General features: G+C 72.2%; 96 protein-coding genes and 2 pseudogenes (2 of these 98 cut by a window edge). 61 read left to right on the forward strand and 37 right to left on the reverse strand.

The window, feature by feature from the left end:
- From ACWDGI_RS24720 to ACWDGI_RS24785, 14 genes are all read left to right on the forward strand, one after another.
- On the forward strand, nucleotides 1-390 hold the 3' end of the coding sequence (locus tag ACWDGI_RS24720; protein ID WP_450762374.1) for a metallophosphoesterase family protein. 399 nt of this gene lie to the left of the window's left edge; 390 of the gene's 789 nt are visible here — the last part of the coding sequence; its start codon lies beyond the left edge, outside the window; the stop codon is at nucleotides 388-390.
- Nucleotides 391-740: 350 nt separating this feature from the next.
- A complete protein-coding gene (locus ACWDGI_RS24725; RefSeq protein WP_450762376.1) occupies nucleotides 741-1880 on the forward strand; it encodes a lipid II:glycine glycyltransferase FemX in 1140 nt (379 codons plus the stop codon).
- 285 nt (nucleotides 1881-2165) lie between these two features.
- Nucleotides 2166-2294, forward strand: coding sequence for a hypothetical protein (locus tag ACWDGI_RS24730; RefSeq protein WP_352223465.1), 129 nt, complete (start codon nucleotides 2166-2168; stop codon nucleotides 2292-2294).
- Between the two features lie 288 nt (nucleotides 2295-2582).
- Nucleotides 2583-4712 carry an ABC transporter ATP-binding protein gene (locus ACWDGI_RS24735; RefSeq protein WP_450762378.1) on the forward strand — a complete coding sequence of 710 codons (2130 nt, stop codon included), beginning with the start codon at nucleotides 2583-2585 and terminating at the stop codon, nucleotides 4710-4712.
- Between the two features lie 175 nt (nucleotides 4713-4887).
- Nucleotides 4888-5784, forward strand: coding sequence for a hypothetical protein (locus ACWDGI_RS24740; RefSeq protein ID WP_450762380.1), 897 nt, complete (start codon nucleotides 4888-4890; stop codon nucleotides 5782-5784).
- 174 nt (nucleotides 5785-5958) lie between these two features.
- Nucleotides 5959-6972, forward strand: a complete 1014-nt coding sequence (locus tag ACWDGI_RS24745) for an EamA family transporter (RefSeq protein ID WP_450762381.1) — start codon at nucleotides 5959-5961, stop codon at nucleotides 6970-6972.
- A 203-nt stretch (nucleotides 6973-7175) separates the two neighbouring features.
- The gene (locus ACWDGI_RS24750; protein ID WP_450762383.1) at nucleotides 7176-7970 is read left to right on the forward strand and encodes a TIGR03084 family metal-binding protein; all 795 of its coding nucleotides are present in this window, start codon (nucleotides 7176-7178) and stop codon (nucleotides 7968-7970) included.
- Complete coding sequence (locus ACWDGI_RS24755) at nucleotides 7967-9670, forward strand: acyclic terpene utilization AtuA family protein (protein WP_450762385.1); 1704 nt, start codon at nucleotides 7967-7969, stop codon at nucleotides 9668-9670. The genes ACWDGI_RS24750 and ACWDGI_RS24755 overlap by 4 nt, the downstream gene beginning before the upstream one ends.
- Nucleotides 9667-11265: an acyl-CoA carboxylase subunit beta gene (locus ACWDGI_RS24760; RefSeq protein ID WP_450762387.1), complete on the forward strand. Its 1599-nt coding sequence runs from the start codon at nucleotides 9667-9669 to the stop codon at nucleotides 11263-11265. Before ACWDGI_RS24755 ends, ACWDGI_RS24760 begins: the two co-directional genes overlap by 4 nt.
- 8 nt (nucleotides 11266-11273) lie before the next feature.
- Nucleotides 11274-13118: an ATP-binding protein gene (locus ACWDGI_RS24765; RefSeq protein ID WP_450762389.1), complete on the forward strand. Its 1845-nt coding sequence runs from the start codon at nucleotides 11274-11276 to the stop codon at nucleotides 13116-13118.
- A gap of 54 nt (nucleotides 13119-13172) precedes the next feature.
- Nucleotides 13173-14339 (forward strand): acyl-CoA dehydrogenase family protein, encoded by a 1167-nt coding sequence (locus tag ACWDGI_RS24770; RefSeq protein ID WP_450762391.1) that lies wholly within the window; start codon nucleotides 13173-13175, stop codon nucleotides 14337-14339.
- 17 nt (nucleotides 14340-14356) lie between these two features.
- Complete coding sequence (locus ACWDGI_RS24775) at nucleotides 14357-15961, forward strand: 4-coumarate--CoA ligase family protein (protein ID WP_450762393.1); 1605 nt, start codon at nucleotides 14357-14359, stop codon at nucleotides 15959-15961.
- Nucleotides 15958-16692 (forward strand): enoyl-CoA hydratase family protein, encoded by a 735-nt coding sequence (locus ACWDGI_RS24780; protein WP_450762395.1) that lies wholly within the window; start codon nucleotides 15958-15960, stop codon nucleotides 16690-16692. The genes ACWDGI_RS24775 and ACWDGI_RS24780 overlap by 4 nt, the downstream gene beginning before the upstream one ends.
- The gene (locus ACWDGI_RS24785) at nucleotides 16680-17321 is read left to right on the forward strand and encodes a TetR/AcrR family transcriptional regulator (protein ID WP_450762396.1); all 642 of its coding nucleotides are present in this window, start codon (nucleotides 16680-16682) and stop codon (nucleotides 17319-17321) included. The genes ACWDGI_RS24780 and ACWDGI_RS24785 overlap by 13 nt, the downstream gene beginning before the upstream one ends.
- 40 nt (nucleotides 17322-17361) lie before the next feature.
- Here the strand turns inward: ACWDGI_RS24785 and ACWDGI_RS24790 are convergent, their stop codons facing one another.
- On the reverse strand, nucleotides 17362-18000 hold the full coding sequence (locus ACWDGI_RS24790; RefSeq protein ID WP_450762398.1) for a TetR/AcrR family transcriptional regulator: 639 nt from the start codon (nucleotides 17998-18000) through the stop codon (nucleotides 17362-17364).
- Between the two features lie 229 nt (nucleotides 18001-18229).
- Between ACWDGI_RS24790 and ACWDGI_RS24795 the strand changes: the two genes are divergently transcribed.
- Nucleotides 18230-18883, forward strand: a complete 654-nt coding sequence (locus tag ACWDGI_RS24795) for a nuclear transport factor 2 family protein (protein WP_450762400.1) — start codon at nucleotides 18230-18232, stop codon at nucleotides 18881-18883.
- Between the two features lie 167 nt (nucleotides 18884-19050).
- Here the strand turns inward: ACWDGI_RS24795 and ACWDGI_RS24800 are convergent, their stop codons facing one another.
- Nucleotides 19051-20151, reverse strand: coding sequence for a citrate synthase 2 (locus ACWDGI_RS24800; RefSeq protein ID WP_450762401.1), 1101 nt, complete (start codon nucleotides 20149-20151; stop codon nucleotides 19051-19053).
- Nucleotides 20152-20275: 124 nt separating this feature from the next.
- Here ACWDGI_RS24800 and pdxH point away from each other — a divergent pair, with 124 nt between their 5' ends.
- From pdxH to ACWDGI_RS24820, 4 genes and pseudogenes are all read left to right on the forward strand, one after another.
- On the forward strand, nucleotides 20276-20989 hold the full coding sequence (pdxH, locus tag ACWDGI_RS24805) for a pyridoxamine 5'-phosphate oxidase (RefSeq protein ID WP_450762403.1): 714 nt from the start codon (nucleotides 20276-20278) through the stop codon (nucleotides 20987-20989).
- Between the two features lie 338 nt (nucleotides 20990-21327).
- Nucleotides 21328-21732 carry a RidA family protein gene (locus ACWDGI_RS24810; RefSeq protein ID WP_450762405.1) on the forward strand — a complete coding sequence of 135 codons (405 nt, stop codon included), beginning with the start codon at nucleotides 21328-21330 and terminating at the stop codon, nucleotides 21730-21732.
- The gene (locus ACWDGI_RS24815; protein ID WP_450762407.1) at nucleotides 21729-22172 is read left to right on the forward strand and encodes an N-acetyltransferase family protein; all 444 of its coding nucleotides are present in this window, start codon (nucleotides 21729-21731) and stop codon (nucleotides 22170-22172) included. The genes ACWDGI_RS24810 and ACWDGI_RS24815 overlap by 4 nt, the downstream gene beginning before the upstream one ends.
- Before the next feature lie 128 nt (nucleotides 22173-22300).
- Nucleotides 22301-23471 (forward strand): annotated as a pseudogene (locus ACWDGI_RS24820) (PAS domain S-box protein).
- Nucleotides 23472-23491: 20 nt separating this feature from the next.
- Here ACWDGI_RS24820 and ACWDGI_RS24825 read toward each other — a convergent pair.
- Entirely contained in the window at nucleotides 23492-24247 is a 756-nt protein-coding gene (locus ACWDGI_RS24825; protein ID WP_450762409.1) for an SIS domain-containing protein, read from the reverse strand.
- A gap of 255 nt (nucleotides 24248-24502) precedes the next feature.
- Between ACWDGI_RS24825 and ACWDGI_RS24830 the strand changes: the two genes are divergently transcribed.
- Both ACWDGI_RS24830 and ACWDGI_RS24835 read left to right on the forward strand, forming a co-directional pair.
- Nucleotides 24503-25195 (forward strand): metal-dependent transcriptional regulator, encoded by a 693-nt coding sequence (locus tag ACWDGI_RS24830; protein ID WP_351321325.1) that lies wholly within the window; start codon nucleotides 24503-24505, stop codon nucleotides 25193-25195.
- Between the two features lie 505 nt (nucleotides 25196-25700).
- Complete coding sequence (locus tag ACWDGI_RS24835) at nucleotides 25701-26591, forward strand: alpha/beta fold hydrolase (protein ID WP_450762411.1); 891 nt, start codon at nucleotides 25701-25703, stop codon at nucleotides 26589-26591.
- Nucleotides 26592-26714: 123 nt separating this feature from the next.
- On the opposite strand, the gene ACWDGI_RS24840 is transcribed toward ACWDGI_RS24835, so the two are convergent.
- The 3 genes from ACWDGI_RS24840 to ACWDGI_RS24850 all read right to left on the reverse strand — a co-directional run bounded on the left by ACWDGI_RS24840 (nucleotide 26715) and on the right by ACWDGI_RS24850 (nucleotide 29957).
- Nucleotides 26715-28307 (reverse strand): transporter, encoded by a 1593-nt coding sequence (locus ACWDGI_RS24840; protein ID WP_450762413.1) that lies wholly within the window; start codon nucleotides 28305-28307, stop codon nucleotides 26715-26717.
- On the reverse strand, nucleotides 28304-29077 hold the full coding sequence (locus ACWDGI_RS24845; protein ID WP_450762415.1) for an ABC transporter ATP-binding protein: 774 nt from the start codon (nucleotides 29075-29077) through the stop codon (nucleotides 28304-28306). Before ACWDGI_RS24845 ends, ACWDGI_RS24840 begins: the two co-directional genes overlap by 4 nt.
- Before the next feature lie 217 nt (nucleotides 29078-29294).
- A complete protein-coding gene (locus ACWDGI_RS24850) occupies nucleotides 29295-29957 on the reverse strand; it encodes a bifunctional DNA primase/polymerase (RefSeq protein WP_450762417.1) in 663 nt (220 codons plus the stop codon).
- 274 nt (nucleotides 29958-30231) lie between these two features.
- Here ACWDGI_RS24850 and ACWDGI_RS24855 point away from each other — a divergent pair, with 274 nt between their 5' ends.
- Both ACWDGI_RS24855 and ACWDGI_RS24860 read left to right on the forward strand, forming a co-directional pair.
- Nucleotides 30232-31617, forward strand: a complete 1386-nt coding sequence (locus ACWDGI_RS24855) for a transcriptional regulator (RefSeq protein WP_450762419.1) — start codon at nucleotides 30232-30234, stop codon at nucleotides 31615-31617.
- Nucleotides 31618-31818: 201 nt separating this feature from the next.
- Nucleotides 31819-33480, forward strand: a complete 1662-nt coding sequence (locus tag ACWDGI_RS24860) for a hypothetical protein (protein WP_450762421.1) — start codon at nucleotides 31819-31821, stop codon at nucleotides 33478-33480.
- A gap of 61 nt (nucleotides 33481-33541) precedes the next feature.
- Here ACWDGI_RS24860 and ACWDGI_RS24865 read toward each other — a convergent pair whose 3' ends face one another.
- Nucleotides 33542-34846 carry an ABC transporter substrate-binding protein gene (locus tag ACWDGI_RS24865; protein WP_450762422.1) on the reverse strand — a complete coding sequence of 435 codons (1305 nt, stop codon included), beginning with the start codon at nucleotides 34844-34846 and terminating at the stop codon, nucleotides 33542-33544.
- 117 nt (nucleotides 34847-34963) lie between these two features.
- Between ACWDGI_RS24865 and ACWDGI_RS24870 the strand changes: the two genes are divergently transcribed.
- Together ACWDGI_RS24870 and purU are read left to right on the forward strand one after the other, a co-directional pair.
- Entirely contained in the window at nucleotides 34964-35464 is a 501-nt protein-coding gene (locus tag ACWDGI_RS24870) for an SCO4402 family protein (RefSeq protein ID WP_450762424.1), read from the forward strand.
- A 56-nt stretch (nucleotides 35465-35520) separates the two neighbouring features.
- Entirely contained in the window at nucleotides 35521-36405 is an 885-nt protein-coding gene (gene purU, locus ACWDGI_RS24875; RefSeq protein ID WP_450762426.1) for a formyltetrahydrofolate deformylase, read from the forward strand.
- A gap of 189 nt (nucleotides 36406-36594) precedes the next feature.
- On the opposite strand, the gene ACWDGI_RS24880 is transcribed toward purU, so the two are convergent.
- On the reverse strand, nucleotides 36595-37881 hold the full coding sequence (locus ACWDGI_RS24880; RefSeq protein ID WP_450762428.1) for a maleylpyruvate isomerase N-terminal domain-containing protein: 1287 nt from the start codon (nucleotides 37879-37881) through the stop codon (nucleotides 36595-36597).
- Nucleotides 37878-38456: a sigma-70 family RNA polymerase sigma factor gene (locus tag ACWDGI_RS24885; RefSeq protein WP_450762430.1), complete on the reverse strand. Its 579-nt coding sequence runs from the start codon at nucleotides 38454-38456 to the stop codon at nucleotides 37878-37880. The genes ACWDGI_RS24880 and ACWDGI_RS24885 overlap by 4 nt, the downstream gene beginning before the upstream one ends.
- A 393-nt stretch (nucleotides 38457-38849) precedes the next feature.
- On the opposite strand from ACWDGI_RS24885, the gene ACWDGI_RS24890 reads away from it, so the two are divergent.
- On the forward strand, nucleotides 38850-39224 hold the full coding sequence (locus ACWDGI_RS24890; protein ID WP_450762432.1) for an STAS domain-containing protein: 375 nt from the start codon (nucleotides 38850-38852) through the stop codon (nucleotides 39222-39224).
- Between the two features lie 210 nt (nucleotides 39225-39434).
- Nucleotides 39435-39947, forward strand: a complete 513-nt coding sequence (locus ACWDGI_RS24895) for an EF-hand domain-containing protein (RefSeq protein WP_450762434.1) — start codon at nucleotides 39435-39437, stop codon at nucleotides 39945-39947.
- Here ACWDGI_RS24895 and ACWDGI_RS24900 read toward each other — a convergent pair.
- Complete coding sequence (locus tag ACWDGI_RS24900; protein ID WP_450762436.1) at nucleotides 39931-41640, reverse strand: class I adenylate-forming enzyme family protein; 1710 nt, start codon at nucleotides 41638-41640, stop codon at nucleotides 39931-39933. The genes ACWDGI_RS24895 and ACWDGI_RS24900 overlap by 17 nt on opposite strands.
- 128 nt (nucleotides 41641-41768) lie before the next feature.
- Between ACWDGI_RS24900 and ACWDGI_RS24905 the strand changes: the two genes are divergently transcribed.
- The 3 genes from ACWDGI_RS24905 to ACWDGI_RS24915 all read left to right on the forward strand — a co-directional run bounded on the left by ACWDGI_RS24905 (nucleotide 41769) and on the right by ACWDGI_RS24915 (nucleotide 44804).
- Entirely contained in the window at nucleotides 41769-42899 is a 1131-nt protein-coding gene (locus ACWDGI_RS24905; protein WP_450762438.1) for an acyl-CoA dehydrogenase family protein, read from the forward strand.
- Between the two features lie 6 nt (nucleotides 42900-42905).
- Nucleotides 42906-43775, forward strand: coding sequence for an acyl-CoA dehydrogenase family protein (locus tag ACWDGI_RS24910; protein WP_450762440.1), 870 nt, complete (start codon nucleotides 42906-42908; stop codon nucleotides 43773-43775).
- Nucleotides 43776-44327: 552 nt separating this feature from the next.
- Complete coding sequence (locus ACWDGI_RS24915) at nucleotides 44328-44804, forward strand: ATP-binding protein (RefSeq protein WP_450762619.1); 477 nt, start codon at nucleotides 44328-44330, stop codon at nucleotides 44802-44804.
- A gap of 326 nt (nucleotides 44805-45130) precedes the next feature.
- Here ACWDGI_RS24915 and ACWDGI_RS24920 read toward each other — a convergent pair whose 3' ends face one another.
- Nucleotides 45131-46066, reverse strand: coding sequence for a cyclase family protein (locus ACWDGI_RS24920; protein ID WP_450762442.1), 936 nt, complete (start codon nucleotides 46064-46066; stop codon nucleotides 45131-45133).
- Nucleotides 46067-46152: 86 nt separating this feature from the next.
- On the opposite strand from ACWDGI_RS24920, the gene ACWDGI_RS24925 reads away from it, so the two are divergent.
- The 3 genes from ACWDGI_RS24925 to ACWDGI_RS24935 all read left to right on the forward strand — a co-directional run bounded on the left by ACWDGI_RS24925 (nucleotide 46153) and on the right by ACWDGI_RS24935 (nucleotide 49549).
- The gene (locus ACWDGI_RS24925; protein ID WP_450762444.1) at nucleotides 46153-47067 is read left to right on the forward strand and encodes an SDR family NAD(P)-dependent oxidoreductase; all 915 of its coding nucleotides are present in this window, start codon (nucleotides 46153-46155) and stop codon (nucleotides 47065-47067) included.
- 278 nt (nucleotides 47068-47345) lie between these two features.
- On the forward strand, nucleotides 47346-48500 hold the full coding sequence (locus ACWDGI_RS24930; protein WP_450762446.1) for an acyl-CoA dehydrogenase family protein: 1155 nt from the start codon (nucleotides 47346-47348) through the stop codon (nucleotides 48498-48500).
- Complete coding sequence (locus ACWDGI_RS24935) at nucleotides 48500-49549, forward strand: Zn-dependent alcohol dehydrogenase (RefSeq protein WP_450762447.1); 1050 nt, start codon at nucleotides 48500-48502, stop codon at nucleotides 49547-49549. The genes ACWDGI_RS24930 and ACWDGI_RS24935 overlap by 1 nt, the downstream gene beginning before the upstream one ends.
- 22 nt (nucleotides 49550-49571) lie before the next feature.
- Here the strand turns inward: ACWDGI_RS24935 and ACWDGI_RS24940 are convergent, their stop codons facing one another.
- Nucleotides 49572-50606, reverse strand: a complete 1035-nt coding sequence (locus ACWDGI_RS24940) for a GlxA family transcriptional regulator (RefSeq protein WP_450762449.1) — start codon at nucleotides 50604-50606, stop codon at nucleotides 49572-49574.
- Between the two features lie 71 nt (nucleotides 50607-50677).
- On the opposite strand from ACWDGI_RS24940, the gene ACWDGI_RS24945 reads away from it, so the two are divergent.
- A complete protein-coding gene (locus ACWDGI_RS24945; protein ID WP_450762451.1) occupies nucleotides 50678-51991 on the forward strand; it encodes an MFS transporter in 1314 nt (437 codons plus the stop codon).
- 91 nt (nucleotides 51992-52082) lie between these two features.
- Here ACWDGI_RS24945 and ACWDGI_RS24950 read toward each other — a convergent pair whose 3' ends face one another.
- The 5 genes from ACWDGI_RS24950 to ACWDGI_RS24970 all read right to left on the reverse strand — a co-directional run bounded on the left by ACWDGI_RS24950 (nucleotide 52083) and on the right by ACWDGI_RS24970 (nucleotide 59328).
- Nucleotides 52083-52730 (reverse strand): flavin reductase family protein, encoded by a 648-nt coding sequence (locus tag ACWDGI_RS24950; RefSeq protein ID WP_450762452.1) that lies wholly within the window; start codon nucleotides 52728-52730, stop codon nucleotides 52083-52085.
- Between the two features lie 123 nt (nucleotides 52731-52853).
- Nucleotides 52854-53690, reverse strand: coding sequence for an enoyl-CoA hydratase/isomerase family protein (locus ACWDGI_RS24955; RefSeq protein WP_450762454.1), 837 nt, complete (start codon nucleotides 53688-53690; stop codon nucleotides 52854-52856).
- 7 nt (nucleotides 53691-53697) lie between these two features.
- Complete coding sequence (locus tag ACWDGI_RS24960; protein ID WP_450762456.1) at nucleotides 53698-55926, reverse strand: acetate--CoA ligase family protein; 2229 nt, start codon at nucleotides 55924-55926, stop codon at nucleotides 53698-53700.
- Nucleotides 55927-56221: 295 nt separating this feature from the next.
- Nucleotides 56222-57379, reverse strand: a complete 1158-nt coding sequence (locus ACWDGI_RS24965; protein WP_450762458.1) for a flavin-containing monooxygenase — start codon at nucleotides 57377-57379, stop codon at nucleotides 56222-56224.
- Nucleotides 57380-57702: 323 nt separating this feature from the next.
- Nucleotides 57703-59328, reverse strand: coding sequence for a subtype B tannase (locus ACWDGI_RS24970; RefSeq protein ID WP_450762621.1), 1626 nt, complete (start codon nucleotides 59326-59328; stop codon nucleotides 57703-57705).
- A gap of 213 nt (nucleotides 59329-59541) precedes the next feature.
- On the opposite strand from ACWDGI_RS24970, the gene ACWDGI_RS24975 reads away from it, so the two are divergent.
- From ACWDGI_RS24975 to ACWDGI_RS24985, 3 genes are all read left to right on the forward strand, one after another.
- Nucleotides 59542-60003, forward strand: coding sequence for a Zn-ribbon domain-containing OB-fold protein (locus ACWDGI_RS24975; protein ID WP_450762460.1), 462 nt, complete (start codon nucleotides 59542-59544; stop codon nucleotides 60001-60003).
- Between the two features lie 135 nt (nucleotides 60004-60138).
- Nucleotides 60139-60744 carry a GNAT family N-acetyltransferase gene (locus ACWDGI_RS24980; RefSeq protein WP_450762462.1) on the forward strand — a complete coding sequence of 202 codons (606 nt, stop codon included), beginning with the start codon at nucleotides 60139-60141 and terminating at the stop codon, nucleotides 60742-60744.
- Nucleotides 60745-60784: 40 nt separating this feature from the next.
- Nucleotides 60785-61792 (forward strand): GNAT family N-acetyltransferase, encoded by a 1008-nt coding sequence (locus ACWDGI_RS24985; RefSeq protein WP_450762464.1) that lies wholly within the window; start codon nucleotides 60785-60787, stop codon nucleotides 61790-61792.
- 39 nt (nucleotides 61793-61831) lie between these two features.
- Here ACWDGI_RS24985 and ACWDGI_RS24990 read toward each other — a convergent pair whose 3' ends face one another.
- On the reverse strand, nucleotides 61832-62503 hold the full coding sequence (locus ACWDGI_RS24990) for a pyridoxine/pyridoxamine 5'-phosphate oxidase (RefSeq protein ID WP_450762466.1): 672 nt from the start codon (nucleotides 62501-62503) through the stop codon (nucleotides 61832-61834).
- Nucleotides 62504-62655: 152 nt separating this feature from the next.
- Here ACWDGI_RS24990 and ACWDGI_RS24995 point away from each other — a divergent pair, with 152 nt between their 5' ends.
- Nucleotides 62656-63123, forward strand: coding sequence for a hypothetical protein (locus tag ACWDGI_RS24995; protein WP_450762468.1), 468 nt, complete (start codon nucleotides 62656-62658; stop codon nucleotides 63121-63123).
- A 332-nt stretch (nucleotides 63124-63455) separates the two neighbouring features.
- Here ACWDGI_RS24995 and ACWDGI_RS25000 read toward each other — a convergent pair whose 3' ends face one another.
- Nucleotides 63456-64625 (reverse strand): thiolase C-terminal domain-containing protein, encoded by a 1170-nt coding sequence (locus tag ACWDGI_RS25000; RefSeq protein ID WP_450762469.1) that lies wholly within the window; start codon nucleotides 64623-64625, stop codon nucleotides 63456-63458.
- Nucleotides 64626-64724: 99 nt separating this feature from the next.
- Between ACWDGI_RS25000 and ACWDGI_RS25005 the strand changes: the two genes are divergently transcribed.
- Together ACWDGI_RS25005 and ACWDGI_RS25010 are read left to right on the forward strand one after the other, a co-directional pair.
- Nucleotides 64725-65909, forward strand: coding sequence for an acyl-CoA dehydrogenase family protein (locus ACWDGI_RS25005; RefSeq protein WP_450762471.1), 1185 nt, complete (start codon nucleotides 64725-64727; stop codon nucleotides 65907-65909).
- Complete coding sequence (locus ACWDGI_RS25010) at nucleotides 65906-66382, forward strand: nitroreductase family deazaflavin-dependent oxidoreductase (protein ID WP_450762473.1); 477 nt, start codon at nucleotides 65906-65908, stop codon at nucleotides 66380-66382. Before ACWDGI_RS25005 ends, ACWDGI_RS25010 begins: the two co-directional genes overlap by 4 nt.
- A 180-nt stretch (nucleotides 66383-66562) precedes the next feature.
- Here the strand turns inward: ACWDGI_RS25010 and ACWDGI_RS25015 are convergent, their stop codons facing one another.
- Complete coding sequence (locus tag ACWDGI_RS25015; RefSeq protein ID WP_450762475.1) at nucleotides 66563-67171, reverse strand: LysE family translocator; 609 nt, start codon at nucleotides 67169-67171, stop codon at nucleotides 66563-66565.
- Nucleotides 67172-67253: 82 nt separating this feature from the next.
- Here ACWDGI_RS25015 and ACWDGI_RS25020 point away from each other — a divergent pair, with 82 nt between their 5' ends.
- Complete coding sequence (locus ACWDGI_RS25020) at nucleotides 67254-67706, forward strand: Lrp/AsnC family transcriptional regulator (protein ID WP_351957098.1); 453 nt, start codon at nucleotides 67254-67256, stop codon at nucleotides 67704-67706.
- A gap of 63 nt (nucleotides 67707-67769) precedes the next feature.
- Here the strand turns inward: ACWDGI_RS25020 and ACWDGI_RS25025 are convergent, their stop codons facing one another.
- Nucleotides 67770-68417, reverse strand: a complete 648-nt coding sequence (locus tag ACWDGI_RS25025; RefSeq protein ID WP_360485429.1) for a TetR family transcriptional regulator — start codon at nucleotides 68415-68417, stop codon at nucleotides 67770-67772.
- Nucleotides 68418-68562: 145 nt separating this feature from the next.
- Between ACWDGI_RS25025 and ACWDGI_RS25030 the strand changes: the two genes are divergently transcribed.
- Together ACWDGI_RS25030 and ACWDGI_RS25035 are read left to right on the forward strand one after the other, a co-directional pair.
- A complete protein-coding gene (locus ACWDGI_RS25030) occupies nucleotides 68563-69285 on the forward strand; it encodes a VOC family protein (protein ID WP_450762477.1) in 723 nt (240 codons plus the stop codon).
- A gap of 209 nt (nucleotides 69286-69494) precedes the next feature.
- Nucleotides 69495-71837, forward strand: coding sequence for an outer membrane protein assembly factor BamB family protein (locus ACWDGI_RS25035; RefSeq protein WP_450762479.1), 2343 nt, complete (start codon nucleotides 69495-69497; stop codon nucleotides 71835-71837).
- A gap of 235 nt (nucleotides 71838-72072) precedes the next feature.
- On the opposite strand, the gene ACWDGI_RS25040 is transcribed toward ACWDGI_RS25035, so the two are convergent.
- The 3 genes from ACWDGI_RS25040 to ACWDGI_RS25050 are packed head-to-tail and all read right to left on the reverse strand — an operon-like array spanning nucleotide 72073 to nucleotide 74412.
- The gene (locus ACWDGI_RS25040) at nucleotides 72073-72846 is read right to left on the reverse strand and encodes an enoyl-CoA hydratase/isomerase family protein (protein WP_450762481.1); all 774 of its coding nucleotides are present in this window, start codon (nucleotides 72844-72846) and stop codon (nucleotides 72073-72075) included.
- Nucleotides 72843-73256 (reverse strand): Zn-ribbon domain-containing OB-fold protein, encoded by a 414-nt coding sequence (locus ACWDGI_RS25045; RefSeq protein ID WP_450762483.1) that lies wholly within the window; start codon nucleotides 73254-73256, stop codon nucleotides 72843-72845. Before ACWDGI_RS25045 ends, ACWDGI_RS25040 begins: the two co-directional genes overlap by 4 nt.
- A gap of 1 nt (nucleotide 73257) precedes the next feature.
- A complete protein-coding gene (locus tag ACWDGI_RS25050) occupies nucleotides 73258-74412 on the reverse strand; it encodes a lipid-transfer protein (protein WP_450762485.1) in 1155 nt (384 codons plus the stop codon).
- 120 nt (nucleotides 74413-74532) lie between these two features.
- On the opposite strand from ACWDGI_RS25050, the gene ACWDGI_RS25055 reads away from it, so the two are divergent.
- Nucleotides 74533-76110, forward strand: a complete 1578-nt coding sequence (locus tag ACWDGI_RS25055) for a FadD3 family acyl-CoA ligase (RefSeq protein ID WP_450762623.1) — start codon at nucleotides 74533-74535, stop codon at nucleotides 76108-76110.
- A 222-nt stretch (nucleotides 76111-76332) separates the two neighbouring features.
- Here ACWDGI_RS25055 and ACWDGI_RS25060 read toward each other — a convergent pair whose 3' ends face one another.
- Both ACWDGI_RS25060 and ACWDGI_RS25065 read right to left on the reverse strand, forming a co-directional pair.
- The gene (locus ACWDGI_RS25060) at nucleotides 76333-76593 is read right to left on the reverse strand and encodes a hypothetical protein (protein WP_450762486.1); all 261 of its coding nucleotides are present in this window, start codon (nucleotides 76591-76593) and stop codon (nucleotides 76333-76335) included.
- A 222-nt stretch (nucleotides 76594-76815) separates the two neighbouring features.
- Nucleotides 76816-79770 (reverse strand): BTAD domain-containing putative transcriptional regulator, encoded by a 2955-nt coding sequence (locus ACWDGI_RS25065; protein WP_450762488.1) that lies wholly within the window; start codon nucleotides 79768-79770, stop codon nucleotides 76816-76818.
- A gap of 299 nt (nucleotides 79771-80069) precedes the next feature.
- Here ACWDGI_RS25065 and ACWDGI_RS25070 point away from each other — a divergent pair, with 299 nt between their 5' ends.
- From ACWDGI_RS25070 to ACWDGI_RS25100, 7 genes are all read left to right on the forward strand, one after another.
- Nucleotides 80070-81305: an amidohydrolase family protein gene (locus ACWDGI_RS25070; RefSeq protein ID WP_450762490.1), complete on the forward strand. Its 1236-nt coding sequence runs from the start codon at nucleotides 80070-80072 to the stop codon at nucleotides 81303-81305.
- The gene (locus tag ACWDGI_RS25075) at nucleotides 81287-82222 is read left to right on the forward strand and encodes an LLM class F420-dependent oxidoreductase (protein WP_450762492.1); all 936 of its coding nucleotides are present in this window, start codon (nucleotides 81287-81289) and stop codon (nucleotides 82220-82222) included. Before ACWDGI_RS25070 ends, ACWDGI_RS25075 begins: the two co-directional genes overlap by 19 nt.
- Nucleotides 82223-82235: 13 nt before the next feature.
- Complete coding sequence (locus tag ACWDGI_RS25080; RefSeq protein ID WP_450762494.1) at nucleotides 82236-83006, forward strand: SDR family NAD(P)-dependent oxidoreductase; 771 nt, start codon at nucleotides 82236-82238, stop codon at nucleotides 83004-83006.
- Between the two features lie 97 nt (nucleotides 83007-83103).
- Nucleotides 83104-84222: an LLM class flavin-dependent oxidoreductase gene (locus tag ACWDGI_RS25085; protein ID WP_450762496.1), complete on the forward strand. Its 1119-nt coding sequence runs from the start codon at nucleotides 83104-83106 to the stop codon at nucleotides 84220-84222.
- Between the two features lie 120 nt (nucleotides 84223-84342).
- Nucleotides 84343-86064 (forward strand): N-acyl-D-amino-acid deacylase family protein, encoded by a 1722-nt coding sequence (locus ACWDGI_RS25090; RefSeq protein WP_450762498.1) that lies wholly within the window; start codon nucleotides 84343-84345, stop codon nucleotides 86062-86064.
- Complete coding sequence (locus tag ACWDGI_RS25095) at nucleotides 86061-87521, forward strand: aldehyde dehydrogenase family protein (RefSeq protein ID WP_450762500.1); 1461 nt, start codon at nucleotides 86061-86063, stop codon at nucleotides 87519-87521. The genes ACWDGI_RS25090 and ACWDGI_RS25095 overlap by 4 nt, the downstream gene beginning before the upstream one ends.
- 118 nt (nucleotides 87522-87639) lie before the next feature.
- Nucleotides 87640-88566, forward strand: a complete 927-nt coding sequence (locus tag ACWDGI_RS25100) for an NmrA family NAD(P)-binding protein (RefSeq protein WP_450762502.1) — start codon at nucleotides 87640-87642, stop codon at nucleotides 88564-88566.
- A gap of 48 nt (nucleotides 88567-88614) precedes the next feature.
- Here the strand turns inward: ACWDGI_RS25100 and ACWDGI_RS25105 are convergent, their stop codons facing one another.
- On the reverse strand, nucleotides 88615-89010 hold the full coding sequence (locus tag ACWDGI_RS25105) for a nitroreductase family deazaflavin-dependent oxidoreductase (RefSeq protein WP_450762504.1): 396 nt from the start codon (nucleotides 89008-89010) through the stop codon (nucleotides 88615-88617).
- 93 nt (nucleotides 89011-89103) lie between these two features.
- Nucleotides 89104-90618, reverse strand: coding sequence for a CehA/McbA family metallohydrolase (locus ACWDGI_RS25110; protein ID WP_450762506.1), 1515 nt, complete (start codon nucleotides 90616-90618; stop codon nucleotides 89104-89106).
- A gap of 154 nt (nucleotides 90619-90772) precedes the next feature.
- Between ACWDGI_RS25110 and ACWDGI_RS25115 the strand changes: the two genes are divergently transcribed.
- The 3 genes from ACWDGI_RS25115 (at nucleotide 90773) to ACWDGI_RS25125 (ending at nucleotide 95163) form a co-directional block, all read left to right on the forward strand.
- On the forward strand, nucleotides 90773-91618 hold the full coding sequence (locus ACWDGI_RS25115) for an LLM class F420-dependent oxidoreductase (RefSeq protein WP_450762508.1): 846 nt from the start codon (nucleotides 90773-90775) through the stop codon (nucleotides 91616-91618).
- A 276-nt stretch (nucleotides 91619-91894) separates the two neighbouring features.
- The gene (locus ACWDGI_RS25120; RefSeq protein ID WP_450762510.1) at nucleotides 91895-94483 is read left to right on the forward strand and encodes a bifunctional FO biosynthesis protein CofGH; all 2589 of its coding nucleotides are present in this window, start codon (nucleotides 91895-91897) and stop codon (nucleotides 94481-94483) included.
- Between the two features lie 110 nt (nucleotides 94484-94593).
- Nucleotides 94594-95163, forward strand: coding sequence for a hypothetical protein (locus ACWDGI_RS25125; protein ID WP_450762512.1), 570 nt, complete (start codon nucleotides 94594-94596; stop codon nucleotides 95161-95163).
- A 50-nt stretch (nucleotides 95164-95213) separates the two neighbouring features.
- Here ACWDGI_RS25125 and ACWDGI_RS25130 read toward each other — a convergent pair whose 3' ends face one another.
- The gene (locus ACWDGI_RS25130; RefSeq protein WP_450762514.1) at nucleotides 95214-95714 is read right to left on the reverse strand and encodes a DUF2165 domain-containing protein; all 501 of its coding nucleotides are present in this window, start codon (nucleotides 95712-95714) and stop codon (nucleotides 95214-95216) included.
- A gap of 86 nt (nucleotides 95715-95800) precedes the next feature.
- Between ACWDGI_RS25130 and ACWDGI_RS25135 the strand changes: the two genes are divergently transcribed.
- The 3 genes from ACWDGI_RS25135 to ACWDGI_RS25145 all read left to right on the forward strand — a co-directional run bounded on the left by ACWDGI_RS25135 (nucleotide 95801) and on the right by ACWDGI_RS25145 (nucleotide 99939).
- Nucleotides 95801-98203 carry a tetratricopeptide repeat protein gene (locus ACWDGI_RS25135; RefSeq protein WP_450762516.1) on the forward strand — a complete coding sequence of 801 codons (2403 nt, stop codon included), beginning with the start codon at nucleotides 95801-95803 and terminating at the stop codon, nucleotides 98201-98203.
- Nucleotides 98204-98260: 57 nt separating this feature from the next.
- Nucleotides 98261-98515, forward strand: coding sequence for a hypothetical protein (locus tag ACWDGI_RS25140; protein WP_450762518.1), 255 nt, complete (start codon nucleotides 98261-98263; stop codon nucleotides 98513-98515).
- A 305-nt stretch (nucleotides 98516-98820) separates the two neighbouring features.
- Nucleotides 98821-99939, forward strand: a complete 1119-nt coding sequence (locus tag ACWDGI_RS25145) for an ADP-ribosylglycohydrolase family protein (protein WP_450762520.1) — start codon at nucleotides 98821-98823, stop codon at nucleotides 99937-99939.
- 121 nt (nucleotides 99940-100060) lie between these two features.
- On the opposite strand, the gene ACWDGI_RS25150 is transcribed toward ACWDGI_RS25145, so the two are convergent.
- Together ACWDGI_RS25150 and ACWDGI_RS25155 are read right to left on the reverse strand one after the other, a co-directional pair.
- A complete protein-coding gene (locus tag ACWDGI_RS25150) occupies nucleotides 100061-101635 on the reverse strand; it encodes a sodium:solute symporter family protein (protein WP_450762522.1) in 1575 nt (524 codons plus the stop codon).
- A gap of 228 nt (nucleotides 101636-101863) precedes the next feature.
- The gene (locus ACWDGI_RS25155; protein ID WP_450762524.1) at nucleotides 101864-102652 is read right to left on the reverse strand and encodes an SDR family oxidoreductase; all 789 of its coding nucleotides are present in this window, start codon (nucleotides 102650-102652) and stop codon (nucleotides 101864-101866) included.
- Nucleotides 102653-102732: 80 nt separating this feature from the next.
- Here ACWDGI_RS25155 and ACWDGI_RS25160 point away from each other — a divergent pair, with 80 nt between their 5' ends.
- Nucleotides 102733-103575 (forward strand): hypothetical protein, encoded by an 843-nt coding sequence (locus ACWDGI_RS25160; protein ID WP_450762526.1) that lies wholly within the window; start codon nucleotides 102733-102735, stop codon nucleotides 103573-103575.
- 5 nt (nucleotides 103576-103580) lie between these two features.
- Here the strand turns inward: ACWDGI_RS25160 and ACWDGI_RS25165 are convergent, their stop codons facing one another.
- Nucleotides 103581-105446, reverse strand: a complete 1866-nt coding sequence (locus tag ACWDGI_RS25165; RefSeq protein WP_450762528.1) for an MFS transporter — start codon at nucleotides 105444-105446, stop codon at nucleotides 103581-103583.
- 197 nt (nucleotides 105447-105643) lie between these two features.
- Nucleotides 105644-108751: a serine hydrolase gene (locus tag ACWDGI_RS25170; RefSeq protein ID WP_450762530.1), complete on the reverse strand. Its 3108-nt coding sequence runs from the start codon at nucleotides 108749-108751 to the stop codon at nucleotides 105644-105646.
- Nucleotides 108752-108928: 177 nt separating this feature from the next.
- Here ACWDGI_RS25170 and ACWDGI_RS25175 point away from each other — a divergent pair, with 177 nt between their 5' ends.
- From ACWDGI_RS25175 to ACWDGI_RS25185, 3 genes are all read left to right on the forward strand, one after another.
- Nucleotides 108929-109696, forward strand: a complete 768-nt coding sequence (locus ACWDGI_RS25175) for a GOLPH3/VPS74 family protein (RefSeq protein ID WP_450762532.1) — start codon at nucleotides 108929-108931, stop codon at nucleotides 109694-109696.
- A gap of 375 nt (nucleotides 109697-110071) precedes the next feature.
- Nucleotides 110072-110929 carry a helix-turn-helix domain-containing protein gene (locus tag ACWDGI_RS25180; RefSeq protein WP_351711674.1) on the forward strand — a complete coding sequence of 286 codons (858 nt, stop codon included), beginning with the start codon at nucleotides 110072-110074 and terminating at the stop codon, nucleotides 110927-110929.
- 257 nt (nucleotides 110930-111186) lie between these two features.
- Nucleotides 111187-111378: a DUF397 domain-containing protein gene (locus ACWDGI_RS25185; protein WP_351737387.1), complete on the forward strand. Its 192-nt coding sequence runs from the start codon at nucleotides 111187-111189 to the stop codon at nucleotides 111376-111378.
- A 226-nt stretch (nucleotides 111379-111604) separates the two neighbouring features.
- On the opposite strand, the gene ACWDGI_RS25190 is transcribed toward ACWDGI_RS25185, so the two are convergent.
- The 4 genes and pseudogenes from ACWDGI_RS25190 to ACWDGI_RS25205 form a co-directional block, all read right to left on the reverse strand.
- Nucleotides 111605-112576, reverse strand: coding sequence for a MerR family transcriptional regulator (locus ACWDGI_RS25190; RefSeq protein WP_450762534.1), 972 nt, complete (start codon nucleotides 112574-112576; stop codon nucleotides 111605-111607).
- A gap of 188 nt (nucleotides 112577-112764) precedes the next feature.
- Nucleotides 112765-113271, reverse strand: coding sequence for a glutathione peroxidase (locus ACWDGI_RS25195; protein ID WP_450762536.1), 507 nt, complete (start codon nucleotides 113269-113271; stop codon nucleotides 112765-112767).
- Nucleotides 113272-113289: 18 nt separating this feature from the next.
- Nucleotides 113290-113555: pseudogene (locus ACWDGI_RS25200) on the reverse strand (hypothetical protein); the annotation flags it as partial.
- A 49-nt stretch (nucleotides 113556-113604) separates the two neighbouring features.
- Nucleotides 113605-113748, reverse strand: partial view of a slipin family protein gene (locus ACWDGI_RS25205; protein ID WP_450762625.1) — the 3' end only. 792 nt of this gene lie beyond the right edge of the window; 144 of the gene's 936 nt are visible here — the last part of the coding sequence; the start codon falls outside the window, past its right edge; the stop codon is at nucleotides 113605-113607.

Consider the following 113748-nt stretch of genomic DNA (forward strand, 5'->3'; position numbering starts at 1 on the left):
GAGATCGTCCTGGTCGACTCCTCGGCGGCCCGCTGGGCGGAGGTGTTCGCCGGCATCGACCCCGCTGTCGGAACGGTCGTCTGCGGCCACACCCACATGCCGTACACCCGCCTCGCGAACGGCCGCCTGGTCGTCAACCCCGGCAGCGTGGGCATGCCCTACGGCCGGCCGGGCGCCCACTGGTGCCTGCTGGGCCCCGGCGCCGACCTGCGGGTGACGTCGTACGACATCCCGGCGGCGGTGGCCCGGCTCCGCGCCGAGTGCGCGTACCCCGAGATCGCGGAGTGGGCGGACTGCTACCTCAACTCCCGGGTGAGCGACACGGAGGCGCTGGCGGCGTTCGGGCCGGGCGACGGGAGGGCGGATGATCGGCGGACTGCCACTCGATGACGAACGCGACGCCCCGCTGCGGGCGCGCCGCGAGTCCCGACACGCCCTCACCGACCTGTGCGGAAACGATTCCGACCGGATTCGCGTCTGTTCTGCTTGATGTCGTCGCCGTCAGTTCCGTTTGTTTGCGGTCCCCTGTCACCTGTCCCGTCCCCCTGTCACCTGTCCTGTCACCTGTCACCTGTCACCTGTCACCTGTCACCTGTCACCTGTCACCTGTCACCTGTCACCTGTCCCGGTCCTTGTCGCCGGTACCCCGTCCGTACCCCCGCACCCCCTGCTGTGGCCGGTGAGCGTCGGCGCCGGTTCGATGCCCGTCTGTCCAGGAAGAATCCGAGGAGCCTTCGCCCATGACGTCAGCCTCCGCAGTCCTCCGTCTCCAGCCCGTCTCCCGTGCCGAACACCTCGCCTTCGTCGACTCCCGTAGCCCCTCCCCGAGCCATATGCAGGTGCCGTCCTGGGGAGACGTGAAGCCGGACTGGCAGGCGGAGAGCCTGGGCTGGTTCGACGGGGAGGGGCGGATGGTCGGGGCCGGGCTGGTGCTGCTGCGGGCGGTGCCCAAGGTGAAGCGGTATCTCGCCTATCTGCCGGAGGGGCCGGTCATCGACTGGCACGACCCGGCGCTGGAGCGCTGGCTCGATCCGCTGCTGGCGTACCTGAAGGGGCGCGGGGCGTTCGCGGTGAAGATGGGGCCGCCCGTCGTCGTACGACGGTGGAGCGCGGAGGCGGTGAAGGAGGCGATCGCCGATCCCGCCGCCCGGCGGCTGCGGGACGCCGAGGCGACCTCGGAGGAACCCCGTGCCCTCGAACTCGGCGAACGGCTGCGCCGGATGGGATGGCGGCGGACGGAGGCCGGCGGCGAGGACGGGTTCGCGGCCGGCCAGCCCCGGTACGTGTTCCAGGTTCCGTTCGCCGGGCGGTCGTTGGACGACATCCAGCGCGGGCTCAACCAGCAGTGGCGGCGCAACGTGAAGAAGGCCGAGAAGGCCGGGGTCAAGGTCGTCCGGGGCGGCTACGAGGACCTGCCCGCCTTCTACACGCTGTACGCCGAGACCGCCGAGCGCGACCGCTTCATCCCGCGCCCCCTCCCCTACTTCCAGCGCATGTGGACCGCGCTCACCACCGAACACCCCGACCGTATGCGCCTCTACCTCGCCCACCACGAGGGCGAGGTCCTCGCCGCCGCGACCATGCTCACCGTCGGCGGGCACGTCTGGTACTCCTACGGCGCCTCCACCAGCCGCAGGCGCGAGGTCCAGCCGAACAACGCCGTCCAGTGGCGGATGATGTGCGACGCCCACGAACTCGGCGCCGCCGTATACGACTTCCGGGGCATCACCGACACCCTGGAGGACTCCAACCACCTGCTGGGCCTGCTCCGGTTCAAGGTCGGCGCCGGCGGGGAGGCCGTCGAGTACCTGGGGGAGTGGGACTTCCCGCTCAACAAGCTGCTCCACAAGGCGTTCGACGTGTACATGGCCCGCCGCTGACGCCTCCTCCGGGTACGGCCCGGCCGGTTTCATAAGCCGGCTCTCAGGTTCATAAGACAACTCTCAGGTTCGGGGTCGTTATACAGCTGTTACTCAGGTATTCACAGCACCTGTTTGCCGTTCGCAAGCCGACTTTGCTGTTCCTTGAGATCTGAGCCGTGTAAGTTCATCGGTGTCGGGCGGCGGGGATTGCCGAGGATGACGATCCGAAATCCCCGTACGTTGCCCAAGAGAATTCTCGCGCCATCCTGCACCACTTGCACTTCGAACTCTCAAGGAGTCGGAATGAGCCTCAAGAAGCTCGCCCCGCTGCCCCCCAAGCCCAAGAAGCAGCTGCCCCCGCCGCCCCCGCCGAAGCCGAAGAAGAAGGCCCACAAGCCGCTTCCGAAGCCGATCCCCGGCCAGGACGGCTGAGTCTGCTGTAAAGAGGACCGACGGTTCGCCGTCGGTCCTTTTTCGCTCCTGAATTCCCGGAATTCCAGCGTCGGAGAGCGGAGGAAGTGAGAAATGCGCGCAAGGGAGAGTGAAGGCACGGAATACGAGTACGGAGTCGACGCGTCGTCGAAATACGGCAGCGCGGACGGGTATGGCGCAGGCGAGTACGACCGGGGCGGGTACGGCGCAGACGGGTACGATCGAGGGGGGTATGGCGCAGGCGAGTACGACCGAGGCGGGTATGGCGCAGGCGAGTACGTAGAAGGCGTGGACGACGGGGACGACGGGGACGACGGGGACGACGGGGACGACGAGTACACGCCCGCCATCCCGGCCCGCGCCGCCTTCCGCCGCTTCTGGCCGCTGACCCGGGGTCTGCGCGGCTGGCTGGCGATCGTCTGGGTGTGCACGGTGATCGCCGCGTTCGCCGAGACCGAGGCCATCCTGCTCTTCAGCGACCTCACCGACCACGCCCTGCAGAAGGGCTCGCTCAGCGCCTTCTGGAGCCCGGCCGGACAGTGGCTGGGCATCGCGATCGTCGGCGCGATCGTCGCGTACGCGGGCAACTCCCTCGCCGCCTGGGTCACCGAACGCTTCGTCATGCGGCTGCGCGAGCACGTCTTCGACCACGTCCAGCAGCTGCCCCCGCACTTCTTCCAGCGCCACCGCCAGGGCGACCTGCTCTCCCGCCTGACCAGCGACGTCGAGGCCATCGAGACCATGGTGGTGTCCGGGCTGGTCGGCGCCGCGTCGGCCCTGTTCAGCGCCCTGTTCTACGCGGCCGCCGCGTTCTGGCTGCGCTGGGACCTGGCCGCCGCCACCTTCGTCCTCGCCCCGCTGTTCTGGCTGGCCGCGCGCCGCTTCTCCGGCTCCATCAAGGACGTCTCCAGGGAGGGCCGGGTCGCCGACGGCGCGATCACCTCCGTGGTCGAGGAGTCCCTCGGCAACATCGTGCTGACCCAGGCGTACGACCGCCGTGACGCCGAGCGCCGCCGCCTGAACGAGGAGGCGAGCGCCTGGTTCCGCGCCTCCGTCCGCTCCACCCGCCTCAACGAGGCCTACGAGCAGCTCGTCCAGGTCATCGAGACGGTCTGCGTCCTCGCGGTGATCGGCATCGGCGCCTGGGAGATCTCCACCGGCCGGATGACCCTCGGCCAGCTCCTCGCCTTCTCCGCCTTCCTCGGCTACCTCTACCCGCCCGTGCGCGGCCTCGCCCAGCTCGGCCTCACCGTCACCGCCGCCACGGCCGGCGCGGAACGGCTGATCGAGATCCTCGACGTGCGGCCGTCGGTCACCGACCCCCGCCGAGGCACCGGCACCGACATCGGGCGCCCCGACGGCACCGTCGAGCTCCGCGACGTCGGCTTCCGCTATCCCGGCGCCGACAGGACCGCCCTGGAGGGCCTCTCCTTCACCGTCAGCCCCGGCGAACTCGTGATCATCACCGGGCCCAGCGGCGCCGGCAAGTCCACCGTCTCCAAGATGCTGCTCCGCTTCTACGACCCCGACAGCGGCGAGATCCTCCTCGACGGCGTCCCGATCCGCGACTTCCCCCTCGCCAGACTGCGCGAGTACATCACCCTGCTCCCGCAGGAGACCCTCGTGCTGCACGACACCGTCCGCGCCAACATCGCCTGCGGCCGCCCCGGTGCCAGCGAGCAGGCCATCGAGGAGGCCGCCAGGGCCGCCGACGCCCACGACTTCATCGTCCGGCTCCCCGACGGCTACGACACCAGGGTCGACCCCAACTCGGCCCGGCTCTCCGGCGGTCAGCTCCAGCGCCTGGCCATCGCCCGCGCGATCCTGCGCGACGCTCCCGTCCTCGTCCTCGACGAGCCGACCACCGGCCTGGACGCGATGGCCGCGCGCCGCGTCGTCAAGCCGCTGCGGCGCCTGATGACCGGCCGTACGACCATCATGATCACCCACGACCTGAACCTCGCCCCCGACGCCGACCGCATCCTCGTCGTCGACCGCGGCCGCATCGTCGAGACCGGCCGCCACGACGAACTCCTCACCCGCGGCGGCGCCTACTCCCGGCTGCACCGCTCCCAGAACAACGCGGTGATGGACACCGGCGAACTGCGGCTCCCGCTCTTCACCGACCAGGGCGCACCGGTGGCCGAGCCGATGCCCGTGCCCCAGGCCTCCTACGCCGGGGCGCAGGTCGGCGGGTACGGCTACCAGCAGCAGTACGGGAACACGTACGACTACAACCACGACCACGACGTGTACGCGGCCGGGGAACTATGGCCCCAGCCCATGTACGAGTCCCATACGGAGGCTGCACACATGGAGGCCGCCCATATGGACGTCGGCTACGGGGCGGATGTGCCCACCACACTCCCGGACGGCCGCCCCCTGTTCCGTGACGAGGAGCCCTGGCCCGGCATCTGAGCCGCCCATGCCGGACGGGCCGCAACTCTGGTGAGTGCCCGTCACATCAGCCTTGTTACACACCTATTGCACAAGGGATCTTCAAGAATTCTCCACTCTGTCCGTAGGCTGCGTACGCCAATGGGCTCGGCCGGGGGCGACCCGCCGGGCCCCTCGCGATCCCAGGGGGATTCACATGCGTATACGCGTCGCGGCCACCGTTCTGTCCGGTGCGGTCGCACTGTCCGCGCTCGCTGTCCCGGTGGCCGCCCAGGCGGCGTCGAGTCCGAGCGCGAAGGCGCAGCTCAGCTCCTTCTTCGCGAACTCCGCGCCCGCCGCGCGCACCGCGCACGCCACGAACTCCGCGCAGACCGTCCGGCCGAAGGACGGAATCGGGAGCATCTCCTTCTCGAAGGGTGTCGTCAACGGCGGCAAGGACATCGTTCTCGGCACCACCACCCAGAAGTCCGTCACCGTCACCTACACCGCCACCAGTTCGAGCGGTGTCGCGCTCACGGAGGCCTTCCTCTGGCAGGGCACCGACCCCTCCAGCGTGGACACCATCTCCGGCGCCCTGGGCACCGACGACGACCCCGTCTGCACCGAGTCGACCACCCAGACCGGCGTCTACAGCTGCAAGGCCGTCTTCAACATCCACACGGCCACCGACATGAAGCACAACGGCGTCGCCGGCACCTGGAAGCTCGCCCTCGGCGGCTACGACCTCTCCGCGAACGCCAGCTTCGACGACAACGTCACCACCGGCAAGATCAAGAAGGCCTCCAAGCTGACCGTCAACGCCACGCCGGAGCCGGTGAAGAAGGGCAAGACCGTCACCGTCACCGGCAAGCTGACGCGCGCCAACTGGGACAACGGCACCTACGGCGGCTACGCGGGCCAGAAGGTGGTGCTGCAGTTCCGCAAGAAGACCAGCAGCACCTACACCAACGTGAAGGGCGTCACCGCCGGCACCGGCGGCGCGCTCAAGACCACGACCAAGGCCACGGTCGACGGGTACTACCGCTTCTCCTTCGCGACCAACGCCACCACCGGTGCCTCGACGGCGGCCGGCGACTACGTCGACGTGAAGTAGCCCCGGGCGGCCTCCGGGGCCCGGCGGGCAAGGGGCCGGGCGGTCCGTCGCCGGGCCTCGGGGGCCGTGACCTGCGGCGAGGCGGGGGTGTGGGCGGTCGGTGGTCAGGACAGTTCCATAAGGGCTTCACGCGCCTGTTCAAGTCCATTACCCTGGACTGAGCAGTGCACCGCAATGAACAACGAGCTCCCTGGACCGCCCGTGACCACCCCCAGCACCTCACAGCCGACGCCCACGTCCACGCCCACGTCCACGCCTGCCGCCGTGTCCGAGCCCGCCGCCGCAGGCGCCACGCACCGGTTCGGCTCGCTCGGCCCCGTCGGCCTGGTGCTGGCCGGCGGGATCTCCGTGCAGTTCGGCGGCGCCCTCGCGGTCACCCTGATGCCCAGGGCCGGTGCGCTCGGTGTGGTGACGCTGCGGCTCCTTGCCGCCGCCATCGTCCTGCTCGTGGTCTGCCGGCCCAGGCTGCGCGGCCACTCCCGCACCGACTGGGGCACGGTGATCGTCTTCGGCATCGCCATGGGTGCGATGAACGGCCTCTTCTACGAGGCCGTCGACCGCATCCCCCTGGGTCCCGCCGTCACCCTCGAAGTGCTGGGCCCGCTGGCCCTGTCGGTGCTGGCCTCCCGACGTGCCGTCAACGCGGTGTGGGCCGGACTCGCCCTGGCCGGTGTCTTCCTCCTCGGCGGCGGAGGCTTCGGCGATCTCGACCCCACAGGTATCGCCTTCGCCCTGGGGGCCGGCGCCATGTGGGCCGCCTACATAGTCTTCAGCGCCCGTACCGGCCGCCGTTTCCCGCAGGCGGACGGCCTCGCCCTGGCCATGGCGGTCGCGGCGCTGCTCTTCCTGCCGCTGGGCATCGCCGAGGCCGGCAGCAGACTCCTCGACCCGACCACCGTCGCCCTCGGCTCGTCGGTCGCGGTGCTCTCCTCCGTCCTGCCCTACACCCTCGAACTGCTCGCCCTGCGCCGGCTTCCCGCGCACACCTTCGCCGTCCTCATGAGCCTGGAACCGGCCATCGCCGCCACCGCCGGCTTCCTCATCCTCGACCAGGCGCTGACCGCCACCCAGGCGGCCGCCATCGCCCTCGTCATCGCCGCCAGCATCGGCGCGGTCCGCACCCAGGTGGGACGCGGCCGGCGACCGGTGGGCGGCGCTCGGCCGGAGGGCAGCGGCAGCGCGCCCTGACAGCCGTCGGACGGCCGCCGGATCCTCCTCACTGTCTGGGCGTCCATTCGCGACCGGCGCGGACTTCGTGCCCGGCCTTCCTCCGGGACGCCGGTTGATGCCGGTTCACGACGGCCGAACCCAGGTGTTGGCCGGCGGGACTCCGCCGCCAATTCATGCAAGCGTGCTTGATTGTTTCTCGGGTCGCTGCCATGCTCCTCCCCATGTCCGAGCCGACGCCCGTCATCGACGACCTGCGTGAGGAGAGCACGGAACTCGACCGGCTGGTAGCCGGGTTGGGAACCGAGCGGTGGACTCTCGCCACCCCCGCGCCCCGCTGGACCATCGCCCACCAGATCGCGCACCTGTACTGGACCGACCGCGCGGCGCTGCTCGCCGTGACGGACGAGGACGGTTTCCGCGCGGAGGCCGAGAAGGCGCTCGGCGCACCCGACACCTTCGTCGACGAGGGTGCCGAGGACGGCGCCCGACTCCCGCCCGCCGAACTGCTGTCCCGCTGGCGCGAGAGCCGGACCGCGCTGGACCGGGCCCTGCGGGAGGCCGCACCCGGCACCCGCTTCCCCTGGTTCGGTCCGCCCATGTCCGCCGCCTCCATGGCCACCGGCCGACTCATGGAGACCTGGGCCCACGGCCAGGACATCGCCGACGCCCTGGGTGTGGTCCGCACCCCCACCGCCCGGCTCGCACATGTGGTCCGGATCGGGGTACGGGCAAGGAACTTCGCGCACCTGGTACAGGGCCTCACCCCGCCCGCCGAGGAGTTCCGGGTGGAGATCACCGGCCCGGACGGCGAGCTGTGGGCCTACGGCCCCGAGGACGCCCCGCAGCGCGTCACCGGCCCCGCACTCGACTTCTGCCTCCTGGTCACCCAGCGCGCCCACCGGACCGACCTCGCCGTGACCGCCGTCGGCGCCGACGCCGACCGCTGGCTCGACATCGCCCAGGCCTTCGCGGGCCCGCCCGGCACCGGCCGCACCCCGAAGGGCGGCACCGAGTGACCCTGCGCATAGGCAACGCCTCCGGCTTCTACGGCGACCGCTTCGACGCCCTGCGCGAGATGCTCGCCGGCGGCGAGCTCGACGTCCTCACCGGCGACTACCTCGCCGAGCTGACCATGCTCATCCTGGGCCGCGACCGGCTGAAGGACCCCGGCGCCGGGTACGCCCGCACCTTCCTCCGCCAGCTGGAGGACTGTCTGGGCCTCGCCCACGAACGCGGCGTACGGATCGTCACCAACGCCGGCGGCCTCAACCCGGCCGGGCTCGCCGACGCGGTACGAAAGTTGGCGGACCGTCTCGGCATCCCCGTGCGTGTCGCACATGTGGAGGGCGACGACCTGACCGCCGCCCACCCCGGCAGCCTCGCCGCCCACGCCTACCTCGGCGGCTTCGGGATCACCGAGTGCCTGCGGGCCGGCGCCGACATCGTGGTCACCGGCCGGGTCACCGACGCCGCCCTCGTCACCGGACCCGCCGCCGCCCACTTCGGCTGGGGGCCGGGGGAGTACGACCGGCTCGCGGGCGCCGTCGTCGCCGGACACGTCCTGGAGTGCGGAACCCAGGCCACCGGCGGCAACTACGCCTTCTTCGCCGAAGCCGGAGCCGAAGCCGAAGCGGGGGCCGGCCGGGACCTGCGGCGGCCCGGCTTCCCGCTCGCCGAACTCCACGAGGACGGCGGCTGCGTCATCACCAAGCACCCCGGCACCGGCGGCTTCGTCGACGTCGGCACGGTGACCGCCCAGCTCCTGTACGAGACCGGCGGCGCCCGGTACGCGGGCCCCGACGTCACCGCCCGCCTCGACACCGTACGGCTGAGCCAGGACGGCCCGGACCGGGTACGGATCGAGGGCGTCCGGGGCGAGGCACCGCCCCCGACCCTCAAGGTCGGCCGCAACCGGCTGGGCGGCTTCCGCAACGAGGTCGTCTTCGTCCTCACCGGCCTCGACATCGAGGCCAAGGCGGCTCTGGTACGGGCGCAGATGGCCGACGCCCTCGCCAAGTCGCCGCCGCAGGAGGTGCGGTGGGAGCTGGTGCGCACCGACCGGGCCGACGCGGACACCGAGGAGACGGCCAGCGCGCTGCTGCGGCTCGTCGTGCGGGACCGGGACCAGGACGCCGTCGGGCGGGCGCTGAGCGGAGCCGCCGTGGAACTGGCCCTCGCCAGCTACCCCGGCTTCCATGTGCTCGCGCCACCCGGGAAGGGCGCGCCCTACGGGGTCTTCGAGGATGTGTACGTCCCCCAGGGCGAGGTGCCCCATATGGCCGTCCTCCACGACGGGCGACGGATCCCTGTGCCGCCGGCCCAGGACATCCTCGTACTGCAGGATGCGCCCGAACCGCCGCTGCCCGAACCGCTTCCGGCCGGACCCACCCGGCGGGCGCCCCTCGGGCTGGTGGCCGGGGCCCGCAGTGGTGACAAGGGCGGGAACGCCAACGTCGGCGTCTGGGCGCGCTCGGACGAGGCCTGGCGCTGGCTCGCGCACACCCTGACCGTCGACGCCTTCCGGCACCTCGTGCCCGAGAGCGGCGAGCTGACCGTGACCCGGCACCTCCTGCCCAACCTCCGCGCCGTCAACTTCACCGTCGAAGGCATCCTCGGCCGGGGTGTGGCCGCCCAACACCGTTTCGACCCCCAGGCCAAGGCCCTCGGCGAATGGCTTCGCTCCCGCCACCTGGACATCCCGGAGGCCCTGCTGTGACGGTCATCGAGACCACACTCGACACCCGCGACCCCGACTACCGGGCGAACCGCGACACCATGCTCGCCAAGCTCACCGACCTGGAGGCCGAGCACGCCAAGGCCCTCGCGGGCGGCGGCGAGAAGTACATCGCGCGGCACCGGGGGCGCGGCAAACTCCTCGCCCGCGAGCGCATCGAACTGCTCCTGGACCCCGACACCCCCTTCCTGGAGCTGTCGCCGCTGGCCGCCTGGGGCAGCGACTACGCCGTCGGCGCCTCGCTCGTCACCGGGATCGGCGTCGTCGAAGGCGTGGAGTGCCTGATCACCGCCAACGACCCGACCGTGCGCGGCGGCGCCAGCAACCCGTGGTCGCTGAAGAAGGCCCTGCGCGCCAACGACATCGCCCTCGCCAACCGGCTGCCCTGCATCAGCCTGGTCGAGTCGGGAGGTGCCGATCTGCCGTCCCAGAAGGAGATCTTCATCCCCGGAGGCGCCATCTTCCGGGACCTCACCCGGCTCTCGGCCGCCGGCATCCCCACCGTCGCCGTCGTCTTCGGCAACTCCACCGCCGGCGGCGCCTACATCCCCGGCATGTCCGACCACGTGATCATGGTCAAGGAGCGCGCGAAGGTCTTCCTCGGCGGACCGCCGCTCGTGAAGATGGCCACCGGCGAGGAGAGCGACGACGAGTCGCTGGGCGGCGCGGAGATGCACGCGCGCGTGTCGGGTCTCGCCGACTACTTCGCCGTCGACGAACCGGACGCGCTGCGGCAGGCACGCCGCGTGGTCGCCCGCCTCAACCACCGCAAGGCGCACCCGGATCCGGGCCCGGCGGAGCCCCCCAAGTACTCCGCCGACGAACTCCTCGGCATCGTCCCCGGCGACCTCAAGATCCCCTTCGACCCGCGCGAGGTGATCGCCCGGCTCGTCGACGCCTCCGACTTCGACGAGTTCAAGCCGCTGTACGGCACCAGTCTCACGACGGGCTGGGCCACCCTGCACGGCTATCCCGTGGGGGTGCTGGCGAACGCCCAGGGCGTCCTGTTCTCCGCGGAGTCGCAGAAGGCCGCCCAGTTCATCCAGCTTGCCAACCAGCGCGACATCCCGCTCCTGTTCCTGCACAACACCACCGGCTACATGGTCGGCAAGGAGTACGAGCAGGGCGGGATCATCAAGCACGGCGCGATGATGATCAACGCGGTCAGCAACAGCCGCGTCCCGCACCTCTCCGTCCTCATGGGCGCCTCCTACGGCGCCGGCCACTACGGCATGTGCGGGCGCGCCTACGACCCCCGGTTCCTGTTCGCCTGGCCCAGCGCCAAGTCGGCCGTCATGGGCCCGCAGCAGCTCGCCGGCGTGCTCTCGATCGTCGCCCGCCAGTCGGCCGCCGCGAAGGGGCAGCCGTACGACGAGGACGGCGACGCGGCCCTGCGCGCCATGGTCGAGCAGCAGATCGAGTCCGAGTCGCTGCCCATGTTCCTGTCCGGTCGGCTGTACGACGACGGCGTCATCGACCCGCGTGACACCCGCACCGTCCTCGGCCTGTGCCTGTCCGCCATCCACACCGCCCCCTACGAGGGCGCGCGGGGCGGCTTCGGCGTCTTCCGGATGTGAGGGATCACATGATTTCGACCCTGCTGGTCGCCAACCGCGGCGAGATCGCCTGCCGGATCTTCCGCACCTGCGCCGAACTCGGCGTCAAGACCGTCGCCGTGCACTCGGACGCCGACGAGAACGCGCTCCACGCGCGCGTGGCCGACGCCGCGGTACGGCTGCCGGGCGCCACGCCCGCGGACACCTACCTGCGCGGCGACCTGGTGGTGAAGGCCGCCGTGAGCACCGGCGCGGACGCCGTGCACCCCGGGTACGGCTTCCTCTCCGAGAACGCCGACTTCGCCCGCGCCGTCCTCGACGCCGGCCTGGTCTGGATCGGGCCGCCCCCCGAGGCGATCGAGGCGATGGCGTCCAAGACGCGCGCCAAGGAGCTGATGGGGATCGCGCCGCTCGGCGAGGTCACCGAGTCCGACCTGCCGGTGCTGGTGAAGGCGGCCGCGGGCGGCGGGGGGCGCGGGATGCGCATCGTGCGCCGCCTCGAGGAGCTGAGCGCCGCGCTGGAGGGCGCACGCGCCGAGGCCGCGAGCGCCTTCGGTGACGGCGAGGTCTTCGTCGAGCCCTACCTCGAACGCGGCCGCCACGTGGAGGTGCAGATCCTCGCCGACGCGCACGGCACGGTGTGGCCGCTGGGCACCCGCGACTGCTCACTCCAGCGCAGACACCAGAAGGTGATCGAGGAGGCGCCGGCGCCCGGGCTTCCCGAAGGGCTCACGAAGGAGCTGTACGCGCTGGCCGTGCGCGCCGCGCGCGCCGTCTCCTACGTCGGCGCGGGCACCGTCGAGTTTCTCGTCGCCGACGGCAAGGCCCACTTCCTGGAGATGAACACCCGCCTCCAGGTGGAACACCCCGTCACCGAGGCCGTCTTCGGCCTCGACCTGGTCGCCGAACAGATCCGCGTCGCCGAGGGCCACGCCCTCCCGCTCGAAGCCCCACAGGCGCACGGCCACGCGATCGAGGCCCGCCTCTACGCCGAGGACCCCGCCCGTGACTGGGCCCCGCAGACCGGCACCCTGCACCGCCTCGCCGTCCCCGGCAGTGTCCGTCTGGACACCGGCTACACCGACGGCGACGAGATCGGCGTGCACTACGACGCGATGCTCGCCAAAGTGGTCGCGCACGCCCCCACGCGCGCGGAAGCGCTGCGCAAGCTGGCGCACGCGCTCGACAGCACCACCCTGCACGGCCCCACCACCAACCGCGACCTCCTCGTCCGCTCCCTGCGCCACGAGGAGTTCACCGCGGCCCGCATGGACACCGGCTTCTACGACCGCCACCTCACCACCCTCACGGCGCCCGCCGCCGACCCGCACGCCCCCCTCGCGGCCGCCCTGGCCGACGCCCACGGCCGCTCCCGCTTCGGCGGCTGGCGCAACGTCTCCTCCCAGCCGCAGACCAAGCGCTACCTGATGGCGGGCGAGGAGCACGAGGTCCACTACCGGCACACGCGCGAGGGCCTCACGGCGGACGGCGTACGGGTGGTGCACGCCGGCGCGGACCTGGTCGTACTCGACATCGACGGCGTACGCCGACGGTTCGAGGTGTCGACGTACGGCGACCAGGTCCACGTCAACAACATCGCCCTCACCGCCCTCCCCCGCTTCCCCGACCCGAAAGCCCAACTGGCACCCGGTTCGCTCCTGGCACCGATGCCGGGCACGGTCGTACGGATCGCGGAGGGGCTGGCAGAGGGAGCCCCGGTGGAGTCCGGGCAGCCACTGATGTGGCTCGAAGCCATGAAGATGCAGCACCAGATCACCGCCCCGGTGACGGGAACGCTGAGCGAACTGCGGGTGGTGGTCGGCCAACAGGTCGAGCCCGGTTCGCTGCTGGCGGTGGTGCAAGCGCCCCTCTAGGGGCGCGGGGAACTGCGCGAGAAACCACGACGATCCCGCACTCGAAGGAGCACCGTGCCCCCCCAGATCGAATCCGACGAGCACAAGGCACTCCGCGAAGCGGTGGCCACCCTCGGCAAGAAGTACGGCCGCGCCTACATCACCCGCACCATCGCGGAGGGCCGCCCGCCCACCGAACTCTGGCAGGAGGCAGGAAAGCTCGGCTACCTCGGCGTCAACCTCCCGGAGGAACACGGCGGCGGAGGCGGCGGCATCACCGACCTCTCCATCGTGCTCGAAGAACTCGGCGCCGCGGGCTCCCCGCTCCTCATGCTGGTGGTCTCCCCCGCGATCTGCGGCACGGTGATCGCCCGCTTCGGAACCGAGGCCCAGAAGACCCGATGGCTCCCCGCGATAGCGGACGGTTCCCGCCTGATGGCCTTCGGCATCACCGAACCCGACGCCGGCTCCAACTCCCACCGCATCACCACCACCGCCCGCCGCGACCCCGACACCGGCGACTGGCTGCTCACCGGCCGCAAGGTCTTCATCTCCGGCGTCGACATGGCCGACGCCGTCCTGATCGTCGGCCGCACCGAGGACGCCCGCACCGGCCGCCTCAAGCCCTGCCTGTTCATCGTCCCGACCGACGCCGAGGGCTTCCACAAGCACCCCATCGACATGGAACTCAACGCCGCCGAGAAACAGTTCGAGCTGGTCCTCGACGACGTACGGCTGCCCGCCGACGCACTCGTCGGCGACGAGGACGCGGGCCTCCTGCAACTCTTCGCCGGACTCAACCCCGAGCGGATCATGACGGCCGCCTTCGCGATCGGCATGGGGCGCTACGCACTGTCCAAGGCGATCGAGTACGCGCGCGAGCGCACCGTCTGGAAAACCCCCATCGGCGCCCACCAGGCCATCGCACACCCCCTCGCCCAGGCGCACATCGACCTCGAACTCGCCCGCCTGATGATGCAGAAGGCCGCACACCTCTACGACGCCGGGGATGACATCGGCGCAGGTGAGGCGGCCAACATGGCCAAGTACGCGGCGGGCGAGGCGTGCGTGCGCGCCGTCGACCAGGCCGTGCACACCCTCGGCGGCAACGGGCTCACCCGGGAATTCGGGCTCGCTTCGTTGATAACAGCGGCGCGCGTGGCTCGTATTGCTCCGGTGAGCAGGGAGATGATTCTCAACTACGTCTCCCACCAGACCCTGGGCCTGCCCAAGTCGTACTAGGCCGCCTTGGAGGAACCGTGTTCCGCAGCGAGTACGCAGACGTCCCGCCCGTAGAACTCCCCATCCACGAGGCGGTGCTGGGCCGGGCCGCCGCGTTCGGTGACACGCCCGCCCTGATCGACGGCACCGACGGCACCACCCTCACCTACGAACAACTGGACCGGTTCCACCGCAGGATCGCCGCCGCACTCGCCGACGCCGGTGTCCGCAAAGGCGATGTACTCGCCCTGCACAGCCCGAACACGGTCGCCTTCCCGACGGCGTTCTACGCGGCCACGCGCGCGGGTGCCTCCGTCACCACCGTGCACCCCCTCGCGACGCCCGAGGAGTTCGCCAAACAGCTCAAGGACTCCGCGGCCCGCTGGATCGTCACCGTCTCACCGCTGCTGGAGGCCGCCCGCCGGGCCGCCGAACTGGCCGGCGGCGTAGCGGAGATATTCGTCTGCGACAGCGCGCCCGGGCACCGCTCACTGATCGACATGCTGGCCGGCGACGCCCCCGAACCACAGGTCGACATCGACCCCGCCGACGACGTCGCCGCACTGCCGTACTCCTCCGGCACCACGGGCATCCCCAAGGGCGTGATGCTCACCCACCGGCAGATCGCCACCAACCTCGCCCAACTGGAACCCGCCGTCCCCACCGGCCCCGGCGACCGCATCCTGGCCGTACTGCCCCTCTTCCACATCTACGGCCTCACCGCGCTCATGAACGCGCCCCTGCGGATGGGCGCCACCGTCGTCGTACTGCCCCGCTTCGACCTGGAGACCTTCCTCGCGGCCATCCAGAACCACCGCATCACCGGCCTGTACGTCGCCCCGCCGATCGTCCTCGCCCTCGCCAAGCACCCGCTGGTCGAGCAGTACGACCTGTCCTCCCTGAAGTACGTCATGAGCGCCGCCGCACCCCTGGACGCCCGCCTCGCCGCCGCCTGCTCCGAGCGCCTCGGCCTGCCGCCCGTCGCACAGGCCTACGGCATGACGGAACTCTCGCCCGGCACCCACGTCGTCCCGCTCGACGCCATGCACCACGCGCCGCCCGGCACCGTCGGCAAACTCATCGCCGGCACCGAGATGCGGATCGTCTCCCTCGACGACCCGCACAAGGACCTCGGCACCGACGAACCCGGCGAGATCCTCATCCGCGGCCCGCAGGTCATGAAGGGCTACCTCGGCCGGCCCGACGCCACCGCCGCGATGATCGACCCCGACGGCTGGCTGCACACCGGGGACGTCGGGCACGCCGACGCCGACGGCTGGCTGTTCGTCGTCGACCGGGTCAAGGAACTCATCAAGTACAAGGGCTTCCAGGTGGCACCCGCCGAACTGGAGGCACTCCTGCTCACCCACCCCGGCATCGCCGACGCCGCCGTCGTCGGCGCCTACAACGAGGACGGCAACGAGATCCCGCACGCCTTCGTCGTCCGCCAGCCCACCGCCGCCCACCTCACCGAGAACGAGACCATGCTCTACGTCGCCGAACGCGTCGCACCCTACAAACGCGTCCGCAAGGTCACCTTCATCGCCGGCGTGCCCCGCGCGGCCTCCGGGAAAATACTCCGCCGCGAACTGCGCGCACTCGGGCGGACCGCAGCACACGGGGAACCGGGGGAGCGGCCATGACGTTGATCGGACAGACACGCGCGCGTGCCGTCGCCACCCTCAGCCTCGACTCCGCCCCCACCCGCAACGCCCTGTCCGCCGCCTTCGTCGCCGAACTCGCCGAGGCCCTCACCGACTGCGCCAAGGACCCCGACATCCGCGCGGTCGTCCTCACCCACACCGGTACGACCTTCTGCGCCGGCGCCGACCTGCGCGACCCGCCCCACCCCGACGCCCTCGTCGGCCTCCTGCGCCAGATCGTCGAACTGCCCAAACCCGTCGTAGCCCGTATCACCGGCCACGTCCGCGCCGGCGGCCTCGGCCTCCTCGCCGCCTGCGACATCGCCGCCGCCTCCACGGAAGCCACCTTCGCCTTCACCGAGGTACGCATCGGCGTCGCCCCCGCCGTCATCTCCCTGACCCTGCTCCCGCGCACCGACCCCCGCGCCCTGGCCCGCTACTACCTCACCGGCGAACGCTTCGACGCCCCCGAAGCCGTGCGTCTCGGCCTCCTCACCACCACCGCCGACGACGTCGACACCGCCCTCGAACCCGTCCTCGACGGCCTCCGCCGCTCCGCCCCCCAGGCCCTGACCGAGACGAAACAGCTGCTCACAGCTAGGGTGCTGGAGACATTCGACCGAGACGCGGCCGACCTGACCGCGCTCTCGGCCCGGCTGTTCTCCTCCGACCAGGCCCGCGAGGGGATGACGGCCTTCCTCGAACGACGGGATGCGGCGTGGGTGGTGTGAGTACGGCCGGCGTGAAAACGGCGGAACACGCGCGCGGACCTCAACAGGACCGCGCCCCCAAACAGGACCGCAGCCGGGCCACCAGGCAACGGCTCCTGGAAGCCGCCGTGGCCTGCCTCGCCGAACACGGCTGGGCGGGCTCCACGGTCGCCGTCGTCGCCGAACGCGCCGGCGTCTCCCGGGGCGCCGCCCAGCACCACTTCCCCACCCGCGAGGACCTCTTCACCGCCGCCGTCGAATACGTCGCCGAAGAACGCTCCACCGCCCTGCGCGACCTGTTCCCGCAGGGCACGGCCGACGACCGCCGGGCCGTGGTCCGCGCCCTCGTCGACCTCTACACCGGCCCCCTCTTCCGCGCCGCCCTCCACCTCTGGGTCGCCGCGTCCAACGAGGACCAGCTCCGCCGCCGCGTCACCGAACTCGAAGCCCGCGTGGGCCGCGAGACCCACCGCATCGCCGTGGACCTCCTGTCCGCCGACGAATCCCGCCCCGGCACCCGGGAAACCGTCCAGGGCCTCCTCGACATGGCGAGGGGCCTCGGCCTGGCCAACCTCCTGACGGACGACGCGGCGAGGAGGGAGCGGGTGGTGGCGCAATGGGCGGCACTGCTGGACGAGACGCTGGGCTGAGTACCCCTCCGGGCGGCGGCTCCACCGGCCCGCGGACCGGTCAGCTGCCGACGGCGACGTCCCCGCGGAACGCCCCGGCCACCACGGGGACCAGCCGCCGTTCGATCTGCTCGGCGGACATGGCGGCCAGCTCGGTGCCGATGGGTGCCAGCGCGAGCCAGTTCAGCAGGCCGGCCGCGCAGCGCGTGCGGAAGACCAGTTCCTGCTCGTCCACTCCGTGAAGGTTCGGTGCCAGCACCCGGACGGCCCCCCGGCGGCTCCGGTCGAACTTGCCGTTCAGCCGCTCCCACCCCTGGGGCGGATCGATGCCGACCCGCGCCACGGTCCGCATCACGGCCAGGTCCTGTCCGCCGGCCGCCAGTGCCCGCACCATCGGCCGGGCGAACGCCGTCGCCACCTCGTGGAGCGTCGCAGCGGGGGCGAGGGAATCCAGTTCCAGGATCTTCTCGTCCAGATACCGTTCCAGCGCGTGTTCTATCGCGGAGTCGCACAGCGCCTTCAGTGACCCGTAGTGGTAACTCACCGCGGCGACGTTGGCTCCGGCGCGCTCGGTGATCTCGCGGAGGGTCACGCCCTCCTGGCCTCGCTGCGAGAGCAACTCCAGGGCGGCCGTCTGCAGGCCGTCCCGGGTGCGCTGCCCGGCCTCCCGGCGCAGGTCCGTCTTCTCCACCCGTGTCATGCAATGTACTCAATCATATGTTTGAGTACATCGTCAACAGCCGTGCCATGGAGCGGGGTTGAACGCCGATCGCGTCTCCTGTGGCTGCCCGGCCAGGGAATTCAAACAATGGCTTGACAGTCCCGTGTCGACGTTCATAAGGTCAAGCGAGCGTTTGAATTACTAAGGACGCGAGAGAGACCGCTGCGACGGATCTCGAATCCCGCGTACTCATCTGGAGGAACACGACATGAAGCTGCTCAGCCGGAAGTCGATCACCGCCGCGACCGCGGTAGCCGTCCTCGGTGGTCTTTCCATCGCCGCCGTGCCGTCACAGGCGGCGAGCCCCGCCCCCCACCGGGCAGCGGTCCACGGCAGCGCGGCCGCCCCGACCCTGACCGCGCGCCAGCTGGCCAGGCTGCCGCTCACCGACCGGCACCTGACCAAGCACGAGAAGGCCAACCTCGCGGTCGTCCTGCGCGACTACTACGTGGCGGAAGGCAGCCACATCGACGTCCCGACGTTCGTCAACAGCTTCACCAAGGACGGCGTCTTCAACGACATGGTCGCCGGTCAGGCCTATCAGGGGAAGGCGCTCGGCAACGTCCTGCCCTACATGAAGGGCCTCTTCTCCAACGTTCACCGCGACCTCAGGCGCATCACCGTGAACGGCGACGTGATCAGCATCGAGCTGTCGATCCAGGGCACGTTCGACGGGCAGCTCCAGGCGCCGACCGGCGGCGTCGTCAAGGGGAACGGCCACAAGGTCGACGCGCCGACCGCCGACTTCTGGTACCTGAAGAACGGCAAGGTCAAGATGTTCAACTGCTTCGTCGGGTACTCGAAGATGTACCACGACATGGGCGTGGACTTCGACTGGGCCTCGGCCGTCAACAAGCACTGACCGCTCACCTGGCGGGTGATGCCCGGCGCCACCGGCCGCGCGTCACCCGCCGAGCTCGACCGCGGGCCGCCGGCCGTCGGGCCGCCGGCCCGAACCGGGCGATCCGGTGCCTGGTCCAGGGACCGAGGCCAACGCCCCGGTCCAAGGCCCCAGACCAACGCCCCGGACTAGTGGGCGATATCCCCGTACCCCTCGATGTCCTGAGGCCTCCGGACCCCCGGCCCCACATACTCCGCCGACGGCCGCACCAACCGCCCCGTCCGCTTCTGCTCGAGAATGTGGGCCGACCACCCAGCGGTGCGCGCACACGTGAACATCGACGTGAACATGTGCGCCGGCACCTCCGCGAAGTCCAGCATGATCGCCGCCCAGAACTCCACATTGGTGGCGAGCACACGATCCGGCCGACGGTTGTGGAGCTCCTCCAGCGCCGCCTTCTCCAACGCCTCCGCGATCTCGAACCGCGGCGCCCCCAGCTCCCGCGCCGTCCGCCGCAGCACCCGCGCCCGCGGATCCTCCGCCCGGTACACCCGGTGCCCGAACCCCATCAGCCGCTCACCCCGGTCCAGCGCGCCCTTGACGTATGCCTCGGCGTCCCCGGTCCGCTCGATCTCCTCGATCATCCCCAGCACCCGGGACGGCGCACCCCCGTGCAACGGCCCCGACATCGCGCCCACCGCACCCGACAGCGCGGCGGCGACGTCCGCACCCGTGGACGCGATGACCCGCGCGGTGAAGGTCGACGCGTTCATCCCGTGCTCGGCGGCCGACGTCCAGTACGCGTCCACGGCCGCCACATGCTTGGGATCCGGCTCCCCACGCCACCGGATCATGAACCGCTCCACGACCGAGTTCGCCTTGTCGATCTCCCGCTGCGGCACCATCGCCAGCCCCTGCCCGCGCGCGGACTGGGCGACGTACGACAGCGCCATGACCGCGGCCCGCGCCAGGTCGTCCCGGGCCTGCTCCGCGTCGATGTCGAGCAGCGGCTTGAGGCCCCACACCGGGGCGAGCATGGCGAGCGCGGACTGGACGTCCACCCGGATGTCACCCGAATGGACCGGGATCGGGAACGGCTCGGCGGCCGGCAGACCGGGATTGAAGGCACCGTCGACCAGCAGCCCCCAGACGTTCCCGAACGAGACGTGCCCGACCAGATCCTCGATGTCGACGCCCCGGTACCGCAGGGCGCCCCCCTCCTTGTCCGGTTCGGCGATCTCGGTCTCGAACGCGACGACTCCTTCGAGCCCAGGTACGAAGTCGGACATGGGGCGGCTCCTCAATGAGGTGTACGGCGGAGGCATCTGCACCATAACCCCGAGTGCCAGCATTGGGGAGCCCAGCGGCACTCAGTGCCATGTTGGCTCTGCGCCACATGTGGCCCCCACCCGTATGCGCATACGGCAGGATGACCGCGTGACCGACCCCGACGCCGCCGCCGCCGACCCCATCCTCAACCCCGCGCTGATGCGCAAGCACTACCAGGCCGAGGGCCTCGACGAGAGCGACCTCGCCGCGCACCCCATGGACCAGTTCACCCGCTGGTTCGAACAAGCCGTGCGGGCGGCCGCCGACGGCATGATCTACGAACCCAACGCGATGATCGTCTCCACCGCCGACGCCGAGGGCCACCCCAGCTCACGCACGGTCCTGATGAAGCAGTACGACAACCAGGGCTTCGTCTTCTACACCAACTACGACTCCCGCAAGGCCCAGGACCTCGCCGCGAACCCCCACATCTCGCTGCTCTTCCCCTGGCACGCGATCGCCCGTCAGATCATCGTCACCGGCACCGCCCGCCGCACCGGCCGCGACGAGACCGCCGCCTACTTCCGGACCCGCCCGCACGGCTCCCAGCTCGGCGCCTGGGCCAGCGCCCAGTCCTCGGTCGTCCGCTCCCGCACCGAACTCGATGCCGCCTACGCCGACCTGAGCGCCCGCTACCCCGAGGGCGAACAGGTCCCGGTCCCCCCGCACTGGGGCGGCTTCCGCATCGAACCCCGCACCGTCGAGTTCTGGCAGGGCCGCCACAACCGCCTCCACGACCGCCTCCGCTACGGCACCGCCCCCGACGGCACCTGGCACGTGGAGCGCCTCAGCCCCTGAGTCCGGCCCCCTGAAACGCAGACGACCCGCGAACTCGAGGTCCCTCCGTCTGACGACGGAGAAGCCGGCCGGACGTACCGGCGAGTTCGCGGGTCGGGTGACTGCCTGGGATTGGGCCGGCTGCACGCGTCTGTCACGTGCTGGTCCGGCACCGCACTCGGTGTGGTGACGGGCCGCTAGCCCGCAGCCACCTCACGCGTCCGGTTCTCATACATCTGCCGAACCACCTCCCTTCTCGTGTACCCCACACATTAGGAAGCCGCAGGGGCCGGTTCAACTGATTTTTTCGGGATGTCTGCGGCCGCGGCTTCCAGGGGCGGTCGTCTAGCGTTTCGTACATGACAAAGCGGCAGGTGATTCTCGACGGGTCCGTGTTCGAGGAGCAGATCGGGTATGCGCGGGCCGTGGTGGACGGGGACTGGGTGCATGTGTCCGGGACCACGGGGTTCGACTACGCGGAGATGACCATCTCCGAGGACGTGGTGGAGCAGGCCGAGCAGTGTCTGCGGAACATCGGGGCGGCGCTGGCCGAGGCCCGCTGCGGGTTCAAGGATGTGGTGCGGGTGCGCTACCTGCTGCCCGTGCGGGAGGACTTCGAGCCGTGCTGGCCGGCGTTGCGGCGGGTGTTCGGGGACGTGCGGCCGGCCGCGACGATGATGGTGTGCGGGCTGGCGGATCCGCGGATGAAGATCGAGATCGAGGTGTACGCCCGGCGGGCGGGAGGAGAGGCGGGGGACGCGTGAGTGGTGTGCTGAGGGTCGTCGGCGTGGGTGGGGACGAAGCGCTGGAGGAGTGGCGGTACGTGCACAACGTCGTCGTACCGCCGGCCGCGATGTCGGCTGCCGAGGCGCGGGAGCGGCTGGCACGGGGATACCGGCTGGAGAACGCGTACCTCGGGGACGTTCTCGTGGGGTGTTCGACCGTGCGGCCCGCGGTCGACGGCGCGGTGACCGTGATCGCGCGGGTGCTGCCGGGGTTTCGGCGGCGGGGGTTCGGCAAGGCGTTGTACGAGCGTGGGCTCGCGCACGCGCGCGTGCAGGGTGCACAGGCCGTCGAGACGTGTGTGCTGGCGGTCAACCAGGACGGGCTGCGGTTCGCCGGACGGTGCGGGTTCGTCGAGGTGGAGCGGTATGTGCTCGACGGAGGGGACGATGAGTGGGTGGATCTTCGGCTCGGGTTGTGAGCGTCGGCTTGCAACGATTCCTTCAATCTTGTGGGAACACGGTGTGGGCTGCGTCACGTTCGAGTTGAATGAAGGGCAGCGAGGAACCGGCGCGCCGTGCGTGCGGACGCAGCCTGATGGGGGTCCAGGTGAGTGCTTCCCGGCGTAGTGGGACCACCGACGAGCTGGGGCCCGACGAGCCCGAGCCGGAACCGGAGCGGGACGGTCCGGAGGACTCGGGCGGGTCCGATCTGCTCGCCGCGCTCCTCGACGGCATGGACGCGGCCCTGTGCGCGTTCGACGCGGACGGCTTCGTCACGCACTGGAACCGTGAGGCCGAGCGGATCCTGGGGTGGTCGGCGGCCGAGGCGGTGGGCCGGCACGGGTTCGCCGGGTGGGCGGTGCGTCAGGCGGACGCCGACGAGGTCGAGGGGCGGCTGCTGTCGGCCATGCACGCCCCGGGACGCGCTCGGGACGGGGCGCACGTCGGCGCTGGGGCGCCCGCTCGGGGAGCTGCTGGCGCAGGGCGTGGAGGATCTGGAGGGCGCGCTCACGCATGTGCTGGCCGAGGGCGCGCCGCCCGCGCCGGCCGAGATGTGGGTGAGCGTGCGGACGGCGGAGGGCGAGGAGCGGCGCTGCTGGCGGTCCGGGTTCGTACGGCTGGCGTCGCCGCTCGCGGAGGAGCCGGTGCCGCTCGGGGTCGGCTGGCTGTTCCAGGACGTCACGGAGGCCAAGCAGGCCGAGCAGGAGGCGGCCGTGCTGCGCTTCCGGGCCAACCAGCTGCATCGTGCGGGCCGTGCGGCCTCCGAGTGCGAGGACCCGGTGGAGGCGGCCACCGTCCATCTGGACTTCGCGCTGGCGGGGTTCGCCGATCACGCGGTGGTCGACCGGGTGGTGGGCGGTGCCCGGGCGGACGGGGACGTGGGCCCGGTACGGCTGGTGCGGATCGCGGCCACGCCGTCCGGGTCGCCGGGGCCGAGCCTGCTGACGGGCGCGGCGGGGCTGCCGGTGCGCTACGAGGAGGGGCATCCGGCGCTGCAGTGCGTGGCGCGCGCCGGGAGCGTGCGGGCGGACGCCGGGAGTGTGCCGGCGGATCGTGCGCGGGCGTGGGCGCTGGAGCGGCAGTGGCCGGGGGACGCGGTGCACGCGTTGTGCGCGGTGCTGCGCAGCCGGGGACGGACGCTGGGCGTGCTGACGTTCCTGCGCGGGTCGGGGCGCAGCCGCTTCGAGCGGGTGGACGCGACGTACGCGGAGGACGTGGCGGTGCGGATCGCCACGGCGCTGGATCTGGCCCAGCTGGCGAAGGAACGGCAGCAGTAGCGGCAGCTCGGCGCCGGGCCTCAGTGCTGGTAGAAGATCCGGTCGCCGTACTCCTCGAAGACGCGGGCGTTCCATTCGTGGCCGCCGTCGACGTTGCCGGAGCGCAGCAACGGGGGCTCGATGCCGCGGGCGGCGAGCGTGGCCGCGGTGGTGGCCAGGACCGCCTGGAGCAGGGCGCTGGTGACGACCGTGGAGGCGGGGGCGAAGGGGGCCGGGATGGTGTCGAGGGTGAGTTCGGCGTCGCCGATGGCGATCTTCGAGTCGAGTACGACGTCGCAGTGGTCCTTGAGGAACGTGCCGGAGGAGTGCCGGGAGGCGGTCTCGGCGGCGTAGGCCACGGAGGTCACGCCGATGACCTTGGCGCCGCGGGTGCGGGCGGTGACGGCCATCTCGACGGGCAGGGCGTTGCGGCCGGACAGGGAGATGATCACGAGGGTGTCGCCGGCGCGCAGGGGCGAGGTGTCCAGGACGGCGGTGGCGAGTCCGTCGACGCGTTCCAGGCGGGAGCCGAGGGTCGCGGGCATCACGTCGACGCCGACGAGGCCGGGGGCGGCCAGGAGGTTCATGAGGGCGAGGCCGCCCGCACGGTAGACGACGTCCTGGGCGGCGAGGGACGAGTGCCCGGCGCCGAAGGCGAACAGCCGGCCGCCGGCGGCGACGGTGTCGGCGAGGAGGGTGCCGGCGGCGGTGATGGCCTCGGCCTCCTCGTCGCGGACGCGTTGCAGGAGTCCGATCGCGGCGTCGAAGAACAGGTCGGCGGGTGTGCCGTCGCTCATGCGGTGCCCCTTTGCGCGGTCGACGCCGTGGTCCGTGGCGCGGAGGTCCGTGGCACGGAAGTCTGTGTCGCGGATCACCCTCCGGTCTGGACCATCTCGGTGTCAATACGGCCGGGGGCGGCAGCGGCGGGCCCGGGATGCCCGGTCCCTGTTTTCCCCGCGTCCCCCGCTTGTCAGTGGGATCCGGCAGAATTGGTGACAGGGCCAGCGCACGCACGCGGCCGGGCTTCCGGCAGAGGTAATCGAGGGGCACGTATGTCCGGACTGATCGACACCACGGAGATGTATCTCCGCACCATCCTCGAGCTTGAAGAGGAAGGCGTGGTCCCCATGCGCGCCCGCATCGCGGAGCGGCTCGACCAGAGCGGGCCGACGGTGAGCCAGACGGTGGCGCGGATGGAGCGGGACGGCCTGGTGTCCGTCGCCAGCGACCGCCATCTGGAGCTGACCGACGAGGGCCGCCGGCTGGCGACCCGCGTGATGCGCAAGCACCGGCTCGCCGAGTGCCTGCTGGTCGACGTGATCGGCCTGGAGTGGGAGCAGGTGCACGCCGAGGCGTGTCGCTGGGAGCACGTGATGAGCGAGGCGGTGGAGCGGCGGGTGCTGGAGCTGCTGCGCCACCCGACCGAGTCGCCGTACGGCAACCCGATCCCGGGCCTGGAGGAGCTGGGCGAGAAGGACGGCGCGGACCCGTTCCTCGACGAGGGCATGGTCTCGCTGGCCGACCTGGATCCGGGTGCGGACGGCAAGACCGTGGTCGTACGCCGGATCGGTGAGCCCATCCAGACCGACGCGCAGCTGATGTACACGCTGCGGCGGGCGGGTGTGCAGCCCGGTTCGGTGGTGAGCGTGACGGAGGCGGCCGGCGGGGTGCTGGTGGGCAGCGGCGGGGAGGCGGCCGAGCTGGAGGCGGACGTCGCCTCCCATGTGTTCGTCGCCAAGCGCTGAGTACCGGCGAACCGGAGCCTCTCTCAACTTCCGCTGCTCGTAGGTGAGTTGACGCCCCCTCTCGGCTTCTCCGCGGGATCTGTCGAACGCGTCGAATCCAAGATTCAGTGCTCCGAATCGCAGCGCTCGAACGATTCGCGTGCGAGGCTGTCGCGAGAGGCATATGACCTGAGGGGGCGGGGAGGATGTGCCGAAGGCGTGGAAACGGACCTGGGGTTGGCCCCGGCACCCTTCGGTGCCGGGGCCTGTCCTCCCCAGTGCTGACCCGGAGCCCCGAGCTCTCAGGGTCATCCCCTCGGACCGTCTTCCCCGAGCGGTCCGCCCCCCGCAGAAGAAATCCCCCTGGTGGCGCCGATCATGCCTGGGGAGGGGTCACTCGAACGAGGGGTGTTGTCCGCAGCGACCCGATTTTCGAATAGATATTCGATAGTCTGCAGCGGTACCGAGCATCACGAAGCGATACGAGGCGACACTAGGCACGCGGAGCTAGGGGGGTGCCAGGCGCATGGCACGACGCATCGACGTGACAGGAGCCGGCGGCGTGCACCTCGCCGCCTGGGAGTTCGCGGACCCGCCCAAGGCGGAGGATCCGGCGCGGCCGCACGGTGACCGTCCCGACCCGGACCGTTCGTTCCCCGGCGTGCTGTTACTGCACGGCCTGATGGGCCGCGCCTCGCACTGGGCCTCCACCGCCCGCTGGCTCTCCGGCCGCCACCGCGCCGTCGCCCTCGACCAGCGCGGCCACGGCCAGAGCGAGAAGCCCCCGCAGGCCGCGTACACGCGTGAGGCGTACGTCGAGGACGCCGCGGCCGCCATCGAGCAGCTGGACCTCGGCCCGGCGGTGCTCATCGGCCACGCGATGGGCGCGCTGACCGCCTGGCAGCTCGCCGCGAAGCGCCCCGAACTGGTCCGGGGCCTGATCATCTGCGACATGCGGGCCTCCGCGCTCGGCGCGGCCTCGCAGCGCGAGTGGGCCGACTGGTTCAAGTCCTGGCCCGTCCCCTTCGCCACGCTCGCCGACGTACGCAAGTGGTTCGGCGAGGACGATCCCTGGGTGGAGCGGCCGAACCCGGCGCGCGGGGAGTTCTACGCCGAGGTGATGCACGAGGGCGCCGACGGGTGGCGGCCCGTCTTCGACCCCGACCAGATGCTGAAGTCCCGGGAGACCTGGGTGTACGACGCGCACTGGGAGGAACTGGCCCAGGTGCCGTGTCCCGCGCTGGTGGTGCGCGGGGTGGACGGGGAGCTGGGGCGGGCGGAGGCGCAGGAGATGGTGCGGGTCCTTGCCAAGGGGGAGTACGCCGAGGTGGCCGAGGCGGGGCATCTGCTGCCGTATGACCGGCCGGAGGCCTGGCGGGCGGCTGTGGAGCCGTTTCTCGATCGGGTGGGGGAGTAGGAGCGCCTGTGGGGGAGGGGGTGCGCGGGCTCGGCGGGTGCGGGTCGTGGGTGGTTGCTCGCGCCCACGCGGCGGAGCCGCAAATTCAACACGGCCCCGCGCCCCTGTGGGGGCGTGCTGCAGTTACCCCTTGCTGACAGCTGCGAGGATCTCCGGCAGGCTCGCCGCCGTGCGCGGTGCCGCCAGGCGCAGGCCCGCCCAGGTGATCGCCGCCCCGTAGGCCGCGCCCACCGGCAGCAGCACCCAGGTCCACTCCCCGCCCCCCGCGCTCACGTTCAGCGCGATCGTCAGGGCGATGACGGGGGCGCACAGGAGGGCCGCCGAGACCATGCCGCCGAAGATCGCGATCCAGGCCAGGCCGGCCTGGCCGGCGGCGACGTTCTTGTGGCCCTCCTGGGGGATGGAGTACGGGAAGCGGGCCGAGGTCCAGGCGCCGGTCGCCAGCATCGCGCCGAGCAGGGCGAAGGACAGGCCGAGCACCTCGGGCAGCCGGGGCCAGTCGCCCAGCATGGCCGTGGTCAGGACGGTCACCAGCGCCGCGTACGGCAGGGTGATCACCAGCAGGGCCAGCGCACGCCCGCGCACTTCGACATAGGCGTCCCGCGGGGATGAGATGGTCATCGCGACCATCCAGAAGGCGGAGGTGTCCTGCCCGAACTGGTTGTACATCTGGATGCCGAGCATCCCGGCGGCGAAGCACGCGAAGTAGACCGAGCCGGTGCCCTGGAGGGCGTTGAAGACGGGCACGATCAGGCCGATGGCCAGCGAGGTCACCCAGGCGGCCTTGGTCTTGGGGTCGCGCCAGACGTAGCGCAGGCTGCGCGCCATGACCGTTCCGGTACGGCCGGCGGGGAGCAGGTGTCCCAGGCCCGCGCCGTCGGAGGAACGGCTCCGGACGGCCGGGTCGGGCGCCTGGAGCGTCGAGCCGTCCGGGGCGGTCATCAGCCGGGTCAGCGTCCGCGCCCAGGCGCCGACGAGCAACGCCAGGGCGGCCACGGACAGGCCCAGTTGTGCGGCGGCCGTGCCGTACGCACCGTCGCTCGCCGAGTGCACCGCGCCGATCGCCGAGGCCGGCGGCAGCCAGCGCACCACGTCGGCCACCGGCGCGAGCTCCCCGAGCCCGGCCGAACCCAGGCTCCGGGCACCGAAGTTGACCAGCTGCGCCCCGATCGCGATGACCAGGCCGCTCAGTACGGCCAGGTCACGGCCCTTGCGGCTGCTGAGCAGCCGTACGTTCGCGGCGGCCACGGCCCGTGCGAGGGCCACGCAGACCAGCAGTGCGAGGGCCACGGCGACGACCGCGACGCCGTACCCGGCCGCCCCGTGCGCCACGGATACCGCGCAGCCCACCAGCAGCATGAGCGAGAACAGCGGGCCGATGCCGACCAGGGAGGCGGCCAGCAGGGCCCGTACCAGCGGCCTGGGCCGCAGCGGGAGCATCACCAGGCGGGTCGGGTCCAGGGTCTCGTCGCCGCTCGGGAAGAACAGCGGCATCACCGCCCATCCGAGCGCCAGCACCGCGGTCCCCGGCACGGCCACGGCATCCGCGTGCGCATGGCCGCGCAGCAGGATCAGGCCCAGCAGCTGCACCGCCCCGAACAGCAGCGCGAGCACGGCCGACACGACGAACGCGGCCCGGCGGCCACCGGACTGCCGCAGTCCGTTGCGCAACAGCGACAGCTTCAGCCGTACGACGGTGGTGGTCACGTCCGTCATCGGGCCGCCCCGCCGCCCAGCCAGTCCAGGTCCGACGCGGCGTCCCGCCCGCTCGCCCCGACCAGTTCCAGGAAGGCGGCCTGGAGGGTGCCGTGCGCCCCGCGCACGTCCGCCAGGGTGCCCGTCGCACGGATCCGCCCGGCCGCCATCACCGCCACCCAGTCGCACAGCGACTCGACGAGTTCCATGACGTGGGAGGAGAAGACGACGGTCGCGCCGGAGGCCGTGTAACGCTCCAGTACGCCCCGGATGGTCTGCGCGGACACCGGGTCGACGCCCTCGAACGGCTCGTCCAGGAAGAGGACTTCGGGGTTGTGGAGGAGAGCCGCCGCGAGCCCGATCTTCTTGCGCATGCCGGTCGAGTAGTCGACGACGAGCTTGTGCTGGGAACCGGCGAGATCGAGCACGTCCAGGAGCTGGGTGGCCCGCTTGTCGACCTCGGCGCCGGGCAGTCCGCGCAGCCGGCCGCTGTAGCCGAGCAGTTCGCGTCCGGAGAGCCGCTCGAAGAGCCGCAGCCCTTCGGGCAGCACGCCGATCCGGGCCTTCACCGCCACCGGGTCCTGCCACACGTCGTGCCCGACCACCTCGACACTTCCCTGGTCCGGTCGGAGCAGCCCGGTCACCATGGAGAGGGTGGTGGTCTTCCCGGCCCCGTTCGGCCCGACCAGCCCGACGAACTTACCGGCGGGCAGCGACAGATCGATCCCGCCGACGGCCACCTGCTGCCCAAACCGCTTCCAGAGCCCACGAACACGAACGGCATCGGTCATGCCAGAACCCTACGGTGGAGTCGGGTCTACGAGGGTGGGGGCGGGGGTTTCGCTCACCGGCGCTTGCAGGGTGCCGCTGCGCCCACCCGTGCCGCCCTGCGGCACGATCGCCCGCAGCTGGGCGGCCGGCCCCGTCAGGGGCGCGGGAAACTGCGCGACCGGCCACATCGCGCCCGCAGTCGCCACGACCACGGCACCCGGCAGCCCAGCAGGCGCGCTACCGGTCCCGCCCGCACGCATAGGCCAGAGCCGAGATCAACTCCTCCGCGTCCGGCAGCCACCGGTTCGCCGGCGTCGGCCGGCAGGCCCACTGCACCGCACCCCGGGAGCCCAGCCGCGTCGGCGGCGCCGGCACGTACGCGCCCTCACCCAGCGCCGTGAGGTCCAGCGACGCCGGCGCCCAGCCCAGCTTCCGTACCAGCTCCGGCACCTTCACCGCCCCGCCCGGCAGCACGAAGAACTGCATCCGGCGGTCGGGCGTGAGCGTCACGGGACCGAGCGTCAGCTCCATCCGCTCCATCCGCGCCAGCGCCAGGAACCCGGCCGTCTCCGGGACGGACAACGCGTCGAAGGTCCGTCCCGTCGGCAGCAGGATCGAGGCCGTCGGCTGTTTCTGCCACATCCGGCGCGCCACCGTCGCACTACCGGTCGCCTGCGACGCCCAGTCCGGGCGCGCCGCGTGTGCGCCGGGCGCCGCGCACGCGACCTCCCCGCAGGAACAGCACTGCACCCCCTCGACCGCTTCCAGCCAGGTGCCGGGGAAGACGTCCCAGTGGCGCTCCTCGGCGTAGCGTACGGCGGTCTCCAGCAGCGATTCCCCGCGCTGCTTCGGAATCTGAGCGGCTTCGGTGCCGACGATCGTCTCTTCCACGTTCATCACAACTCCCGCACCCACCTGGAGTTACGGGCGTAGCGCGCGCGGGGGAGGAGCATCTTTTCCGCAATTGGGGCGCATGGATGCACGTGTGGGGGCGCGCAGGAGGAACCGGGGCGTGAGCGGGTAGTCCCCTGTGGGGGGTTGGCGGCGGTCCTACCCGCAATTCCGCTGCTTTTACCCGGCAATCCTCGCATGTCCCGCATTTTCGGTATGTCCGCTGGGCAGTGATCGTCAAGGCCGGATCTTTTCCCTACAGGGAGTTCGCAGGGGGTACGCCATGGCCGCAAGGCCGCTTGTCGCGCGGCAGCCGAACGAACGGTTGCAGGCGCTCATCCAGGAGGCGGGGTGCTCGAACGCCGGGCTCGCCCGCCGGGTCAACATGTGCGGCGCGGAGCACGGTCTCGACCTCCGGTACGACAAGACGTCCGTGGCCCGCTGGCTGCGCGGACAGCAGCCGCGGGGCCGCGCGCCCGCGATCATCGCCGAGGCGCTGGGGCGCAAGCTGGGCCGTACGGTCACGATCGACGAGATCGGCATGGCCAACGGCAAGAACCTCGCGTCGGGCGTCGGCCTCCAGTTCTCGCCGACGGTCCTGGGGGCCATCGAGCAGGTCTGCGAGCTGTGGCGCAGTGACGTGGGCCGCCGGGACTTCCTCTCCGGTTCCTCGGTCGCCGCGTCCGCGCTGGTCGAGCCCAGCCGGGACTGGCTGATCTCGGCGCCGGACGCACAGGTGGCGCGGCAGGCCGGCCCGCGGGTCGGGCCGTCGGACGTCGCGGCCGTGAAGGCCATGACACAGGCGCTCACCGACCTGGACCACCAGTACGGCAGCGGGCATGTGCGCCCGGTCGTCGTGCACTACCTCAACAGCGTGGTCTCCGGACTGCTCGCCGGGTCCTACCGGGAGTCCGTGGGGCGGGAGTTGTTCGCGGCCGTCGCCCGGCTCACCGAGCTCGCCGGCTACATGGCCGTCGACACCGGGCAACCCGGACTCGCCCAGCGGTACTACATCCAGTCGCTGCGCCTGGCGCAGGCCGCCGGTGACCGCGGGTACGGCGGCTATGTGCTCGCCGCCTCCATGAGCCACCTCGCGGCGCAGCTCGGGAACCCGCGGGAGATCGCCCAGTTGGCGCGGGCGGCGCAGGAGGGGGCGCGCGGGCGCGTGACTCCGCGCGCGGAGGCCATGTTCTACGCGGCCGAGGCCCGTGGGCACGCGCTGCTGGGCGACGCGCGGTCGGCCCAGCTGGCGTCCGGGCGCGCGGTGTCGGCGATGGAGGCCGCCGATCCGTCCTCCGGGGACGACCCGGCGTGGATCGCCCACTTCGACGAGGCCTATCTCGCCGACGAGTTGGCGCACTGCCACCGTGACCTGGGCCAGGCCGAGGCGGCCGCGAGGAGCGCGGAGCAGTCGCTGGCCGGGCACCCGCCGACGCGGGCGCGGCGCCGCGCGATCGGCTATGTGCTCCTCGCCACGGCGCAGGTGCAGCAGCGCGAGATCGAGCAGGCCTGTGCCACCGGGCTGAAGGCGGTGGAACTGCTCGAGACGGTCCGCTCCAACCGGGGCGCCGAGTACCTGGAGGACTTCCAGCAGCGCCTGGAGCCGTTCCGGGACGAACCGGTCGTCAGGGAGTTCGGCGCCCGGCTGGATCTACAGGCGGCCGCATGAATTCATGCCCCGCGGATGCGTGAACGTGTGGGAAACCACACCTTGCCGAGCGAGAGGCGGCATATACAGCGCACCGCGGGGCGGTTTTGTTACTGCTGCCACAGGGAAGAAGATCGCGCCCTTGGCTGCGTGGCACCTTGCTGAGGGGACCCGGTAGCGTGAGCCGACGATTCACAAGGTCCCCCATTAGTAGGAGTCCCGGTGACGCAGAGTGGACAGGGCGAGCCCGCGCGCGAAGGCATCGTGCTGCCCTCCGACGGTGGCGAGCCGCTGCTGCCGGGCATGACGGGCGTTCCCGCCCCCCTGTCACAGCCGCCCGCCCCCGCCCCGGCGCCGACCACCGCGCCCTCCGAGGGCCAGGCCTGGGGGCAGCCGTGGGGGCCCGGTCACCAGCAGGGCGCGCCGCAGCCCGAGCAGGGCTGGCCGCAGGCGGCCGGCCAGGAGTGGAACACCCAGGAGCCGGCGCCCGAGCTGCCGCCCGCGTGGAACGCCCAGTCGCACGCCGCCCAGTCCCAGGCCGCGCAGTCCCAGGCCGCCCAGTCCCACGCCGACCAGTACCGGTCCCCCGGCTCCGGCGCCGGCCCGCTCCCGCCGGAGGGGGCGCCCGCCCCGTCGTACGGCGGCGGCTACGAGCAGTCGTACGGCTACGGCGCACAGCCCCAGCAGTCGTACGGCGCCCCGGGGACCGGCGGCCAGGACCCCTACGGCGCCCCGGGTGCCGCGCTGCCGCCCGCCGTCCCGCACGGAGGCCACGGCGGATACCCCGGTGCCCTGCCGTCCGCCGACGAGGGCGCGACCCAGTTCATCCCGCCGGTGCCCGCCGCGCCGGTGGACGGGGGGGCCACGCAGTACATACCGCCGGTGGCGGCGGCCCCCGAGGGGGCCACCCAGCTGATACCGCCGATCGGCCCGGGTGCGCTGCCGCCGGAGATGTCCCACGAGCAGACCACCTTCCTGGGCCGGCAGTCCGCGCCCGCCGCGCACTCCGACGCCGACGCCACGCAGTTCATCCCGCCGTACCAGGCCGGTGCCGAGCAGGGCGGCGACCGGCAGCCGCCCGCCGAGTTCGACAACCTCTTCCGCAGCGGTCCGGGTGGCGAGCCCCCGGCCGCGTCCACGGCCCAGCTGCCGCGCTTCCAGCAGCCGCCGCCGAGCTTCCAGCAGCAGCCGGCGTACACCCCGCCCCCGTCGTCGTACGACCACGATCATGACGGTGACGGTGGTGGCCGGGGCGGTCGTGGCCGGTCGAAGGTGCCGGTGATCGCGGCCGTCGGGATCGGGATCGCCGTCCTCGGGATCGGAGCCGGTGCCCTGTTCAGCGGGGGTGGCGGGGGCTCGGGCGACGACAGCAAGACGGTCGCCGCGTCCGCGCCCGCCGGCGACGCCTCCTCGTCGGCCGGGGCCGACGAGGGGAAGGCGCAGGCCGCCGCCCTGGACAAGCTGCTCGCCGACAGCGGCAGCAGCCGGGCCACGGTGATCGGTGCCGTGGCCAATGTGAAGCAGTGCAAGAACCTGGACGGCTCCGCCTCCGACCTGCGCAATGCCGCCACGCAGCGGGCCGCGCTGGTCACCCGGCTGTCGAAGCTGTCCGTCGACAAGCTGCCGGCCAACGCCGAGCTGACCAACGCCCTCACCAAGGCCTGGCAGGCCTCCGCGAACGCCGACAACCACTACGCGGCCTGGGCCGACCAGACCAAGGGCAAACACGGCTGCCACAAGGGCCAGGCCCGCGCCACCGGCCAGACCGCGGCGGGCAACCAGGAGAGCGGCACCGCCAGCTCCCAGAAGGTGAAGGCGGCCGCGCTGTGGAACACGATCGCGAGCAAGTACGGGCTGACCCAGCGGCAGCCGACCCAGCTGTGAGAGCGGGCCGGCGGTAGGAGCCGGTCAGCGGGTCGGCCGGGCAGCCGGCCGACCCGGCAGGTCAGGTGAGGTTCGCGTTCTCCAGGATCTTGGTCATGTCCAGCGCGTTCTTGTTCGCCGACTGGAGCAGGCCGCCCTTGACCGTCTGGACGTTCACGTCGGTGTTGACCAGCCGGGAGAAGCCGGCCGCGGACAGCTTGCCCTGGTAGGGCCAGGACAGCGCCGGGGTGAGGCCGCCGGTGGAGACCTTCAGGCCGTCGTTGAGGGTGCGGCGCACACTGTCGGCGCTGACGTCGCCGGTGCCGATCTTCTTCAGGGCGGCGATCAGGACCTGGTAGGCGATCCAGGTCGTCTGCACCCCGGCGTCGGCCGGGTCGATCCGGTTGTCGCCGAAGGCCTCCTTGCTGATGACCTTCTTCATCTGGTTCCAGCGCGCGTCCGAGGCCACCGGGTACCAGCCGGTGATGTACGACCCCTCGTACGGGCCGGACGCACCGCCGGTGGAGTTGATCACCGTCTGGTCGACGCTGCCGACCTCGGCGGCCGTCTTCACCTTCGGGTAGTCCTGGCGGGCCCGCTGGAAGTTGTCCATGAAGGTGGCCGTGCGGTCACCGAGCTCGGGCACCACACAGCCCGTCTTCAGCGAGTCCGAGCTGGCGCTCTCCAGCGCCTTCTGCGACTGCTTGTCGTACTCGGTGAGGTCCTCGGCCGCCAGCTGGTCGTTCGACTTGGCGTGGCCGCCGGCCTGCAGTCCCGAGTCGAGCAGCTGGGGCAGCTGGTCGCCGGCGATGGTGTCCGGGCGGACCAGGGTGACCGGGCCGCAGGTGTCGGCCAGCGCCTCCCCGAGCCCGGACAGCAGGGTGAGCTGGCCGCCGTTGACCGGGTAGGAGACGGGGCTGGTGAACTCCTCGTTCGACGCCCCGTAGCCGCCTATGTAGGGGATGGCGGCGCCTTCCAGCGCGGCGAAGTAGGAGTCGCCGAACTGGCTGTAGGAGCCGACGACGGCGACGACGTTCTCGTCGGCCGCCTTCTGGGCGCAGTTCGCGGCGCCCACGCTGGAGTTGTGGTCGTTGCAGGTGACCAGCTTGAGCTTGTGGCCGTCGACGCCGCCCTGGGAGTTGACCCAGCGGACGATGGCCGACGCCATGGCGGGCATGCCGGGCTTGTTGGTGGCGCCGGTCTTCTGCGGCGCCCAGGTCATCACCTTGATCTCGTCGCCCCCCGAGCCCGACAGTCCCGGGACGGCCCCGCAGCCGGCGGCGAGTGACGCACAGGCGGTCATGGCGACCGCGGACAGCACGGTGGCTCTGACGCGCCGGTGGGTCGTGGGGAGGAGGGTGCTGAGGGTGAGGCGCCTGCCGGTCATGGACACGCACGATTCCGTCACATCACTAACCTCCGAGTGACCCATGGTCAATGAGAGGTGACGCGCAGGTGAATTACGGGGGCCGGTGACGGGCGTGTGACGAGGAACGTACGATCGATGACCGTGCAAGGTTCGGAGAACTCTTCCCGTCGCGGCCGTCGCTCCTCCACCATGGGCGGCATGCCACTCAATGACATGCCGTGGTGGCGCTGGCGCAGCAATGTGCGCTCCGCGCTGCACATGCTCTCCGACCCGGAGTTCCAGCGGAACGTCTGGCTGGCCGGTCAGGAGGGATACGGCGACGTGACCGACGCGGTCTACCGGCTGGTCGAGGACACCTGGCTGGACAACTGGTCCGCGGAGAAATACGTCGGGACGATATTCCGCGACTCGCAGGAGGCGGCGCTCGTCGACACCGCCGTCCTGCGGGTGCTGCGGATCATGCACCAGGTGGGGCCGGACGCGCACGTCTCCGTGTACCTGGAGCACCAGGGGTGGCCGGACGCGGTCCGGGCGGCCTGGGACGCGCACACGCGCCTGGCGGCGAGCGACGGCGACGATCCGGACATCCCGCCGCGCAGCCTCGAGGTGCTGCGGATCATGACGCGGGCGGCGTGAGTCCGCGAAGCGGACGCTGACCGCCCGGGGCGGCCGGGCATGAGATTCTGTGGTGCATGACCGATCAGTCCACCCGAGCCCAGGCCGCCCTGGCCGACCAGTACGTCCTCACCCTCTCCTGCCCGGACAAGCAGGGCATCGTGCACGCCGTGTCGAGCTACCTGTTCATGACCGGCTGCAACATCGAGGACAGCCAGCAGTTCGGGGACCACGACACGGGTCTGTTCTTCATGCGCGTGCACTTCTCGGCCGAGGCGCCGGTGACGGTCGACAAGCTGCGGGCCAGTTTCGCGGCGGTCGGTGACTCCTTCCACATGGACTGGCAGATCAACCGGGCCGACGAGCGGATGCGCGTCGTCCTCATGGTCAGCAAGTTCGGGCACTGCCTGAACGACCTGCTCTTCCGCGCGCGGATCGGCGCACTGCCGGTGGAGATCGCCGCGGTGGTCTCCAACCACACCGAATTCGCGGAACTGGTGGAGTCGTACCACGTCCCCTTCGTCCACATCCCGGTGACGAAGGAGACCAAGGCGGACGCGGAGGCCCAGCTCCTGGAGCTGGTCCGCGAGGAGAACGTCGAGCTGGTGGTCCTGGCCCGGTACATGCAGGTCCTCTCGGACGAGCTGTGCAAGCAGCTCAGCGGCCGGATCATCAACATCCACCACTCGTTCCTGCCGAGCTTCAAGGGCGCGAAGCCCTACCACCAGGCGCATGCGCGGGGCGTCAAGCTGATCGGGGCGACGGCGCACTACGTCACGGCGGACCTCGACGAGGGGCCGATCATCGAGCAGGAGGTCGAGCGGGTGGGCCACGGCGTCACCCCGGACCAGCTGGTCGCGATCGGGCGGGACGTGGAGTGCCAGGCGCTGGCGCGGGCGGTGAAGTGGCACGCGGAGCGACGCATCCTGCTCAACGGCCGGCGAACGGTCGTCTTCGCCTGACCGTTCCTCTCGCCCGAGGGGCGGGGTGGTGCGGTCGTTCGGCGGCCGCGGGGGCGTGGGGGCCGTTCGCGCAGTTCCCCGCGCCCCTGGAAAAGACGGGGCTGCGCCCCGCTTTTGGCTTTTGGGGGCGCGGGGAACTGCGCGATCAGCCACGAACCACTCGCGGCCGCCGGACGACCGCGGCTCCCCCTACATCCGGCTCAGGCTCGCCGCCGCGAACAGGACATCTCTGATCGCCGCCCGGTCTCCCAGTTGCCCCGCCGCCGCATCCTCCGGAGGAACGTGGCCCGCGGCCAGCCGGCAGAACTCCACGTCGTCCAGTGCCACGTGCGCCACCTCGAACTCCTCCGAGCCCACCGCCCCCGGCGAGTCCAGCGGGATCAGCCACTCGCCGCCCCCGTTGCCCTCGATCTCCAGCCGCAGGCTGCGGCCGGGCTGTCCCGCAGGGACCAGGTGCGGGGTCGGCCCGGGCGCCGCCAGCCCCGCCTGCCGGCGCGCCGCCAGCGCAGCGGGCAGCATCCGCGCCGCGAGGTCGATCATCCGGTGCAGGTACCTCGGGGCCGGCGGCTCGTAGGGGTAGTCCACGGCCACCGCGATGTCCTCCGCGTGCACCCAGCACTCGAAGGCACGGTCCAGCATCGCGTCGTGCAACGGCAGCGCGAAGTCGCCGTACGACACCCCGAGGCGCCCGGCGCCGCTGCCGGTGAAGGAGACGGTCTGCACGAGCCGGTGGCTCTGCTCCCGCCAGGGAACCCGCACCGCACGGGTCGGCGGGAAGTGCGAGGCCTGCCAGAAGGCCTCGGTGCGGGCCGAGGGGCCCTGTCCGGGCGCCGCGCCCAGCGGGTCGTCCAGGCCGAGTGCGGCCGCCACCAGGCCGTCGACGGACAGCAGGTGCGCGATGACCCCGGCGACCGTCGTACGGCGGCTCGTCGGCGCCGCGCCGTCGAACCAGCGCAGCCGTACCGGCGCGTGCCACTCCGCGTCGCCGATGTCCTGGAGCAGGGCGTCCAGGCGGGCGGTCTCGGCGTCGTAGGGTGCCGCCCACTCGGGGATCGGGATGCGCGGCGGCCGGCGGTCCAGGCAGGCCTCCAGGACGCGGGTGCGCAGACCGGGGTCGAGGTCGAGGCTCTCCGGCTGGTGCAGCAGGCCGACCGCCTCGCGCAGCCGCCGTGCCTCGTCCGCGCAGGCCCCGCAGTCGCCGAGGTGGATCTCGACGGAGAGGGCCTCCGCCGGCGAGCAGGCGGCCAGCGCCCAGGCACCCAGCAGCGACTTCAGGACGTCGTGCGGCAACTCCAGTGGTGCCGGCGGCAGGTCGTCGAGTCCGGGCAGCGGACGCCCGCCGTCCTCGACGGAGGCCCGGGGCAGCGGGATGCGCGGCGGCCCGCCCGGCTCGCCGCCGCCGTCCCGCGGCACGTCACCGGCCCCGCCGCCGGACCCCGTGCCGTCGTGCGCGTCGAAGGGATCGGCGCCGGTCACTCCGCACCTCCGTACCCGGGCGGTCTCCCGGCGTCATGTGCGGTGGAGAGCAGCAGCAGCCCGAGGCGCAGCCGGCGGCGGGCCTCGTCCTCGGTGACGTCGAGGTCCACGGCGGTCTGGCGGTAGTCACGTCGCTGGAAGTAGGCGAGGTCCAGGGCGGCGCGCAGCGGGGTCGGCATGGAGTGCACGATGTAGTCGGCGCGGGCGGCGACGGAGGCGCGCCGCACCTTGCGCTCCAGCTCCTCCGTGGCCTCCGCGCCGGTGTCGCCCGGGGTGAGCGCGGCGGTCTCGGTGGCCCTGAGGCGCTGCACGGCGAGCCGGTGGGTCAGGGCGGCGACCCAGGAGCGCAGCGGGCCCTGCCTGGGGTCGTAGGCGTCCGGATGTTCCCAGACATGGGCGAAGACCTCGCGGGTTATGGAGTCGGCGGCCCGCTCGTCCCCGAGGACGCGGTGGGCCAGGCCGTGCACGAGCGAGGCGAAGCGGTCGTAGAGCTCGCCGAGGGCGGCGGCCTCGCCGCGCGCGAGCCGCTGCTGCATCTTGCGGTCCCAGCGGGGCGGTACGTCCTTCTTCGCCATGCGGCCCCCTCCCCGTGCCTGCGTCCAGCGTGTCTCCACCGTCTCCTCGAATGTAGTCGGCACGTCGGACGACGCACGCCCCTTTGTGACAATGCGCGCCCCCCGAGGGCCCGCTAGTGGTAGGGGCCTTCGGTGTTCCTCCGTGCGCTTCTCCGTGCGCTGGTCAGTGCGCCCCTCCGGGCGCTTGTGCGGTGTCACCGTCAGGTCCGGGCAAACCCTCTGCTTCTGATCGAACAGGATCGACAGTGACCGAAACAAGACCCTTGCTGATCGTCGCTCGTTTGTCATCCAGGGTTTCGGGGAACGGCCGCTGGGCAGCCGCGCGAAAAGAAGCGAAGGAACTGGCTCCGTTTCCGGGCGGTTCCGGAGATCCGGCGAGCGAAGGGCTGAGCCGTGGCTTTCAAGGTGACCGACGTCGAACAGGGTGACTGGGCCGTGCTCGGGGTGTCGGGCGAACTGGACCTGGTGACCTCGCCGGTGCTGCGCCAGCGGGTGCACGACGCGGTGGCCGACGGCCATCACAGCCTGGTCCTCGACCTCTCCGGCGTCTTCTTCTGCGACTCCAGCGGGGTCGGCGTCCTCATCGCCGCCCGCCGCCTGATCCGCTCCTGCCGGGGCCGGCTGCGGCTGATACTGCCCGCCCAGGGCGCGAGTGACGGTTCTCACGTCAACCGGGTCCTCGGGGCGCTCGGCGTACGACGGCTGTTCGACGTGTACCCCGACATGGACAGCGCGGTCAGCGACGAGGAGGGCCCGCTCTCGGCATAGCGGGCCGCCCTCCGGAGCCGGTGGGCCGGCGGCCGCGACGCGCCCTCCTGCGCCCTCCATAGCCGACGATCACGGCAGTGCCACGTTGTTGTCGCAGAATTCCCCCGGTCTTGGCACAAGGGTCGTTTTCCCGCTCCCGGGGCGCCGCCCGCGTCGTACGCTCCCTGCGAGAGGAACCCCCCCACGTCACGTAAGGCGGCCCGAACACACATGGTCAGCACCGAGTACGAGCGACGGATCGCCGCCCGGTTCGCAACCTTCGACCAGGACGGCAACGGCTGGATCGACCGCGAGGACTTCAACTCGGCGGCCAAGGCGCTGCTCGCCGAGTTCGGCGTCCCCGCCCGCTCCGACAAGGGCCAGGCCCTGTACGCCGGCGCGGAGGGCTTCTGGCAGGGCATGGCCGGCATGGCGGACCGGGACGGCGACCAGCGCATCACCCGCGAGGAGTTCGTGAGCGGCGCGGTCAAGCGGCTGCACGACAACCCCGACCGGTTCGGCGAGATCGCCCGGCCCTTCCTGCACGCTGCCCTCGCCCTCGCGGACACCGCGAACGACGGCACGGCGACCGTCGCCGACACCGTGCGCGTGCTCCGCGTCCTCGGGGTTCCCCCGGAGATCGCCCGTGGGGTGGCGTCCGGCCTCGACATCGACGGCGACGGGAAGGTCGCGGAGACGGAGATCGTCCCCGCGTTCGCCCGCTACTTCACGATCCCGGAGTAGTACTCCCCGGCGCGGAGGACCCCGGCTTCCGTGGTGCGGGAACCGGTGCGGGAATCTCCCCGCCTCCCGGTGCGGGAGCCTTCGCGCTCCCGGGCGCGGCGGCCCCGGGGTCCGGGGCAGGCGCCGAGAAGCGCTCGCGCAGCCTGTACTTGAGCACCTTGCGCAGGGTCTCGTTGCGCGGAAGGGCGTCCACCACCTCCAGCCGCTCCGGCAGCTTGTGCACCGACAGCCCTTCCGCGCGCAGGTGGGCCACCACCTCCGGGAGCGTCAACGCGGCGCTCCCCGGCGGTTGTTCGACCACCGCGCACACCAGCTCCCCGCGCTCCGCGTCCGGCAGCCCCACCACCGCCGCGTCACCGACCGCCGGATGCGCGGCGAGCAGGTCCTCGATCTCCTTCGCCGAGATGTTCTCGCCCTTGCGGATGATCACGTCCTTGAGGCGCCCGGTGAGGACGAGATGACCGCTTTCGGTCAACCGCCCGAGGTCGCCGGTCCGCAGGAACCCGTCCCCGTCGAAGGCCTCGGCGGTCTGCGCCGGATCCAGGTACCCCTGGCACACCGCCTCCCCGCGCAGCCGCACCTCACCCCCCTCGGCGACCCGTATCTCCATCCCCTCAGGGGGCCTGCCCTCGGTCGTCGCCAGGTTCTCCGCCGTGTCGTCCGGCGCCCCCATCGTGATCATCGGCACCTCGGTCATGCCGTACCCGTGCGTCAGCTGCACCCCCATCTCGCGCACCACCGCGTGGTACACCTCCGGGGGCTTGGGCGCCCCGCCGCCGGCCAGCAGCCGCAGCGAGGGAATCACCGGGACCCCCGGCTGCTTGCGCTGCTCCGCCAGGAACATCGAGTAGAACGCCGTCGAGCCGCCCGCCACCGTCACCCCGTGCCTGCGGTACTCCGGGAGGGCGTCCGGCAGCGCGAACTGCTCGAACATGACCGCCGGGAAGCCGTACAGCAGCAGCATCACCGTGTAGTCGGGGCCCGCGATGTGCGCGTACGGGAAGGCCATCGAGCCCACGTCGGCCGCCGTGAGCCGCAACGCGTGCGCCAGGCAGGACCCGCCCGCGATCAGTGAACGGTCCGTGTGGAGAACGCCCTTGGGGTCCGAGGTGGTTCCCGAGGTCCAGTAGATCCACCGGACGGAGGTGCCCTCGGCGGGCGGGGCGGGCAGCACGGCCGGATCGCCGGCGGGCAGCTCGTCGTACGCCTCGAAGATCCCCTTCGCGCCCAGCCGCCGGGCCATCTCCGTGTGGTCGAAGCCGCGCCACACGCCCGGTACGGCGAAGAACTCGGCCCGGGACTCGCGCAGTGCGAAGCCGACCTCGCGGTCCCGGTAGAAGGGGATGACGGGGCTCTGCACGGCGCCCAGGCGGGCCAGCGCGAAGGACAGGACCGCCGTCTCGATGCGGGTGGGCAGCTGCCAGGCGACGACCGTGCCGGGGCGCACGCCCATGGCGTACAGGCCGGCCGCCGTGCGTTCGGCACGCGCGCGCAGGTCGCCGAAGGACAGGGTGCGGTCGCCCTGGAGGAACACCAACCGGCCGGGGGTGAGTTCGGCGCGGCGGGCGACCAGGTCCCAGAGCGTCCGGGCGGCGCCCAGCTCGCGCGCGACGGCGTTCGCTTCGTTCGCGAGGGCTTTCGCCGTGTGCGGGGCCGCGTTCGCCTCGTGTGCGGTGGCGTTCGTTTCGTCCATGGCCGAGCCCCCTGCCGCCGTTAACTGACGAGTCGTCAGATCGTAGGTCCTGGCACCTTGCCGGTCCAGGGGTGCGGGGCTAGCCTGCGAGATCTGACGAGCCATCAGCTCCGTGGGGGTGTCCGCCGGTGGATCTGTCCTGCACACCCGAGGAGGAGAACTTCCGGGCGCGGCTGCGGGAGTGGCTCGCCAAGGTGCTCCCCGGCCTGCCGCCCAAGCCGCGGCCCGAGGACTGGCCGGGCCGCCGCGCCTGGGACCTCGGCTGGCAGCGGACGCTGTACGACGCCGGGTACGCCGACGTCCACTGGGACGCGTCGCCCACCGTGCGGCTGATCTTCCTGGAGGAGACCGAGAGGGCCGGCGCGCCCTATGTGGGCGCCAACTTCGTGGGTCTGCTGCACGCGGGCCCCACCATCGCCGCCGAGGGCACCGGGGAGCAGCGGGCGCGCTGGCTGGCGCCGATCCTGCGCGGGGACGAGGTGTGGTGCCAGGGCTTCAGCGAACCGGGCGCGGGATCCGACCTGGCGGCGCTGCGCACGCGCGCGTGGCGCGACGGGGACGACTACGTGGTGAGCGGATCCAAGATCTGGACCTCGCACGCGGAGGTCGCCGACTGGTGCGAGCTGCTGGTGCGCACGGACCCGCAGGCGCCCCGGCACCAGGGCATCAGCTGGCTGGCCATGCCGATGACCGCGCCGGGCATCACCGTACGGCCGCTGCGCACGCTCGCCGGGTCCGCCGAGTTCGCCGAGGTGTTCCTCGACGAGGTGCGGGTGCCCGTGGCCAACCGGGTGGGCGCCGAGAACGACGGCTGGCGCGTCACCATGGTGACCCTCTCCTTCGAGCGCGGCACCGCCTTCGTCGGCGAGGTCGTCGCCTGCCGCCGGGTGCTCGGCGACCTCGCGCGCGTGGCGCGTGCGAACGGCACCTGGGACGACCCGGAGCTGCGCCGCCGCCTCGGCCGGCTGAACGCCGAGTTCCGGGCGCTGTGGCGGCTGACCCAGTGGAACGTCAGCGAGGCGGAGGGCAGCGGCGTACCCGGCGTCGGCGGCTCGGTCTTCAAACTGCGCTACTCGCACGCCCGGCAGGAGCTGTACGACGCGGCCGCCGCCGTGCTCGGCCCGGACGCCCTCGACCTGGACCGGCCGTGGGTCCTCGACCGGCTCTCCTCCCTCTCGTACACCATCGCGGCCGGGACCTCGCAGATCCAGCGGAACATCGTGGCCGAGCGGATCCTCGGGCTGCCGAAGGGGCGGTGAACGGGCGTGCGCTTCCAACTGAGCGACGACCAGCGGGCGTTGCGGGACGGAATGCGGGAGCTGCTCGCACGCCGGTTCGACGGCGAGGCGCTGCGGGCGGCGGTCGGCGCGCCCGCCCTGGACCGGGGGCTGTGGCGGGAGCTGGGGGCGGCCGGGTTCTTCGCGCTGCGGCTGCCGGAGGCGGACGGCGGGGTCGGACTCGGGCTGCCCGAGGCGGTGTTGGTCTTCGAGGAGGCGGGCCGGGCCCTGCTGACCGGCCCGCTGGTGGCCACCCACCTGGCGGCGGCCGACGTGCCCGGCGCGGCCACCGGGGAGGCCGTGGTGGCCCGCGTGGACGGCGGCCTGGTGGAGTGGCTGGCCGAGGCCGACGCCGTACGGGGGGACGCGTCCGGGGCCGTGGCACTGCGTTCCGTGGACCCGTTGACACCCCTGCACCGGGTGCTGGGGACGGCGGCCGCGGCACCCGACCCGGTCGCCGTGCTCCTCACCGCCGCCGAGCAGCTCGGCACCGCCACGCGCGCGTGCGAGCTCGCCGTGCAACACGCCCGGACCCGCGAACAGTTCGGGCGGCCGATCGGGGCCTTCCAGGCGGTCAAGCATCTGTGCGCCGAGATGCTGGTGCGCGCCGAGACCGCGCGTGCGGCCGTCTACGCGGCCGCCGTGACCGCCGACCCGGTGGACATCGCGGCGGCCCGGCTGCTCGCCGACGAGGCCGCCGTACGCGGCGCCCGGGACTGTCTCCAGGTGCACGGCGGGATGGGCTTCACCTGGGAGGCGGAGGTGCATCTGCACGTGAAGCGCGCCTGGGTGCGGGCGCAGCGTCGCGGAGGAGACACGGAGAGTGAGGAGATGCTCGCGGCCGACCTGCTCGGGTGAGCGTTCGAAACGGCTCTGGGCTGCGGAATCAGGGGCCCGGACGGCGGAGTGTCGCGGATCGTGGCATTTCGGTGTCACGGAGCGTTGATATCGGGTTGTGTCCAACGCGTGACTCGTCACGGCCTGGAGTCGGGTCTCCCCTCGGGTACCTTCTGTGGGATGCGAGTGGTTCCGAGGACGAGCCATGCCGGCGGTGCCGTCGAAGCGGCCCCGCGGCTCATGGTGCGTACCGGCGCTCGCAGGGCGGTAAGGGCTTGCGCCCCCGCCTGTTCGACTCCCCGCAGCGAGCGTCGCACAGTATGCCGTACGCGTACTCCTTCGCGTTGGAATATGCCCGAAGCGCTTGTTGGGGTGACTGTACGTCAACCATGCTGTCTCGTAAGGGAATCACGTTCCGTGACCCTTGCTCTGGCCGTTGTTCTGGCCATGCAGAAAATGGCTACGATCGTGGCCCTCGTCGTCCTTGTCGTCGCGGTCCTTGTCGTGGCGCTCGCTCGGCGCGGGTTCATGTGTCCGCCGGTTCGGATGGTGTGAGCGGTGCAGGTGCTTCAAGTGCAGCTGGAGATCCGGCCCGACCCCGCGGAGGTGGGACGGGCCAGGAGGTGGGCGCGCTCGCGCCTCGCCGGGTCCGGTATAGCGGCGGACGAGCCGCTGGCCGAGACGCTGATCCTGCTCGTCTCCGAGCTGGTCACCAATGCCGTGGTGCACACGGGCTGTCCGGCCGTGCTGCGGCTCTCGCTGCCGGGCGCGGACCGTGAGGGCGCCGAGGAGTCGGTCACCGTGCGGCTGGAGGTCGCCGACACCAGCGATCGTGCGCCCGTACCGCGGTGCGTCGACAGTGACGCGACCGGCGGCCGGGGTCTTGCCCTCGTCGACGGGCTGGCCGACCGTTGGGGCTGGAGCCCCGAAGGCGCCGGCAAGCGCATCTGGTGCGAACTCGACCGGTGTTCGGAGCCCGGTCGGGGCGCGGCGGTGGCGTACGGAGGCGGGCTGGCCTCGTTCGAGGGGCTGGCGTTCGAGGCGGTGTGATCCCGGTGTGCGGTGATGCGCCGGGGAATGCATCCGTGCGCGCCCATGATGAACCGGGGCATAACTCCTAAAACCTCGAACGGGTGTTGACGCCTTGTGATCGCATGCTCACGCTTGAGGTCTGCGATTCGCCGCGAGGGGACGGCGAGGGGCCTGTTGGCGGACGCCCTCGTCGAGCGTGGGTCGAGTCGGACGGCGGCGTGCGGGACCGGGCTCGGGGCGGGCCGGTGCGCGCAGCCGTCCGGATTCCGGGGGGAATGGGGGAAGGGCGGTGTCACGCCGGTCTCGGCGTGACACCGGCCTCGGGCGGCGACGCGCACGGACCTTCAGAACACGGCCACCGGGGCGACCGGCGTGCCCGTCGCCCCGACGAACGGCTCCGGCATCGCGGACAGCAGGAACGCGTACCGTCCGGTTTCTCCACAGGCTGTGGACAACTTTTCGAGATTCCAGTTCTGGCCCTGCAGCATCCCCATCTCCACCAGGTCCAGGGCGTGCACGGGCAGCCACAGGTCCTCGATCTCGGGCGGGAAGATCTCGAACGTCAGGGTGTCGTTGGCGACGGCGGCCACGTCGCGCGCGTGGAACCACTCCGGGGTGCGCACCGACAGCCCCGGCGACGGATAGCCGTACCCGTGCTTGTCCCCGGCGAGGTACACCTGCACCTGCCCGGTCCGCACCAGCACGATGTCACCGGCGCGGACCGTGGTCCCGGCCAGTTCCTCGGCCGCTTCGAGATCCTCGGGCGTGACCGCGTGGCCGCCCGCCAGCCGGTCCACGCCACGCGCGCGTGCCACGTCCAGCAGCACCCCGCGCGAGACGATGTACGGCGCCTTGTCGATGCCGCCGAACTCGGCACCGCCGTGCGCGGTCACGGACTGCGCCGGGCGGCCGTTGTACACCTTCCCCGAGTGCGAGACATGGGTGAGCGCGTCCCAGTGGGTGCCCGCCTGCAGGCCCATGGTCACCGCGTCGTCGCTGCAGGCGACCGTCCCCGGGCCGAAGAGCTCCTGGTTGATCTGGACCATGACGTGCAGGGGGTTGACCCGCCCCGGGATCATGCCGGTCTGTACGCCGTCCTGCCGGAGCGGGAGGGCGAGCGGGACGCGGCGGCCGGTCCGGACGGTCGCCGCCGCCTCCCGCACCACCTCGTCGGTGATCAGGTTCAGCGTGCCGATCTCGTCGTCGGCACCCCAGCGGCCCCAGTTGTTGACGCGCTTGGCGATGTCGCCAAACGCCGAATGGGCTGTAGGCAGTGACATCTGGGTCCTCCCCGGGGCTTGTGTCCGCGCATCCGTCGCGCCATAAAATCTAACGGTCCGTCAGAAACCGCGGGAAGGGGCCGGTCGTGGGGAACTTCTTGGCAGGCAAGGTCGTCGCCGTGACGGGTGCGGGGCGCGGGATCGGACGGGCGGTCGCGCTGGCGGCGGCGGCCCAGGGGGCGAAGGTCGTCGTCAACGACTACGGCGTCTCGGTCGACGGCGGATCGCCCACCAGTGAGATCGCCGAGGCCGTCGTCAAGGAGATCGAGGCGGCCGGCGGGGACGCGGTCGCGGTCGCCGACGACATCTCCACGATGGCGGGCGGCCGGCGGGTCGTGGACACGGCGCTGTCGTCGTACGGCCGCCTCGACGGGGTCGTGTGCGTGGCCGGGATCCTGCGCGAGCGGATGCTGTTCAACATGGCCGAGGAGGAGTGGGACCCGGTGGTCGCCACCCACCTCAAGGGCACGTTCACGGTGTTCCGGGCGGCGTCGGCGGTGATGCGCGCCCAGCGCGCCGGCACGCTGATCGGCTTCACCAGCGGCAACCACCAGGGCTCCGTCTCGCAGGCCAACTACAGCGCGGCCAAGGGCGGGATCATCTCGCTGGTGCGCAGTGCCGCACTGGGCCTGCACAAGTACGGGGTGACCGCGAACGCGGTGGCGCCGGTGGCCCGGACGCGGATGTCGGCGGGGGTCCCGACGGAACTGACGGAGATCGGCGAACCGGAGGACGTCGCGGCGTTCGTGGTCTACCTGCTGTCGGACGCGGCACGGGACGCGGGCATCACCGGGCAGGTGTACACGGTGGCCGGGCCGAAGATCGCGGTCTGGGCCCAGCCGAGGGAGTTGCGCGCCGCGTACGCCTCGGAAGGGCCCTGGACGCCGGAGCGGATCGCCGAGTTCCTGCCGGGGAGCGTGGGGGTGGACCCGATGCCGATGCTGGCACGCCTGACGGCGATGGAGTCCGCCGCGCGGGCCGGGGAGCGGCCGAACGCCTGAAGGGGGTGGGATGCGGTGGGTTGTGCGAGTGCGGCGCCGTCGTGGTTGCTCGCGCAGTTCCCCCAGCCTTCGGCCGGGGGCCCGGCGCCCCCGGGTCGGCTGTCCGCACCGGAGTTCACGGTATCCGCCCGCCGGGTCGCCGAGCAGCTCACCCGTCTCCGCGCTCCATGCACCCTGCCGGCCCCTGACTTCTCCCCGCCGCGACGGCGACCGGCCAAGACGGCGGTGTCCGGCGGTTCTCGTACGGCCGTAGCCCCGACGCTTTTCTGGAGGTCACCGTGGAGTTCGGCTTCGCGCCGGAGGACGACGCGTTTCGCCGCGAAGTCCGTGCCTGGCTCGACACGCACGTCACAGCCGACGCGGACCGGCGCGGCTGGGAGCGCACGCTCGGGGCCGCCGGATGGATCGGGCTCGGGTGGGCCGAGGGCGGGTACGGGAACCGGACCGCCACGCTCACCCAGCAGGTCGTGTGGGCCGAGGAGTACGCCCGGTCGGCCGCGCCCCCGCGCTCCGGGCACATCGGGGAGAACCTGCTCGCCCCGACGCTCATCGCCCACGGCAGCGACGAGCAGAAGCAACGTTTTCTGCCCGCCGTCGCCGCCGGGGAGGAGCTGTGGTGCCAGGGGTACAGCGAACCCGGCGCCGGGTCCGACCTCGCCGGCGTGCGGACCGCGGCCGTACGCGAGGCGGACGGCTACCGCGTCACCGGGCAGAAGATCTGGACCTCGCTCGCGCACGAGGCCGACTGGTGCTTCGTGCTCGCGCGGACCGAGCCCGGCTCGCGGCGCCACCACGGTCTGAGCTTCCTGCTCGTGCCCATGGACCAGCCGGGTCGCATAGAGGTCCGCCCCATTCGCCAGCTGACCGGCACCAGCGACTTCAACGAGGTCTTCTTCGACGGGGCGCACGCGCGCGTGGAGCATGTCGTCGGCGGCGAGGGCAACGGCTGGCGCGTGGCCATGAGCCTGCTCGGCTTCGAGCGCGGGGTGTCCACCCTCGCCCAGCAGATCGGGTTCGCCGAGGAACTGGGACGGGTGGTGCGGGACGCCGTGGCGACCGGCGCCGCCGACGACCCCGTCGTACGGGCGCGGCTCGTGCGGCAGTGGGCCGAGCTGCGGGTCATGCGCTGGAACGCCCTGCGCACGCTGGGCGGTTCGGCCGCCGAGCCCGGTGCGCCCAGCGCGGCCAAGCTGCTGTGGGCCGGCTGGCACCAGCGGCTCGGGGAACTCGCCGTGCTGGTGCGGGGCGCCGGCGCGGGCGTCGGCCCGGCCGACTGGTCGGCCGCGGCGCCGTACGAACTGGACGCCGCCCAGCACCTGTTCCTCTTCTCCCGGGCCGACACCGTCTACGGCGGCTCGGACCAGGTGCAGCGCACGATCATCGCCGAGCGCGTGCTCGGTCTGCCGAGGGAACCGAAGGGGGTCGAGTCGTGATGCGCGCAGTGGTGTTCGACGGGAAACAGGTGCAGGTCGTCGACGACCTGGACGTTCGCGAGCCGGGGGCGGGGGAGGTGCTGGTCTCCGTCGCGGCGGCCGGGCTGTGCCACAGCGATCTGTCCGTGGTGGACGGGACCATACCTTTCCCTGTTCCTGTGGTGCTCGGACATGAGGGTGCCGGGGTGGTGGAGGCGATCGGTGTGGGGGTCAGCCATGTCGCGCCCGGGGACCATGTCGCGCTGTCCACTCTCGCCAACTGCGGTGCCTGCCCCGACTGTGACCGTGGGCGGCCCACCATGTGCCGCAAGGCCATAGGGCGGCCGCAGAAGCCGTTCACGCGCGGCGGCCGGGCCGTCTACCAGTTCGCGTCCAACTCGGCCTTCGCGGAACGGACGGTCGTCAAGGCCGTGCAGGCGGTACGGATTCCGAAGGACATCCCGCTGACCTCGGCCGCCCTCATCGGCTGCGGCGTGCTGACCGGGGTGGGCGCCGTACTGAACCGTGCCCGCGTCGACCGCGGCGACACCGTGCTGGTCATCGGCACCGGCGGGATCGGGCTCAACGTCATCCAGGGCGCCCGGATCGCGGGAGCGCTGCGGATCGTGGCCGTGGACGCCAACCCGGCCAAGGAGGAGGTGGCCCGGCAGTTCGGCGCGACCGACTTCCTGACCTCGACGGACGGCGTCAGGGACCTGCTGCCGACCGGCGTGGACCACGCGTTCGAGTGCGTCGGCCGGACCGAGCTGGTCCGGCAGGCCGTCGACCTCCTGGACCGGCACGGCCAGGCCGTCCTCCTCGGCACCCCCGCCGCCACCGCCGAGGCGTCCTTCGTCGTCGCCTCGATGTTCCTCGACAAGTCCATCCTCGGCTGCCGTTACGGCTCCTCCCGCCCCCAGCGGGACATCGCCCTGTACGCCGAGCTGTACCGCCAGGGGCGCCTGATGCTCGACGAACTGGTCACCGCGACCTACCCGGTGGAGGACTTCGAGAAGGCCCGCGCCGACGCGGAGGCGGGACGGGTGGCACGGGGGGTGCTCACGTTCTAGCGGACCGGGGCGGCCCGTAAGGTCAGTGCCCGACGCCGACACCGACGCCGCCGGGGCGGCGGGCTTCGCCGGCGCCGGACCGGAAGGTCCGGCGGTAGGCGGTCGGGGTGACGCCGAGCGCTGTCTGCAGGTGCTGCCGCATCGACTGGGCCGTGCCGAAGCCGGCGTCCCGGGCCACCTGGTCCATGGAGAGCTCGGTGGACTCCAGGAGGTGCCGGGCCCGTTCGACGCGCTGCTGGGTGAGCCACTGACCGGGGCTGATGCCGGTCTCCTCACGGAAGCGGCGCGTGAAGGTCCGTACCGACATGGCCTCCTGCTCGGCCATGTCCCGCAGCTGGAGGGGCTCGTGCAGCCGGGCGAGGGCCCAGGCGCGGGCGGCCGTGGTGCCGGCGACCTGCGGGTCGGGGACCGGCCGGTGGATGTACTGGGCCTGGCCGCCGTCCCGGTGCGGGGGGACGACCGTACGGCGGGCCACCTCGTTGGCGACGGCCGTGCCGTGGTCGCGGCGGACCATGTGCAGGCACAGGTCGATGCCGGCCGCCACCCCGGCGGAGGTCAGCACGTCCCCGTCGTCGATGAACAGGACGTCCGCGTCCACCTCGACCTTCGGGAACAGTCGTTGGAGATGGTCCGCCTCGGCCCAGTGCGTGGTCGCCGGGCGGCCGTCCAGGTAACCTGCGGCGGCCAGCACGTAGACGCCGGTGCAGATGGAGGCGAGCCGGGTGCCGGGGCGGATGTGGGCGAGGGCGGCGGCCAGTTCGGGGGTGAGGACACCCTGCTCGAAGACCGGTCCCAGCTCGTACGACGCCGGGATGACCACCGTGTCGGCGGTGGCCAGCGCCTCCGGGCCGTGCGGCACGTGGACCGCGAAGTCGGCGTCCGTCTCGACCTGCCCCGGCGGCCGGACCGAACAGGTCACGACCTCGTACAGGTGCCGTCCCCGCGCGTCCTTGGGCCGGCCGAAGATACGGTGCGGGATGCCCAGTTCGAAGGGGAGCAGACCGTCCAGGGCGAGGACGACGACTCGGTGCGGGCGGAAGCCGGGGTCACTGCTCATGGCCCGATCCTAGCGAATACTGTCCTCCGGGCCACTCGATGGAGTGAATCCGCTGGCCGAAGCTGTATGGCGTGACCCAGACAAGCGAAGCCGCAGCCGCCCTCGCCGAGGACTCCGAGCCGACCCGCTCACCGCGCATCAACCGTGCCTGGTTCGTCGCCGCCGTCACCTTCGTCACGATCGTCGGCGCGGCCGCCTTCCGCTCCCTGCCCGGTCTGCTCATCGACCCCCTGCACCAGGAGTTCGGCTGGTCGCGCGGCACGATCGGCGCGGCCGTCTCCGTCAACCTCGCGCTGTACGGGCTCACCGCGCCGTTCGCGGCCGCTCTGATGGATCGTTTCGGCATCCGTCGGGTGGTGGCCGTGGCCCTGACCGTGATCGCGGTCGGCTCGGGCCTGACCATGTGGATGACGGCGGCCTGGCAACTGGTGCTGTGCTGGGGCCTGCTGGTGGGCCTCGGCTCCGGCTCGATGGCCCTCGCCTTCGCCGCCACGGTCACCAACCGCTGGTTCACCACCCGGCGCGGCCTGGTCAGCGGCATCCTCACCGCCGGATCCGCCTCGGGCCAGCTGATCTTCCTGCCGCTGCTGTCCTGGATGGTCGAGCACTACGACTGGCGGCCGGCCGCCGTCACCGTCGCTCTCGCCGCCCTCGCGGTCGTCCCCTTCGTCTGGCTGCTGCTGCGCGACCACCCGGCCGACGTGGGCCTGAAGCCGTACGGCGCGGTGGACTTCGTACCGAAGCCGGCGCCGGTCACCGGAGCCGCGCGCCGGACGGTCGGGGTGCTGCTCTCCGCCGTCCGCACCGGGCCCTTCTGGCTGCTCGCCGGCACCTTCGCGATCTGCGGCGCCTCCACCAACGGCCTGGTCCAGACCCACTTCGTGCCCGCCGCCCACGACCACGGCCTGCCGGTCACCACGGCGGCCTCGCTGCTCGCGGTCATCGGTGTCTTCGACGTCGTCGGCACGATCGCCTCCGGCTGGTTCACCGACCGCTTCGAACCCCGTCGGCTGCTCGCCGTCTACTACGCCCTGCGCGGCCTCTCCCTGCTCTTCCTGCCGATGCTGCTGGGCCCCGCCATCCACCCTCCGATGATCTTCTTCATCGTCTTCTACGGGCTCGACTGGGTGGCCACCGTCCCGCCCACCCTGGCCCTGTGCCGGGAGCACTACGGCGAGGACAGCGCCATCGTCTTCGGCTGGGTTCTCGCCTCCCACCAGATCGGCGCGGCGCTCGTCGCCTTCCTCGGCGGTGTCGCCCGCGACGCCTTCGGCACGTACGACATGGTCTGGTACGCCTCCGGAGCGCTGTGCGCGGCGGCGGCCCTGATGGCCCTGGTGATCCGGCGCCGGCCGGCGGCCGTGGTGCCCGCCCTGGCCGTCTAGAGGGAGACCGACGGGAGCCGGTACCTCTGTGACCCGTCTCTGCAGCCCCACTTCGTGACTCTGCGGCAAGCGGGCGGGACCGCCGCCCTCATCAGCCTCCGCCACCTGACCGGCCGGACATCTCCTGGCCGTCCGCTCCGAGCCCGGTGAACCGCCCCCGGTGGAACAGCAGCGGTCCGTCGGCGGGATCGGCCGCGCCCAGCGCGTTCACCCGCCCCACCACGATCAGGTGGTCGCCGCCCGTGTGGACGGCGTGGATCGCGCAGTCGATCCAGGCGGCGGCGCCGGTCAGGCGGGGCGCACCCGACACCGGGGCCGTGTCGTAGGCGACCCCCGCGAACTTGTCGGCGCCGCTCACCGCGAAGGCGCGGCACAGCCCGCCCTGGCCCGCGCCGAGGACGTTGACGCAGAAGACGCCCGCACGGGCGATGCGCGGCCAGGTGGCCGACGTACGGCCGACCATGAAACAGATCAGGGGCGGGTCCAGGGAGAGGGAGGAGAAGGACTGGCAGGCGAAACCGGCCGGGGAGGGGTCGCCCTCGGCTGCCGGTGCGGTGACAACGGTCACCCCGGTCGCGAAGTTCCCCAGCACACGCCGGAACTCCGCCGGGTCGACCGGCGCCCGCTCGTCGGCGCGCACACACCGCAACTCCGGGCGCGGCAAGGCCTCCAGGGGCCCCGGCGCGGGGGCCGACCTGAGGTAGCGGACGGCGGCCGCGGCCGCCCCTGCGTGTCCCATCACACCTTCATTGAAGCTGACGCTGCGTCAGATGGGAAGTCCGGTGCCGGACGCCTTACGGCCGTGGCTGCCGGGCGGCCGGGCCGGCCGGTCGGTCGGGCCGCGACTGCCGGTCGGTCGGTGTCACCGGCCCCGGAACTGCGGGCTTCTGCGCTCCACGAAGGCCCGTAGCCCCTCCTGGGCGTCCCGCGTCGTCATGTTGATCTCCTGGGCGGCGGACTCGGCCGCGAAGGCCGCTGCCCGGTCGCCGTCCAGGGACGCGTTGACCAGCTGCTTGGTCAGGGCGAGGGCGCGGGTCGGACCGGTGGCGAGCCGGGCGGCCCAGTCCCGCGCCGTCTTGGCCAACTCCGCGTCCGGTACGACCCGGTTGACCAGGCCGAGGTGCTCGGCCTCCGGGGCGGAGAGGGCGTCGCCGAAGAACATCAGCTCCTTGGCGCGGTGCGGGCCGACCAGGCGGGGCAGGAGATAGGCGCCGCCGCCGTCGGGGACCAGGGCGCGGCGGACGAACACCTCGATGAAACGCGCGGATTCGGCGGCCAGGACCAGGTCGCAGGCGAGCGCGAGATGGGCGCCGAGACCCGCGGCGGTGCCGTTGACCGCCGCGATCACCGGCTTCTCGCAGTCGAGGACGGCGGCGACCAGACGCTGGGCGCCGAGCCGGATGGTGCGGGCCACGTCGCCGGGGAGACGTTCGGCCGCGGCGCCGCCGCGCAGATCGGCGCCCGCGCAGAAACCCCGGCCGGTCCCGGTGACGACCACGGCCCGTACCGAGGGGTCCGCGGAGGCCTCGGAGAGCAGTTGGATGATGCGTTCCCGCTGGTCAGGAGTGATGGCGTTGAGGGATTCGGGGCGGTTGAGGGTGATCTGCGCGACCTGATTGTCAGTGGCGTGCAGTACCAATGACTCAACGGAAATTTCCGGCTCGTCATTCTTTGCGGGCTCACGGGGGGAATTGGCCATGTTCATCTCAGCGACACACCGCCAGCGCGTCCAGCGCCACCGCGCCCTGGCCCTCGGGCAGCACCATCAGGGGGTTGATGTCGAGCTCGGCGAGCTGGTCGCCGAGCTCCAGGGCCATCCGCTGTACCCGCAGGATCACCTCGACGAGCGCTTCGACGTCGGCCGGCGGCCGCCCCCGGACCCCGTCCAGCAGGGCCCGCCCGCGGAGTTCGGCGAGCATGGACCGGGCCTGCTCCTCGCCGAACGGCGGCACCCGCACGGCGGCGTCGTGCAGGACCTCGACCAGGACCCCGCCCAGCCCGACGGTCACCGTCGGCCCGAACAGGGCGTCGTGCGTGACCCCGACCACCATCTCCACGCCCCGCTCGACCATCTGGCAGACCAGCACACCGTCCAGGGCGACGCCCTCGTAGCGGGCGATGTCGGTCAGCTCCCGGTAGGCGTCCCGGACCTGGCTGGCGGAGGTCAGCCCGACCTTCACCAGGCCCAGCTCGGTCTTGTGGGCGATCTGCGCGCCGGACGCCTTCATCACCACCGGGTAGCCGACCAGCCCCGCCGCGCGCACGGCGGCGGCCGCGCTGGTCACCAGCTGCTCGCGCGGCACCCGTATGCCGTACGCGCGCAGCAGCTGCTTCGCCGCGTGCTCGCTCAGCTGCTGCCCCGGCTGCATCAGCGCGAGCGCCTTGCGGTACGAGGGCGAGGGCGTGCGCGGGGCCTCGTCGAAGGGGGAGTGGTAGGCGCGGACGAAGCGGTGGTGGTCGAGGTAGGCGCGGACGGCGGTGAGACAGTTGCCGACCGTGCGGAAGGTGGCCACCCGGGAGGAGCCCAACAGGACCTCCCGGTAGGCGGGTTCGGTGCCGACCGGCGAGCCCCACACCACGCACACCAGCTTGTCGGTCGCCTCCGCCGCGTCGACCAGGTCCCGCACCAGCCGGTCGCTGAGGGGCGGGAAGGGGCCGGTGATCGGGCAGATCAGCACTCCGACCTCGGGGTCGGCGAGGATCGCGTCGATGATCTTCCGGCCGCGCCAGTCGCCCACCGGATGCCCGCCGTTGTCGACCGGGTTGGCCACGCTCAGGTACTCCGGTATCCACTGGTGCAGCTCGGCCTGGAGTGCCTCGGACAGCACCGGCAGCTTCAGCCCCGCGCCGGACGCCAGGTCGGCGGCGTGCGCGCCCGTGCCGCCCGAGATCGAGTAGACGACCACCCCGTCGGCGCGCGGTGCCCGCGCCCGGGCCAGCAGGGCCGCGGTGTCCTGGAGTTCGTCGAGGCCGTCGACGCGGATCACCCCGTACTGCCGCAGTGCCGCGTCGATCACGTCGTCCGCGCCGGTCAGCTTGCCGGTGTGGGTGGCGGCGGTGCGGGCACCGGCCTCGGTGCGGCCGACCTTCACGGCGACCACCGGCACCTTGCGGCGGGCCGCGCGGTCGGCGGCCAGCAGGAAGGCGCGGCCGTCCTTGAGGCCCTCGACATAGCAGGCGATGGCGCCGACCTCGGGGCGTTCGGCGAAGTAGGAGATGAAGTCGCCGGTCTCCAGGTCGGCCTCGTTGCCGGTGGGCGCCCAGTGCGAGAGGCGGATGCCGAGTTCCTGGGCGGCGAAGACGGGCCGGCCCTGGTGCCCCGACTGGGTGATCAGCGCGATCGCCGGTCCGTCCAGGTCGTCCCGGAACCGCTCGAAGGCGTTCAGGTTGGTGTTCGGGCCGAGCAGCCGCAGCCCGGAGCGGCGCACGGCGGCCGCGAGCCGGACCTGGGCCGCCGCTCCCTCCTCGCCGGTCTCGGCGAACCCGGAGGCGAAGGCGACGGCGAACTTCACCTTGGCCTCGGCCAGTTCCTCGATCACCGGAAGGGGGTCGGCGACCAGGAGTACGGCGAGGTCGACCTGCTCGGGCAGGCCGGCGACGGAAGGAGCGCAGGCGATGCCGAAGACCGACGGCCGGGTCGGATGCACCGGGTGCACCCGGGCCCCGACCCGCTCGGCCCAGTCGAGGATCTGCCGGGTGATACCGGTGTTGGGCCGTCCCTCGGCGTCCGAGGCGCCGATCACGGCGACGGACTCGGGCCGGAAGAACCTGTCCAGATCCGGTACGTCCGCGTACAGCGGCCGTCCGCTGACGTCCTGCTCGTCCGCGTCGGCCGTCCGGCCGTGGACTGCGGGCCCGGGACGCTGCTCACCGCAGGCGATGACCCGGGCCCGGCGGGAGTCGGTGGTGAGGGTGCCGTGGGTTGATCCAAGCATCGTTCCGCCCGCTCCTGTGTGACAGCACAATTAACTGACGCTGTGTCAGATTACTGAACTGACGCTGCGTCAGGAACGGGTCTGCACGCAAAGTTGAGGCCGAAAGCGCCCCTCGCCTCTCCCGTCACCGCCGGCCGGGGGCGGCCGCCACCCCGGTGGCATCCGCTCGCCCGGCCACACCGCACCGCACCGCCGCGCGGGAAACCCTCATTGTCCCAGCGCCGTGGCGCACGGGAGGCGGGAGATCCGGCCTTGTCCCGCGCCGGTCGGTGTGAGGCCTGTCCGGGGCGGCGGCCTACGCCGTCCGCTGTCGCTTGGCGACCGCCTTCGCGATCTTCTCCGCGTCGATCGCCATCTCCCGGAACATGCCGCTGATGGGGTTGGTGTAGCCGGTGAAGTAGAGGCCGGAGGCGTTCTTCGGGGTGCGGGGGCCGTGGGTGACCGGGTGGCCGCGGTCGTCGAGGACGTCGAGGTGGCCGACCAGGCTCTCCAGGGCGCGCACGTATCCGGTCGCGGCGATCACCGTGTCGGGGGAGACGAGGGTGCCGTCGGCGAGGGTGACCTTGCCGTCCTCGAAACCGTCCACGGCGGCCACGATCTCGACCTTGCCCTCCCGTACCGCGTCGACGAGACCGACGTCCAGGACCGGGATGGCGCCCTGGCCGACCCGGCTGTAGAGGCCGGTGTCGGGGCGGGGCAGGCCCTGGGCGGCCAGGTCGGGCACGCTGACCTTGGCCATCGTGCGGGCCAGTCGGTCGACGAGGGACACCGGGAGGCGTCGTACCAGGATCGAGTTGTACTGGGCGGCCCAGCCGGCGGTGGAGCGGCGCACGATGTGCGGGACCGTGCGGACGGCGAGCCGTACCCGGGAGGCGCCGCCCTCCACCAGGTCGACGGCGATCTCGGCGCCGGTGTTGCCGACGCCGACGACCAGTACGTCCTGGCCGGCGAAGGGCTCGGCGTTCCGGTACTCGCCGGCGTGCAGGAACCGGCCGCCGTAGGTGTCCAGGCCGGGCCAGCGGGGGAGGTGCGGGGTGTGGTTGAAGCCGGTGGCGACCACCACCGCGGAGCCGGTCAGCTCCCGGCCGCCGGAGGCGTGCAGCAGCCAGCCGTCACCCTCGGGCGAGCGCTCCACCCGGGAGACCTCGACCCCGGTGACGATCTCCAGTTCGTGGTGCTCGGCGTACTTCTCCAGATAGCGCACCACGTCGTCGCGGGAGACCCAGCGGCCGAAGCGGCGCGGCATGGGCAGCCCGGGCAGCGCGGAGAGGCGGCGGGTGGTGTGCAGCCGGAGCCGGTCGTAGTGCCGGCGCCAGGACGCGCCGACGTCGTCGGACTTCTCCAGGACGACGGCGCGGATGCCCCGGGCTCGCAGCGCGTACGCGGCGGCGAGACCTCCGGGGCCGGCGCCGATGACGTAGACGGGCGAGACATTGGGGGGAAACACGGCCATGAGCGGGAGCGTAATCACGCGTCAGGTTGATGGGTCTCGGTCAAGACCGGAATTGGTTGCGGATTGATCACACCCGTAGGAGAAGTGGGTGGGACTTGTGACGTAGCCCACTTCATCTGAACGGAAACGAAAGAGAAGGGGCGTGAAAAAGCCCGCGCCGCCGGGCTCCGGTGCGCGGGAGCCCGACGGCGCGGGTGGACGGCGCCCTTGGACAGACGGGAAAGGGCACCGCGTTCGGGGAGGCTATCGCGGTCGTGGGGGACCTATCTCGATTGTGAGAGGTTCTTACTTCCGCGGTGTTTTCTCAGCCCTGCCTGCCCTTCTCAGCCCTGCCTGCCCTTCTCGGCCTTGCTGTTTCCCTTGCCCTTGCCGAAGCCCGTCACCTCGGCGATCCAGGTGATGAAGTCGCCCGGGTCCGTGTTGGCGCCATGGCCTTGGTCCCAGTAGTAGAGGTGGTTCACGTCGTCGCCGAGATCGTCCAGGCGGGCCGCCAGGTTCGCGGAGATGACGTGCGAGGTGTCGGTGTCATTGGTGCCGAGACGGATCCACCAGTGCTTCGAGCGCCTCTCGTTGACCTTTTCCACCAGGTGGAACATCGGGTTCATCAGGTTCAGCTTCTCGGGGATGTCGCTCGCGACCCGCTTGGTGCTGAGACCGGTGGCGTCATTCTTCGCGCCGAAGGCGGTGAAGTGACGGCTTTCGGTCGTACCCGCTCCGAACTCATTGTTTTCGCCGGCCGACAGGTCGAAGGCGTCGAAGGCGGGGGTGGTCTTCTTGCGGGCGCCGACGTGCGTGAGATAGCCGTCCCAGTCGAAGGTGGCCCTCCCGCCGGACCAGGTGATGAAGGTGTTGGCGGCCAGGTAGGTCTCGCGGTCCGAGTCCGACAAGGCGGCCAGGTAGGTGGTGGCGGACGGCTCCAGGTACTGCTTGAGCAGGTACGTGTCGTAGTTGCGGGCGGTCAGCGGGCCGAAGCCGTCCAGACCGCGCAGCTTCAGGGCCGCCTGGTACTCGGCGAACCGGCCCCGCAGCTCCTTGGACACGGTCTGGTCGACGACCTTGCCGGTGGACTGGGCGGCGTTGGAGCCCCAGTTCCACTCGTAGGCGCCGTCGGCGTGCTCCAGGTCGGTGATCGGGCACCAGGCGCCGGTCGCGAAGATCGCGTCCGAGGCGTCGGCCGCACCGATCTCCTCGAGGTACTTGTCGTAGACCGGGCTGTCGCCGGACGCGCCGAGCAGCGAGGACAGGGCGCCGCCGGCGCTGGTGCCGGCCGACACGATCCGGTCGACGTCGCCGGGGACGAGGCCGCGGTTGGCCTTCAGGTACCGGACGGCCGCCTTGAGGTCGACGATCACGGCGGGAGCCGTCCCGTAGTACTCGCCGCCGGAGTTCTTGAGGGTACGGCCGCGGGCGCCGGGCTCCACCACGACGTAACCGGCGAGCAGCGCCAGCAGCTGGTTGGAGGCGGTGGCGCCGCCGGTGGCGTTGGTGTTGCCGTTCGCGTTGGAGGTGGTGGAGGCCGACGCGCTGGGTGCGGCACCGCCGGTGGGGGCACCGCTCGGGGCGCCGCCACCGGCGCTCATGCCGCCGGCGCCGACACCGGTGGCGTCCGCCACGGAGGAGGGCATGTACCCGCCGACGGAGTTGGCGAACAGGATCGGGGCGTTCGTCGGGTCGACCGTCTCGCCGTCGATCTCGACCGGGGCGCTGACGACGAGCGACTGGTAGGTCTCGTCCACCGGCTTGGCGACGTAGGTGATCGCCTTCCAGAAGTGGTAGGTCACCGAGTGGTCGTCGCCGTCCGTGTCCGTGACGGTCGTCGTCAGCTTCGTGTACGCGTCCGGGTCGAACTTCAGGGAGTCCGAGGAGCCCGACGAGGAGTCGCTCGACGCCTGTGCGCTGAGGGCGATGCCGCCGACTGCTGCGACACCGGCCGTGGCGCCGATGCCCATGACCACGGTCCTGCGCTTCACTGCCCTGTGCTTCACCTTGCTGCCTCTCGTGTGCGGGCTCCTTGGCCTTGCGTATGCGAACGTAATTCGATGGCGACAAAATCGTCAACAATATGTCGGGATTCATGGCGGACCCACAGGCCCATGGGAATCACACAGGTTTTGCCCAGCGCCCTCTGGGCTCCCGCAGTCATCTGACATAACGTCAGATTCATGGATGCGACGAGTGCGACAAGTGCGCCGAGTGCGCCGCCGACCACGACGAACGCCGACCGGGACCGCCCGGCCGCCCGGCGGTACGACCTTCCCGAGCCGGACGCCTTCACCCTCCCCTACTGGGAGGCGGCGGCAGAGGGCAGGCTCCTGCTCCGCCGCTGCCGCTCCTGCGGCAGGGCCCACCACTACCCCCGGGAGTTCTGCCCGCACTGCTGGAGCGAGGACGTCACCTGGGAGCCCGCGACCGGCCGCGCGGTCCTCTACACCTGGTCCGTCGTGCACCGCAACGACCTGCCGCCCTTCGGCGACCGCGTCCCCTACGTCGCCGCCGTGGTCGACCTGGCGGAAGGCCCGCGCATGATGACCGAGCTGGTGGACACGCCCGAGCCGCGCGCCGGACTGGAGCTGGCGGTCGCCTTCCGGGCGGGCGTGCCGGTGTTCCGCGCAGCGCCACGCTGAAAAGGGAGCCGGTGAACGAGCCGGTGAAAGAGCCGGTCGAAGAGTCGGTGAGCGAGCCGCTGAAGGAGCCGGTCAAAGCAGGGGCGCGCCGGGACGGGCTGGGCCATCACCCGGCACAGAGGCTTCAATGACCCCATGGCCCAGATCGACGAACAGCCCGCCGCCCGCCGCCCCGACGTCCCCCCGCACGGTCACGACCTGCGCCTCGACCACTGGAACCCGGACTCGCCGGCCCACACCGAGGCCTGGCTGCGCGGCCGTACCGACCTGGACTTCCTGCGCTGGAACACCCCCCTCCAGCCGGACATCGACCTCGCCGGGGCCCGTGCCGCCCTGCTGAGGCAGCAGGAGCAGGCGGCCGCCGGCGGCTGCGCGCCGTTCCGGATCGCGGACGCGCAGAGCGGTACGACCCTCGGGCACATCGGCATCAACATGATCGACCGGGTGTCCCGTTCCGCCCGGGTCGGCTACTGGGTGCTCCCCGAGGCACGGGGCCGCCGGGTAGCCACCCACGCCCTGGCCCTGGCCGCCCGCTGGACCTTCACCGAACTGGGCCTGTACCGCCTGGAACTGGGGCACGCCCTCAGCCACGAGGCGTCCTGCCGGATAGCGCGGACGTGCGGCTTCCCCTACGAGGGGACCCTGCGGGGCGCGATGTTCGAGGCGGGCCGCCCCAACGCGTTCCGGGACGCCCACCTGCACGCCCGCCTCGCCTCGGACCCTGCGCCGTCGCTGGACTAATTCAGGTGCGGGGGGCGGTGGCCGACCGCGACCATCGACCATGGCCTCCGAGACACCAGCATCCGAAGCGTCCGAAGCAATCGAAGCAACCGAAGCCACCGACACGTCCGAAGCAATCGAAGCAACCGACACGTCCGAGGCGATCGAGGCGTCCGACACGTCCGACACGTCCGAGGCGACCGACGCGTCCGACTGGCGTTTCACCTCCGACGTGGACGAATTCCTCGGCCACGCCCAGAACTTCCTCGACTCCCGGCCGGACCTGCACACCGTCCATCTGACGGTGACCCAGCAGCTGCGGCACAGGAGCCCGTCGGCGTACGGCGACCAGCCCCCGTTCCTCGGCTACCTGACCCGGGGCGACGGCAGCGTGGGCGCGGCCCTGCTGCACACCCCGCCGTACGCCCTGCGCACCACTCGCCTCACGGCCGGGGAGACGGAGGCACTGGCCTCCCGGCTCCTCGGCCTCGGTCACCCGGTCTCCGGATTCGCCGCCGAACGCGCCACGGCGGAGGCGTTCGTGGCGGCCTGGGAACGGCGGACCGGGACACCCGGGAAGCTTCAGGACCTCGAACGGCTCTACCGGCTGGACGAGTTGACGGTCCCTGCGCCCGTTCCGGAGGGGCGGGCGAGGGTGGCCGGGCCGTCGGACCGGGAGCTGCTGATCCGCTGGTACGGCGGCTTCGTCGCCGACGCGGGCCTGCCGGGCGGCCGGGACGCCGGGGACTGGGCCGACTTCCGGCTCTCCTACGGCGGTGTCACGCTCTGGGAGACCCCCGACGGCACCCCGGTGTCCATGGCCGGCGTGACTCCGACGGTCGGCGGCCAGGCCCGGGTCGCGCCCGTCTACACCCCGCGCGAGCTGCGCGGCCGCGGCTACGCCGGTGCGGTGACGGCGGAGGTCAGCCGGGTGGCCCTGGCCCAGGGCGTCGGCGAGGTCCTCCTCTTCACGGACCTGGCGAACCCGACGAGCAACGCGCTCTACCAGCGCATCGGCTACCGGCAGGTGGCCGACTGGGCGGTGTACGACTTCGGGGAGCGGGCGTAGGGGGCGCCTACGGTTGGCGTACGCCGTGCGGTCCGGCGCTCACGGCCACAGCAGTTGCTTGCGCCAGGTGCCGTCCTCCTCCGCGACGTACCGGAGCCGGACGTGCCGCCGGTCCGGGTCGCCCTGGAAGAACTCGGCCTCCTCCGGACGCAGCCGGTACAGGGTCCAGGTGGGGGAGGGGGCGGCCGGGTCGGCGCGGGCCCGTTCCCAGGCCGCCTCCGACTCCTCGCGCAGCTCCTCCAGCGAGGACAGGATCCCGCTCTGCCTGCCGGTGAGCGCTGCCGCCAGGGCGCCCGTGGAGCGGGCGTGCAGGTCCGCCTGGCCCTCCTCCGAGGGGGCCGTGGTGACCGGCCCGCGGAGCCGGACCTGGCGGCCCAGCACCGGCCAGTAGAAGGCCAGCGCCGCGTAGGGGCGGGCGCTCAGCTGATGGCCCTTGCGGCTCGTCAGGTGCGACGCGAAGGACCAGCCGTCCGGGTCCGCGCCGTGCAGCATCACGATCCGTACGTCCGCCCGGCCCTCCTCGTCCGCCGTCGCCAGCGACACGGTGTGCGGCTCCGGCTGCCCGGCCGCCACCGCCTCCGCGAACCACGTCGCGAAGAGGGGGAGCGGGGCGTCGGGTGCCGACGCCGGGTCGAACGGCCGTAGCTCCGTGGTCTCGGGGGACCAGACCCGGAGCGACTTCAGGAGCGTGTGGAGATCCGTTGCTGCCATGTGCCGAGTATCACTCGGGGACCCCGGACAGCCGCACCAGCAGGACCTCGTACGGCGGCCCGGCGTGCCCGGAGGTGCCCGGATGCCGGACTCCCGGGCACAACCGAGCAAATCCCTGCGAACACCTGTGCCCCGGCCCCACACTGTCCGGCATGAGGGGACCCAGGACCGTGCGAGTGGCCGTACGCCACGTACTCGGCGACGCCGGACGGCCCAGGGCGCGGACCGTCACCTGGGCCGCGCGTGACTTCCGGCTGGTCCGGCCGGCCGTGGGCCGGGACCGCGTCGAGCTGGAGTGCCCGGTCTGCTCGGCCGCACTCATCGCCGAGGTCCGCGACCACGCCCGTACCCGGCGCGTCCGCCTGACCTGGGGTGCGGTCTGCCTGGTGACCCTGGCCCTGTTCGCCGCGTCGCTGGCCTACGCCGTCCACGCGGGCGGCCGGACCCTCCCGGCCGGGCAGTCGCCGCCGCTGCTCCTCCCGGTCAGCGTGGCCGCGGCCGTCGTGACCCTGATCATCACGCCCGCCGCCTGGGCGATCGCCCGCAACCACGTCGGCGTCGCCCTCGTGGACACCCCCGGTTCCCGTCGCGGCCACCGCATCGTGCCGGTGCGCCGCTGAGACACTCCTCAGTGCCGGGCGAACTGGACCCCGGTCCGCTGGACCGTCTCCGGGCGTGCCGGGAGCGCGGGCACGGTGAGCTGTTCGCCGTAGATGTCGGTGATTGCCGCGGTTCGAAGAGTTGCCGCGGTTCGAAGAGTTGCCGCGACCCGAAGAGTTGCCGCGACCCGAAAGGCCGCCACCGTCCTCCCTCGCCCTCCGGGTCACCCCGGCTCCTGGACCTCCGGGTCACCCCGGCTCCTGGACCTCCGGTGTCACCCGGGCCCCTGCCCCCCCGCTGTCACCCCAGCCCCTGGCCCCCCCGCTGTCACCCCAGCCCTTGACCCCCGCTGTCACCCCCGCCCCAGCACCACCGTCCCCGAGGAGCAGAACCAGCCGCCCGTCCCGGACGCCACCGCCAGCTCCGGCAGCCCCCCGGCCGCGCGGCGCACCTGCCGGTCACCGGCCTCGCCGCGCAGCTGCCGTACCGCCTCCACCAGCAGGAACAGCCCCCGCATCCCGGGGTGTTGGGCCGACAGTCCGCCCCCGTCCGTGTTCACCGGAAGCTCGCCGCCCTCGACCCGCAGCCGCCCTTTCTCCACGAACGCCCCGCCCTCGCCCTTCGCACAGAAGCCCAGGTCCTCCAGGGTCACCAGCGTCATGTAGGTGAAGGCGTCGTAGATCTCCGCGAAGTCCATCTCCGAGGGCCGGACGCCCGCCCGCCGGAAGGCCAGTTCGCCGCTGACCGCAGCCGGGGACACCGTGAAGTCCGCCCACTCCGACATGGTGGCGTGGGAGAGGCACTCACCCGTGCCCAGGACCCAGACCGGGGCGGTACGGCAGTCCGGTACGTACTCCTCGGCCGCCAGCAGCACCGCCGCGCCGCCGTCGGAGCGGATGCAGCAGTGCAGCTTGGTGAAGGGGTCCGCGATCATCGGGCCGGACAGGACCTCGTCGACCGTGACCGGGGTGCGGAACATGGCCTCCGGGTTCAGCGCCGCGTTCGCCCGTGCCTGAACCGCCACCTCGGCCAGCTGCTCGATCGTCGTGCCGTGTTCGATCATGTGCCGGCGGGCCGCCATCGCGTACTTGGCGATGAGCGTGTGGCCGTAGGGGACCTCGAACTGGAGCGGGCCCCCGGCGCCGAAGGAGAGGTTGCCGGTCCTGCGGCCCGCCTTGATGTCGGCGCGGGCCGTCGAGCCGTAGACCAGCAGGACCGCGTTGGCGTGGCCGGCCGCGATCGCGTCCGCCGCGTGCGCCGCCATGACCTCCCAGGTGGAGCCGCCGACCGAGGTGGAGTCGGCCCAGGTGGGGCGCAGGCCCAGGTATTCGGCCACCTCCACCGGGGCCAGGGTGCCCAGGCCCGCGGAGGCGAAGCCGTCGACCACCTCCCGGCCCAGGCCCGCGTCGGCGAGCGCGCGACGGGCCGCCTGGGCGTGCAGGGTGTAGGCGGTGGCGTCGTCCACGCGACCGCAGTCGGACAGGGCCACGCCGACCACGGCGACCTTGCGGAGTCCGGTCATGAATCTGACGGTACATCAGGTCAGCTCGACTCCGCCCCTGTGCATCTGCGTCCAACGCCCCTAGCATGACGGGCCGTCAGATCGTCAGGAGGTCCGGTCATGGACGCCCGCTTCACCGACGAGCAGGACGAGATCCGGCGCGCCCTGCGTGAACTGCTCCACAAGCGATGCGGGACGGAGGACGTACGGACCGCCGTCGACCGGCCGGAGGGGCACGACCCCGCCCTGTGGACCGCCCTCGGCGAACAACTCGGCCTGCCCGGACTCGCCCTGCCCGAGGCGTACGGCGGCACCGGCTGCTCCGTCACCGAAGTCGCCCTCGCGGCGGAGGAGTTGGGGCGCGTCCTCGCTCCCTCCCCGTTCCTCGCCACCGCCGTCCTCGCCGCCCCGCTGCTGCTGGAACTCGGCACCGACGCCCAACGCGCCGAGCTGCTGCCGGGGATCGCCGACGGCCGGCTCACCGCCGCCCTCGCCGTCCCCGGCGCCCATCTCGGCACCGCCCTCGCGCTCACCGGTCCCGGCGGCGGCGACTGGGCCGGCGGCGGCCGGGCCGGCGGCGTCCAGGCACGGCACCGGGGGGACCGGTGGCAGCTGTACGGGGAGGCCGACCAGGTGCTGGACGGGCACAGCGCCGGACTGCTGCTGGTCCCGGCGCACGCCGGCGGGTACGCCCGCTCGCGCGTCCTGCTCTTCCTGGTGGCGGGGGACGCCGACGGCGTCGTACGGACCCGGCGCACCACCCTCGACCCGACCCGCCCCCAGGCCAGGGTCCAACTGCGCCATGTGGCCGCGGAACCGCTGGGCGACGAGGACACCGACGTCCGGCCTGCCCTCGCCGCCCTCGGTGACTTCGCCGCCGCCGTGCTCGCGGGCGAGGCGGTGGGAGCCGCGGACCGGGCGCTGGAGCGGACCGTGGAGTACGTCAAGCAGCGGGAGCAGTTCGGGCGGCCGATCGGGTCGTTCCAGGCCGTCAAGCACCGCCTGGCCGATGTGCACGTGGCGGTGCGGGCGGCCCGGTCGGCGGCCTACTACGCGGCCTGGGCGACGGCCCACGGGGAGCGGGCGGGCCAACTGGCCCTCGCCCAGGCGCTGGAGGCGCTGCGGATGGCCGCCGCGGAGGGGATCCAGCTGCACGGCGGGATCGGGTTCACCTGGGAGCACGAGGCGCACCTGTCCTTCAAGCGGGCCGCCGGGGACGAGCTGCTCTTCGGGCCCGTGCACCGGCTGCGCGCGCAGGCCGCCGACGCGGCGGGGCTGTTCGGGGGACGGGAGGTGGCGGTGTGATCGGCGAACGCCTGGTGCGGAAGGTGGCGGCCAGCCGGGGGTTCCTGAAGGTCGCCCCGCATGTGGTCCCGGCCCTGGACCGGACCGTGCACCGGCTCAGCGGGGGACGGGTGCTGCTCAGCGCGCAGATGCTGCCGGGGGCGATCCTGACGTCCACCGGCGCGCGCAGCGGGCTGCCCCGGCGTACGCCGCTCGCGTGCATGCCCCAGGAGGACGGCTGGCTGCTCGTCGGCTCCAACTACGGCCGGACCGACCACCCCGCCTGGACCTACAACCTCCTCGAGCACCCCGACGCCGAGATCAGCTGGAAGGGCCGCGACATACCGGTCACGGCCCGGCTGCTGACCGGGGCGGAACGGACGGCCGCCTGGCGGCAACTCCTCGAGTTCTGGCCGCCGTACGCGACCTACCAGGAACGGGTGGCCAGGGAGCTACGGGTCTTCCGGCTCACCGCGTCCCAGCGGGTCCCGTAGGGGGGCCGGCCGGGGCGTGGCTCTCGCGGCGGGTGCCGTAGGGGGCGGGCCGGGGTCCGGGGCTCGCGGCGGGTGCCGCGGGGGTCGGCAGGGGCTGGGTCTTGCGGCGGTGCCGCAGGGGGCCGGCCGGGGGCTGAGGTGTCGTGGTGGGTGCCGTGGGGATTCGCCAGGAGGCGGCTCTCACAGTGCGTGCTGGGCCAGCAGCAGGGCGCCGATGCCCAGCATCGCCGCTCCCGAGGTGCGGGTGACCGCCCGGGCCGCCCGCGGCCGGGCCGACAGCAGGCGGTGGGCCAGGGTGCCGACGGCGAGGTAGACGGCTGCGCAGGCCGCCATGTGGAGGGCGCCGAGTACGGCCGTCTGGACGGCCACCGGGGCGTGGTCGCCCCTCGTCACCAGGAACTGGGGGAGCACCGAGAGGTAGAGCAGCAGGCCCTTGGGGTTGAGGCCGCTGATCGCCGCGCCCCGCCAGAAGCCCGGCCCGGCCGTCGCCTCCTCCTTCTCCACCGGTACCGCCGGGCGCCGCAGCACGCTCCACCCCAGCCACACCAGATACCCGGCTCCGGCCACCGTCAGCGCGGTGAGCAGTGTCGGCGAACTCGCCACCAGTACCGCGAGCCCCGCGACCGCGAGCGCCGTGTGCAGCGCGTACCCGGCGACCAGGCCCGCCACCGCGCGCGGCACCGAGCGGCCGCGCACCCCGGCGGCGATCACGAACGCCCAGTCGGCGCCCGGCACGCACACCAGCAGCAGGTCCACGGCGAGGAAGGAAATCAGGGGTCCGGTGTCCATGGCAGGGACATTAGGCGCGAACAGCCCGAAAGTGTTGTCGAAATTTGCTCGGGACCAGCTGTTCCGGGGGAGAATCTTCCCCATGGACGACGTGGACCGGAAAATCCTTGCCGAGCTCCAGCAGGACGGGCGGCTGACCGTGACCGAGCTGGCCGGGCGGGTGCGGCTGAGTGTCTCGCCGTGCCACCGGCGGCTGCGCGAGCTGGAGCGGGCCGGGGCGATCAGCGGGTACCGGGCGGTGGTGGACCCGGCCGCCGTGGGGCTGACCTTCGAGGCGCTGGTCTTCGTGTCCATGCGGCAGGAGGACCGGGACACGGTCGCCGACTTCGAGCGGGCGCTGGCGGAGATCCCCCATGTACTGGACGCGCAGCGGCTGTTCGGCGAGCCCGACTACCTGCTGCGGGTGGCCACCGCCGACCTCGCCGCCTTCCAGCGGCTCTACGACGAGCGGCTCGCGACCCTCCCGGGCGTGCAGCGTCTCACCTCGACCCTGGTGATGAAGCACGTGGTCCGGGACCGGCCCCTCCCGGCATAGCGCGACAGGCGGTGGCCCACCTCCGGTGAACCACCGCCTGCCAGACAGGAACCAGGGCGCGGACTACTTCGTGGGCTTCTTCCCGGTCACGCCCAGATGCACCAACAGCGCGAGATTCGGCTTGAGTTCGGCCTGCTTCACACCCCAGGACTGGAAGCCCTTCTGGTGCGAGGCGACCGCCGCGAGCATCGCGACCAGCGAACCGGCGACGGCCGCCGGGTTCACGTCCTTGTCGACCTTGCCCTTGGACTGCAACTCCGCGATGGAGTCGGTCAGGGAGTTGTTCACCGAGTTCAGGATCTTCATACGGATCTTGTAGAACCGTTTGTCCCCTTCGGCCGCGCCGAGGTCGACCACGCGCAGGATCGCGTCGTTCTTGCGCCAGAACTCCAGGAAACCGTCCACGAGTTCCTGCGCGGTCGCCCAGCCGGCCTTGCCGACCCAGGAGCGCCCCGCCAGCAGCTCGGTCAACTGGCCGCCCTCGGTCGCCATTTGCTCGGCGATCTCCAGGACGGCGCCTTCGACGTCCGGGAAGTACTGGTAGAAGGTCGCGGGCGAAGTACCCGCCTTCCGGGCGACATCGATGACCTTGACGTCCCGGTAAGGGGAGGAGCTGAGCATCTCGCTTAGGCAGTCGAGCAGCTTCTGCCGGGTCGCCTGCCCACGCCGACCGGCCACGCGGCCGTCGACGGTACGCACTTGTCCTGTCATGCCGTCAGCTTACCGAGGGGTGATCGGAGCGCGATTCGGCCGACTGCAAATGGGGTGCACGGGTGTATGGGGGGTGAGTGGGGGGCGCCGTCCCAGGTGGTGCGGCTGGTCTGCGGGGTGCGGGCCGGGCGGTTACTTTGACGACATGGCCGAAAACAGGGCATCCGGATACACAGAGGGCGTTCCGTGCTGGGTGGACGTGCAGCTTCCCGACGTCGAGGCGGGCAAGCGGTTCTACGGCGGGCTCTTCGGGTGGACCTTCGAGGACGCCGGACCCGGGGCCGTGTGGGCCCGGCTGGACGGCGCGGCCGTCGCCAGGCTGGCGCGGAAGCGGGACGGCCGGATGCCCACCGTCTGGACGGTGTACTTCGCCACCCCGGACGTCCGGAACCTCGCCCGGCGGATCCTGGCCGCCGGCGGCCAGATCGTGAACGACCCGGTCCCCGTCCGTGACCTCGGCACCGCCGCTCTGGTCGCCGACCCCCAGGGCGCCGTCTTCGGCCTCTGGCAGGCCGCGAGCCACCCCGGTTTCGGCGTCCGGCACGCCCCCGGCACCTTCGCCTGGGCGCAGCTCTACACCAGCGACACCGACGCGGCCAACGTCTTCTACGGTCACCTCTTCGCCGACGCCCTGTTCGGCGCCGGCGCCGAACCGGACTTCGGCCGCGCCCCCCTCTCCGACGTCTTCTACGCCGGGATGCCGCCGCAGTTCGTCGTCCACTTCCGCACCGGGGACGTGGAGGCCGCGGTCGGGGCCGTGCGACAGCTGGGCGGCCGGGTCCAGGCGCCGCCCTTCGAGACGTCGTACGGAAAAGTGACCATCGTGACCGACAATCAGGGGGCGTCCTTCGCGCTGCTGCAACGCTGAGGCCGGATGTAGACGGATACAGACGGCTCTCGGCGGATAAATGTCTCACTTTGTCACGTGACACCCCGATTGGTCGCCGGGTTCGCAACCTGTGCCCGGGCCAGGAAGAATCGGGGTGCGTGCCGCCATGGCGGTGCGGTGGTGAGACGCTGCACGGGGTCGCGTACATATGTGGGTGGACGTGGCCCGTACGGGGAGGTGGCAGGCAAGTGGTGGATCAGCTGACGCAGCACGATCCGCGGCGGATCGGGCCGTTCGAGGTGCTGGGACGGCTGGGGGCCGGCGGCATGGGGCTGGTCTATCTCGCGCGCTCGGCGTCCGGCCGGCGTGTGGCGATCAAGACGGTCCGGACCGAGCTCGCCGAGGACCAGCTGTTCCGGGTCCGCTTCACCCGCGAGGTGGAGGCGGCCCGCGCGGTCTCCGGCTTCTACACGGCGGCCGTGGTCGACGCCGACCCGCGCGCGGCGGTGCCGTGGCTGGCGACCGCGTACGTTCCCGCGCCCTCCCTCGAAGAGATAGTGAACGACTGCGGGCCGCTCCCGGCCCAGGCGGTCCGCTGGCTCGCGGCGGGCGTCGCGGAGGCGCTCCAGTCCATCCACGGCGCCGGGCTCGTGCACCGGGACCTGAAACCGTCGAACGTCCTCGTCGTGGAGGACGGCCCCCGGGTCATCGACTTCGGCATCGCGTCCGGTGTCTCGAACACCCGTTTGACGATGACGAACGTCGCCGTCGGCACCCCCGCCTACATGTCCCCCGAGCAGGCCAAGGACTCCCGCAGCGTCACCGGCGCCAGTGACGTCTTCTCCCTCGGCTCCATGCTCGTCTTCGCCGCCACCGGCCACCCGCCCTTCCACGGCGCCAACCCGGTCGAGACCGTCTTCATGCTGCTGCGCGAGGGCCCGGACCTCGAAGGCCTCCCGGAGGAACTCCGCCCCCTCATCGAGTCCTGCATGCAGATGGAGGCCGTCGGCCGCCCCAACCCGGCCGACCTCCAGGCCCAGCTGGCCCCCCATCTCTTCGGCTCCGGCTCCGACGACAGCGGTACGGCGTCCGCGTGGCTGCCCGAGAAGGCGGTCGCGCTGATCGAGTCCCGGCGCGGCGGCCGCCCGGCCGTGAAACCCTCCGCCAACCCGTCCGGCGCCCGCAGCGGCGGCCGGCTCGCCGTTCCCCCGCCGCCCTCCTACGACCCCGTCGTCCCGGCTCCGGTCCCGGTCGGCGCCCCCGATGCCGGCCCGGTCCGGCTGGCCGGCGCCCAGGTGCCGATCGGCCCCGGCCCACGGGTCGCCGACGCCCGCGCCGCCGCCGTCAAGGCACCCCCGCCCGAGGCCGGCCTGGTGGCCAACTGGTCCCGGCCGCGCCCCGGCGTCAACGGCCTCGACCCCGCCGTACCGCCGGTGCCCGTCCAGCCCCCGGAGACGGCGTCCGGCTGGCGGCCCTGGCGGTTCCGGATGTCCAACGACGTCTGGGGCACCCCGGCCGTCGACGGCGACCTCGTCTACGTCACCTCCTTCGAGGTGCACGCCCTCGACGTCGCCACCGGCCGGCGCCGCTTCAAGACGAGGGACGTCGCCTGGTCCATGGCGGTGGCGGACGGCCGGATCCACGCCTCCGACGGCCCCACCCTGTTCGCGCTCGAGGCCCGCGAGGGCGGCGACCTGTGGCGGCTGTCCACCGACGCCTGGGTGTACGCCCTCAAGGCCGACCGCGGCACCCTCGTCACCGGCACCCGGGGCGGCGGCGTCCAGGCCTGGGAGGCCTCCAACGGGCAGAAGCTCTGGGAACTGTCCGGCGCCCAGACCGACTTCGAGGCCCCCGAGTCCGGGCCCTCCCTGCACGAGGGCACGGTCTTCGTCTGGCAGGACGCCCGCCTGCGCGCGCTGGACGCCCGGACCGGCGACGAGCGCTGGTCCTACCCCATCGGTGACGCGGCCTCCTGCGGCGGCGTCCCGGTCCGCCTCACCCACGCCCCCGACGGCTTCGTGTACGCCTCGGCGGGCAGCCGCGTCATCGCCCTCGACGCGACGACGGGGCGCGTCCGCTGGCACTTCGAGGCGCCGGCGGTCTTCCTCTCCCCGCCCGCCTTCGTACCCGGCCCCGCGGTCACCGGCGGCGGCGTCTACCTCGCCGACTACCTCGGGACCGTGTACGCCCTCGACGCCGCCGACGGCCGCGACCGCTGGCGCATCGCGACGGAGGCCCGCGCGTCGATCGAGCCGGTGCTGGTGGCCGCCGGGCACGTGCACGTCGGCAGCGGCAAGGGGCTGTACACCCTGGACGCGGTCACCGGGACGCCCAAGTGGCGCTTCCAGGCGGGCGGCGACGTGGTGGGGGCGCCGGCGGTGGCGGAGGGCCGGATCCACTTCGGCTCCACCGACCATCTCCTCTACACCCTGAAGGCTGACGACGGCCGGCTGCGGTGGAAGCTGGCGACCGGCGGGGAGATCACCGGGTCGCCGGTGGTGCGGGACGGGGTGGTGTACGCGTGCAGCAAGGACCGGTGCGTGTACGCCTTGGACGCCGAGAAGGGCACCGGTACGGCACGGACCGCGTGAGCGCCGTGGGGGTGTGCGGCGCGGGGCCACCACGGCGCCGTGGGGGCCGTTCGCGCACTTCCCCGCGCCCCTGAAGGGGCGCGACCAGCCACGGCGTACCCGCAGGTGCCCGGCGGCGGGGGTTCCCGGGACGGCCGTCGCACGGAAGGGTGTGCACGGCGGCCGTCGCACGGGGTGGGAGTCGGCTCCCACAGCGAACGCTACGCCCGACGGCCCACCGCCGCCACGCGGTGACTCAGCGCACGCGGGGCGTGGCCCGGGCCCGGTTCCCGAACAGTTCGGCCTGCCGGTCGGACGGCAGGTTCCCCAGCGCGATCAGGTACGGCGCCTGCCCGTACCCCCGCTCCCGCGCCGCCTCCTTCGCCGCCCACAGTGCCCGCACGCTCCCCTGCACCCCCTCGGCCGGATACCCGGCGATCACGGTCGCGCACCGCACGGCCGCCGCCAACGCCTCGCCCGGCGCGGTCACTTCGGACACCAGCCCCACCTCGTACGCCCGCCGGGCGGAGACGCGCTCGGCGTTGCCCATGAGGACCAGCCGGGCCACCTCCCCGTACGGCATGCGCTGCGCCATCAGCACCGACTCGTAGGCGCTGACCATGCCGTAGGAGGTGTGCGGGTCGAAGAAGGCGGCCGTCTCGTCGGCGACGACGAAGTCCGACTCCCCGAGGAGATAGAAGGCGCCCCCGCAGGCCATCCCGGCCACAGCGGCGATCACCGGCTTCCACAGGTCGTTCGACTTCGGGCCGACGGCGATCAGCGGATCGTCCTGCATGTACGGCGAGGAGGGCTGCGGCACGACCGCGTCCCGGTCGAGCCCGGTGCTGAAGGCGCGCCCGCCGGCCCCGGTGAGGACGACGGCCCGTACGGCGTCGTCGAAGCGCAACGCCCGCCAGGTGTCGGCGAGTTCGGCGGCGGTCTCCAGGTCGATGGCGTTGAGTCTCCCGGGACGGTCCAGGGTGACGACGGCGACCCCGGTGTCCTTGTCCGTGTCCAGGCGCAGGCTCACGGCCGCTCCAGGACCCACTGCGGAAGACCGTCCGCGAACACCGCCTGCACCCGGGCGCCGATCCGGATCCGGTCGGGGGGGAAGGAGTCGAGCGGCGCCCCCGCCGCGCTGACCAGGTTTCCCACCAGGCGGATGCGCGGCGCGTCCGCCAGCTCCACGACCACGACGTTGTACGGGGCCTGGGCCGCGTAGTCCGGGAGGAGCGGCGGGTGCGGGACGACGTACGACCAGATCCGTCCCCGGCCGCTCGTCGGCCGCCACTCGCTCGCGAAGGACTGGCAGTGCGGGCAGCACGGGCGGGGCGGGAAGCGGGGCTCCTGGCAGTCGGCGCAGGCCTGGACGCGGAGTTCGCCGAGCGCCGCGTACTCCCAGAAGGGGGCGCCGTCGGTGTCGATGGCCGGTCGCAGCATCTCAGCTCCGGTTGGTGAGGAGGAGGGCGGAGGTCGGCACGCCCTCGCCCGCGGTGACCAGGCAGGTGGCGGCGCCGGGGACCTGGGCGGTACTGGTGCCGCGCAGCTGTTTGACGCCTTCGGTGATGAGGTTGAAGCCGTGGACGTAGGCCTCGCTGAGGCCGCCTCCGCCGGTGTTGACGGGCAGCCGCCCGCCGATCTCCAGCGCGCCGCCCTCGGTGAACGCCCCGCCCTCCCCCCGCCCGCAGAAGCCGTACCCCTCCAGGGAGAGCGGGATCAGCGCGCTGAAGGCGTCGTAGATCTGGGCGACGTCGACGTCCTCCGGGGTGAAGTCGGCGTGCTTCCACAGGTGCCGGGCGGCGGTCCAGGCGGGCCCGGTGAGCGGGTCGTCGTTCCAGTAGTTGACCATGCCGTGGTGCTGGGCGGGCAGGCCCTGGGCGGCGGAGTGCACGTACACGGGCCGCCGGGCGCAGTCGCGGGCGCGCTCCCTGCTGACCACCACGCACGCCAACGCCCCGTCGGTCTCCAGGCAGTTGTCGAAGAGGCAGAGGGGCTCGCTGATCCACCGGGAGGTCATGTACATCTCGCGGGTCAGGGGGCGGTCGTACATGACGGCGGCCGGGTTCTGGTTGGCGCGGTTGCGGCAGGCGAGGGCGACGTTGAAGAGGTGGTCGCGGGTGGCGCCGTACTCGTGCAGGTAGCGGCGGGTGAGCATGGCTATCTCGTCGGCCGGCCGGAGCAGCCCGAAGGGCCGGGTCCACTGGGCCGGGGTGGGCAGCTGGACGGTGGTGTTGGTCCAGGGCCGGGGCCCCGAGCCGCGTTTCCGCGACCGCCAGGCGACGCCGACCGAGGCCTGCCCGGAGGCGATGGCCGCGGCGAGGTGGGCGACGGTCGCGCAGGAGCCGCCGCCCCCGTACCCCACCTTGCTGAAGAAGGTCAGGTCCCCGAACCCGACCGCCTTGGCCAGCTCCACCTCGTCGGTCTCCTCCATGGTGAAGGAGGCGAGGGCGTCGACCTCGCCGGGGGCGATCCCGGCGTCGTCGAGGGCGGCGAGGACGGCACGGCAGGCGAGGGTCCGCTCGTCCTCGTCGAGCCGTCTGGCGAAGCGGGTCTGTCCGATCCCGACGATGGCGGTGGCGTCCTGGATCCCGGCCATGTGCACACCTCCGCGCGCTGCTGAAGGGCTGCTGACAGTCCGTCAGGCTACAGCTAATCTGACGTACCGTCAGCTATGCGTTCTGTGCTCTCGCCTGGGGAGGCCGTTGTGCGCGGTGACATGGAGTGGGGGACCGTGCCGGGACTGGTGCGGTCGGCGGCCCGGCGGTACGCGGACACCGAGGCGGTGGTGGACGGCCGTACCCGGATCACCTACGCCGAGCTGGGCGACCGGGTGGAGCGGGCGGCGGCCGCGTGTCTGGCCGCCGGCGTCGAGACCGGCGACCGGGTGGCCGTCTGGGCGCCCAACTCCCTGGACTGGATCGTCGCGGCGCTGGGCGCGGTGTCGGCGGGCGGGGTGCTGGTCCCGCTGAACACCCGCTTCAAGGGCGCCGAGGCGGCGGACGTGCTGCGGCGGAGCGGAGCGCGTCTGCTCTTCGTGACGGGGACGTTCCTGGGCACGTCGTACGTGGCCTCGCTCAGACGGGCGGCCAGGGAGGGCGACTCCCCGGGCCCGCTGCCGGGGCTGCCGCTGCTGCGGGACGTGGTGGTGCTGTCCGACGACGCGCCGGCGGACTTCCGCACCTGGAAGGACTTCCTGGCGGCCGGGGAGGGGGTGGCGGCCGGTGAAGTCGCCGCCCGCTCGGCCGGGTTGGCCGGCGACTCGCTCTCCGACATCGTCTTCACCTCGGGTACGACGGGCCGCCCCAAGGGCGCGATGATCACGCACGCGCAGACCCTGCGGGCGTACGAGGTGTGGGCCGACCTGGCGGGCCTGCGCGCGGACGACCGGTACCTGATCGTGAACCCCTTCTTCCACACGTTCGGCTACAAGGCCGGGGTGATCGCCTGCCTGATGCGGGGCGCGACGATGATCCCGCAGCCGGTGTTCGACGTGGAGACGGTGCTGGCGAACATCGCGGCGGAACGGGTCTCCGTACTGCCCGGCCCCCCGACCCTCCACCAGTCGCTCCTCGACCACCCGGCGCGCGACACCCATGACCTCTCGGCGCTGCGGCTGGTGGTGACGGGAGCGGCGGTCGTGCCCCTGCTCCTCGTCGAGCGCCTGCGCGGCGAACTGGGCGTCGGGACGGTCCTCACCGCGTACGGCCTCTCGGAGGCGAGCGGCATCGTGACGATGTGCCGCCGCGGAGACGCCCCTGCGGTGATCGCGTCGACGTCGGGGCGGGCGATCCCCGGCACGGAGATACGGGTGGACGCGGCGCCGGGCGCACCGGGCGAGGTTCTGGTCCGCGGGTTCAACGTGATGCGCGGCTACTACGAGGACCCGGCCGCGACCGCCGAGACGCTGACGGCGGACGGCTGGCTGCGCACGGGCGACGTCGGCGTCCTGGACCCGGCCGGGAACCTGCGGATCACCGACCGGCTGAAGGACATGTTCATCGTCGGCGGCTTCAACGCCTACCCGGCGGAGATAGAGCAACTGCTCGGCCTGCACCCGGATGTGGCGGACGTGGCGGTGATCGGCGTACCGGACGGGCGGCTGGGCGAGGTCGGCAGGGCGTTCGTGGTACGCCGCCGGGGCTCGGTGCTGACCGGCGACGACCTGATCGCCTGGGCCCGGCGGGAGATGGCGAACTACAAGGTGCCGCGGGTGGTGGAGTTCGTGGCGGAACTGCCGCGGAACGCGAGCGGCAAAGTACTGAAAGGCGAACTACGAGCACACCGATCCGCCTAGGCCGGCTGCCTGGGCGGCCATGCCCAGGCCGGATTCGCGGGCGGCGACGGGCCGGTGGCATGCCTGGCCAGGAAGAAGCCGGTCGGCGCGGCGAGCCCGAACATGCCGAGCACGGGCTCGGCGCGGGCGTCGGCTGTCGCGCCGAGCCGCCCCGGGACACACCTCGGCCGCGGCGGCTTCCCCTCCGCACCGCCGCGGCCGTCCCCGTCCGGGTGTGGTCTGTCAGGCCTTCTCGTCCGTCGCGTGGAAGTCGTCGGGCGAGTTCAGGGGCTCCGACGTGGCGTGGAAGTCCTTGCTGGCGATGTCGCCCTTGGCGGTGGCCGGGGCGGTCGCGGTGTCCGTGGCCGGCTTCGTGGCGGCGGCCGGAACGGCCGCCGGGTCGAAGTCCGGCTTCGGGTCGACGATGAGGGCGGCGGCCGCGTCGGCCGGCTCGCTCGTGGCGTGGAAGTCGTCGGGCTTGACGGTCCCGGTGTTGTCGGCCATGGGTGACTCCTAGAGAACAGGATGGTTCGAGATGGGAGATGCCCGCCCGGTCACTCCCCCGAGTGTCACCGGGCGGGCATCGCACGGCCGTTCACCTTAGTGGTGCGGCCATCGCACCGAGCCGTCTGCCCCCCGACACGACGGTCCGGCACCACTGAGAGTGCCGGGCCGCGATAAACGAACGATGAACGCGGCTGCGGGGCGTACGGGTTCCGGGCGGCCCTAGCCCACGGGGGTGGATGCCAGCAGTCCCCGTACGTCCGCCGCCTCCGGTGACCCCGACGCCTCGAAGACCGACAGCGCCTCCTGCCAGCAGACCTTCGCGCGGTCGGTCTGGCCGATGCCGTGCAGGCCGCGGCCCAGAGCCGTGAGGATGTTGGCGCGACGCCACTCCCCGCCGATGCCGTGCAGTACGGCCAGCGCCTGTTCCGCGCAGGCAGCGGCCTGCGCGGGGCTGTCGTCGGCCAGGTGGAGTTCGGCGATCCGGAACAGCGTCATGCCGTGCCACAGTTGCTGTCGCGCGTCCTGGAACATGCTCAGGGCGTCGGTGAGGGTCTCCAGGGCCAGCCGCGGCTCTCCCGCACTGGTCAGCGCGAGTCCCAGCGCGTACTTGCCGTTGGCCAGGCGCAGGGCCATGCCGGTGTCGTCGCGTGCGTAGATGGTGACCCCCTGACGGGCCAGGGAGACCGCGCTCTCGGTACGGCCGGTCGCCAGGTGGACCCGCGACAGATTGCACAGGGCGCTGGCCTCACCCGGCGTGTTCCGGTCGGCCCGGAAGGCGGCCAGGGCCTGTGTGAGGTGCTGCTCGGCCGCGTCGTGCCGCCCGTTGTAGAGGGCGATGATGCCCTGCTGGTTGGGTGCCTGGGCACACACGACGGGATCCCCGGCGGCGAGTCCGAGCCGGAGTGCCTCGCCCGCCTCCCGGTCCGACTCCGTGAACGAGCCGGAGACGCCGAGGAGATGACTGTGCATGAGGCGGGCGCGGCCCTCGGCGTAGGCGTCGCCGTGGCGCTGGGCGGCCGAGATCAAAGCGCCGGCCGCCTGGACGTACTGGCGGGCGCCGATCCCGGACTCCCCGAGATCGACGGCCGCGACGAGGAGGTCGGCCGCCCGGCGCAGCCTGTCCGCCGTACCGGCCTGCTGTACGGCCGCCAGCAGGCCGCTGGCCTCGGTGAACAGCCAGTCCAACGCCTTGTCCCGGTCGGTGAAGGAGAGGCCCGGGTAGGTGCTTCGGATCAGGTGGTCCAGGACGCGTTCCCCGGGCCGCTCGATCGCGTACACCCCCGCCGCCGTGGCCAGGTAGAAGTCCAGGAGGCGGGACATCGCCGCGGCTCGTTCGCCGGGGGGCTGTTCGTCGCGTTCCGCGCAGGCGCGTGCGTAGAGGCGGACCAGGTCGTGGAAGCGGTAGCGGCCGGGGGCCGCCGATTCCAGGAGGGACGTGTCGACCAGCGCCTCCAGGAGGTCCTCGGTGTCCTCCGCCGGAAGGTCCAGCACCGCCGCGGCCGCCGCCAGCGAGATGTCCGGGCCGTCGGCCAGGCCCAGCAGGCGGAAGGCCCGGGCCTGGGCCGGTTCCAGCTGGCCGTAGCCGAGTTCGAAGGTCGCCTTCACCGCCAGGTCGCCGGCCTGGAGTTCGTCCAGGCGGCGGCGTTCGTCGGCGAGCTTCGCCGCCAGCACCGAGACCGTCCAGGTGCGGCGGGCCGCGAGACGGGACGCCGCGATGCGGATCGCGAGCGGGAGGAAGCCGCACGCCGCGACCACGTCCAGCGCCGCCTCGCGCTCGGCGGCCACCCGCTCCGCGCCCACGATCCTCGTGAAGAGCTGGAGCGCCTCGTCGGGGGACATCACGTCCAGGTCCACCAGATGCGCCCCGGCCAGGTCGACCATCCGCACCCGGGCCGTCACCAGTGCCGCACAGCCCTCCATGCCCGGCAGCAGCGGACGTACCTGTGCCGCGTCCTTCGCGTTGTCCAGCAGGACGAGGACCCGGCGGCCGTCCAGGACCGAGCGGTACAGCGCCGCACGGTCCTCCAGCGAGTCGGGGATGGCGGAGTCCGGTGTGCCCAGGGCGCGGAGGAAGGATCCCAGGACCGTCTCCGGCTCGGCCGCCCGCGGACCCGCGCCCTGCAGGTCGACGTAGAGCTGGCCGTCCGGGAACGCCGATCGGGCATGGTGGGCCACGTGCACGGCCAGGGTGGTCTTGCCCACGCCTCCGATGCCCGCCAGCGCCGACACGGCCATGACCCGGCCGTCGGCCGATGCCAGCACCTCGCTCAGTTCGGTGACGAACGCGGCACGGCCCGTGAAGTCCGGCACGGTGGCCGGGAGCTGGGCGGGGCGGACAGGGCCGGCGGGGGGCTCCGAAGCCGGGGCCGACGGTTCCGCGAGGGCCGGGTCGGCCTGGAGGATGCGCTGCTGCAGGTCGCGCAGGCCCGGGCGCGGGTCGACGCCCAGTTCCTCGGCCAGCAGGCGGCGGGTGTCGGCGTACACGGCGAGCGCCTCGGCCTGCCGGCCGCTGCGGTACAGGGCCAGCATCAGCAGCTCGCGCAGCCGCTCGCGCAGCGGATGCGCCGCGGTCAGTGCCGTCAGCTCCGACACCGCCTCCGCGTGGCAGCCCTGCTCCAGGTCCATGTCCAGGCGGGACTCGAGGAGCTGCAGCCGCCACTCGTCCAGGCGGACCCGGTGCGCGTCGGCGTACGGGCCGGGGACGCCGGCCAGCGCCTCGCCGTCCCACCGGGACAGGGCCCGGTTCAGCTGGTCCCGGGCATGGCCCAGATCGCCGGCGCCCCGCGCCTTCTCCGCCTCCGCCGCCAGGTCCTGCACCACCGCCAGGTCCAGGGCGCCGTCACCGAGGCCGCGCACCGCGTAGCCGCCCGACTCGCTGACCAGGACGCCCGGGTCCAGGATCTTCCGCAGCCGGGACGCGTACGTCCGCACCGCCGCCAGCGCCTGCGAAGGCGGCTCGGGGCCCCACAGCGCGTCGATCAGCTCGGCCGCGGTCGCCGTGCGGCCCTCGCGCAGCAGCAGGGCGGCGAGCAGCGCGCGTTGCTGGGGGGAGCCGGTGTTGAGCGGCTGCCCCTCGCGCCAGGCGCGCACCGGACCGAGCACACTGAAGCGCAGCGCCGCCTCCGCCGAGGAGGAGGGGCGCCGCTGCTCCGGTACCCGCGGTCCACCGTCCATGTCCGTCCCCCTAGACATCCCGATTCACCCCGTCAGTCTGCCTTGTTCACGGGAGCCGCGTCAGCCTGGCGAGACCCCGATCACAGGCCGGAACACGGTGGTCCACACACCCTTCACATCGAAGTGGCCCCGCGAGCAGGACAAGTTCGCGGCGAAACGATTCCGCCGGTAGCTCCGCGCGGTGCGGAACCCGCGGCCCGGAGGCCGCCCCCGGTCGGCCGGGCGCGCTGCCGCGTCCGCCTGACGAACCGTCATCGCGATAGCTGACGGTTCGTCAGATCGGCGCTACCGTGAGCGCCATGGACACCCAGGACGGCACCTTTCCGCTGATCATCTCCGTCGACGACCACACCGTGGAGCCGCCGGACGTCTGGCAGTCCCGCCTCCCGAAGAAGTACCTGGACACCGGGCCGCGGACAGTCCGCGCCCCGCTGAAGGAGATGAGCTTCCTCGGCGGCCGGTTCAAGCCCGTGATGGGCAGGCCCGGGGAGGACGGTCCCACGGGCGACTGGTGGATCTACGAGGACCTGCACCGCCCCCTCACCCGCCTCGACACCGCGGTCGGCTACGGCCGGGACGAGATCAAGCTGGAGGTGATCACGTACGAGCAGATGCGGGCGGGTTCGTACGACGTCCCGCAGCGGCTCGCCGACATGGACGTCAACCACGTCCAGTCCGCCCTCTGCTTCCCGACCTTCCCCCGGTTCTGCGGGCAGACCTTCACCGAGGCCAAGGACCGCGAACTGGCCCTGCTCTGCGTCCAGGCCTACAACGACTGGATGGTGGAGGAGTGGTGCGGCCCGCTGGCGCAGGGCCGGCTGATACCCCTGACCCTCATTCCCCTGTGGGACGCCGGACTGGCGGCCGCGGAGGTCCGCCGCAACGCCGCCCGGGGCGTCCGCGCCGTCGCCTTCTCCGAGATCCCCCCGCACCTCGGGCTGCCCTCCGTGCACACCGACGACTGGGACCCCTTCCTCGCCGCCTGCGACGAGACCGGCACGGTCGTCGCCATGCACATCGGCTCCAGCAGCAGGATGCCCTCCACCTCCGCCGACGCCCCGCCGGCCGTCGGGTCCACGATCACCTTCGCCAACTGCTGCTTCTCGATGGTCGACTGGCTGATGAGCGGCAAGTTCGAGCGCTTCCCGAACCTGAAGGTGATGTACGCGGAGGGCCAGATCGGCTGGATCCCCTACATCCTGGAACGCGCCGACGTCGTCTGGGAGGAGAACCGCGCCTGGGGCGGCGTCGCCGACAAGGTCACCCGCCCGCCCTCCGAGCTCTTCGCCGAGCACGTCCACGGCTGCTTCTTCGACGACGCCTTCGGCCTGCAGAACCTCGACGCGATCGGCCTCGGCAACGTCCTCTACGAGACCGACTACCCGCACTCCGACTCCACCTGGCCGAAGTCCCGCGAGGTCGGCGAGGCCCAGATGGGCCACCTCGCCCCGGACGTGATCGAACGCATCGTCCGCGGCAACGCGATCGACCTGCTGGGCCTCACCCCGGAGGGCCTGTGGGGCGGTACGAGGTGACCGACTTCGGCATCCAGCTCCCCGTCCAGTCCCAGTCCACGATCTACGCCGAGGAGTGGGAGGCGGGCGCGGGCGTCGCGGACCTGGTCGAGATCGCCCGCGCGGTGGACCGGGCCGGCTTCGCCTACCTCGCCGTCTGTGACCACGTGGCGATTCCGCGCCGGCTCGCCGCCGCCATGAGCACGGTCTGGTACGACCCGGTCGCCACCCTCGCCCACCTGGCCGCCGTCACCGAGCGGGTACGGCTGCTCAGCCATGTCGCCGTCGTCGGGCTGCGGCACCCCCTGCTCTCCGCCAAGCAGTACGCGACCCTCGACCACCTCTCCGGCGGCCGGCTGATCCTCGGGGTCGGGGCGGGCCACGTGCGGGAGGAGTTCGAGGTGCTGGGGGTGGACTTCGGGCAGCGGGGCGCGGTCCTCGACGAGGCGGTCGACGCGCTGCGGGCCGCCCTCGGCCCGGACGAGTTCCCCTCCCACCACGGGAAGTTCTACGACTTCGAGGGGCTCGGGCAGCGGCCCCGGCCCGCGCAGCGCCGGGTACCGGTATGGGTCGGCGGCTCGTCGCCGGCCGCCGTACGACGGGCCGCGCTCAAGGGGGACGGCTGGCTGCCGCAGGGCGACCCGAGGGACCGGCTGCCCGCCCAGATCGCCCGGCTGCGGCGGCTGCGCGAGGAGGCAGGGGTGGTGGAGCCGCTGGTCATCGGCGCGATCGCCGAGCCGCTGTACATCGGCACCCCGAGCTGGGAGGTGGGCCGCCGCACCCTCACCGGCACCCCGGAGGCCCTCGCCGAGTCGCTGCGGGCCTACGGCGAGATGGGCGTGCACCAGGTCCAGGTGCGGTTCCGCAGCCGGAACCGGGCCGAACTCATCGACCAGATACGTGCGTTCGGGGCCGACGTCGCGCCCCGGCTGAGCTGAGGAGCGGGTGGCCATGGGCAAGCTGGACGGGCGGGTCGTCATCGTCACCGGGGCGGCGCGCGGACAGGGCGAGCAGGAGGCGCGGCTCTTCGTCGAAGAGGGCGCGAACGTGGTCGTGGCGGATGTGCTGGACGACCTGGGCGAGGCGCTCGCCAAGGAGATCGGGGCGCGCTACGTCCACCTGGACGTGGGCGTGGAGGAGGAGTGGCAGGCCGCCGTCACCGCCACGAAGCAGGCGTACGGCCGGCTCGACGGGCTGGTGAACAACGCGGGCATCCTGCGGTTCAACGCGCTCGTGGACACGCCCCTCGACGAGTTCATGCAGGTCGTACAGGTCAACCAGGTCGGCTGCTTCCTGGGCATGAAGACGGTGGCGCCGGAACTGGCCGACGGCGGGACCATCGTCAACACGGCGTCCTACACGGCACTGACGGGGATGGCCGCGGTGGGGACGTACGCCGCGACCAAGCACGCGGTGCTCGGGCTCACCCGGGTCGCCGCGCTGGAACTGGCCGGCCGGCGGATACGGGTCAACGCGATCTGCCCCGGCGCCATCGACACCGCGATGTCCAACCCGGCGCGGCTCGACCCCGCCGCCGACCCGGAGGAGATGAGCCGGGCCCTGGACGAGCTGTACCGCAAGCTGGTGCCGCTGGGCCGGATCGGGCGGGCGGAGGAGGTGGCCAGACTGGCGCTCTTCCTGACCTCGGACGACTCCTCGTACATCACCGGGCAGCCGTTCGTGATCGACGGGGGCTGGCTGGCCGGGGTCTCGGTAATCTGACGGACCATCAACTATTGACGGTGGCAGCGGCCGGTGCGACAGTCGGCCAACGAACGGTATCTGACGGAGCGTCAGGAAATTGGGACGGTGAACCGCCTTGGAATTCGGGCTCTTTGTACAGGGATACGTGGGCAAGCGAGCCGAGACCGACCCGCTGGCCGAGCACAAGGCACTGATGGAGGAGACCGAGTACGTCATCCAGGCGGACAAGTCCGGCTTCAAGTACGCCTGGGCCTCCGAGCACCACTTCCTCGACGAGTACTCGCACCTGTCGGCGAACGACGTCTTCCTGGGCTACCTGGCGCATGCGACGGACCGCATCCATCTCGGCTCCGGGATCTTCAACCCGCTCGCCCAGGTCAACCACCCCGTGAAGGTGGCCGAGAAGGTCGCCATGCTCGACCACCTCACCGGCAACCGGTTCGAGTTCGGCAGCGGGCGAGGAGCCGGGTCGCACGAGATCCTCGGGTTCCTGCCGGGCATCACCGACATGAACTACACCAAGGAGATCTGGGAAGAGACCATCGCCGAGTTCCCCAAGATGTGGCTCCAGGACGAGTACGCCGGCTTCCAGGGCAAGCACTGGCAGCTGCCGCCGCGCAAGGTCCTGCCGAAGCCGTACGGGAAGTCCCACCCGGCGATGTGGTACGCGGCCGGATCACCGCCGTCGTACGCCATGGCGGCGAAGAAGGGGCTCGGGGTCCTCGGCTTCAGCATCCAGAAGGTCTCCGACATGGAGTGGGTGCTTGAGCAGTACAAGACGGCGATCGTGAACGCGGAGCCGGTCGGGGACTTCGTCAACGACAACGTGATGGTGACGACGACGGCGATCTGCGCGCCGACGCACGACGAGGCGATCCGGATCGCCGCGGCCGGCGGCCTGCACTACCTTCCGTCGCTGGTGTTCCGCTACCACGACACGTTCCCGCGGCCCGAGGGCTTCCCGGTGTGGCCGGAGACGCTGCCCGAGTACACACCGGAGTTCGTGGAGCTGCTCGTCGAGGAGGAGCTGCTGATCTGCGGGGACCCGGACGAGGTGCTGCGGCAGTGCAAGCGGTGGGAGCAGGCGGGGGCGGACCAGCTGAGCTTCGGGCTGCCGGTGGGGGTGCCGAAGGAGGAGACGCTGCAGACGATCCGGCTGATCGGGGAGCACGTCATTCCGAAGGTCGACACGGATCCGGTGCACCGGACGACCCGATTCCGGGGTGCCGCGTAATCGCCGTCGCGGGGTGCGGGTGCGTTGTGGCTGGTCGCGCTCACGCGGCGGAGCCGCAAATCGATACAGCCCCGCGCCCCTTCAGGTGGGACGAGTCCCCTCAGTTGAAAAGGGAGCCCCATGCTTGATCACCTCATCAAGGGCGCGTCCGTTGTCGACGGAACCGGCGCGCCCGCCCACACCGCCGACGTCGGCATACGCGACGGCCGTATCGCCGTCGTCGGAACCGTCACCGAGGAGTCCCGTACCACCGAGGACGCCGCCGGGCTCGTGCTCGCGCCCGGGTTCGTCGACCCCCACACCCACTACGACGCGCAGCTCTTCTGGGACCCGTACGCGACGCCCTCCCTCAACCACGGGGTCACCACGGTCGCCGCCGGGAACTGCGGCTTCACCCTCGCGCCCCTGAAACCGGAGGACGCCGACTACACGCGCCGGATGATGTCCAAGGTCGAGGGGATGTCGCTGGTCGCGCTGGAGGAGGGGGCGCCCTGGAGCTGGCGTGGCTTCGGGGAGTACCTGGACGCGCTGGACGGGCGGATCGCCGTCAACGCCGGGTTCATGGTCGGGCACTGTGCCCTGCGCCGGTACGTGATGGGTCCGGACGCGGTCGGCGGGCAGCCCAGCGATGAGCAACTGGCCGAGATCGTCCGGCTGCTGCACGAGGCCATGGACGCCGGGGCCTGGGGCTTCTCCACCACCCAGTCCGCCACCCACTCGGACGGCGACGGACAGCCGGTCGCCTCCCGGCACGCCCGCCCGGAGGAGCTGCTGGCCCTCTCGCGGGCCGTCGGGGAGCACGAGGGGACGCAGATCGAGGCGATCGTCGCCGGCTGCCTCGACCAGTTCAGCGACGCCGAGATCGAGCTGTTCGCCGAGATGAGCGCGGTGGCCGGGCGGCCCCTGAACTGGAACGTGCTGACCGTCGACGCCGCCGTGCCCGAGCGGGTGCCCCGGCAGCTCCAGGCGAGCGAGCGGGCCCGGAAGGCGGGCGGCCGGGTCGTGGCGCTGACCATGCCCATCCTCACCCCGATGAACATGTCGCTCGGCACCTTCTGCGCGCTGAACCTGATCCCCGGCTGGGGGCCGGTCCTCGGGCTGCCGGTCCCGGAGCGGATCGAGAAGCTCCGGGACCCGGACGTACGCGCCGAGATGCTGGAGCGCGCCCACTCGAAGGAGGCCGGAGTCTTCCGGCGGCTCGCGAACTTCGGGCGGTACGTCATCGGCGACACCTACAGCGCGGCCAACGCCGGGCTGTCCGGCCGGGTGGTCGAGGACATCGCGGCGGAGCGCGGGCTGGACCCCTTCCACTGCCTGGTCGAGATCTGCGCGGCCGACGGCCTGCGTACGGTCCTGTGGCCCATGCCCACCGACAACGACCCCGCCTCCTGGGCGCTGCGCGCCGAGACCTGGCAGCACGAGGACGTGCTGCTCGGCGGGTCCGACGCGGGGGCGCATCTGGACCGGATGTGCGGGGCGCCGTACACGACGCGGTTCCTCGGCGACTGTCTGCGCGGCCGACGGCTGCTCGGCCTGGAACAGGCGGTGAAGATGCTGACCGACGATCCCGCCCGGCTCTTCGGGCTGCGGGAGCGGGGCCGGATCGCGGAGGGCTGGCATGCGGACCTCGTGCTTTTCGACCCGGAGCGGATCGCCGCCGGACCGGCCACCCTGGTGCACGACCTGCCGGGAGACAGCCCCCGCCTGGACTCGAAGGCGATCGGGATACGGGCGGTCTGGGTGAACGGCGTCGAGGCCATCCGCGACGACGTGGTCAGCGGGACGGTACCCGGGAAGGTGCTGCGGTCCGGACGGGACACCAGGACGGTGAGCACCCGGTGAGAGATGCGGCGGACGGGCAGCGGCTGTTCGTCGGGGGACGCTGGGTGGACCCCGACGGCGGGCACTACGCGGTCGTCGACCCGGCGACCGAGGGCACCGTCGGCTGGGCTCCCGAGGCCTCCGGGGAGCAGGTCCTGGCCGCCTGCACGGCCGCCCGGGAGGCCTTCGACGGCTGGTCACGGACACCGGCGGCGGAACGGGCCGCGGTCCTCGGCCGGGCCGCCGACATCATCCGCGCCCGGCTGAAGGAGCACGCCGACCTGGCCCGGGCGGAGACCGGCGCGACCACCGGGACCGCCCGGGCGATGCAGGTGGGGGTGGCGGCGGCCCGGTTCCGGCGGTACGCCACCGTGGAGCCCGCCGAGTGGGCGATCCCACCGCAGATCAACGAGGCCGGCCCGATGGGGAAGGCCGGGGTGACGGGTGCGCTGGCCGTGCGCCAGCCGGTGGGCGTGGTCAGCTGCATCACGTCGTACAACAACCCCTGGGCGAATCCGGCGGGCAAGGTCGCGCCCGCGCTGGCCATGGGCAACACGGTGGTGGTGAAGCCGGCCCCGCAGGACCCGCTCTCCGTCTACCGCATGGCGGAAGCACTGGAGGCGGCCGGCGCCCCGCCGGGCGTGGTGAACGTCGTCTCCGGCCGGGCGGCCGGCGTCGGCGAGACGGCCGTGGCCTCGCCCGACGTCGACATGGTGAGCTTCACCGGGTCCACGGCCGTCGGGCAGCGCATCGCCGAGGTGTGCGGGCGGGACATGAAACGGCAGCTGATGGAGCTGGGCGGGAAGGGCGCGGCGGTCGTCTTCGCCGACGCGGACGTCGGCTCGGCGGTGGCGGGCATCGGCACCACCTTCTCCTTCTACAGCGGACAGATCTGCACGGCACCCACCCGGGTGCTGGTGCAGCGGCCGCTGTACGACCGGCTGGTGGAGCAACTCGCCGCCTACGCCGACCGGTTGACGGTGGGTGACCCGGCGGCGCCGGACACGGTGGTCGGACCGCTGATCACGGCCGAACACCGGGCGCGGGTCGAGTCGTATGTCGAACTCGCCGGGAAGGAGGGGGCGACGGTGGTGACGGGCGGCGAACGGCCTCCCCTGGAAAGGGGGTTCTACGTCAGGCCCGCGGTGCTCGCCGACTGCCGAAACGACATGCGGGCCGCCCGCGAGGAGATCTTCGGCCCGGTCGTCGCCGTCATCCCCTTCGACGAGGAGGAAGAGGGCATCGCCCTGGCCAACGACTCCGACTACGGCCTCATCGACTACGTCTGGTCGGGGGACGTGGCCCGCGCCTTCCGGGTGGCGCGGCGGCTGAGGGCGGGGGGCGTCGGGATCAACACCGTCGGGCGGAACATGGAGGCCCCGTTCGGCGGGTTCAAGAAGAGCGGGGTGGGCCGGGACGTCGGCTCGTACGCCCTGCACGCCTACAGCGAGGTGCAGGCGATCGTCTGGCCGGGATGAGGGGACCGGTCGGCGACGGCCGCTACTCCTGCCGTGTGGTCCGCGCGGCGGGGTGTGCCGGGAGGCGGTCGGCGTGCCGTAGAAAGGCGGGGCGGGTTGCCGACTGCGGGAGGACGTCTTGCCGAGTACTGATCCGATCCTGGTCACCGGTGCCGCCGGCGGCGTCGGGGGTGTGGGCGGGAGGGTCCTCACGCAGCTGCGCCGGCACGGGTTGCCGGTCCGGGCCCTCGTCCACCACGACGACGACCGTGCCACCGCGCTGCGGGCCCTCGACGGCGTCGAGGTGGTCGTCGGTGACCTCACGCGGGGGGCGGACGTGGTGGCTGCCCTGGAGGGATGCCGCAGGGCCTACTTCGGGATGAGCCCGTCGCCCGACTACCTGGAGGCCACGGCGACCGTGGCGGCGGCGGCCCTTGCGGGCGGCCACCTCGAACTGCTGGTGCACATGTCACAGATGACCGTCTCCCAGATGAGCCTCACCAGCAGCGCGGAGTCGCACCAGCAGCGGCTGCACTGGCTCTGCGAACACGTCCTCAACTGGTCCGGGCTGCCGGTCGTCCACGTCCGGCCGACGGTGTTCATGGAGAACCCGCTCTTCGGCATGCTCGCCGTGGCCTCCGTCCGCCGTGACGACACCATCCGTCTCCCCTTCGGCGCCGCCCGCACCTCGCCGGTGGCCGCCGGCGACGTGGCCGCGGTGGTCGCCCGACTGCTGCTCGACCCCGCGCCGCAGACCGGCCGCGTCTACGAACTGACCGGCGCGGCCTCCCGGGACATGACCGCGATCGCCGCCGAGGTCTCCGAGGCGCTGGGACGCACCGTGACGTACGTCGACGTGCCGTACGACGAATGGGTCGAGCACGACCTCAAGCCGCTGGGCCTGACACCGCATCTCTTCGACCACATCGCCACGATGGCCCGGCTGCACGGGGAGAACCGCTACGACCGGGCGACCGACGACGTGACGGAACTCCTGGGCCGCCCGCCGTCGGGCTTCGACAGCATGCTCGAAGCCGTGCCGGGACTGCGGGCGGGGCAGGGGTAGCCGCCGGCGCGGCAGGAGCACGGGCCCGGCGGCCGGCCCCGGTGACGCTCAGCCGTCCAGGTCCACCCGCACCGTCAGCAGGTTCGTCCCGAGCAGCCGTACGGCGGCGCTGTTGCCCCGGGGCAGCGTGCGCAGGCGGGCCACCGGGTCGTCGTCGGGCATGAGGTGGGCGGTGCCCGCGTGCCACTTCCCCCCGATGCGGACCCGCACCCGCGGGTCGGCCTTGATGTTCCGGACGTACTGGGAGTGCTCGCCGAACTCCGACACCAGCCAGAAGGCCCCGCCGACCCGCCGGCCGCCCAGCGGCGTACGGCGGGGCAGCCCGGAGGTGCGCCCGGTGGTCTCCAGGAGGGTCTGGAAGGGGAGGAGCCGGGTCAGCGGGTTGGCGATGTGCCGCTGGAAGGCGGTGGTGGCGCGGAAACGGGTGTCGGTGGGGCGGGGCATGATCCGTGCGACTCCTCATGGTTGCTGCCGTTGCCTCCATGGTCCCCGACCCGCACACGAGGGGCTCGCCCCGGCCCTCGTCGGCGGACCGGCCTAGCGGCGCCCCAGGAAGATCGGGTTCGTCAGTGCCGCCAGGGCGCCGGGTACCGGGCCCGCCGCCGTCTCGTGGCGCAACTCCGCGCGCACGTACGCCGCGTACTGCGGGGTCGTCCGCCACTCGACCACGCCCGAGCCGGTCACCGGGAGCGGGTCGCTGGTCAGCAGGACGCCCTCGTCGGTGATGAAGCGGACCGTGCAGCGCGGCACCCCGGAGGCCTCCAGGCGGACGGTCACCGAGGTGTCGGCGGCCACCTCCAGCCGCTCGCCGATCCCGGCCTGCTCGCCGCGCCCGCCCGTCGCCGTGAAGCTCACCTTCACGTTCTTCGACTCGGCGACGTAGGAGCGGCCCGCGCGCAGCCCCTCCTGGACGGCCTCGCGGGTCAGGTCGTCGGCGAGGACGACGGTCTGGGGCACGCCGACGGGGTCCGGGTCGCGGTGCGCGTCGCTGTTTCCCATCGCCGGCAGCCACTCCTTGTTGTCGCGCACCGAGGCGACCAGCGTGGCGTCCCAGGCGGACAGGGCCACCTCGTCGTCGGGGGTGTAGGGGCCGTTCCACACCTCGACCGCGTCCGCGTCCCCGAACCCGAACTTCCAGGCGCAGCCCACGCAGGTGGCGTGCGGATGCGCCGGGACGACCAGACCGCCGGCCTTGTGGATCTGGTGCGCGAACTTCCCGAACCGGTTGTCGCGGGCCCGGTAGCGCCAGTCGACGAAGGTCCCGGGGTCGGTGCCGAGGGCGACGACGTGGCCGTTGCGGGTGGTGATCTCCTCGCCGAGCATGATCAGCAGGTCGTCGCCGGCCTGGTCCGCCCAGTGCGCGTGCGAGGAATGCGTGTTGTGGTCCGAGGAGTTGATGAAGTCCAGGCCGGCGGCACGGGCCAGCGCCGCGATCTCGGCCGGGGTGCGGCGGCCGTCGGAGTACCAGGAGTGCAGGTGGCAGTCGCCCCGGTACCAGTCCCGGCCCCGGCCCTTGGCCCGCTCGGGCGGGTACACCGGGCGGACGGGGGTGCCGGGCTCGCCGTACGTCAGCGTGATCGTCAGCTCGTAGGCCAGGCCCTGCGGGGCCACCGTGTAGGGGCCGAGGGCGACGTACCAGGTGCCGGCGTGGACCGGGCCGGGGAGGTAGCCGGGGGTCGCGTCGTCGGCGCGGACGAAGAACTCCGTGCGCGCCCCGCCCGACCAGCCCCGGAAGCCCTTGCCGCCCAGCTCGGTGCCGTGCTGGTCGAAGAGGCCGATGTCGAGTGCGTTGCCCGTGGTGCCGGCCGGGACGGCCGGCCGGTCGTAGGTGTAGGCGACCTTGATCTCGCGGACGCCGGCGGGGACCTCGACCGGGACGTACACGAAGTCCGGGCAGCCGGGCGGCAGCGTGCCGCGTACCGTCTTCGTCTCCTGAGTCCCCTGGCCCTGACCGTCCGCCGCTGCGAAGCTCACGGTTCCCAACGTAAGGGCTGCCGCCGCCCCCGTCACGAACAGTGCGCGTCTGCCGATGCCGTGCGTGTCCTCACCCATGCCGGTGACTCTCCTCTCCTGACGTGAACTCCCATGGAAGGACAGGGAATCCACAGGCATCCTTATGTCATGTGCATAGCTGTGTGAAAGGTGGGGCGCGTGATGCCGACCAGTCGGTATGGACATATCGCGCCACCCCCGGTACAGATGGCCCATGCGGATAGCCGTCACGATCTTCCTCACCGACGAGACCATCACCCCCGTCCGGCTCGCCCGTGAGCTGGAGGCACGCGGTTTCGCCGGCCTGTACCTGCCCGAGCACACGCACATCCCGGTCGAACGGACCACCCCGTACCCGGCCGGCGGCGACCTGCCCCGCGAGTACGGCCGTACCCTCGACCCCTTCGTCGCCCTCGGCCAGGCCGCCGCCGTCACCGAGCGCCTCGGCCTCGGCACCGGCATCACCCTGGTCGCCCAGCACGACCCGATCGACCTCGCCAAGCAGATCGCCACCCTCGACCACCTGTCCGGCGGCCGCTTCACGCTCGGCGTCGGCTTCGGCTGGAACGTCGAGGAGGCCGCGGACCACCGCGTGGCCTGGCGGACGCGGCGGGAGCTGTCCCGGGACCGGATGGCTCTGATGCGGGCGCTGTGGGCGGACGAACCGACCGCCTACGAAGGAGAGTTCGGGAGCGTGCGAGCGTCGTCCGCGTATCCCAAGCCCGTCCAGAAGCCGCGCGGCCCGGTCGCCGGTCCCCGCACGCTGATCGGCGGGGCGGCGGGGCCGAAGCTGTTCGCGCACATCGCGGAGTATGCCGACGGGTGGATGCCGATCGGGGGACGCGGGCTGGCGGAGTCGATACCGGTCCTGCGGGGCGTGTGGGCGGACGCGGGGCGCGACCCGGCGGCGCTTCAGGTGGTGCCGTACGCGGTGCTGCCGACGCCGGGGAAGCTGGCGTACTACGCCGAGTCGGGTATCGAGGAGGTCGTGCTCCAGCTGCCGCCGGCCGGGGAGGCCGAAGTGCTGGGGGTGCTGGACGCGTACGCGGAGTATCTGTAGTCGTCCGCGGGTGGGTGGGGGTTGCTCGCGCAGTTCCCCGCGCCCCTAAAGAGGCGCTCGCTGCAGCGCCCCTCTTTAAGGGGCGCGGGGAACTGCGCGACCAGCCACAACGCACCGGCACTCCTGCACCGCACCGGCACCCGGCACCCGGCACCGCACCGGCACCCGGCACCGCACCGGCACCCGGCACCGCATCGGCACCCGGCACCGCACCGCAGCCCACCCCCGGAACCCCCGTCCCGGCTGAACCGGCGGAGCCCTCCGTATGCTCGGAGAATGACGACTTCCGCGACTCCCGGAACCGGCGGCCCCACCGAGAACTCCATGCGTCGCGCCCTCAAACGCGCCCGGGACGGCGTCGCCCTCGACGTCTCCGAGGCCGCCGTGCTGCTCCAGGCGCGCGGCGCGGCACTCGACGACCTCGCCGCGTCGGCCGCCCGGGTGCGCGACGCCGGTCTGGAACAGGCGGGCCGCCCGGGCGTCATCACGTACTCGAAGAGCGTCTTCATCCCCCTCACCCGCCTGTGCCGCGACAAGTGCCACTACTGCACGTTCGTCACCGTCCCCGGCAAGCTCCGCCGGGCCGGGCACGGGATGTTCATGTCCCCGGACGAGGTTCTCGACGTGGCCCGCAAGGGCGCGGCCCTCGGCTGCAAGGAAGCCCTGATCACCCTCGGCGACAAGCCCGAGGACCGCTGGCCGGAGGCGCGCGAGTGGCTCGACGCGCACGGTTACGACGACACGATCGCCTACGTCCGGGCCATCTCCATCCGGATCCTGGAGGAGACCGGCCTGCTGCCGCACCTCAACCCGGGCGTGCTGTCCTGGACCGACTTCCAGCGGCTGAAGCCGGTCGCCCCGTCCATGGGCATGATGCTGGAGACGACGGCGACCCGCCTGTGGTCCGAGCCGGGCGGCCCGCACCACGGCTCCCCCGACAAGGAACCCGCCGTCCGGCTGCGGGTCCTGGAGGACGCGGGCCGTTCCTCGGTGCCGTTCACCTCGGGGATCCTGATCGGCATCGGCGAGACGTACGAGGAGCGGGCCGAGTCCCTCTTCGCGCTGCGCCGCGTCGCCCGCTCGTACCACGGCGTCCAGGAACTGATCATCCAGAACTTCCGCGCCAAGCCGGACACGGCGATGCGCGGCATGCCGGACGCCGAGCTGGACGAACTGGTCGCGGCGGTCGCCGTGGCCCGGCTCGTCATGGGTCCGGCCGGTAACATCCAGGCGCCGCCCAACCTCGTCGACAGCGAGTACGAGCGCCTGATCGCGGCCGGTATCGACGACTGGGGCGGGGTCTCCCCGCTCACCATCGACCACGTCAACCCGGAACGCCCCTGGCCGCAGATCGAGGAGCTGGCGGCGAAGTCGGCGGCCGCCGGGTTCGAGCTGCGGGAACGTCTCTGCGTGTACCCGGAGTTCGTCCGCCGCGGCGAGCCCTGGCTGGATCCGCGGCTGCGCCCGCACGTGGCCGCGCTGGCCGACCCGGAGACCGGCCTGGCGGTCCCGGACGCGGTGGTCGAGGGGCACCCGTGGCAGGAGCCGGAGGAGGTCTTCGTCGCGACCGGCCGCACCGATCTGCACACCGCCATCGACACCGAGGGCCGTACCGGCGACCGCCGTGACGACTTCGACGAGGTGTACGGCGACTGGGGCGCCCTGCGCGAGGCGGCCGCCCCCGGCATGGCACCCGAGCGCATCGACACGGACGTCCGCCAGGCCCTGGCGACCGCGGCCGACGACCCCACGAAGCTGACGGACGCCGAGGCCCTCGCCCTGTTCCACGCGGACGGCCCGGCGCTGGACGCGCTGACCAGGATCGCCGACGACGTCCGGAAGTCGGCGGTCGGCGACGACGTCACCTACATCGTCACCCGCAACATCAACTTCACCAACGTCTGCTACACCGGCTGCCGGTTCTGCGCCTTCGCCCAGCGCCGCACCGACGCCGACGCCTACACCCTCTCCCTGGACCAGGTCGCCGACCGGGCCCAGCAGGCGTGGGACGTCGGCGCGGTCGAGGTCTGCATGCAGGGCGGCATCCACCCGGACCTGCCCGGCACGGCGTACTTCGACATCGCGAAGGCGGTGAAGGAGCGGGTCCCCGGCATGCACGTGCACGCCTTCTCGCCGATGGAGGTGGTGAACGGCGCGACGCGCACCGGCATGTCGATCCGGGAGTGGCTGACCGCGGCGAAGGAGGCGGGCCTGGACACCATCCCCGGGACGGCCGCCGAGATCCTGGACGACGAGGTGCGGTGGGTCCTGACCAAGGGCAAGCTGCCCGCCGCCACCTGGATCGAGGTCGTCACGACCGCCCACGAGGTGGGCATCCGCTCCTCGTCCACGATGATGTACGGCCATGTCGACCAGCCCCGCCACTGGCTGGGCCATCTGCGCACGCTGGCCGGCATCCAGCAGCGGACCGGCGGCTTCACGGAGTTCGTGACGCTGCCCTTCATCCACACCAACGCCCCCGTCTACCTGGCGGGCATCTCGCGGCCCGGCCCGACCATGCGCGACAACCGCGCGGTGACGGCGATGGCCCGCCTCCTCCTCCACCCTCACATCCCGAACATCCAGACAAGCTGGGTGAAACTGGGCGCGGAGGGCGCGGCGGAGATGCTCCGCTCGGGCGCGAACGACCTGGGCGGCACGCTGATGGAGGAGACCATCTCGCGGATGGCGGGCTCGTCGTACGGCTCGTACAAGTCGGTACGGGACCTGATCGCCGTGGCCGAGGCGGCGGGCCGTCCGGCGAAGCCGCGCACGACGCTGTACGGCGAGGTGCCGGAGGAGCGCCGGCGGGCGGCGGAGGCGTCCGACGGGCACCTGCCGGAGCTGCTGCCGGTGCTGGACTGACTGGACCGAGCGGACGGGGGAGCGGACCGAGCGGGCGGGCAGCGCACAGTACGATGATCCGACCCCTGTGCGAATACGTGGGGCCCTCATAACGGAGGAGATGCGTACCCGTGGCTGCCCGACTGCTGCCCTCCTGGGTCTGGGTCACCGGTCTGACGACCGGGGCGACGGTGGCCGTCGTCTTCCTCGCCCTGCAGGCCGACAAGGGGCCGCATCCCACGGCCGCGGCGGTCCGCCCGTCGGCGAGCGCGTCGGCGGGCGCCCACCCCTCCGTGTCCCCGAAGCCCACGAAGGCCCCCGCCGTGCCGGCCGCCTCCGGCACGGGCCGCCGTATCGTCTACTCGCTCGGCGGCAAGCGGGTGTGGACGGTCGACGCGAGCGACAAGGCGACCCGCACGTTCACGGTGTGGCCGGGGACGGTGAGCCCCGACCCCGGCACGTACACGATCTCCAGGACCCTGTCCGCCACGACCGGCTCGGACGGCGTCCAGATCGAGCACATCCTCTACTTCGCCTCGAAGTCGGGGCTGTCGATCGCCTTCTCCAACGCGGTCGACGGCTCGTCCCCGCCGCCCGCCGCCGGCAAGCAGACCAGCGGAGTCCGCATGCACAAGGCGGACGGCGCGGCCCTGTGGACGTTCGGCACGGAACCGAACACCAAGGTGACGGTGGTCAAGTAGCCGTCAGGAGATGGCACGGAGTCCCTGTGCGCGGGCCGCGAGGCGGCGCCCTATCGCTCCTGATCCGAAGGACTCAGCTGTACGACGACGAGCGCGATGCCGGTGAGCACCAGGACCCGGGTCGCCGCGTCGAGACCGTTCCAGGTCTTGGACTGCCACATGGAGAACCACTCACCGCCGATGGCGATGAACCCGGCGCCGAAGAGCAGCACGAGCATCAGCAGGCCGTAGGTGGACAGGCGCCGCGCACGGCCGTTGTCGCGCCGGAACCACAGCGCGGTCCCGGCGACGAGCACGAGCGCGGCGACGGTCTCCCAGACGATGATGGCGACGTAAGCGGCGTTCTGGAGCCCTCTGTTGGTAATGGCCCGCCACATCAGGTCGTCGTCCTTGAACGTCGTGTCCATGGCCAGCACATGCTGGACGAACGCCTGATTGGTGCCGAAGTCGGTGATGTTCCCCAGGGCGACGAGGGCGATGTAGAGAGCGACGGTACCGGTGAGAAGGGCAGCGGCGAGCGAGAGCGCACGAGGCGCGTGGGAGGTGGACATGCCACCGTCCTTCCCCGCCGCACCGATTCACACCCTTCCCCCGGGGCCTCTGCCAGACTTGGTGTGGGCCGGCGGGGGTGGTGCGGATGGGGTCGACACGGCCGTCGATGCAGGAGCTGATCGGGCGTCGGCGACGGGCTGGATTCGTCGGACGGGTCGACGAGCGGGCCGCGTTCCGGCGGAACCTCGACCTGCCGCCCGAGGACGAACGGCACCGTTTCCTCTTCCACGTGCACGGTGACTCGGGTGTCGGGAAGACCTTCCTGGTACGGGAGTTGGAGCAGATCGCCCGGGAAGCCGGGGCGCTGACCGCGTACGTCGACGAGGACGCGGCCGGCGTGCCCGAGGTGATGGCGGTGTGGGCACGTCAATTCGCCCTCCAAGGACGGCGGTTGAAGGAGCTGGAGCGGTTGCTTGCCGCACACCGGCAGCGGCGACACGAGGCGGAGGCGGCCCTGTCGATGGGCGATCCGGCGGAGCCGGACGGGCCGTCGGCGGGCAGCCTGGCCATGGCACGGGCCGGGCTGGTGGGCCTGGGGATGGTCCCGGTGGCCGGCGCCTTCGCCACGGCCCTCGACGCGGACCGGCTCGCCCAGGGCGCCGACCGGCTCCGGGCACGCTTCCGCAGCCAGGAAGACGCCCAACTGGTGCTGTCCCCCGAGCGGATACTGACCCCGGTACTGCTGGCCGAGCTGGCCGCGGCCGCAGACGCCGCCCCCTGGGTCGTCCTCCTCCTCGACACCTACGAGCGCACCGGACCGTTCCTGGACCGCTGGCTGCACGACCTGATGACCACCGACCGCTACGGCGCCCTTCCCGCCGACGTCGTCGTGGTCACCTCCGGCCAGCACCCGTTCGACACCGCCCGCTGGGGCGGCTTCGCCGACTTCATGACCGACATTCCGCTCGGACCGTTCACCGAGACGGAGGCGCGGGGGCTGCTCGCGGACAAGGGAGTACGGGACGAACCGGTGGTCGCCGAGGTGCTGCGGCTGACCGGCGGCCTTCCGGTGCTCGTCTCCACACTGGCCGAGTCCGGGCCCGTCGGCCCCGAGGACGTGGGGGATCCGAGCGCCACGGCGGTCGACCGGTTCCTGAAATGGGAGCGGGACCCCGTGCGCAGAGCCGCCGCGCTTGCGGGCGCGCTGCCCAGGGGCCTCGACCAGGACACGTTCCGGTCGGTCGTGGCGGGTTCCGAGGACCAGGCGGGCGCGCTCTTCGCATGGCTGAGGACCATGCCGTTCGTCAGCGAGCGCGGGGGCCGGGTGCGGTACCACGACGTCGTACGGGCACCGATGCTCCGGCTTCAGCGGCTGCGTTCGCCCCAGGGCTGGACCGACCGGCACACCCGGCTCGCCGAGGCGTACGGCCGACGGCGCGCGGAGGCCGAAACCGGCCTGCGGTCCGAGGAGTTGTGGACCGACGACGAGTGGCGGGAACTGCGGCTCGGCGAGTCCTACCACCTGCTGTGCGCGCGACCCCGCACCGCGCTCCCGGCCGTGCTCGCCGACGTCGTCACGGCCTGCGCTCACGGCGAGGACGTCGTACGACCCTGGGTGCGGCTCCTGGCCGAGGTGGGCCGGGACGCCGACGCCGAGGCGGCACGGACCCGCGGCGGCGAGCTGTCGCGGGCACTCGCCGCGGGCGGGCTCGCCGAACTCCTCCGGCTGCTCCTCGGCCGAGCCCGGGACGACGAGCCGTGGCGGGCGACGGCATGGGCGCTGCGGGCCGACGCGCTCGCCCGGGACGGCGCGCACGAGCGGGCCATGGAGGACTACGACCGCGCTCTCGCCCTGGACCCGGACCTGGTGCGGGCCCGCCGCGGCAGAGCCGTCACCCGCGCCGGGACAGGCGACTACGAAGGCGCGCTCGCCGACCTCGACCGGGTGCTCGCACTGGAGCCGGACAACCCGTGGAACGTCATCCTGCGCGGCGAGCACCACCGGCTGGCCCGCCACCACGCCGAAGCGGTGGCGGACCTGAGCGAGGGCATCCGACGCGACCCCGTCAGCGAGTTCGCCTGGGCGTCCCGCGGCGCCGCCCGCGAACGTCACGGCGACCTCGACGCGGCCCTGGCCGACTTCGACCGGGCGATGGAACTCAAGCCGGACTACGCCTGGGCCCTCGCCCGCCGGGCCCGCGTCTGGCGCGGCCTCGGCGACCAGGCCCGCCGCCTCGCCGACCTGGACCGTGCCCTCGCCCTGCAACCCGACTGGGCCTGGGGCCGCTGTGAACGCGGCGACGCCCTGCGCGTCAACGGCCGCGACGAGGAGGCCCTGGCCGACTACGACCGCGCCCTCGAACTCGATCCCGGTTACGCGTCCGCGTACGCGAGCCGAGGCGTGTCCCTGTCCAACCTGGGCCGCCACGAGGAGGCCCTGACCGACCTGGACCGCGCCCTCGCGCTGAACCCCGACTACCCCTGGGCCCGGGAACAGCGGGCGTACGCCCTGTCGCGGCGGGGCGGCGGAGACGAAGGCCGCCCATGAGGCGGCGCCGAACGCCAGCCGCGCACCGTCCTTGTCTCCGCATGGCTGGAGCGGGGCGTGCCCGCCACCGTCGTGGAGCGGACCCTGACGACCGGCCTGCCTCAGGGCCGGATCAAACATCCGGCGGCCTTCCTGGCCCACCGCCTCACCAACCTCCTGCCCCCGGCCATCCCCCTCCCGGCCGCAGCCCCGCCTTCGTCCCCGGCCCTCCGCCGGGACCCCTGGCAGACCTGCGACGGCTGCGAACGCGCGTTCCGCGCCGCTGGCCCGGGGCGGTGCCGGGACTGCCGCGCCGTCCGCGCGGCGGCCTAGGAAAGGGGATAGCACCTCTGATCTGGGAGGCGGCCGAGGCGGATGCCGGCCTGTGCCGGACTGGGCCCGGGGCTACTGCACGAGTGCCGCGTGTGTACGTGTGCAACGTCACCTGGTACGGCTGACCCCCGGCGCGCTGCCTGACCGTCCCCTCCTCGCCAGCCCTACCTGGCCGAAAACCGGTCACTCGGGGCCACACAACCCACACTTCGCATACCTAACTGCGCCCTGAACCGACCGTTCCCGGTCGATTACAGTGCTGTGCGCTCGTATGTACGGACGGTGCCCGTGGGGAGGTCATGGTGGTGAGTGCGACGTCGGGTGCCGTCTGGGGCCGTGTCGAGCAGCAGGACTTCCGGAGCCGGGTGCGGGGGACCCTCCTCGGTACCGCGGTGGGGGACGCGCTCGGCGGGCCCGTCGACGGGCTGACGCTGGAGGAGATCCGGGCCGCCTACGGTCCCGAGGGGCTGGTCGATCTCGGGTTCGGGTACGGGCGGCGCGGGACGGTGACCCACCACACCCAGCTGACCCTCTTCACCGTGGACGGCTTGATAAGAGCCCAGGTGAGACGGGACACCGGCGCCTGGCATCCGCCCACCGACCTGCATCGGGCCTATCTGCGGTGGGCGGCCACCCAGCGGGACTGGGGCCCGGACGAGCGGCGCAAGGAGGACGGGTGGCTGGCCCGGGAGGAGTGGCTGTACGCCCGGCGGGACCCGACGCGGTCGCTGCTGATCGGGCTCGGGGACGAGACCATGGGGACCCTGGAGTCGCCGAAGAACCCCGACGACATGGGGCCGGAGGCCGTCGCCCGGTCCGCGCCGTTCGGGCTGCTGGTCGGCTGGGAGCCGCAGCTCGTCGTCCAGCTGGCCGTGGAGTGCGCGGCGCAGACCCACGGCCATCCGACCGCCTGTCTGTCCGCGGGCGCGTACGCCGTGATCGTGCACGCGCTGGCCCGCGGGGACTCGCTGGACGGGGCCGTGCAGCGGGCGCTGGCCCTGCTCGCCGCGAGACCCGGGCACCAGCCCGTCTCGGACGCGTTGCAGCACGCGCTCGGCGCCGTACGGCAGGGGATGCCGTCCCCGGCCCGGGTCGAGGAGCTGACCGGGGACGGGGCGGCGGACGGGACGCTCGCCGCGGCCGTGTACTGCGCCCTCGTGGGTGAGGACGTACGGCACGGGCTGAGCCTCGCCGTCAACCAGGCCGGGCCCTCCGCGGTCGCCGGCGCCCTCACCGGCGGTCTGCTCGGTGCCCTGCACGGCGAGACGGCCCTCCCGCCGGCCTGGGTGGCCGAACTGGAGGGCCGTCCTACGATCCTCCAACTCGCCGACGACTTCGCGATGGAGATGACCCAGGGGCCGGCCCTGCACAGCCCGGCGGGCGCGGCCCCCGGCTGGCTGGCCCGCTACCCGCGGGGCGCCTGAGCCGGCCGGGCCGGCCGGGGGACCGTCAGCAGGCCCGGCGGCCGTCGAACCGGAGGCCGTCAGCAGGCCCGGCGTCCGTCAGCAGGCCCGGCGGCCGTCGGGTCGCCCCAGGGGCCGTCGGTCAGTCCCGCAGGACCTCCCCGCCGCCCGCCGGAGCCTGGGCCTGGGCCGGTACCGGGGCCGTCGCCGCCGCGCTGTCCCCGTCCGTGTTCACCGTCTCGATGATCGCGAGCCGCTCCGGGGTGTCCTCCGGCTTCAGGTAGCCGATGAGGATGTACAGGACCAGGGAGACCGCCAACGGCACGGACACCTGGTACTGGAGCGGCACGCCGCCGTCGACGTTCCAGTTGATCGGGTAGTTGACCAGCCAGAAGGCCAGCAGGCCCGCCGCCCAGCTGGTGAGCGCGGCCGTCGGCCCGGAGCGGCGGAACGGACGGAGCAGACCCAGCATCATCGGGATCGCGATCGGGCCCATCAGACCGGCCACCCACTTGATGACCACGGTGATGATGTCCTTGAACGTGGGCGAGTTGACCTGGGTGGCCACCGCCATGGACAGGCCGAGGAAGACCACCGTCGTCACCCGGGCCGCGATCAGCCCGGAGCGCTCGCTCCAGGACCGTGCCCGCGACGACAGCACCGGCGCCACGTCACGGGTGAAGACGGCCGCGATCGCGTTGGCGTCCGAGGAGCACATCGCCATCGTGTGGGAGAAGAAGCCGACGACGACCAGGCCCAGCAGACCGTGGGGGAGGAGCTGTTCGGTCATCAGGCCGTAGGAGTCGGAGCCGTCCGGCTTCTGGGCGTGGACGAGAAGGGGCGACATCCACATGGGGAAGAACAGGACCACCGGCCAGATCAGCCAGAGTGCCGCGGAGAGGCGGGCACTGCGCTCGGCCTCCCGGGGTCCGGCCGTCGCCATGTAGCGCTGGGCCTGGTTGAGCATGCCGCCGTTGTACTCGAAGAGCTTGATGAAGAGGAAGGCGAGCAGGAAGACCGTGCCGTAGGGGCCCACCAGCGGCTTGCCGTGGCCGTGCAGGGCCGGCTGGTCGAAGGCGTCGAAGATGCCGATGCCCTTGTCGTTCAGCTTCAGGACGACGGCGACGAACATCGAGACGCCGGCCAGCAACTGGATGATGAACTGGCCCAGTTCGGTCAGCGCGTCCGCCCACAGGCCGCCGATCGTGCAGTAGACCGCGGTGATCGCGCCGGTGATGAGGATGCCCTGGTTGAGGGAGACACCCGTGAACACCGACAACAGGGTCGCGATCGCGGCCCACTTGGCGGCCACGTCCACGATCTTCAGCAGCATGCCGGACCAGGCCAGCGCCTGCTGCGTGGACAGGTTGTAGCGGTTCTTCAGGTATTCGAGCGGCGACGCCACGTGGAGGCGGGAGCGGAGCCGGTTGATGCGCGGCGCGAACAGCTTGGAGCCGATCGCGATGCCCAGCGCGATCGGGAAGGACCAGGTGACGAACGACGTCACGCCGTAGGTGTAGGCGATGCCCGCGTAGCCGGTGAACATCACCGCGCTGTAGCCCGACATGTGGTGCGAGATGCCGGAGAGCCACCAGGGCATCTTTCCGCCGGCCGTGAAGAAGTCGCTGACGTTGTCCACGCGCTTGTGCGACCAGACGCCGATCGCGACCATCACGCCGAAGTAGCCGATGAGCACGGCCCAGTCGAGCCCGTTCATGTGCCCCCCTTCCAGGGTCCGCCTTCTGAACTCCGCTCAGCTGGCTGGCACTTCGCATAAGCGGAGTGGGGACGGGGAAGGCCGCGAAGTGCCCGCTCATCGTGGGTTCGGTTACGCGGGCACGACAAGCGGGCGTAGGGTCAAGGGACGGTAAAATCGTTCGCCTCACTGACCTTGGTTCATGTTCGTGAACGGTCCGGCGCGATCCGAATGGCCGGAACCGGTGCCTCAGTGCATCAGCTCCCCCGCGTTGACCAGCAGCGACTGCCCCGTGATGGCCCGCGCCCGGTCCGACGCCAGGAACACCGCCGCGTCCGCCACGTCCCCGTCCGTCGCCAGCTCCGGCAGCGCCATCCGCCCCGTCAGCCGCCCCAGCACCTCGTCCTCCGGCACCCCCTCGGTGTGCGCCGTGAACTGCACGTACGCCTGCACCGGCGGCCCCCACATCCAGCCCGGCAGTACCGTGTTGACCCGGATCCGGTACGGCCCCAGCTCCCGCGCCAGCGAGTACATCGCGCTGGTCAGCGCCCCCTTCGAGGCGGCGTACGCGGCCTGCCGCACCTGCGAGGGCGCGGCGACGGCCGACTGCGTCCCGACGAAGACCACCGAGCCGCCGCCCGCCTCCTTCAGCGCCGGCAGGCAGGCCCGGGTCATCCGCAGCGTGCCCAGCAGGTTCACGTCGACCACCGACGCCCAGGTCGCGAAGTCCGCGTCCTCGACCCCGCCGAAGTAGGAGTCCCACGCGGCCACGTGCACCACCGCGTCGATGGACCCGAACCGCTCCCGGGCCAGCGCCGCCAGCGCCTCGCACTGGCCCTCGTCGGTGATGTCGGTGGGGCGGTACGCGGTCCGGCCGCCCTCGGGGTCGATCCCGGCCGCGCTCTTGACGAGGTTCGCCTCGGTCCGCGCACCGAGCACGGCGTTCCCGCCGTCCCGTACGACGGCCGCCGCCACCTGGTGCCCGAGCCCGGCGCCGACCCCCGAGACGACGACCGTCTTGCCCATCAGCAGTGACATCGATGACCTCCCGGCTCTGGCGCTTTATCTGACGGAGCGTCAGAGTATGGGCGAGCGCAGGCGGAAGGAAGGGAAGGCGCATGAGCGAGGACACGCGAAGCGATGTGTACGCCGAACTGGCCGCGGTCGGCCCGTACGGCGTCCGCCCCGGCCACGCCCTCATCACCATGGTCGAGCCGCACCCAGGCCACGAGTACGCGTACAACCGCTGGTACGAGGACGACCACTACTACGCCGGCGCCATGGCCATGCCCTGGATGTACGCGGGCCGCCGCTGGGTCGCCACCCGCGATCTGCAGCTCCTGCGCTACCCCGAGAAGTCGGCGATCGCCCAGCCCGTCACCACCGGCTGCTACCTCTCCGTCTACTGGATCACCGACGGCCGCTACGCCGACCACATGAAGTGGACGGTCGCCGTCAACCGGCGGCTGAACCGGGACGCGCGGGTCTACCAGGACCGCACCCACGTCTTCACGGCGTTCCAGGACCACGAGGCCACGGTGTACCGGGACGGGGCGGCCGGACCCCGCGACTTCCACGCCCTCGACCACCCGTACGCCGGGCTGGTGGTGCAGGTCATCGACAGCGAGTCGCCCGAGCAGCGGGCCGAACTGCTGGAGTGGCTGCGCGGCCGGCACCTGCCGAAGCGGCTCGCCGGTTCACCGACGGCGATGGTCACGGTGTTCCGCCCGACGCCGCTGCCCGGCGACCGGATGACGTACGTGAAGCAGGTGGAGGGCGTCGACACCCGGCTGACGCTGCTGTGGTTCCTGGAGAGCGACCCGAGGGAGTGCTGGGACGCCCGCTTCACCGGGCTGGACGAGGACGTGGCCGGGTCCGGGCTGGGCAGGGTGGAGCTGGTGGCCCCGTTCGTGCCGACGGTGCCGGGCACGGACCGCTATGTGGCGGAGCTGCGCGACTGACCCGGTCACTTCAGCTCGTCGGGGCACGGCGTGCCCCGTGGCAGCTGGTACGGCGCCGCCAGCCGGTAGGTGCCCGCCTTCGGCGCCAGCAGCATCGTCCACCGGTCGCCCTTGGCGTCCTCCGCCGTCTCCGTCAGGCAGCCGTTGACGTTGACGTACGTCTTCGGCGTGCCCTCGGCCCGGTGCTTGGAGGCCTGGGTCTCCTGCGGCGGCTTCAGGCTCTTGCCGTCCGCGTCCACGATGCTCAGCCACGGCGAGTACGGGATCCGGATCAGGATCCGCCCGGCACTGCGCACCTCGATGGTCAGCTCGCCCTGCTCGGCGCTGTCCACCACCGCGTTCGGCTCGGCGAGCGGCACCGGGTCGGTCACCCGGAACAGCTGCCAGTTGGCGTCGCCCCACACCTGCTTCAGGTACGGCATCCCGCGCTGGACCAGGGCCCGCTCGCGTTCGCCGCCGTCGCCGTCGGGCTCGTCCTTCGGCAGCACCACGAAGTGCACGGCCCAGCGCTGCAGCCACTCGTGGTAGTTCGCGGAGTTGAGGGTGTCGTCGTAGAAGAGCGGGTTGCGTTCCATGTCGGCCTGGCGGTTCCAGCCGCGGGCCAGGTTGACGTACGGCGCGAGCGCGGACGCCTCCCGGTGCGAGCGGGCCGGGACCACCTCGACGCGGCCCTTCTCGGCGCCGACCTGCTGGAGCTGGTGGACGAGCGGAGCGAGCTCGCGGGCCCAGGACGCGGCCGGGGTCGTATGGACGATGTCGTCGACCGCCTTGAAGCCGATCCAGCCGACGAAGCCGAGGAAGGCGAGGACGGTGACGTAGTACTTGCGTGAGCGCGGCATGGTGTACGGCAGGGCCGCGATCAGGGTCGCGCCGGCGAACAGCATCGGCAGCCGCGAGATGTTCGAGCCGATCTGCGAGCTGACCAGCCACACCAGCACGACCCCGACGCTGTACACGGCCGCCGTCAGCCGGACCGTCTTCCACTCCTTGGGGACGAGGAAGAGGCAGAGCAGGCCGTACAGCAGGGGCATGATCACCGACCCGAAGCCCATCGGCTGGGTGCCGGAGAACGGGAAGAGCCAGGCGGAGACGGCGACCACGACCGCGGGTGCCAGACCGAGCGCCCAGGCGCCCGGGCGCCGCTTCTGCAGGAACAGCGCGACCGCGACCAGGCCGACGAAGAGCCCGGCGACCGGCGACGACATGGTCGCCAGGGCCGCCAGCGGGGCCGCGACCAGTGCTTTCGCCCACCGTTTGTGGCGCCAGCGGTACGGCCAGCAGAACACCGCCCCCACCGAGGCCAGCGCGAACACCGTGCCGAGCCCGAAGGTGACCCGTCCGGACACCGCGTTGCAGATCAGTGCGAGCACCCCGGCGAGCGAGGCCCACAGGGGGTTCCTGACCGCGCGGCTGCGGATGAGGAGCAGGGTCAGCAGCCCGGCCGAGACCGTACCGGCGATCATCATCGTCGTACGGACACCGAGCACCGACATCAGGTACGGCGAGACCACGCTGTACGACACCGGGTGCATACCGCCGTACCAGGCGAGGTTGTACGCCGAGTCCGGATGCCGGCCGACGAACTCGGCCCAGGCGTCCTGCGCGGCGAGATCGCCCCCACTGTTCGCGAACGTGAAGAGCCAGATGACGTGGAGGATGCCGGCGAGGGCCGTGACCGCCAGCACCGGGTGGCGCGACGGCCACTCGCGCAGGGGTTCGTCCAGGTCGAGGAGGTGACGGAGCCTGCCGTTACGCTGCGTGCCGGGTCTGTCGTGCGCGCCGTGCGGACCGGTTTCGGGCAGGGCTATTCGCGAGCCGGATACCGGGCCCGGATCGGCGTCGTCGGCGCGTGTCGGCTCCGCTGTGGCCACCTGAAGGCACTCCCCGTGTCCCGTCTTCTGTTCTCGGCCGCGTTCCACGGTGTTACCGGCCGCTTCTCGTCCAGTTCGCGGCCGTGTCCCGGCGGCCGACGACCTGCCCCGATTCGTGACGCTAGCACGCACCCCGCCGCGGGGCCCTGGGGTGGGCCGCCATCGGCGGGGTGCGGGGACGGAATGTGCGGGTTGTCTCAGCCGAGGCGGGTCAGCTTGCTCGAGAACCCGGGCTCGGCCAGATCCTTCTGCAGGGCCACCGGGACCTGGACCGCGGAGCCGGACCCGTCACCCACGGTGAGGGCGCCGACCTTGGTGCCGGCCTTCGCGGTGTGCGGCACGTCGTCGGCCTGGAAGGTCAGCTTCACCTTCAGGCCCGACCAGCCGACCGCGGTGACGTCCTTCGTCGCCACGACCGGGGTACGGCCACCGAGACCGTCGTCGACGTACCCGACGACAGCGCCCTTCCTGTAGATCGTGGCCGGCTTCAGCGCGCCCTGGGCGGCCCGGATCAGCTTGTCGCCGCCGTTGAGGGCGGCGGTGAGGATGCTGTTGTCCGAGGCGGCGCTGGCCGGCTGCCGGAGCACCGCGCCGATGATCGTGCGGGTCTCGCCGTTCACGTCCTTCTTCGCGGCGAAGACCAGGTTGCCGAGGGCGGAGGTGGTGGTGCCGGTCTTGATGCCGACGACGTCGTTGTGACCGACCAGCTGGTTCCAGTTGCCGTGGTTGGCACCCTTGTAGTCGTCGTACGACATCATCGCGGCGACCTCGCGGAACGACGGCTCGCTCGACATGGCCGCCTTCGCCAGCTTCACCTGGTCCACGGCCGTGGAGACGGTGGAGTCGGTGAGGCCGGAGGGGTCGGTGTACGTCGTGTTCGTCATGCCGAGCTTCTTCGCCGTGGTGTTCATCTTCGCCACGAACGCCTTCTCGGAACCGGCGTCCCAACGGGCCAGCAGCCGGGCCACGTTGTTGGCGGAGGCGATGAGGATGCCCTCCAGGGCCTCGCGCTGGGTGATCGAGTCGCCGGCCGTCACGTCGACGGTGGACTCCTGGCCGGCGTTCGACTGGTCCTCGGCCGTCTGGTCGATCTTGATCTTGGGGCCGGCGGCGCCGCTCTTCAGGGGGTGGTCGCGCAGGATGATGTACGCGGTCATCACCTTGGCGACGCTCGCGATCGGTACGGGCTTCTGGGCTCCGGAGGAACCGAACGAGCCGATGCCCTGGACGTCGAGCGCCGCCTGGCCGTCGGCCGGCCAGGGGATGTCGGTCTTGCTGCCGTCGAAGGTGTAGCTGTCCTTCGCGGTGAGGTCGAGAGTGGGCTGCGGGAGCGGGCGGAACGTCTGTACGACCGCAAAGATGATCAGCAGGAGTATGACCAGGGGCGTCCAGATCTTGACCCGTCGGACGGCGGTCCTGACCGGGGTCTCCGGCGGCGGAGGCGTGTTGGTCAGCTCGGCGAGCAGATCCAGCGGTGGCTTCGGGGGCAGCGGCACCTGGGTGGTGCGCTCGGGGCCGACCTGGGGGATGACGGTGGTACGGGTGGTGGAGGCGGTACCGGTCCCGGCGGCCGGCTTGGCGCCGGGTGTGGTGCCGGGTGTGGTGCCGGGTTCGGTGTCCGGCTTCCTGTCGGGTGTGGTGCCGGGCGCGGTGCCGGGTTTGGTGGCCGGCTTGAGGTCCGACTTGAGGTCCGACTTGAGGGCGACGAACTTGCTGGTGCGCTCGGGGTCGGATCCGGGGGTCCTGGGCTTGGCGTCGCCGAGCTTGAGCGTGGTGGTGGGCTGGTCGACCTGCGGCGGCCGGGGGGCCTTGAGCATGGTGGTGGGCTGATCGACGCCGGCCTCGGCTTCGCCTTCGCCGGCCCTGGACTTCCCACCCGCGCCACCCGTGCGGGAATCGTCGTCGGGTGCGGGTGCAGCCTGCGGGGCACCCTCGCCGCCGGCGTCCGCGGGTTCGCGCTCGGCGTCCGCGGGTTCGTGCTCCGCGTCCGCGGCTTCGTCTTCGGGCGTGGCGTCCTCGGGTTCGGTGGATGCCTTGGGGGCGTCCTCCGGTGTGGTGTCTTCGGGCGCCGCGTCCTCGGGTTCGGCGGATGCCTTGGGCTCGTCTTCGGGCGCCGCGTCCTCGGGTTCGGTGGCGGCCTCCGGGGCGTCCTCCGGTGCGGCGTCCTCGGGTTCGGTGGCGGCCTTGGCTTCGTCTTCGGGCGTGGCGTCTTCGGGTTCTGCGGCGGCCTTCGGGGCGTCCTTGGGCTTGGCGTCCTCGGGCTCGGCGGATGCCTTGGGCTCGTCTTCGGGTGCCGCGTCTTCGGGTTCGGTGAATGCCTTGGGGGCGTCCTCCGGTGCGGCGTCCTCGGGTTCGGTGGCGGCCTTGGCTTCGTCTTCGGGCGTGGCGTCTTCGGGTTCGGCGGCGGCCTTCGGGGCGTCCTTGGGCTTGGTGTCCTCGGGCTCGGCGGAAGCCTTGGGCTCGTCTTCGGGTGCCGCGTCTTCGGGTTCGGTGAATGCCTTGGGGGCGTCCTCCGGTGTGGTGTCTTCGGGTTCGGCGGATGCCTCGGGCTTGTCTTCCGGCGCCGCGTCCTCGGGTTCGGCGGCAGCCTCCGGGGCGTTCTCCGGTGCGGCGTCCGCGCGTTCGGCCGTCGCCTTCACGGTGGGCTCGGGCTTGGCGTCCTCGGGCTCGGCGGGCGCCTTGGGCTCGTCTTCGGGTGCGGTGTCCTCGAGTTCGGCGGTCGTCGGCCTGGTGTCCTCGGGCTCGGCGGCTTTCGGCTCGGTCGGAGACTTCGGGGACTTCGGGGACTTCGGGGACTTCGGGGTGTTCTTGGGGGGAACGTCCTTGGCGGTGGCCGTCGGGTCGGCGGTCCGGGGGTCGGGCTTCGCCTCGGTCGTTGCCTCAGGCGCCGTAATGGCCCTGTCGGCGTTCTTCGGGGGCCCGGGGGTCTCCTGGGGCTCCTCGGGGCCCTCCTCGGGCTCCGTGGCCGCCTCGGGCCGCTCGGGCTCCTCCGGGGTGCCGTGCTCCTCCGCGTCCGCGCCGGAGTCCTCGGCCTCCTCCGCCGGCGGACCCGTGCGTACCCACGCCGCCACCGCCTGACGGAGCTTCGAGTTGTCGTCGCCGTCCGTCTTCGGGTCCCGTACCGAGAAGATCCTGGTCGCGGTGTCCACGCCGCCGGCCGTCTCCTTCGCGTCCTCGGCGGCCACCGCCACTCGTGGGTCGCGTGGTTCGGGAACCGTTCCCGCACTCCCCGACGTCGGTTCCGCCGACGACTCGCGCTGCTTCGACCTGTCGGGGGACTCGCCCGCCACCGATGCCTCCTCCACGCTTCGCACGTTTCCGCGCGCTGTCCGAACCATGTACCAGTGTCCTGTGTGCGGGCTTAGCCCCTGTGGTAGACGAGAACGACATACCTTCCGGTTCCCTTACAAACCGGTCACGCACCCTCGACAGACCAATGTGAGAGGGGTCACCCTGTCATTCATCCACGCGGGGAGGCATGGATGGGCAGGAGCCGCAGAACACTTCCGGAGGAGCTTCTGCTGCTGGCACTGGACCCGACCACGGGTACCACTGCACAGCCGCAGTCGCTCGACCTCGGTCTGGCCGGAGCACAGCTAGTGGAGCTGGCGCTGGCCGGACGGATAGCCCCAGACGGGGATCGTATCGCCGTGGTGCAACCACGGCCGACTGGAGATCCGACTTTGGACTGCGCGTTGGAGTTGCTGCGAAGGCGTGGCGCTCCCGTGCGGGCTGTGCACTGGATCGGCGGGCCACGTCTGGGACTTCGCCAGACGTACCTCTCGCATCTGGAGCGGTGCGGCATGGTGCATGCCGTGGCGGGCCAGATGTGCGGGGTGCTGCCGACGACCCGGTACCAGGCGACGGACAACGAGATCTGCCGGGACATCCGTGCCCGGCTGGATTCGGCGATCCGTACCGGCGTACCACCGGACCCGCGGACCGCGGCGCTCGCCGCCCTGGCCCACGCGGTCGGTCTCGGCAAGCACCTGTATCCGGGGAACGAGGGACGCTCCTCGCGTTCCCGGCTGCGGGACTTGATCCGGCACGACCCGATGGGTGGGCTCGTGGCCCACGCAGTCATGGACGTGCAGAACGGCGCCGGCGCCCAGCCACGCCGTAACCCGGCCGCTCCGGCCGGGCGCCAGACCGCACCGGCCGCCAGGCCCGGTGCGCCGGAACCCGCCCGCGGTGTTCCGATGCAACCACGCCGAGGCGCGGGCGCGATGGCGCGAGCCGTGGTGCACTGAGCCGCAGTGCCACGGCAGCGACGGCCGGCAACACGGCACCCCTGAGACCCGGTTCGGGAGCCGCTGGTCCGAGCGGGGCGGTGAGGCGCACGCAGTGCGCGCCCCACCGCCCCGCTCGGCTTTTCCGGCGCACCCGTGCAGGCGCACCCGTGCCGGCGCACCCGTGTGGGCGCACCCGTGCCTGCGTCTTCGTGCCGTCGTCCCCGTCCCACCGACCCCGGCCGACGCCCCGAGTATCCGGAACGTGCCCGAACTGACGCGTACGCGCCGCATATACACGGTTTCCCAGCGGTAGGAACCACCTTGGTGGCAGTCTGCTCAACAGCAGATACGCAAAGTGGTAGTTACAGGCAGGCAGCCGGAGGTGCACGTCCCGTGGCGTCCAATGTCAATCCCACCGTCAGGCGACGCCGGCTGGGCCAGGAGCTGCGCAGGCTCCGCGAGCTCAAGGGCATGACGGCGGAGGAGGTGGCGGAGCGGTTGCTCGTCTCCCAGTCGAAGATCAGCCGGCTGGAGAACGGGCGCCGGAGCATCAGCCAGCGCGATGTCCGCGACCTGTGCGGGGTGTACGAGGTCGAGGACCAGCGGGTCGTCGAGTCCCTGATGGAGATGGCCAGGGATTCGCGGCAGCAAGGCTGGTGGCATGCGTTCGGAGACATCCCGTACAGCGTCTACATCGGTCTGGAGACGGACGCCGAGTCGCTGAGGGTGTACGAACCCCAGCTGGTCACCGGGCTGTTGCAGACCCGGGCGTACGCCGAGGCCCTGGTGCAGGGCGCGTTGCCGGAGACCTCCGCCGCCGACATCGAGAAGCGCGTCCAGGTGCGGATGCGGCGACAGGAACGTATCACCGCCGAACACAACCCCCTTCGTCTCTGGGTGGTGCTGGACGAGGCCGCGCTGCGCCGGCTCGTCGGCAACAGGCTCGTGATGCGCGAGCAGCTGGAGTACCTGATCGAGATGTCCCAGCAGCCGCACATCACCGTCCAGGTGCTGCCCTTCGAGGTGGGCGCGCATCCCGGCCTCAACGGCCAGTACGCGATCCTGGAGTTCGCCGACGCGGCCGACTCCAGCGTCGTCTACCTGGAGGGCGTCACCAGCGACCTGTACCTGGAGAAGGCCCATGACGTGCAGAAGTACGCCGTCATGTACGAGCACCTGCGGGCCCAGTCGCTGAACGTCGAGCAGTCCCGGCAGTTCATCGCCGACGCCGCGAAGGAGTACGCGCGCTGACCCGTCCCGGGGGCTTCCAAGAAGCCTTCAGGGGGCCGTCGGCGCCCTTCCCGGACGGTGGGCGCCGGATCGTACACCGGCGCCCCACTCCAGCGGAAGTCTCCTCTGGAATATGCCATCCGGTCGAGTGAACGAGTGCTCCAGGCGAGGGAGTTGGCTAGTAGCGTCGATCACGCCAGCCGGTTCAGAAGGTTGGCGTGAATCGCACTACAGCAACACCACAGCAAGAACCACAGCAACTCGCTACAGGAGTGGACATGGCACTGCTTCAGGGCACCACGGAGACGTGGACGAAGTCCTCCTATTCCGCAGGGAACGGGGCGTGCGTCGAGGTCAAGTCGCCGACGACCGCTGGACTCGCCGTACGCGACTCCAAGGTCGAGGAGGGGCCGGTCCTCGCGTTCCCGACCGGCGCGTGGAACGCGTTCGTGGCTTCGGTCAAGGCGTAGGGGCTTCACTGACCCGTCGGCCACGCTCCCCACGACGACAACCACAACTGCACAAGCGTCACCTCAAGAGCCCTCTCGACTAGCTCGCCGTCCTTGCCGAGGGGGCTCGGCTTGTGCCCACGCGACCGGTCGTCCCAGCGGTCGTCCGACCACTCGGTTCACCGGTCGTCGGGCCACTCGGTTCAACCGGTCGTCGGGCCATTCGTCCCACCGGACGTCGGACCGGTCACCGCGTCACCTGGCGGACGGGGAAGCCCACATCGCACACCGGGTCCTGCGGGCCCGCCGCGTCCCAGTCCGCGAAGTAGACCTCCCGGCAGGGACCGTCGTACTCCAGACCACCCTCCGCACCGTTCTCCGGACCGCCCTGCCGGGCCACCCAGCCCTCCACCGCCTCGAAGGCCGCCAGGATCTGCGGATGCGCGACCTGCGCCTTGCTGATCCGCGTGTACGCGAGTGTGCGCGCCGGCTCGACGCGCACCTTCGTCTCCCAGGCCCGCCCGTGCCGCTCCACCCAGGCCCGGGCCGCCGCCTCGTCCGCCACCGGGACACAGGCCTCGGCCGGCCCGTCGCTCTCCATGGACACCTCCGCGTAGTACGCGACGAACGGCGCCCCGGTCACACCCCCGCACTCGCGGGCCGCCGCCTCCAGCCGGCCCAGCGAGGCGCCGATCCAGGCCGGCAGTTCGTCCGCCAAGGTGTGCCGCGTCTCGGTGATCACCACCTGCGCGGGCACCTCCACCGTCTCCACCGCGAACGTCTCGTACATCTCCGAACTCCTCCCGGACAGCCGTGCACGGAGATATGCGGCAAGGGTCCGCTGCCCGGCGATCCGCCGCTCGACATCCGCCCAGTAGGCGGCCAGCAGCCCGGCGGCCGCGCTGCCGGTGGTCGAGTCACCGGCGGGCGCATCGCCGTCCGCCGTGTCGGCGTCGGTCGTGTCGCCGTCCGCCGCCTCGATCACCTCGGCGATCCGCGCCAGGGGCATGTCCAGCTGGCGCAGCAGCGCCACCAGCCGGGCGCGCTCCACCTGCCCGGCCCGGTAGTACCGGTAGCCGGTCGTCCCGTCGACGTGCGCCGGGGCGAGCAGCCCCAGCCGGTCGTACAGGCGCAGGGCCTTCGCCGAGAGCCGGGACCGCGCCGCGAACGCGCCGATCGTGAGCAGTTCCTCGTCCTCCACGCCCACATCCTCCGTCACCGGGCACCCGTGGCCCGGCGCGACCGACGCTCGCCCCTGCCCCAGGGGGAAGGTCAAGCGGCGGGACAGCGAGCCGGCGGGGCGGCGGGAGGACAGCGGGCCTGCGGACGGCGGGACAGTGGGCCCGGAAAGCCGACGGCGGTCACGGGACACCCTCTCCCGTGACCGCCGACGCGAGGCTCGGAGCGTCAGCCGACGGCCTTCTCCACCGCCGCCACGACCTCCGCCGACTCCGGCTCGGTCTGCGGCGCGAACCGGCCGATGACCTGGCCGTCCCGGCCGATCAGGAACTTCTCGAAGTTCCAGCGGATGTCACCGGTGTGCCCCTCGCCGTCGGCGAAGGGGGTGAGACGGTCGTAGAGCGGGTGCCGGCCCTCCCCGTTGACCTCGACCTTCTCGGTCAGCGGGAAGGTCACGCCGTACGTCGCCGAGCAGAACTCGGCGATCTCCTCGGCGCTGCCCGGCTCCTGCCCCATGAACTGGTTGCAGGGCACCCCGAGCACGGTGAAGCCCTGCGCCGCGTACCGCTCCTGGAGCCGCTCCAGGCCGCTGTACTGCGGGGTCAGACCGCACTTGGAGGCCACGTTGACAATGAGCACGGCCTTGCCGGCGTAGCCCGGCAGGTCGGCGGAACCGCCCTGGAGAGCACCGATCTCGATGTCGAGCACGGACCCGTTGTTCTCGGTAGTCGTCATAAGCGGATGCTAACTCCGCTAAGTGACGGACCGGGTCCCGGCCTCCACCAGCACGTCTCCCGCCATCGTCCGCGAGCACAACACCGACCGCCCCCCCAGGCCCGCCGCCGCTCCACCAGCCCGGCGTCCAGCCGGACCCGCAGATGCCGCCCGTCCGGGCCCGTCCGGGCCCGTCCGAGCCCGGTCCCTGCTCGGCCTCTGCCCGGTCAGCGCCGTCAGGTGGGTCGTGCTCAGGGGGCGCCCAGCGGCACCAGCACGCCGGCGTGCGCGCCGCCCACCAGCGCGGTGCGGTGACGGGTCGGCGGCGAGCCGCGCCCGACCCGCCGACGCCGGCTACTGCCGGTCGGCGGGAGCGGAAGATTCCGGCGACGGTTCCCGCGGAGCGGTGACCTCGGCCACCGGCCCGAACCTGTCGGCGACGGCGGCGATCTGCTCGATCCCCGCCTTGAGCGCGGCCTGCCCCTCCGGGGCCTCCAG

The sequence above is a fragment of the Streptomyces sp. NPDC001220 genome, from assembly GCF_053597895.1.

Excerpts from the sequence above, each read along its gene's own strand:
- ACWDGI_RS25015 (WP_450762475.1), bottom strand. The coding sequence starts at position 67,171 with ATGGACACCGGACCCCTGATTTCCTTCCTCGCCGTGGACCTGCTGCTG.
- ACWDGI_RS24730 (WP_352223465.1), top strand. The coding sequence starts at position 2,166 with ATGAGCCTCAAGAAGCTCGCCCCGCTGCCCCCCAAGCCCAAGAAGCAG.
- ACWDGI_RS25000 (WP_450762469.1), bottom strand. The coding sequence starts at position 64,625 with ATGACCGGACTCCGCAAGGTCGCCGTGGTCGGCGTGGCCCTGTCCGAC.
- ACWDGI_RS25020 (WP_351957098.1), top strand. The coding sequence starts at position 67,254 with ATGGACGACGTGGACCGGAAAATCCTTGCCGAGCTCCAGCAGGACGGG.
- ACWDGI_RS24725 (WP_450762376.1), top strand. The coding sequence starts at position 741 with ATGACGTCAGCCTCCGCAGTCCTCCGTCTCCAGCCCGTCTCCCGTGCC.
- ACWDGI_RS25185 (WP_351737387.1), top strand. The coding sequence starts at position 111,187 with ATGGCACTGCTTCAGGGCACCACGGAGACGTGGACGAAGTCCTCCTAT.
- ACWDGI_RS24810 (WP_450762405.1), top strand. The coding sequence starts at position 21,328 with ATGACAAAGCGGCAGGTGATTCTCGACGGGTCCGTGTTCGAGGAGCAG.
- ACWDGI_RS24960 (WP_450762456.1), bottom strand. The coding sequence starts at position 55,926 with ATGCTTGGATCAACCCACGGCACCCTCACCACCGACTCCCGCCGGGCC.
- ACWDGI_RS24795 (WP_450762400.1), top strand. The coding sequence starts at position 18,230 with ATGAAGCTGCTCAGCCGGAAGTCGATCACCGCCGCGACCGCGGTAGCC.
- ACWDGI_RS24980 (WP_450762462.1), top strand. The coding sequence starts at position 60,139 with ATGGCCCAGATCGACGAACAGCCCGCCGCCCGCCGCCCCGACGTCCCC.
- ACWDGI_RS25025 (WP_360485429.1), bottom strand. The coding sequence starts at position 68,417 with ATGACAGGACAAGTGCGTACCGTCGACGGCCGCGTGGCCGGTCGGCGT.
- ACWDGI_RS24835 (WP_450762411.1), top strand. The coding sequence starts at position 25,701 with ATGGCACGACGCATCGACGTGACAGGAGCCGGCGGCGTGCACCTCGCC.
- ACWDGI_RS24870 (WP_450762424.1), top strand. The coding sequence starts at position 34,964 with ATGACCGTGCAAGGTTCGGAGAACTCTTCCCGTCGCGGCCGTCGCTCC.
- ACWDGI_RS24970 (WP_450762621.1), bottom strand. The coding sequence starts at position 59,328 with ATGGGCATCGGCGCCACGGCCGGTGTCGCAGCAGTCGGCGGCATCGCC.
- ACWDGI_RS25065 (WP_450762488.1), bottom strand. The coding sequence starts at position 79,770 with ATGGACGGTGGACCGCGGGTACCGGAGCAGCGGCGCCCCTCCTCCTCG.
- ACWDGI_RS24830 (WP_351321325.1), top strand. The coding sequence starts at position 24,503 with ATGTCCGGACTGATCGACACCACGGAGATGTATCTCCGCACCATCCTC.
- ACWDGI_RS24940 (WP_450762449.1), bottom strand. The coding sequence starts at position 50,606 with ATGAGCAGTGACCCCGGCTTCCGCCCGCACCGAGTCGTCGTCCTCGCC.
- ACWDGI_RS25005 (WP_450762471.1), top strand. The coding sequence starts at position 64,725 with ATGGACGCCCGCTTCACCGACGAGCAGGACGAGATCCGGCGCGCCCTG.
- ACWDGI_RS24790 (WP_450762398.1), bottom strand. The coding sequence starts at position 18,000 with ATGACACGGGTGGAGAAGACGGACCTGCGCCGGGAGGCCGGGCAGCGC.
- ACWDGI_RS24975 (WP_450762460.1), top strand. The coding sequence starts at position 59,542 with ATGGATGCGACGAGTGCGACAAGTGCGCCGAGTGCGCCGCCGACCACG.
- ACWDGI_RS25050 (WP_450762485.1), bottom strand. The coding sequence starts at position 74,412 with ATGGCCGGGATCCAGGACGCCACCGCCATCGTCGGGATCGGACAGACC.
- ACWDGI_RS24765 (WP_450762389.1), top strand. The coding sequence starts at position 11,274 with ATGATTTCGACCCTGCTGGTCGCCAACCGCGGCGAGATCGCCTGCCGG.
- ACWDGI_RS24740 (WP_450762380.1), top strand. The coding sequence starts at position 4,888 with ATGCGTATACGCGTCGCGGCCACCGTTCTGTCCGGTGCGGTCGCACTG.
- ACWDGI_RS25150 (WP_450762522.1), bottom strand. The coding sequence starts at position 101,635 with ATGAACGGGCTCGACTGGGCCGTGCTCATCGGCTACTTCGGCGTGATG.
- ACWDGI_RS25030 (WP_450762477.1), top strand. The coding sequence starts at position 68,563 with ATGGCCGAAAACAGGGCATCCGGATACACAGAGGGCGTTCCGTGCTGG.
- ACWDGI_RS24955 (WP_450762454.1), bottom strand. The coding sequence starts at position 53,690 with ATGGCCAATTCCCCCCGTGAGCCCGCAAAGAATGACGAGCCGGAAATT.
- ACWDGI_RS25130 (WP_450762514.1), bottom strand. The coding sequence starts at position 95,714 with ATGTCCACCTCCCACGCGCCTCGTGCGCTCTCGCTCGCCGCTGCCCTT.
- ACWDGI_RS24950 (WP_450762452.1), bottom strand. The coding sequence starts at position 52,730 with ATGGGACACGCAGGGGCGGCCGCGGCCGCCGTCCGCTACCTCAGGTCG.
- ACWDGI_RS24900 (WP_450762436.1), bottom strand. The coding sequence starts at position 41,640 with ATGGACGAAACGAACGCCACCGCACACGAGGCGAACGCGGCCCCGCAC.
- purU (WP_450762426.1), top strand. The coding sequence starts at position 35,521 with ATGACCGATCAGTCCACCCGAGCCCAGGCCGCCCTGGCCGACCAGTAC.
- ACWDGI_RS25090 (WP_450762498.1), top strand. The coding sequence starts at position 84,343 with ATGCTTGATCACCTCATCAAGGGCGCGTCCGTTGTCGACGGAACCGGC.
- ACWDGI_RS24990 (WP_450762466.1), bottom strand. The coding sequence starts at position 62,503 with ATGGCAGCAACGGATCTCCACACGCTCCTGAAGTCGCTCCGGGTCTGG.
- pdxH (WP_450762403.1), top strand. The coding sequence starts at position 20,276 with ATGCGCATACGGCAGGATGACCGCGTGACCGACCCCGACGCCGCCGCC.
- ACWDGI_RS25080 (WP_450762494.1), top strand. The coding sequence starts at position 82,236 with ATGGGCAAGCTGGACGGGCGGGTCGTCATCGTCACCGGGGCGGCGCGC.
- ACWDGI_RS25055 (WP_450762623.1), top strand. The coding sequence starts at position 74,533 with ATGGAGTGGGGGACCGTGCCGGGACTGGTGCGGTCGGCGGCCCGGCGG.
- ACWDGI_RS24780 (WP_450762395.1), top strand. The coding sequence starts at position 15,958 with ATGACGTTGATCGGACAGACACGCGCGCGTGCCGTCGCCACCCTCAGC.
- ACWDGI_RS25120 (WP_450762510.1), top strand. The coding sequence starts at position 91,895 with ATGACGACTTCCGCGACTCCCGGAACCGGCGGCCCCACCGAGAACTCC.
- ACWDGI_RS25115 (WP_450762508.1), top strand. The coding sequence starts at position 90,773 with ATGCGGATAGCCGTCACGATCTTCCTCACCGACGAGACCATCACCCCC.
- ACWDGI_RS24965 (WP_450762458.1), bottom strand. The coding sequence starts at position 57,379 with ATGGCCGTGTTTCCCCCCAATGTCTCGCCCGTCTACGTCATCGGCGCC.
- ACWDGI_RS25045 (WP_450762483.1), bottom strand. The coding sequence starts at position 73,256 with ATGCTGCGACCGGCCATCGACACCGACGGCGCCCCCTTCTGGGAGTAC.
- ACWDGI_RS24845 (WP_450762415.1), bottom strand. The coding sequence starts at position 29,077 with ATGACCGATGCCGTTCGTGTTCGTGGGCTCTGGAAGCGGTTTGGGCAG.
- ACWDGI_RS25160 (WP_450762526.1), top strand. The coding sequence starts at position 102,733 with ATGAGCGAGGACACGCGAAGCGATGTGTACGCCGAACTGGCCGCGGTC.
- ACWDGI_RS24745 (WP_450762381.1), top strand. The coding sequence starts at position 5,959 with ATGAACAACGAGCTCCCTGGACCGCCCGTGACCACCCCCAGCACCTCA.
- ACWDGI_RS24750 (WP_450762383.1), top strand. The coding sequence starts at position 7,176 with ATGTCCGAGCCGACGCCCGTCATCGACGACCTGCGTGAGGAGAGCACG.
- ACWDGI_RS25070 (WP_450762490.1), top strand. The coding sequence starts at position 80,070 with ATGGACACCCAGGACGGCACCTTTCCGCTGATCATCTCCGTCGACGAC.
- ACWDGI_RS24935 (WP_450762447.1), top strand. The coding sequence starts at position 48,500 with ATGCGCGCAGTGGTGTTCGACGGGAAACAGGTGCAGGTCGTCGACGAC.
- ACWDGI_RS25155 (WP_450762524.1), bottom strand. The coding sequence starts at position 102,652 with ATGTCACTGCTGATGGGCAAGACGGTCGTCGTCTCGGGGGTCGGCGCC.
- ACWDGI_RS24800 (WP_450762401.1), bottom strand. The coding sequence starts at position 20,151 with ATGTCCGACTTCGTACCTGGGCTCGAAGGAGTCGTCGCGTTCGAGACC.
- ACWDGI_RS24985 (WP_450762464.1), top strand. The coding sequence starts at position 60,785 with ATGGCCTCCGAGACACCAGCATCCGAAGCGTCCGAAGCAATCGAAGCA.
- ACWDGI_RS25105 (WP_450762504.1), bottom strand. The coding sequence starts at position 89,010 with ATGCCCCGCCCCACCGACACCCGTTTCCGCGCCACCACCGCCTTCCAG.
- ACWDGI_RS25175 (WP_450762532.1), top strand. The coding sequence starts at position 108,929 with ATGGGCAGGAGCCGCAGAACACTTCCGGAGGAGCTTCTGCTGCTGGCA.
- ACWDGI_RS25195 (WP_450762536.1), bottom strand. The coding sequence starts at position 113,271 with ATGACGACTACCGAGAACAACGGGTCCGTGCTCGACATCGAGATCGGT.
- ACWDGI_RS24995 (WP_450762468.1), top strand. The coding sequence starts at position 62,656 with ATGAGGGGACCCAGGACCGTGCGAGTGGCCGTACGCCACGTACTCGGC.
- ACWDGI_RS24920 (WP_450762442.1), bottom strand. The coding sequence starts at position 46,066 with ATGTCACTGCCTACAGCCCATTCGGCGTTTGGCGACATCGCCAAGCGC.
- ACWDGI_RS24865 (WP_450762422.1), bottom strand. The coding sequence starts at position 34,846 with ATGACCGGCAGGCGCCTCACCCTCAGCACCCTCCTCCCCACGACCCAC.
- ACWDGI_RS24855 (WP_450762419.1), top strand. The coding sequence starts at position 30,232 with ATGGCCGCAAGGCCGCTTGTCGCGCGGCAGCCGAACGAACGGTTGCAG.
- ACWDGI_RS24885 (WP_450762430.1), bottom strand. The coding sequence starts at position 38,456 with ATGGCGAAGAAGGACGTACCGCCCCGCTGGGACCGCAAGATGCAGCAG.
- ACWDGI_RS24840 (WP_450762413.1), bottom strand. The coding sequence starts at position 28,307 with ATGACGGACGTGACCACCACCGTCGTACGGCTGAAGCTGTCGCTGTTG.
- ACWDGI_RS25110 (WP_450762506.1), bottom strand. The coding sequence starts at position 90,618 with ATGGGTGAGGACACGCACGGCATCGGCAGACGCGCACTGTTCGTGACG.
- ACWDGI_RS24825 (WP_450762409.1), bottom strand. The coding sequence starts at position 24,247 with ATGAGCGACGGCACACCCGCCGACCTGTTCTTCGACGCCGCGATCGGA.
- ACWDGI_RS24895 (WP_450762434.1), top strand. The coding sequence starts at position 39,435 with ATGGTCAGCACCGAGTACGAGCGACGGATCGCCGCCCGGTTCGCAACC.
- ACWDGI_RS25135 (WP_450762516.1), top strand. The coding sequence starts at position 95,801 with ATGGGGTCGACACGGCCGTCGATGCAGGAGCTGATCGGGCGTCGGCGA.
- ACWDGI_RS25060 (WP_450762486.1), bottom strand. The coding sequence starts at position 76,593 with ATGGCCGACAACACCGGGACCGTCAAGCCCGACGACTTCCACGCCACG.